Source organism: Enterococcus plantarum (genome assembly GCF_001730295.1).
GTDB classification, from domain to species: Bacteria; Bacillota; Bacilli; order Lactobacillales; family Enterococcaceae; genus Enterococcus_L; species Enterococcus_L plantarum.
In genome coordinates this window covers 57,672-173,014 of sequence record NZ_MIKA01000023.1, presented here as the reverse complement: position 1 = coordinate 173,014, position 115,343 = coordinate 57,672, and the positions used below count along the sequence as shown (strand labels likewise).

The 115,343-nt window shown below is 35.5% G+C and carries 104 protein-coding genes, 1 other RNA gene, 3 pseudogenes and 3 riboswitches (2 of these 111 cut by a window edge); of the genes and pseudogenes, 88 read left to right on the top strand and 20 right to left on the bottom strand.

Annotated features, from left to right (window positions below; translation table 11 throughout):
• On the top strand, positions 1 to 235 hold the 3' end of the coding sequence (locus tag BCR22_RS09045; RefSeq protein WP_069654605.1) for a DUF5655 domain-containing protein. 707 nt of this gene lie to the left of the window's left edge; 235 of the gene's 942 nt are visible here — the last part of the coding sequence; its start codon lies off the left edge, out of view; the stop codon is at positions 233 to 235.
• Positions 236 to 265: 30 nt separating this feature from the next.
• Here BCR22_RS09045 and BCR22_RS09040 read toward each other — a convergent pair whose 3' ends face one another.
• Positions 266 to 532, bottom strand: a complete 267-nt coding sequence (locus BCR22_RS09040; protein WP_069654604.1) for a hypothetical protein — start codon at positions 530 to 532, stop codon at positions 266 to 268.
• Positions 533 to 1,557: 1,025 nt separating this feature from the next.
• Here BCR22_RS09040 and BCR22_RS15050 point away from each other — a divergent pair.
• The 7 genes from BCR22_RS15050 (at position 1,558) to BCR22_RS09015 (ending at position 8,693) form a co-directional block, all read left to right on the top strand.
• Entirely contained in the window at positions 1,558 to 3,594 is a 2,037-nt protein-coding gene (locus tag BCR22_RS15050; protein WP_083241800.1) for a hypothetical protein, read from the top strand.
• Between the two features lie 10 nt (positions 3,595 to 3,604).
• Positions 3,605 to 5,101: a DEAD/DEAH box helicase gene (locus BCR22_RS15045; RefSeq protein WP_083241799.1), complete on the top strand. Its 1,497-nt coding sequence runs from the start codon at positions 3,605 to 3,607 to the stop codon at positions 5,099 to 5,101.
• Positions 5,102 to 5,135: 34 nt separating this feature from the next.
• Positions 5,136 to 5,633, top strand: coding sequence for a restriction endonuclease (locus tag BCR22_RS09030; protein ID WP_083241798.1), 498 nt, complete (start codon positions 5,136 to 5,138; stop codon positions 5,631 to 5,633).
• 384 nt (positions 5,634 to 6,017) lie between these two features.
• Positions 6,018 to 6,185 carry a hypothetical protein gene (locus BCR22_RS15430; protein ID WP_167351519.1) on the top strand — a complete coding sequence of 56 codons (168 nt, stop codon included), beginning with the start codon at positions 6,018 to 6,020 and terminating at the stop codon, positions 6,183 to 6,185.
• Between the two features lie 356 nt (positions 6,186 to 6,541).
• Complete coding sequence (locus tag BCR22_RS09025) at positions 6,542 to 7,210, top strand: TetR/AcrR family transcriptional regulator (protein ID WP_069654602.1); 669 nt, start codon at positions 6,542 to 6,544, stop codon at positions 7,208 to 7,210.
• Positions 7,188 to 8,153: an alpha/beta fold hydrolase gene (locus BCR22_RS09020; protein ID WP_069654601.1), complete on the top strand. Its 966-nt coding sequence runs from the start codon at positions 7,188 to 7,190 to the stop codon at positions 8,151 to 8,153. Before BCR22_RS09025 ends, BCR22_RS09020 begins: the two co-directional genes overlap by 23 nt.
• A 9-nt stretch (positions 8,154 to 8,162) precedes the next feature.
• Complete coding sequence (locus tag BCR22_RS09015; protein WP_069654600.1) at positions 8,163 to 8,693, top strand: alpha/beta fold hydrolase; 531 nt, start codon at positions 8,163 to 8,165, stop codon at positions 8,691 to 8,693.
• 280 nt (positions 8,694 to 8,973) lie between these two features.
• On the opposite strand, the pseudogene BCR22_RS16100 reads toward BCR22_RS09015, so the two are convergent.
• Positions 8,974 to 9,087: pseudogene (locus BCR22_RS16100) on the bottom strand (hypothetical protein); the annotation flags it as partial.
• Positions 9,088 to 9,257: 170 nt separating this feature from the next.
• Here BCR22_RS16100 and BCR22_RS15960 point away from each other — a divergent pair.
• From BCR22_RS15960 to BCR22_RS08880, 29 genes and pseudogenes are all read left to right on the top strand, one after another.
• Positions 9,258 to 9,404, top strand: a complete 147-nt coding sequence (locus tag BCR22_RS15960) for a peptidoglycan amidohydrolase family protein (protein WP_338030538.1) — start codon at positions 9,258 to 9,260, stop codon at positions 9,402 to 9,404.
• A gap of 7 nt (positions 9,405 to 9,411) precedes the next feature.
• Positions 9,412 to 10,581 (top strand): peptidoglycan amidohydrolase family protein, encoded by a 1,170-nt coding sequence (locus BCR22_RS15955; protein WP_338030537.1) that lies wholly within the window; start codon positions 9,412 to 9,414, stop codon positions 10,579 to 10,581.
• 384 nt (positions 10,582 to 10,965) lie between these two features.
• Positions 10,966 to 11,106: a hypothetical protein gene (locus BCR22_RS15425; RefSeq protein WP_167351518.1), complete on the top strand. Its 141-nt coding sequence runs from the start codon at positions 10,966 to 10,968 to the stop codon at positions 11,104 to 11,106.
• A 192-nt stretch (positions 11,107 to 11,298) separates the two neighbouring features.
• The gene (locus BCR22_RS09005) at positions 11,299 to 12,156 is read left to right on the top strand and encodes a MerR family transcriptional regulator (RefSeq protein WP_069654598.1); all 858 of its coding nucleotides are present in this window, start codon (positions 11,299 to 11,301) and stop codon (positions 12,154 to 12,156) included.
• Positions 12,157 to 12,667: 511 nt separating this feature from the next.
• Positions 12,668 to 12,943 carry a BMC domain-containing protein gene (locus tag BCR22_RS09000; RefSeq protein WP_069654597.1) on the top strand — a complete coding sequence of 92 codons (276 nt, stop codon included), beginning with the start codon at positions 12,668 to 12,670 and terminating at the stop codon, positions 12,941 to 12,943.
• Between the two features lie 29 nt (positions 12,944 to 12,972).
• Complete coding sequence (locus BCR22_RS08995; protein ID WP_069654596.1) at positions 12,973 to 13,977, top strand: DMT family transporter; 1,005 nt, start codon at positions 12,973 to 12,975, stop codon at positions 13,975 to 13,977.
• A gap of 1 nt (position 13,978) precedes the next feature.
• Positions 13,979 to 14,263: a hypothetical protein gene (locus tag BCR22_RS08990; protein WP_069654595.1), complete on the top strand. Its 285-nt coding sequence runs from the start codon at positions 13,979 to 13,981 to the stop codon at positions 14,261 to 14,263.
• Positions 14,264 to 14,275: 12 nt separating this feature from the next.
• Positions 14,276 to 14,572 carry a BMC domain-containing protein gene (locus BCR22_RS08985; RefSeq protein WP_069654594.1) on the top strand — a complete coding sequence of 99 codons (297 nt, stop codon included), beginning with the start codon at positions 14,276 to 14,278 and terminating at the stop codon, positions 14,570 to 14,572.
• Positions 14,573 to 14,589: 17 nt separating this feature from the next.
• Positions 14,590 to 14,913, top strand: coding sequence for a BMC domain-containing protein (locus BCR22_RS08980; protein ID WP_069654593.1), 324 nt, complete (start codon positions 14,590 to 14,592; stop codon positions 14,911 to 14,913).
• Positions 14,914 to 16,350, top strand: a complete 1,437-nt coding sequence (locus BCR22_RS08975) for an aldehyde dehydrogenase family protein (protein ID WP_069654592.1) — start codon at positions 14,914 to 14,916, stop codon at positions 16,348 to 16,350.
• 25 nt (positions 16,351 to 16,375) lie between these two features.
• Entirely contained in the window at positions 16,376 to 18,916 is a 2,541-nt protein-coding gene (gene cutC / locus BCR22_RS08970; protein WP_069654591.1) for a choline trimethylamine-lyase, read from the top strand.
• A 16-nt stretch (positions 18,917 to 18,932) separates the two neighbouring features.
• The gene (cutD, locus tag BCR22_RS08965) at positions 18,933 to 19,883 is read left to right on the top strand and encodes a choline TMA-lyase-activating enzyme (protein ID WP_069654590.1); all 951 of its coding nucleotides are present in this window, start codon (positions 18,933 to 18,935) and stop codon (positions 19,881 to 19,883) included.
• Positions 19,884 to 19,898: 15 nt separating this feature from the next.
• Complete coding sequence (locus BCR22_RS08960; protein ID WP_069654589.1) at positions 19,899 to 20,243, top strand: BMC domain-containing protein; 345 nt, start codon at positions 19,899 to 19,901, stop codon at positions 20,241 to 20,243.
• Positions 20,240 to 20,683: a EutP/PduV family microcompartment system protein gene (locus tag BCR22_RS08955; protein ID WP_069654588.1), complete on the top strand. Its 444-nt coding sequence runs from the start codon at positions 20,240 to 20,242 to the stop codon at positions 20,681 to 20,683. The genes BCR22_RS08960 and BCR22_RS08955 overlap by 4 nt, the downstream gene beginning before the upstream one ends.
• Positions 20,684 to 20,685: 2 nt before the next feature.
• Positions 20,686 to 21,828, top strand: coding sequence for a 1-propanol dehydrogenase PduQ (locus BCR22_RS08950; RefSeq protein WP_069654587.1), 1,143 nt, complete (start codon positions 20,686 to 20,688; stop codon positions 21,826 to 21,828).
• Complete coding sequence (locus BCR22_RS08945; RefSeq protein WP_069654586.1) at positions 21,828 to 22,391, top strand: hypothetical protein; 564 nt, start codon at positions 21,828 to 21,830, stop codon at positions 22,389 to 22,391. Before BCR22_RS08950 ends, BCR22_RS08945 begins: the two co-directional genes overlap by 1 nt.
• A complete protein-coding gene (gene eutJ / locus BCR22_RS08940; RefSeq protein WP_069654585.1) occupies positions 22,363 to 23,202 on the top strand; it encodes an ethanolamine utilization protein EutJ in 840 nt (279 codons plus the stop codon). Before BCR22_RS08945 ends, eutJ begins: the two co-directional genes overlap by 29 nt.
• A gap of 309 nt (positions 23,203 to 23,511) precedes the next feature.
• Positions 23,512 to 23,805, top strand: coding sequence for a BMC domain-containing protein (locus tag BCR22_RS08935; protein ID WP_010765381.1), 294 nt, complete (start codon positions 23,512 to 23,514; stop codon positions 23,803 to 23,805).
• Complete coding sequence (locus tag BCR22_RS08930) at positions 23,799 to 24,062, top strand: EutN/CcmL family microcompartment protein (protein WP_069654584.1); 264 nt, start codon at positions 23,799 to 23,801, stop codon at positions 24,060 to 24,062. The genes BCR22_RS08935 and BCR22_RS08930 overlap by 7 nt, the downstream gene beginning before the upstream one ends.
• A 15-nt stretch (positions 24,063 to 24,077) precedes the next feature.
• Positions 24,078 to 24,686, top strand: a complete 609-nt coding sequence (locus BCR22_RS08925) for a cupin domain-containing protein (RefSeq protein ID WP_069654583.1) — start codon at positions 24,078 to 24,080, stop codon at positions 24,684 to 24,686.
• A 3-nt stretch (positions 24,687 to 24,689) separates the two neighbouring features.
• A pseudogene (locus BCR22_RS15950) lies at positions 24,690 to 25,214 on the top strand (BMC domain-containing protein).
• Positions 25,215 to 25,224: 10 nt separating this feature from the next.
• On the top strand, positions 25,225 to 26,727 hold the full coding sequence (locus BCR22_RS08915) for an acetaldehyde dehydrogenase (acetylating) (RefSeq protein WP_069654582.1): 1,503 nt from the start codon (positions 25,225 to 25,227) through the stop codon (positions 26,725 to 26,727).
• A gap of 11 nt (positions 26,728 to 26,738) precedes the next feature.
• Complete coding sequence (locus tag BCR22_RS08910; protein ID WP_141706556.1) at positions 26,739 to 27,410, top strand: phosphate propanoyltransferase; 672 nt, start codon at positions 26,739 to 26,741, stop codon at positions 27,408 to 27,410.
• Between the two features lie 20 nt (positions 27,411 to 27,430).
• Complete coding sequence (eutM, locus tag BCR22_RS08905) at positions 27,431 to 27,712, top strand: ethanolamine utilization microcompartment protein EutM (RefSeq protein WP_069654581.1); 282 nt, start codon at positions 27,431 to 27,433, stop codon at positions 27,710 to 27,712.
• A 78-nt stretch (positions 27,713 to 27,790) separates the two neighbouring features.
• A complete protein-coding gene (gene nox / locus BCR22_RS08900; RefSeq protein WP_069654580.1) occupies positions 27,791 to 29,122 on the top strand; it encodes a H2O-forming NADH oxidase in 1,332 nt (443 codons plus the stop codon).
• A 375-nt stretch (positions 29,123 to 29,497) separates the two neighbouring features.
• Positions 29,498 to 29,944, top strand: a complete 447-nt coding sequence (locus tag BCR22_RS08895; protein WP_069654579.1) for a MarR family winged helix-turn-helix transcriptional regulator — start codon at positions 29,498 to 29,500, stop codon at positions 29,942 to 29,944.
• Positions 29,944 to 32,325: an ABC transporter ATP-binding protein gene (locus BCR22_RS08890; protein ID WP_069654578.1), complete on the top strand. Its 2,382-nt coding sequence runs from the start codon at positions 29,944 to 29,946 to the stop codon at positions 32,323 to 32,325. The genes BCR22_RS08895 and BCR22_RS08890 overlap by 1 nt, the downstream gene beginning before the upstream one ends.
• A gap of 16 nt (positions 32,326 to 32,341) precedes the next feature.
• The gene (locus tag BCR22_RS08885; protein ID WP_069654577.1) at positions 32,342 to 34,183 is read left to right on the top strand and encodes an ABC transporter ATP-binding protein; all 1,842 of its coding nucleotides are present in this window, start codon (positions 32,342 to 32,344) and stop codon (positions 34,181 to 34,183) included.
• Positions 34,184 to 34,388: 205 nt separating this feature from the next.
• Positions 34,389 to 34,556, top strand: a riboswitch (M-box (ykoK) riboswitch).
• Between the two features lie 165 nt (positions 34,557 to 34,721).
• On the top strand, positions 34,722 to 36,284 hold the full coding sequence (locus BCR22_RS08880) for a phosphatase PAP2/LCP family protein (RefSeq protein ID WP_069654576.1): 1,563 nt from the start codon (positions 34,722 to 34,724) through the stop codon (positions 36,282 to 36,284).
• A gap of 225 nt (positions 36,285 to 36,509) precedes the next feature.
• Here the strand turns inward: BCR22_RS08880 and BCR22_RS08875 are convergent, their stop codons facing one another.
• A complete protein-coding gene (locus BCR22_RS08875; protein WP_069654575.1) occupies positions 36,510 to 36,911 on the bottom strand; it encodes a DUF2871 domain-containing protein in 402 nt (133 codons plus the stop codon).
• Between the two features lie 438 nt (positions 36,912 to 37,349).
• Between BCR22_RS08875 and BCR22_RS08870 the strand changes: the two genes are divergently transcribed.
• On the top strand, positions 37,350 to 37,574 hold the full coding sequence (locus BCR22_RS08870) for a hypothetical protein (protein WP_069654574.1): 225 nt from the start codon (positions 37,350 to 37,352) through the stop codon (positions 37,572 to 37,574).
• Positions 37,575 to 37,597: 23 nt separating this feature from the next.
• A riboswitch (TPP riboswitch) is annotated at positions 37,598 to 37,695 on the top strand.
• A gap of 53 nt (positions 37,696 to 37,748) precedes the next feature.
• Positions 37,749 to 38,333: an energy-coupled thiamine transporter ThiT gene (thiT, locus tag BCR22_RS08865; RefSeq protein ID WP_069654573.1), complete on the top strand. Its 585-nt coding sequence runs from the start codon at positions 37,749 to 37,751 to the stop codon at positions 38,331 to 38,333.
• Positions 38,334 to 38,644: 311 nt separating this feature from the next.
• Here the strand turns inward: thiT and BCR22_RS08860 are convergent, their stop codons facing one another.
• The gene (locus tag BCR22_RS08860) at positions 38,645 to 39,043 is read right to left on the bottom strand and encodes a VOC family protein (RefSeq protein ID WP_069654572.1); all 399 of its coding nucleotides are present in this window, start codon (positions 39,041 to 39,043) and stop codon (positions 38,645 to 38,647) included.
• A gap of 191 nt (positions 39,044 to 39,234) precedes the next feature.
• Between BCR22_RS08860 and BCR22_RS08855 the strand changes: the two genes are divergently transcribed.
• Positions 39,235 to 40,431 carry a glycoside hydrolase family 3 protein gene (locus tag BCR22_RS08855; RefSeq protein WP_069654571.1) on the top strand — a complete coding sequence of 399 codons (1,197 nt, stop codon included), beginning with the start codon at positions 39,235 to 39,237 and terminating at the stop codon, positions 40,429 to 40,431.
• A 62-nt stretch (positions 40,432 to 40,493) separates the two neighbouring features.
• Here the strand turns inward: BCR22_RS08855 and BCR22_RS08850 are convergent, their stop codons facing one another.
• The 3 genes from BCR22_RS08850 to BCR22_RS08840 all read right to left on the bottom strand — a co-directional run bounded on the left by BCR22_RS08850 (position 40,494) and on the right by BCR22_RS08840 (position 42,694).
• On the bottom strand, positions 40,494 to 41,336 hold the full coding sequence (locus tag BCR22_RS08850; protein WP_240485868.1) for a MurR/RpiR family transcriptional regulator: 843 nt from the start codon (positions 41,334 to 41,336) through the stop codon (positions 40,494 to 40,496).
• A 108-nt stretch (positions 41,337 to 41,444) separates the two neighbouring features.
• Complete coding sequence (locus BCR22_RS08845; RefSeq protein ID WP_069654569.1) at positions 41,445 to 42,284, bottom strand: Cof-type HAD-IIB family hydrolase; 840 nt, start codon at positions 42,282 to 42,284, stop codon at positions 41,445 to 41,447.
• Between the two features lie 74 nt (positions 42,285 to 42,358).
• The gene (locus BCR22_RS08840) at positions 42,359 to 42,694 is read right to left on the bottom strand and encodes a VOC family protein (protein ID WP_069654568.1); all 336 of its coding nucleotides are present in this window, start codon (positions 42,692 to 42,694) and stop codon (positions 42,359 to 42,361) included.
• A gap of 553 nt (positions 42,695 to 43,247) precedes the next feature.
• Here BCR22_RS08840 and BCR22_RS08835 point away from each other — a divergent pair.
• The 13 genes from BCR22_RS08835 (at position 43,248) to BCR22_RS08775 (ending at position 58,520) form a co-directional block, all read left to right on the top strand.
• Positions 43,248 to 44,750 (top strand): Lsa family ABC-F type ribosomal protection protein, encoded by a 1,503-nt coding sequence (locus tag BCR22_RS08835; protein ID WP_069654567.1) that lies wholly within the window; start codon positions 43,248 to 43,250, stop codon positions 44,748 to 44,750.
• 439 nt (positions 44,751 to 45,189) lie between these two features.
• Positions 45,190 to 45,885 (top strand): DUF969 domain-containing protein, encoded by a 696-nt coding sequence (locus BCR22_RS08830; RefSeq protein WP_069654566.1) that lies wholly within the window; start codon positions 45,190 to 45,192, stop codon positions 45,883 to 45,885.
• A 2-nt stretch (positions 45,886 to 45,887) separates the two neighbouring features.
• Positions 45,888 to 46,832, top strand: coding sequence for a DUF979 domain-containing protein (locus BCR22_RS08825; RefSeq protein ID WP_069654565.1), 945 nt, complete (start codon positions 45,888 to 45,890; stop codon positions 46,830 to 46,832).
• A gap of 112 nt (positions 46,833 to 46,944) precedes the next feature.
• Positions 46,945 to 47,589, top strand: coding sequence for a pyroglutamyl-peptidase I (gene pcp, locus BCR22_RS08820; RefSeq protein ID WP_069654564.1), 645 nt, complete (start codon positions 46,945 to 46,947; stop codon positions 47,587 to 47,589).
• 173 nt (positions 47,590 to 47,762) lie between these two features.
• Positions 47,763 to 48,923, top strand: a complete 1,161-nt coding sequence (locus tag BCR22_RS08815; RefSeq protein WP_069654563.1) for a hypothetical protein — start codon at positions 47,763 to 47,765, stop codon at positions 48,921 to 48,923.
• An 8-nt stretch (positions 48,924 to 48,931) separates the two neighbouring features.
• A complete protein-coding gene (locus BCR22_RS08810) occupies positions 48,932 to 49,549 on the top strand; it encodes an MptD family putative ECF transporter S component (protein WP_069654562.1) in 618 nt (205 codons plus the stop codon).
• Entirely contained in the window at positions 49,524 to 50,222 is a 699-nt protein-coding gene (locus tag BCR22_RS08805; RefSeq protein ID WP_069654561.1) for an energy-coupling factor transporter transmembrane component T, read from the top strand. The genes BCR22_RS08810 and BCR22_RS08805 overlap by 26 nt, the downstream gene beginning before the upstream one ends.
• Entirely contained in the window at positions 50,219 to 51,646 is a 1,428-nt protein-coding gene (locus tag BCR22_RS08800; RefSeq protein WP_069654560.1) for an ABC transporter ATP-binding protein, read from the top strand. Before BCR22_RS08805 ends, BCR22_RS08800 begins: the two co-directional genes overlap by 4 nt.
• 13 nt (positions 51,647 to 51,659) lie before the next feature.
• Positions 51,660 to 51,995 carry an antibiotic biosynthesis monooxygenase gene (locus tag BCR22_RS08795; RefSeq protein ID WP_069654559.1) on the top strand — a complete coding sequence of 112 codons (336 nt, stop codon included), beginning with the start codon at positions 51,660 to 51,662 and terminating at the stop codon, positions 51,993 to 51,995.
• 180 nt (positions 51,996 to 52,175) lie between these two features.
• Positions 52,176 to 54,803 carry a glycoside hydrolase family 38 N-terminal domain-containing protein gene (locus BCR22_RS08790; RefSeq protein WP_069654558.1) on the top strand — a complete coding sequence of 876 codons (2,628 nt, stop codon included), beginning with the start codon at positions 52,176 to 52,178 and terminating at the stop codon, positions 54,801 to 54,803.
• Between the two features lie 21 nt (positions 54,804 to 54,824).
• Positions 54,825 to 56,147 (top strand): PTS sugar transporter subunit IIC, encoded by a 1,323-nt coding sequence (locus BCR22_RS08785; protein WP_069654557.1) that lies wholly within the window; start codon positions 54,825 to 54,827, stop codon positions 56,145 to 56,147.
• 289 nt (positions 56,148 to 56,436) lie between these two features.
• The gene (locus BCR22_RS08780; protein WP_069654556.1) at positions 56,437 to 57,234 is read left to right on the top strand and encodes a MurR/RpiR family transcriptional regulator; all 798 of its coding nucleotides are present in this window, start codon (positions 56,437 to 56,439) and stop codon (positions 57,232 to 57,234) included.
• Between the two features lie 14 nt (positions 57,235 to 57,248).
• Positions 57,249 to 58,520: a glycoside hydrolase family 125 protein gene (locus BCR22_RS08775; protein WP_069654555.1), complete on the top strand. Its 1,272-nt coding sequence runs from the start codon at positions 57,249 to 57,251 to the stop codon at positions 58,518 to 58,520.
• A 192-nt stretch (positions 58,521 to 58,712) separates the two neighbouring features.
• Here BCR22_RS08775 and BCR22_RS08770 read toward each other — a convergent pair whose 3' ends face one another.
• From BCR22_RS08770 to BCR22_RS08760, 3 genes are all read right to left on the bottom strand, one after another.
• Positions 58,713 to 59,147 (bottom strand): universal stress protein, encoded by a 435-nt coding sequence (locus BCR22_RS08770; RefSeq protein WP_069654554.1) that lies wholly within the window; start codon positions 59,145 to 59,147, stop codon positions 58,713 to 58,715.
• Between the two features lie 219 nt (positions 59,148 to 59,366).
• On the bottom strand, positions 59,367 to 60,641 hold the full coding sequence (locus BCR22_RS08765) for a murein hydrolase activator EnvC family protein (protein WP_069654553.1): 1,275 nt from the start codon (positions 60,639 to 60,641) through the stop codon (positions 59,367 to 59,369).
• Positions 60,642 to 60,906: 265 nt separating this feature from the next.
• Positions 60,907 to 61,698 carry a helix-turn-helix domain-containing protein gene (locus tag BCR22_RS08760; protein WP_069654552.1) on the bottom strand — a complete coding sequence of 264 codons (792 nt, stop codon included), beginning with the start codon at positions 61,696 to 61,698 and terminating at the stop codon, positions 60,907 to 60,909.
• Between the two features lie 349 nt (positions 61,699 to 62,047).
• Here BCR22_RS08760 and BCR22_RS08755 point away from each other — a divergent pair, with 349 nt between their 5' ends.
• From BCR22_RS08755 to BCR22_RS08740, 4 genes are all read left to right on the top strand, one after another.
• Positions 62,048 to 62,611, top strand: a complete 564-nt coding sequence (locus BCR22_RS08755) for a hypothetical protein (protein WP_069654551.1) — start codon at positions 62,048 to 62,050, stop codon at positions 62,609 to 62,611.
• Between the two features lie 185 nt (positions 62,612 to 62,796).
• Positions 62,797 to 64,863 (top strand): heavy metal translocating P-type ATPase, encoded by a 2,067-nt coding sequence (locus BCR22_RS08750; RefSeq protein WP_069654550.1) that lies wholly within the window; start codon positions 62,797 to 62,799, stop codon positions 64,861 to 64,863.
• A gap of 120 nt (positions 64,864 to 64,983) precedes the next feature.
• On the top strand, positions 64,984 to 66,462 hold the full coding sequence (locus tag BCR22_RS08745; protein ID WP_069654549.1) for an AcpB/EbpR/MafR family transcriptional regulator: 1,479 nt from the start codon (positions 64,984 to 64,986) through the stop codon (positions 66,460 to 66,462).
• Between the two features lie 60 nt (positions 66,463 to 66,522).
• Positions 66,523 to 67,434 carry an aldo/keto reductase gene (locus BCR22_RS08740; RefSeq protein ID WP_069654548.1) on the top strand — a complete coding sequence of 304 codons (912 nt, stop codon included), beginning with the start codon at positions 66,523 to 66,525 and terminating at the stop codon, positions 67,432 to 67,434.
• 136 nt (positions 67,435 to 67,570) lie between these two features.
• On the opposite strand, the gene BCR22_RS08735 is transcribed toward BCR22_RS08740, so the two are convergent.
• Positions 67,571 to 68,461, bottom strand: coding sequence for a helix-turn-helix domain-containing protein (locus BCR22_RS08735; RefSeq protein ID WP_069654547.1), 891 nt, complete (start codon positions 68,459 to 68,461; stop codon positions 67,571 to 67,573).
• 738 nt (positions 68,462 to 69,199) lie between these two features.
• On the opposite strand from BCR22_RS08735, the gene BCR22_RS08730 reads away from it, so the two are divergent.
• The 19 genes and pseudogenes from BCR22_RS08730 (at position 69,200) to BCR22_RS08645 (ending at position 95,712) form a co-directional block, all read left to right on the top strand.
• Positions 69,200 to 69,574 carry a hypothetical protein gene (locus BCR22_RS08730; RefSeq protein ID WP_069654546.1) on the top strand — a complete coding sequence of 125 codons (375 nt, stop codon included), beginning with the start codon at positions 69,200 to 69,202 and terminating at the stop codon, positions 69,572 to 69,574.
• A gap of 378 nt (positions 69,575 to 69,952) precedes the next feature.
• Entirely contained in the window at positions 69,953 to 73,606 is a 3,654-nt protein-coding gene (locus BCR22_RS08725) for a VaFE repeat-containing surface-anchored protein (RefSeq protein ID WP_069654545.1), read from the top strand.
• A gap of 660 nt (positions 73,607 to 74,266) precedes the next feature.
• On the top strand, positions 74,267 to 76,912 hold the full coding sequence (gene polA / locus BCR22_RS08720; RefSeq protein WP_069654544.1) for a DNA polymerase I: 2,646 nt from the start codon (positions 74,267 to 74,269) through the stop codon (positions 76,910 to 76,912).
• A 98-nt stretch (positions 76,913 to 77,010) separates the two neighbouring features.
• A complete protein-coding gene (mutM, locus tag BCR22_RS08715; protein ID WP_069654543.1) occupies positions 77,011 to 77,847 on the top strand; it encodes a DNA-formamidopyrimidine glycosylase in 837 nt (278 codons plus the stop codon).
• A 3-nt stretch (positions 77,848 to 77,850) separates the two neighbouring features.
• Positions 77,851 to 78,447: a dephospho-CoA kinase gene (gene coaE, locus BCR22_RS08710; RefSeq protein ID WP_141706555.1), complete on the top strand. Its 597-nt coding sequence runs from the start codon at positions 77,851 to 77,853 to the stop codon at positions 78,445 to 78,447.
• 250 nt (positions 78,448 to 78,697) lie between these two features.
• Positions 78,698 to 79,927, top strand: a complete 1,230-nt coding sequence (locus BCR22_RS08705) for a nucleotide sugar dehydrogenase (RefSeq protein ID WP_069654542.1) — start codon at positions 78,698 to 78,700, stop codon at positions 79,925 to 79,927.
• Positions 79,928 to 79,973: 46 nt separating this feature from the next.
• Entirely contained in the window at positions 79,974 to 80,534 is a 561-nt protein-coding gene (locus BCR22_RS08700) for a pectate lyase-like adhesive domain-containing protein (RefSeq protein ID WP_069654541.1), read from the top strand.
• 50 nt (positions 80,535 to 80,584) lie between these two features.
• Positions 80,585 to 82,213, top strand: coding sequence for a glycosyltransferase (locus BCR22_RS08695; RefSeq protein WP_069654540.1), 1,629 nt, complete (start codon positions 80,585 to 80,587; stop codon positions 82,211 to 82,213).
• 355 nt (positions 82,214 to 82,568) lie between these two features.
• Positions 82,569 to 83,054 carry a transcriptional regulator NrdR gene (gene nrdR / locus BCR22_RS08690; RefSeq protein WP_069654539.1) on the top strand — a complete coding sequence of 162 codons (486 nt, stop codon included), beginning with the start codon at positions 82,569 to 82,571 and terminating at the stop codon, positions 83,052 to 83,054.
• Between the two features lie 12 nt (positions 83,055 to 83,066).
• Positions 83,067 to 84,473: a replication initiation and membrane attachment family protein gene (locus tag BCR22_RS08685; RefSeq protein ID WP_069654538.1), complete on the top strand. Its 1,407-nt coding sequence runs from the start codon at positions 83,067 to 83,069 to the stop codon at positions 84,471 to 84,473.
• Positions 84,473 to 85,402 (top strand): primosomal protein DnaI, encoded by a 930-nt coding sequence (gene dnaI / locus BCR22_RS08680; RefSeq protein ID WP_069654537.1) that lies wholly within the window; start codon positions 84,473 to 84,475, stop codon positions 85,400 to 85,402. Before BCR22_RS08685 ends, dnaI begins: the two co-directional genes overlap by 1 nt.
• 156 nt (positions 85,403 to 85,558) lie before the next feature.
• On the top strand, positions 85,559 to 86,029 hold the full coding sequence (locus tag BCR22_RS08675) for a hypothetical protein (RefSeq protein ID WP_083241795.1): 471 nt from the start codon (positions 85,559 to 85,561) through the stop codon (positions 86,027 to 86,029).
• Between the two features lie 21 nt (positions 86,030 to 86,050).
• A pseudogene (locus BCR22_RS15945) lies at positions 86,051 to 86,242 on the top strand (hypothetical protein).
• 128 nt (positions 86,243 to 86,370) lie between these two features.
• A riboswitch (M-box (ykoK) riboswitch) is annotated at positions 86,371 to 86,541 on the top strand.
• A 463-nt stretch (positions 86,542 to 87,004) separates the two neighbouring features.
• Entirely contained in the window at positions 87,005 to 87,781 is a 777-nt protein-coding gene (locus tag BCR22_RS08670; protein WP_240485867.1) for an MgtC/SapB family protein, read from the top strand.
• A 29-nt stretch (positions 87,782 to 87,810) separates the two neighbouring features.
• Positions 87,811 to 88,311, top strand: coding sequence for a GNAT family N-acetyltransferase (locus BCR22_RS08665; RefSeq protein WP_083241794.1), 501 nt, complete (start codon positions 87,811 to 87,813; stop codon positions 88,309 to 88,311).
• Positions 88,312 to 88,546: 235 nt separating this feature from the next.
• Positions 88,547 to 91,207, top strand: a complete 2,661-nt coding sequence (gene mgtA, locus BCR22_RS08660; RefSeq protein ID WP_069654536.1) for a magnesium-translocating P-type ATPase — start codon at positions 88,547 to 88,549, stop codon at positions 91,205 to 91,207.
• Positions 91,208 to 91,962: 755 nt separating this feature from the next.
• Entirely contained in the window at positions 91,963 to 94,566 is a 2,604-nt protein-coding gene (clpB, locus tag BCR22_RS08655) for an ATP-dependent chaperone ClpB (protein ID WP_069654535.1), read from the top strand.
• A 126-nt stretch (positions 94,567 to 94,692) separates the two neighbouring features.
• Positions 94,693 to 95,133 (top strand): MarR family winged helix-turn-helix transcriptional regulator, encoded by a 441-nt coding sequence (locus BCR22_RS08650; RefSeq protein WP_069654534.1) that lies wholly within the window; start codon positions 94,693 to 94,695, stop codon positions 95,131 to 95,133.
• A gap of 174 nt (positions 95,134 to 95,307) precedes the next feature.
• Positions 95,308 to 95,712: an organic hydroperoxide resistance protein gene (locus tag BCR22_RS08645; RefSeq protein ID WP_069654533.1), complete on the top strand. Its 405-nt coding sequence runs from the start codon at positions 95,308 to 95,310 to the stop codon at positions 95,710 to 95,712.
• 54 nt (positions 95,713 to 95,766) lie between these two features.
• On the opposite strand, the gene BCR22_RS08640 is transcribed toward BCR22_RS08645, so the two are convergent.
• Genes BCR22_RS08640 through BCR22_RS08625 form a run of 4 tightly spaced genes read right to left on the bottom strand, consistent with a single transcriptional unit; the run spans position 95,767 to position 98,465 of the window.
• Positions 95,767 to 96,444 (bottom strand): DUF2238 domain-containing protein, encoded by a 678-nt coding sequence (locus BCR22_RS08640; protein ID WP_069654532.1) that lies wholly within the window; start codon positions 96,442 to 96,444, stop codon positions 95,767 to 95,769.
• A 19-nt stretch (positions 96,445 to 96,463) separates the two neighbouring features.
• Entirely contained in the window at positions 96,464 to 96,943 is a 480-nt protein-coding gene (locus BCR22_RS08635; protein WP_069654531.1) for a nucleoside 2-deoxyribosyltransferase, read from the bottom strand.
• A 28-nt stretch (positions 96,944 to 96,971) separates the two neighbouring features.
• A complete protein-coding gene (locus BCR22_RS08630) occupies positions 96,972 to 97,208 on the bottom strand; it encodes a DUF7662 domain-containing protein (protein WP_069654530.1) in 237 nt (78 codons plus the stop codon).
• A gap of 36 nt (positions 97,209 to 97,244) precedes the next feature.
• The gene (locus tag BCR22_RS08625) at positions 97,245 to 98,465 is read right to left on the bottom strand and encodes a GNAT family N-acetyltransferase (protein ID WP_069654529.1); all 1,221 of its coding nucleotides are present in this window, start codon (positions 98,463 to 98,465) and stop codon (positions 97,245 to 97,247) included.
• 326 nt (positions 98,466 to 98,791) lie between these two features.
• Between BCR22_RS08625 and lepA the strand changes: the two genes are divergently transcribed.
• Positions 98,792 to 100,627: a translation elongation factor 4 gene (gene lepA, locus BCR22_RS08620; protein ID WP_069654528.1), complete on the top strand. Its 1,836-nt coding sequence runs from the start codon at positions 98,792 to 98,794 to the stop codon at positions 100,625 to 100,627.
• A gap of 72 nt (positions 100,628 to 100,699) precedes the next feature.
• Here lepA and BCR22_RS08615 read toward each other — a convergent pair whose 3' ends face one another.
• Together BCR22_RS08615 and BCR22_RS08610 are read right to left on the bottom strand one after the other, a co-directional pair.
• A complete protein-coding gene (locus BCR22_RS08615) occupies positions 100,700 to 101,818 on the bottom strand; it encodes a M56 family metallopeptidase (protein WP_069654527.1) in 1,119 nt (372 codons plus the stop codon).
• Positions 101,815 to 102,189 (bottom strand): BlaI/MecI/CopY family transcriptional regulator, encoded by a 375-nt coding sequence (locus tag BCR22_RS08610; protein ID WP_069654526.1) that lies wholly within the window; start codon positions 102,187 to 102,189, stop codon positions 101,815 to 101,817. Before BCR22_RS08610 ends, BCR22_RS08615 begins: the two co-directional genes overlap by 4 nt.
• 191 nt (positions 102,190 to 102,380) lie before the next feature.
• Here BCR22_RS08610 and BCR22_RS08605 point away from each other — a divergent pair, with 191 nt between their 5' ends.
• The 4 genes from BCR22_RS08605 (at position 102,381) to BCR22_RS08590 (ending at position 105,394) form a co-directional block, all read left to right on the top strand.
• Complete coding sequence (locus tag BCR22_RS08605) at positions 102,381 to 103,286, top strand: DUF5067 domain-containing protein (protein WP_069654525.1); 906 nt, start codon at positions 102,381 to 102,383, stop codon at positions 103,284 to 103,286.
• 40 nt (positions 103,287 to 103,326) lie between these two features.
• Positions 103,327 to 103,830, top strand: a complete 504-nt coding sequence (locus BCR22_RS08600; protein WP_069654524.1) for an LURP-one-related/scramblase family protein — start codon at positions 103,327 to 103,329, stop codon at positions 103,828 to 103,830.
• A 54-nt stretch (positions 103,831 to 103,884) separates the two neighbouring features.
• Positions 103,885 to 104,862: a DUF3829 domain-containing protein gene (locus BCR22_RS08595; protein WP_083241792.1), complete on the top strand. Its 978-nt coding sequence runs from the start codon at positions 103,885 to 103,887 to the stop codon at positions 104,860 to 104,862.
• Between the two features lie 331 nt (positions 104,863 to 105,193).
• Entirely contained in the window at positions 105,194 to 105,394 is a 201-nt protein-coding gene (locus BCR22_RS08590; protein ID WP_010772775.1) for a cold-shock protein, read from the top strand.
• A gap of 568 nt (positions 105,395 to 105,962) precedes the next feature.
• On the opposite strand, the gene BCR22_RS08585 is transcribed toward BCR22_RS08590, so the two are convergent.
• Positions 105,963 to 107,327, bottom strand: coding sequence for a TrkH family potassium uptake protein (locus BCR22_RS08585; RefSeq protein WP_069654522.1), 1,365 nt, complete (start codon positions 107,325 to 107,327; stop codon positions 105,963 to 105,965).
• A 271-nt stretch (positions 107,328 to 107,598) separates the two neighbouring features.
• On the opposite strand from BCR22_RS08585, the gene treP reads away from it, so the two are divergent.
• Entirely contained in the window at positions 107,599 to 109,065 is a 1,467-nt protein-coding gene (gene treP, locus BCR22_RS08580) for a PTS system trehalose-specific EIIBC component (RefSeq protein WP_069654521.1), read from the top strand.
• Between the two features lie 190 nt (positions 109,066 to 109,255).
• Complete coding sequence (locus tag BCR22_RS08575; RefSeq protein WP_010761098.1) at positions 109,256 to 110,260, top strand: nucleoid-associated protein; 1,005 nt, start codon at positions 109,256 to 109,258, stop codon at positions 110,258 to 110,260.
• A gap of 55 nt (positions 110,261 to 110,315) precedes the next feature.
• Here the strand turns inward: BCR22_RS08575 and BCR22_RS08570 are convergent, their stop codons facing one another.
• On the bottom strand, positions 110,316 to 110,669 hold the full coding sequence (locus BCR22_RS08570) for a YxeA family protein (protein ID WP_069654520.1): 354 nt from the start codon (positions 110,667 to 110,669) through the stop codon (positions 110,316 to 110,318).
• A 182-nt stretch (positions 110,670 to 110,851) separates the two neighbouring features.
• Here BCR22_RS08570 and BCR22_RS08565 point away from each other — a divergent pair, with 182 nt between their 5' ends.
• Both BCR22_RS08565 and BCR22_RS08560 read left to right on the top strand, forming a co-directional pair.
• Positions 110,852 to 111,556, top strand: a complete 705-nt coding sequence (locus BCR22_RS08565; protein WP_069654519.1) for a zinc metallopeptidase — start codon at positions 110,852 to 110,854, stop codon at positions 111,554 to 111,556.
• An 81-nt stretch (positions 111,557 to 111,637) separates the two neighbouring features.
• The gene (locus tag BCR22_RS08560) at positions 111,638 to 111,973 is read left to right on the top strand and encodes a hypothetical protein (RefSeq protein ID WP_069654518.1); all 336 of its coding nucleotides are present in this window, start codon (positions 111,638 to 111,640) and stop codon (positions 111,971 to 111,973) included.
• A gap of 40 nt (positions 111,974 to 112,013) precedes the next feature.
• On the opposite strand, the gene BCR22_RS08555 is transcribed toward BCR22_RS08560, so the two are convergent.
• Positions 112,014 to 112,868, bottom strand: a complete 855-nt coding sequence (locus BCR22_RS08555) for a helix-turn-helix domain-containing protein (protein ID WP_069654517.1) — start codon at positions 112,866 to 112,868, stop codon at positions 112,014 to 112,016.
• Between the two features lie 69 nt (positions 112,869 to 112,937).
• Between BCR22_RS08555 and tadA the strand changes: the two genes are divergently transcribed.
• From tadA to BCR22_RS08540, 3 genes are all read left to right on the top strand, one after another.
• On the top strand, positions 112,938 to 113,450 hold the full coding sequence (gene tadA / locus BCR22_RS08550) for a tRNA adenosine(34) deaminase TadA (RefSeq protein ID WP_083241791.1): 513 nt from the start codon (positions 112,938 to 112,940) through the stop codon (positions 113,448 to 113,450).
• A 39-nt stretch (positions 113,451 to 113,489) separates the two neighbouring features.
• An RNA gene (gene ffs / locus BCR22_RS08545) (signal recognition particle sRNA small type) lies at positions 113,490 to 113,576 on the top strand.
• Between the two features lie 596 nt (positions 113,577 to 114,172).
• On the top strand, positions 114,173 to 115,343 hold the 5' portion of the coding sequence (locus BCR22_RS08540) for an acyltransferase family protein (RefSeq protein ID WP_069654516.1). It continues 77 nt past the right edge of the window; the window shows 1,171 of its 1,248 coding nt (coding positions 1-1,171); the start codon lies at positions 114,173 to 114,175; its stop codon lies off the right edge, out of view.

Here is a 115,343-nt window from a genome sequence, read left to right as displayed (position 1 = left end):
ACGAAATATTGTTGATATTCATATTCAAAAAAAAGCGTTAAAAATTTGGATTAATTTAAAATATGGTGAACTTCATGATCCAGAACATACAGCTAGAAATGTAAGTGAAACGGGACATTGGGGCAATGGTGATTATGAAATTCTTATGAAGGACAATCAAAATATTGAATATATAGCTAGTCTTATCAAACAATCTTGGCGCTACCATAAACATGAAAATAAACAAAAAAGCTGAAAATAATTTCGTTTTCAGCTTTTATCTAATTTATATTTTCCCTCTCTGAACCATCCTCGCTACAATCTCCTCACTCTCCTTCAAAACTACCTCAAAATCCCCAGAAAAAACCTGATACAACTGCTGACAAGAATAATACCGCATCCGCATATCCTTCTTATTCCTCGTAACCTTTCCATCAAAAAACTCATCCAAATAAACCAACGACTTCTGCCAAGATCGAAGCTTGATTAACTCACTCCGCACATCCAAAATATCCTGATAAGGTACCGCCTTCAAATTCTGTTCTTTACTCATCACTACACATCCATTCCTATTTTTTTGAAAAACCAACAGGAAAATAAAAAACGATCAGACCTATCTGTGCCTCATCGTGTGCAATAGTTCGCCAAAGAACACATGAAATCGTCAAAAAGATGGAAGAATCCAGCAAAGAGACTAGTAAAATCAATCAAAATTAAGTACAATAAAACATGCGAGTACTTCGGTACGCGCTATCGGCAACTCGGATAAGCAGTCGTTGCTGTTTATCCGGGGCCTTGCAACGTGATTCCAGTCAGGTTGTAAGGTGCCGTTTTTTATTTTTCTATTTTTAAACTTGTACATCGCTACGTTTCATTATCACCACCATCGATAAAAATCAGACCTAGAATAGAAATAAAAAAGGCATTGGCGCAATGTCCAATACCTGAATAAGTCAATAGTACCTTAAAGAAACCTAGCAATCCTTTCTAGTGGTAGATCAAAAAGAGACACAACAAAAAAGCTAGAGATTCGTTTACTATTGGCATACTTGTGCGGACAGTTCCTGCTGTTTTCAAGACCATTTCCGTTCGGTGCCAGCCAAACAAAAAGGTGCCAAGGATTAAATTGTCATAAAGTTGAGTGATGTTCTGAATCAGGACTTACTCAGCTTTTTTTATTTCCATTCTATACACTAAGTATAAAAAAATCGACAGCGAGAATCAAGGCGAACAGAGGAAAAAAGCGAACAAAAATTCGGAATTTATAATTATACTAAAACTATCATCCTGAAATTTGGGGCAAAGACGTCTATCTGCCAATTCTAGAAGGACAACAAACTAGATGATTAAGAAGGAATGATTTGAAAAAAACTTTAAAAAATTGGTTTTATAAAAGTAAGGGAGTTGAGTGAGTTTCTGTATCAAAAAACTGCTTAACTTTTTTAGTATTGGAAATGATGGAGAGAATGAAGACACACTGTGAATAAAATTTGTTTCAAATGGATAATAAATACAAAAAGTAAAAGATAATATGGTACAATTAGTTTTAAAAATAAAACGAAAAGTGGTTTTTTTGAAATGGAAAATACTAAATTAGTGACGGATATTATCGAATATTGGAGAATGGTTGAGTTTCTTGATCAGAATAAGTTTCCATACCCTTCTAAATTACAAGTAAAACAGATAAAAGATGTTTTATCAAAACGAAAAGTGCATTCAAATTCTTTAACTATTTTTGAAAATATCCCTTTAAATACAACTGTGAAAGAAACAATAAGCAAAAGAGAAGAAGTAATAAAGGTGTTTCCTTTTGAGGGGGCGGCAATTCATATTATGGTAGGGAAAGTTGCTCGAAACAGTATAATTGAAGCACTCTTCTCGCTAATAAAAGAAAAAGAAATCGTAGAGAAAAATCGTGAAAAAATTTGTATGTACGCCTTGAAAGTAACAAAAGAAGGAACATATATTAAAGGATCACTTAAAGTTTCTCCTTTACTTTGGGGAACGGCTATTTGTTTCCATTATCCAGACAATATCAAAAACAAGATGTCTCTTGCGGAATATGACCAAACCATGGATAATATCGAGAAGTATTTTATGAAAGAACACGATGAATTATTTGTTGATGATACATTATTAAAATCAATGTATGATTATATTTATGAGATATTTGTTAAACGTTGGGTGAAAAATATTCAAGCGACTTTTGAGGGCTCATTGATTTATACTAGATTCAAAACGAAAGATGAATTGGAACGATTAAACGATTCTCTTGAAGATTATAGCGATCTAATGACAGGTTTTTTTCAGAAAGACTTTGAGATGGTAATTGATCAATTAAAGCAGGAGATATTACCATCAAAAGACTTTATGAATTATGTGACAAGTTTAATGGCTCATTCTTTTGATAAAGAAAAATCTAGAAAAATAAACATTCGTACTGAAGATAATTTCTTGAAAGAATTATTAGATCCTGCAAATGCACCCATAGGTAAATGGCCATCAGATCATCAGCCAGCATTGATGCAGCAAGTGGCGATTAATGCTTATTTGACGAATAAAGATGATTATTTTTCAGTCAATGGTCCTCCGGGTACTGGAAAAACAACACTACTAAAAGAGATTGTTGCACATAATGTGGTAAAAGTAGCTTCTTTATTATCTGAATATGACCAAGCAGATGATGCATTTGTAAAAAGAACATTTAGTGATGGGACAAAAAAAGAAAATGGTTATGATAAGAAGTTTGGAAATTATTATGCATTTAAAAATGACGAAATTTCAAAATATGGTATGTTAGTTGCTTCATCGAATAATGCAGCTGTTGAAAACATAACCAAAGATTTACCAGAGTACGAAAGCTTACATGACTCACTAGCATCAGAACAGTGCAAAGAAATTAAACAATTATTCGATTTAACTAAAGAACAAAACACACTTGAATTTTCATTTTCAAGTTTTACGAAAGACAATAAACGAAAAACAGTTGATTTAGTGCAAAAAGATATCTATTTTTCAGCTTTAGCACATGACCTGAAGAATAACGAAGAAATGGAAAATGTAGATTTATTTTCTGAATGGGGGTTGATATCTGCTCCGCTTGGAAAGAGAAAAAATTTGAAAGATTATTACTACAAAGTTGTTGATCCCATCATAAAAAACATTGGAGCTCATTCATTTGATAATAAAAAAGAATTTGCCAATGCTAAATCTATATTTAAAAAGCAGTTAGAAAAAGTCATGAGAATTCAACAAAAGCTTTCTGAAACTAGTAAAATAATGAATGTCAGAGATTCAAAGCTATATACGGCAGACTTACAGCAAAATGAATTAAAAAAGCAGATCATTCATAAGGAAAAACAACTTAAAACTGAGCAAGAAAGAATACGTGTATTTGAAATAAAAATGAAAGAAATACAAGGTATATTACTAGAAAAAAACACTGAACGAAAGTCTTCAGAACTAAACGTGGAAGAAGTAAACAATCATTTAGAGAGTCTGAAAAGTGAGCTTAAAAATTGTAAAGAACGAATCACAGAATTAGAAGATAATCGGAAATTTATCGAAATCATTTTTAGGCAAATGGCTAACAACACAACGATTGACAGAAATTGAAGAAGAGAAAATGAAGCGAGATGAACTTATAAATCAGAAAAGTTTGATTTTAAAATCGAGAAATCCACTTGAAGAACAATTGAAAGTAATTATAAATGAAGAAGTAAAGATTGAAAAAGAATATAAAAAGGTCAATAAAAATGCTCAAATTATAAAAAATGAAACTGCTTATTTGGAAGAATCAATTAACGATGATAAGCAAAAAATCCTTCTTCTTGATAGAGTGAAAGAAGTGATCACAAATGATTATATCGAACAAGTACGTACTTTAAAGGCTGATGGAATTACGGTTATTGATGAGCAATTCTTTAGACAGCTACATTCTAATAATGAAAAAGAACAATTGTCGAATCCTTGGACGACAGAAGAATACAATCGTGAAAGAGAAAAACTATTTTATTTGGCACTACAAGTCAATAAATATTTTGTTTTATCGTCGAAATATGTTAGACATAATTTAATTAATTTAGGGTGCTTATGGAAGTTTAGAAAAAATAGTGAGCAAGAAATGTGTCACTTTTCTACTAAAGATAAACGAGCAGCATATGAGCATTTATTGAATACAGTCTTTCTGATTACACCTGTTATTTCCACAACATTTGCCTCAGTAGCTAGATTTTTAGATGGAATTGAAACACCGAAAAGTTTAGGACAATTAATTATTGATGAAGCTGGGCAAGCAACCCCACAAATGGCTGTTGGAGCATTATGGCGATTTAAGAAGTCAATTATTGTAGGAGACCCAAAACAAGTAGAACCAATTGTTACAGATGATGTTGATGCTTTAATGCGCTTGTTTGTTACAAAAGAATTATCCGATTATCAAGATAAAAAAATCTCTGTGCAAAGTTTTGCCGATAGTATCAATGTTATTGGTACGACATTGCTTAATAGCGAAAAAGAAGAAGAGTGGGTTGGAAGTCCGTTGATTGTTCATAGAAGATGTTTAGAGCCAATGTTTACGATTTCTAATGCATTATCATACAACAACACGATGATAAGCTGTACAAACAAACCAAAAGATATAGTGAGTCAGTCCTTTATTAAACTTGAATCAAAATGGGAAGATGTGTCTGGAAAAGAAATGGGAGATAAAGATCATCATGTTCTAGAACAAGCTAAAGTCGCATTATCTTATGTAGAAGAAGCATTTAGGCGAGTACCTGACTTGCCTAGTCTATATGTCATTTCACCATTTACGAGTGTGATCAATGGTTTTAAAAAGATAGCAGGACAATCTGAAGCATTAAAAAGAATTGCAGGCGATTATTTAGATTATTGGTTGGAAGAAAATTGTGGAACAGTTCATCGTTTTCAAGGGAAAGAAGCAAACGAAGTGATATTTTTACTTGGCTGTGATTCGACTGCTAAAGGAGCCGTTCGCTGGGTAAACGATAATATTGTAAACGTTGCTGTGACAAGGGCCAAGTATCGTCTATATGTGATTGGTGATCGAGCGCTTTGGCAAGACAATGAATCAATTAAGTTAATTCAAGGTGAGCTTTAGTTTATACTAAAATAACATGTTTATAGGAGAATATATGAATACAAGTGATTGGTTAGCATTAGTGAAACCCTTATTAGAAAATAAAGTGATTTGGTTAGTAGTAGGAATTATGCTCCTAAACTACATATACAAAATCATTACATTTTTTATTGAAAGAAATAAAAATTATGAATTAAAAGACATTGACCAAATGACTGGAGAAAAATTCGAACATTATTTTGCTAATGTGTTGAGGAAGTCAGATTATAAAAAAGTGAAAGTGACACAATATCAAGGAGACCAAGGGATTGATGTTTTAGCACAAAAAGAAAATCGGAAGATAGGCTATCAATGTAAAAGATATAAGAAAAATGTTGGGAATAAAGCTGTTCAAGAAGCGCATGCAGGAAAAAGCTTTTATGATTTAGAGGATGTTTATGTGGTTACAAATAGCTACTTCACAAAGTCTGCAAAAGAATTAGCTCATAAAACTGGAGTTTACTTAATTGATCGAGACGAACTTTATAAACTAATTAGAGATATAACGAATTAGTTACTCTAAATCATTCGAAATTTTCTAAAATATTCAAGAATTTATTATTATAAATAGCAGTGACACGATCTCTAATAGTGTGAGAAAGTGAATAAACAAAAAGTTGAGTAATGTTCTAAATGAGAACTTATTCAACTTTTTTATTTACATATTATAAATTCGACAGAAATAGTTTGATATTGGCAGTTAAAGAAAACGAAAATTCATTTTTTTAAGAAAGTTTGACAGACAAATACGCAACTTTTAATTTTAAAAACTTCATTAAAAGTCTATGTATGAAATAATCATTCCCAATAATTTTAAACATATCCGAACTTTATTAGATAACACTTATGTTAGTTCATACTTATCATTAAAAATAATCGTTTAAATTTATAAAGGAGTTTGATTTGGTGGAAGCAATTAGTAGTAATAGCACAGTTTCTGATGCACTTACGAGAGAAAATTTTTTCAGCATTGAACACATTAAATAGTGATATATTAGTCACAGCAGATGAGCAATCAATTGTTTCAGGAAATGATGTAGCTAAAAATGCAATCAAGGACATGTAACTAATGGTTCAAGCAATTAGTATAGCGATTGTAAAAGATTCAAATAACATAAAAAGTGTCGTGTAGAATTTTAGGAAGCAGATACGAAAGTTTGGAGAATGATGAGTGGTTTGATGTGATTATATGAAAGAAAAGCCTTCAGAATGGGATAATTTTTTATTGAAGGAACCACAATTAGATATTGAGTTATATGAGATCACTCAAGTACTAAAACTAAACGTTACCGAACGTTAAGTATTCGAAATACCCAATAAGAAGCCAAAAAAAGTATAAAATCAATACAATTTGACATTCCTCAAAAATAGCGTATGATAAAAACATACCGATTGAATGTTTTTTCAGAAGGAGAGATCACAATGGCTAAAAAATATACAGCTGAGGAAGCAAAATCATTAATTCTAGATGTTTCGACACAATTATTTATCGAAAAAGGCTACGAAAAAACATCTATTTCCGACATCGTCAAAGGTTTAGACGGTTTAACCAAAGGAGCCGTTTATCACCACTATGCATCTAAAGATGAGATCATAGATGCCGTCGTCAGACGATTTATTCCTAACGAATCTGCCTTAACAGCAATTATGGAAAAAGATAAATTAAATGGATTAGAGAAAATTCAGGCTCTGTTATTTGAAGGGATGTTCAATAGTGAGGCCAGTCAGTCTCGTATCCTTAGTTTTACCTTATTAGATAATCCTAAATTCTTTTCAATGTATATTCGAACGATGAATGAAATCATGGCACCATTAGTAGAAACCTGTTTGATCGAAGGAAATAAAGATGGATCTGTCACAGTCGCTCAACCGAAACAAATGGCTGAATTAGCGATCTTGATTTTAAGTACATGGTTTATTCAAGCGTTGTTTCCAAATACAGTAGAGACCTTTTTTGAAAAATTAATGGCTGCCAAAACAATGCTTGAGAATACTGGGATGCCAATTATCAGTGATACGTTTTTAGAGAAACTTGACCAACAAATTATGATAAAGGCGGCAGAACTAAATGACCAAACAACTGAAAACTAAATCACTAGGTGTCAGACTATTAAAAGGACTTGGCAAAGTAATCTTAGGTATAATCACCATCCTTATTGTGTCCTTAGTAATTACCTTTACGATTCACCAGATAAGTTTAAAAAGTGAAGCAAAACGAATTGAGTCTTATGGTGAGAAATTAAAAGTCTTTGATGGTGAGATAAACATTGTCGATGAAGGTAAAGGAAAGAAAACGATTTTACTTTTACCAGGGCAAGGAACAGCCAGTCCTTATTTAGATTTTAAACCGATGATCGAGGAGTTGAAGAAAGAGTATCGTGTGGTTACGATTGAGCCATTTGGCTATGGATTAAGTAGCCAAACGAATCGACGTCGTAGCGTTGAAAATATTGTAGAAGAAATCCATCAAGTAGCCAAAGAATTAAATATTTCTAAGTACACGTTGATGGGACACTCGATTGCAGGTCTTTATGCGGTGAATTATGCCCGAGTTTACCCAAATGAAATGGAAGGCTTTGTGGGAATTGATTCTAGCACACCAGAACAGCCTTGGCCGGGTGTTGATATGTCAGTCTTTGACTTCTTAAAAACGGCAGGTGTTTTTCGAGCGTTGATCAAAGTTAGCCCAGAAACGGGTTTAGGCGTGAGTCAAGATAACCCTGACTTTGAACAGATTAAGTTATTGACGATGAAGAACATGAGTAGTCCTGCGATGAAAGATGAGCTTCAAGAATTAAGGAATAGCTTCACTGATTCTCGTGGCTTAACGTATCCAAAAAATATGCCGGTTTTATTATTTGTTGCAGATAATGATAGGAATCAAAAAAATTGGCTTGAGATGCATCAAGATCAGGTGAGAGAGTTAGATAAAGGAGAATGGATTCAATTGCTAGGTGCCCATTATTTACACCACACACAAATGGAAACAATCGTAAAAGAAACAACCAATTTTTTGAAAAACGGACAGATTTGAGGAATGACTATGAAAAAAATAGTTAGGGTTTTAGGTATCTTAGTCGGAAGTTTATTGGTGGTTGTGCTTCTTGTTTTTGTCGGAATTTACGCAAATAATAAAATACAACTACAAAACAAAACTAAAAAAATTATTCCTTATGGTCAAGAAGTGGAAGTGGATAACAAATCTCTACGTGTTCAAGTGACTGGGAAAGGTGACGAAAAAATGGTGTTGTTACCAGGTTATCTAACAAGTTCTCCTGTACTTGCTTTTCAACCGCTAGTGAATGAGTTATCAAAAGAATATCAGGTCGTCATGGTGGAACCATTCGGCTATGGGTTAAGTGATGACACGGATAAAGTACGTTCAATTGAGAATGTAACGAGTGAGCTTCATCAGGCGTTGAAGCAGTTGAATATCAGCTCGTATCACTTAGTAGGACATTCTATTTCTGGTGTTTATTCACTTGCTTATATCAATGAGTATCCAAATGAAGTGAAAAGCTTTATTGGGATTGATAGTAGTTTGCCCGACCAAGGTGGAGTGGACGATAATTAAGGGTGGGTAGTTAAGTTATTAAGTCAATCAGGTATCTATTGTCTATTCGCTGACGTCGACCAGACATTTTTAAATCGAAAGAAGACACTGAACAGTTTAAATATATTTCCTTCAAAATTTACATGTAGTCCATCGAGACGTGCGATTTTTAGACACTCTTACAGCGTTATTTGTTTTGAATATCGGTTCAGAGCTAATTAGTTTTTTTAGAACTAGTTTTATTTCAAACATTTGGTGGATTTGTTGTACTTCCAGTTTTTGCTGGCATTAAGTTTGTAGATCATTTTTTTATAACTGAAATGTAGTAGAGTTTTGTCTTTTTATATGCCTCGATAAAGTTGAATATTGCTGTTTGAGCTGGATCAATTGTTGTGAAATTTTCATGATTGATTAGCTCTTTTTTATATTCATTTACTTTTTAAGACTTTAAAATTCAAAAAAGTAATAAGAAAGTATTTAGACAGATGTTTAGGAGTAAATGGATGGTTTTTAACTCTTTAAGTTCGTTAAAATGTAATCGAGTTAATGGCGCCGTTAACTAATTTGAAACAGGAGGAATTAATAATGGGAAATATTGAAACAATGATTAAATGGATGAAAGATAGAGAAGGAAAGGTTTCTTACAGTATGACCAGTCGTCTAGGACCGAATAGTTATGATTGTAGTTCAGCAGTTTACTTTTCGCTAAGAGCTGGTGGTTTTTTTACCTGATGGAAGTATGGGAAATACAGATACTTTGTTTGGTGATTTAGAACGAAATAATTGGAAACAAATTCCAAAGACAAATGGTGTTTTTGAAGTGCAAAGAGGAGATATTTTTATTTGGGGAACTCGGGGAGCATCTGGTGGGGAATACGGACATACTGGGATTTTTGTTGATAGTTCAGCAAATATTCTTCACTGTAACTTTGGATATAACGGTATTACAACAAATCCGCATAATAATATTTGGATTGCGAATGGTCAACCACCGATTACAGTATACAGATCAGCAACTGCCACACGCCCACCAAAACCAACACCTTCTAAAAAATTTAAGGTAGGGGAAATTGTGACCTTTACTAACATCGCAATGAATTGGGTAGGTGGTACAAAAATTGGTTTTTTCAGTATGGTTCGAAATTTCCGAGTAAATCGCTTAAATGATGATGGTACAATTTATATTCGCATGATGGATAATTCATGGGGGGGAAATGTTTATGAACGAGATATTCAACTTGCTTCAAACAACAGTATTGAACGAAATGATGTTGTAAAACTTCGCCCACAAGCAAGTCATTGGGTCAATGGAAATGCGATCAATATTGATAACAAAACGACACGTATATTCCATGTAAAAGCACGTAAAGGGAACCAATTGCTTTTATACGCTGATTCTGCAGGTGGATGGGAAGTTTGGACATATGATTGGGACTGTATTTTAGTAAGTAAATTTAAAGTAAGTAAAACGGGCTCGTATGGTAATCCAAATAATATTCAAGCAAATGAAAAAGTCACGTTTGGACAATTTGCAACGAAATGGAAAAATTACAAAGGAGTCAGTTCAAATGTGACGATCAAGTTGAATGAATACAATAGCGTATATAATGTTTTACAAAGAAATAGGGACAATACAATTCGCATCCAATCACAAGAAGATGCAACAATTCATGGCTGGATCAAAGTTTCAGAAGCAGAGAAAGCTCCAAATAATCAATTCAAACGAGGCGATTATGTAAAACTTAAAGCGTCTGCTACGCATTGGGTAAATGGTGATGCAATCGTTATTGAGAATAAAACAACTCGATCATTTTTAGTCAAAATTAGAAATGGGAATACATTGTTAGTTTATTCGGAAGCTGCAAATGGATGGCAAACCTGGGTTTATGACTGGGATGTTACGAAGTGAAAATAATAACATATATTTATAAGAAAATATTGAATAACTATTTAAAATAACTAAATTATTTTTTAGTGATCAATTTAACGAGGTTTCTGCAGCTTACTTGGCAAGACCTCGTTGAATTAAGATTTGAATTATGTGTTGTACATTTGAATAATCTGAATCAATGTGTTTATAAGTATATAATTAGAGTGTAAATTACTTTATATTGTTACGTTTCCTCAAAAAATAATATCTTTAGAATAATTAATAATAGGCATGTGACTGTTAATGCAGGCAGGACCTAAATAAAGCATTTTTCAACAGATGGAGTTTAATTCTGATGAGTGTTTATTTAGTTTCTGTGTATCTTTTGCTTAGAATTTGGCTAATTATGAAGGAGAAAAAGTGATGACCTATAAAGAAACTGCTATGTCGTTCTTAACACGGATCGGCGGAAAAGGAAATTATCTACTTAGGCGTCTCTATCAATCGATTGATTTTTTATTAGTAGCACATTACGTATCTAAAAAGAGTGAAAGAAAGGAATAGAAATGGGATCGTCAATAGCTATATCTTTTTTACATTAACTAAATAGGCTAGTTTCATAAATTGTACCAGTATATTCAACGATAGTGATGATGAGTTTACAAAAAAATAAAATACCAATAACCTCGAAATTCACTTGACAATTGTGCAGATATTCTCAATAATATAAGTGGTTGCGAGTAATGGAGATGTCTAATGAATACTACTAAACTATCTAAAAAGACTAATCAAATGTACTCTATTGGTGAAGTTGCTAAATTATGTAATGTTTCCCGCAAAACGTTACGTTTTTATGAGCAACTAGGCTTGTTGAAACCGGATCATGTCAGTCTGGATAATGGTTATCGGTACTATACGGAAGAAACAATGAACAGCATACCTGTAATCAAGTATTATAAACAAATGGGGTTTAAATTACAGGAAATGAAAGGGGTTCAACAGTCAGGGGATTATTTTTATCACGAAACGATGTTTTTGACGAAGCTAGAAGAACTAAAACTTGAAGAGCAACGAATTTTTGATAGTTTTACTGCTGTATCAGATTGGTTGGGTTTGATTAGAGAAGGAACGATTGCGAGCGAAAATAGCATGCGAAGTGTCAATGTTAAATACTTCGAGCAAGAAAACTATGTATTTTTAGAGCAAGAATTTAGTCAAAATTATATGGATGCCGTCATCAATATTCCTTGGGTAAACTATTTAGAAGAACAAAAATGTGCAATCACAGGACCAGTTATTTTACGGTTTGAAGATTGTGGAGAAGAGGACTTTCACTGTTCAAAAATGATGATCATGCAAAAGCCGATTCATGCGCAAAATATGAATATGCCAAAGAGAATGATTGGTGGACAGATGTTTTTATCTAGCTATCATTTCGGTGATTTGGCCAATATCGGTCAACAATATAAAAAAATGAAAGCGTGGGCAAAAGCAAATCATTACCGCTGTAAAAACGAAGTGTTTCAACGGTATGTCATTGATTATTGGTCGACTATGAATGTCGATAAGTTTGTTGTTGAACTATTGATACCAGCCGAAAAAATTAGATGTTAGGCTAGAGGAGGAGTAAGCGATCCATTTGGATTGTGACTCCTTTTTTTTGTAAGGAAATACAAAAGGTTCCCCTAAAGGGGAACCTTTTTAGGCGTTATTAAAAGATTCAATAGAGCTTTCAATAGTGGTTTTTCAATACCTAAAATCGTTATTTATTTTTTCAGTCTATTCGAAAGAGAGTACGTAATGGCATGATTGGAGAACAGCAAGTGTTTCTTCATGTGAAAAAATGATCATGTAGTGTACTACAAAAAAATGCTTACTAAAAGTACGAATTAGAATAAGAATAATTATCAGCTCTTATTAAAGAGCCGATTTAGCGCTGTTTTTCTCAATGATTCTCAATTAGAAAATCCAATTAAGAATCCCTTCTGTACTAGTACAGAGTGAACTGTGTTACATACCAAAAAAAAAATAAAAAATAGATTGACTACGCCCTTAGGGGTATCGAATATTATGAATTTGTCAAAAAGAAAGCGTTTTTTAAATCAAAAATGAGAGGAAGAACAATATGAAACATGATGCATTAGGAATGGTGGAAACAAAAGGAATGATCGGATCAATCGAAGCAGCAGATGCGATGGTAAAAGCAGCAAATGTTTCACTGATTGGAAAAGAATTTGTGGGTGGCGGCATTGTAACTGTAATGGTTAGAGGCGATGTAGGTGCTGTTAAAGCCGCAACGGATGCCGGGGCAGCAGCTGCAGAACGTGTTGGTGAATTATTATCAGTTCATGTAATCCCGCGTCCACATAGTGAAGTAGAAGGTATTCTACCAAATAGATAATTGAAAATAATGATTAAGGGGAAATAGACATGGAAAGTGGAAAAAATATTTCTTGTGTAAGTGCAGATGTTAAGATGGAGGACGCTAAAAAGGGATTTCGAGTGAAAGGAATCAGTAATGGGATTATTTCAGGGATTACGTATGGCATCTATTCAACACTTGTTGTTGTAGCGAGTGGTTATGACCCACTTATTAGTGCAGCAGGATTTCTAGCGGCACCGTTTGTCTGTTCTGGTTTAAATGATTTTTTTGCAGGGATATTTCTTTTATTTTATAACGCAAAACACGGCAGATTGAAAGAACTAACGAGAACACTTCAGACTAAGCCGGGTAAATTGTTAGTGATTGGTTTTCTTTTGGGAGGACCAATTGCTAATGGTGCCTATCTTGTTGGATTAGCAATGGCTGGAGCGTATGCGATTCCTATTTCAGCGACATGTAGTTTGTTTGGCGCTTTATTTTCTTGGATTTTTCTTAAGCAAAAACCAACGGCACGAATCGTATTAGGAATGGTCGTCGTCGTAGCTGGGGCTATCACTATTAATTTAGTGAAACCAGAAGGAGCACCCAATTTTACATTAGGAATTATCTGTGCACTTATTGCAGCGATTGCTTGGGGGTTAGAAGGTGTCTTTTCAAGTTTTGGAGGAGCGATGATCGATACGGATGTTGCTGTCAATTTACGTCAATTGATCTCAGGGCTCGTTGTTTTGATCATTGTTGTTCCAGCTGTTGGTGCATTTAATTTACTATTTGGCACTCTAGCAGCCGTAACACCTGTCTTGTGGTTAGTTTTGTCTGGATTAAGTGCTGCGGTTTCGTTTTTAACATGGTACAAAGCCAATGCGATGGTTGGTACAGCGATTGGCATGTCTTTGAATGTTACGTATGCATTTTGGGGTGTGCTGTTTAGTGTTATTTTCTTAGGACAGACATTAACACCAACAATGGTGATAGGTTCAGTTATTATTGTGATCGGTGCGATCTTAGTAACGATGAATCCATTGGACTTATTTAAAAAGGGGGAAGAGTAGGATGCTTTTGCCTAGTAGAACGGCTGTTTTAAATCAAATGTATGATCAAAAAGAGGTAGATGTTACCCAAATCATGGAGAAACTAAAAGCACAATATGGGCATGAAAAACAGTTTAATGAGAAATTGTATTTAGAACATATGATGGCTTTGGAGGCCAATGGGTTAGTCGAATTAACGAGCTATGATTTAGATAACAATGACAAATTGGTTATTTATTACAAAATTACAAACGATGGTATGACAACCGTTGATAAATATGTCGATAAAAAATATCGTTCAGTATAAGGAGGGAATGCATTGAGATATCGTGGCGAAGAGGCGTTAGGATTAGTTGAAACGATTGGACTTGTTCCAGCATTAAAAGCTGCTGATGAGATGTTAAAAGCTGCCAATGTCGAACTGATTTCTTATGAAAATATTGGCTCTACTTTAGTTACAATCATGATCAAAGGAGATATAGCGGCTGTTGAAGCCTCTGTTGCAGCAGGAGCTAAGGCGGCGGAGGAGATTGGCAATTTAACAGCATACAATGTGATGCCTCGACCAATTTCATATGTCGGTGATATTGTTTCAGTTCATGATATAGATAGCTAGTATAAGGAGGAAGAGAAGTGAAGACGTATGAAGCAATTGGTGCAATTGAAACATTTGGCTTAGTGTTTGTGCTAGAAGCTTGTGACGCAATGTGCAAGGCTGCAAATGTTGAGTTGGTTGGGTATGAAAATGTTGCCTCAGGATACATTTCTGTCATTGTGCAAGGAGATGTTTCGGCATGTCAGTCCGCTGTTGAAGCGGGGATTACAGCTGTCGAGAAATTAGGGGCGAAAGTCTACAGCTCAGTTGTGATTGCAAGCCCTCATGGGGATTTAAATAAAATGATCGATCGTTATCAATTAAGTAATCTTTTACCGATTGAGGAGGGAGATGCAGGATAGATGCACTACGTAGATGAAGATTTGCTATCCATCCAAGAAGCACGAATTTTAGCTGAAACAGCTCGTGATGCACAACAGCTAATAAAAGAATATGAGCAAAAAAATCTTGATAAAATCGTCAATCAACTTCTTAAAGAGATTGAACCTGACATTAGTCGATTTTTGGCAAGCGAAATAGAAGAAACCGGTATGGGGAATTACAACGATAAAGAACGATTGATCGTTGAATTTATGAGAGCGTTATCTAAAGAGTTGGATCAGCAGGTTTGTGTTGGAAATAGTGTAGAAGATTCAGCGGGGAATATTCTACAAGTCGGGGTCCCATTAGGGGTGATCCCAGTTCTATTACCAGCCGAAAGCGCGACCTTAAATACGCTCTACAGTTTAACGATTGGAATAAAATCAGGGAATGCAATGATACTTATGCCACATGCGAAGTCTCAAAAAACAACACAGCTCGTTTTTCAAAAGGTCAGAGAGATTTGTGAACAAAATGGGTTACCAAAAGGATGTTTGGCATGCCTCAGTTCTATTACAGAAAATGGAGTAAAGGAATTATTAACGAGTCCGCATAGTTCAATGATTTTAGCTATTGGTAATCAAAACTATATCAACGCAGCCAATTACCAACAGCCGGTCATTTATGGCGGATCGGGTGCTATACCTGTTTTTATCGAACGTTCAGCAAACCTAACACAAGCTGTCAAAGCAATCATAGAGAGTCGTTCCTATGATTGTGGATTATTACCTGCAGCAGAACAGTATTTAATTGCCGAAGGTGTCATCGCATCTGAAGTGAAAGAATTGTTACAGCAGTATGGTGCACATTTTTTATTAAAAGAAGAAGAAGCGCATTTGCTAGCATTGTTACAGCCAAAAAATAATCAAATAAATCCTTTGTGTATTGGCAAAGATGCCCTTTGGCTAGCCAAAGAAGCAAAAATAAATGTAGCACCCACAACAAAACTATTGGTTTCGGAGCAACAGTATATACACGACGAAGACCCTTTTGCTAATGAAATGAAGTGTCCAGTTTTAGCCTTTTATTTAGAACCGGATTGGATGCATGCTTGCGAAAAATCGATTCGGTTATTGAAGGAAAAAAATAATGGGCATACGTTAGCGATCCATTCTCATAATAAGTCAGTGCTGAAAGAATTTGCCTTAAAGAAACCTGTTGGTCGTATGATAGTGAATGCGGCGGCGACTAGGGCAAGTATGGGATTGGAATCAACTTTACCTGTATCAGTTATTCTGGGTGGTTTTACAACGGGTAAAGGGATCAGTGCAAAAAATATTACGGCTAAAGATTTAACATATATTCGAGAAATCAGCTACCCACTTGATGGAATTATTGAAGATAGAACAAATGAACCAGACGTAAACTTAGAGACAGAAGCGTTAGAAAAAATCTTAAAAAAAATAATGGAAAAATAAATTGTTGTAAAGTGAGGGAATAAAAATGGATATTAAAGAATTTTCGGCAAAATTAGCCGAAGCGACAAAAGAGTTAAGTTCAGAAGAACGTACTGCCTTAATGAAGATGTTTGCAACGGTCGCAGATGATACAACAAGTACTAGCTCAACCAGCGGCGGGTTTGCAGCAGATAATGATTCTACTATTCCAAATGGGATCACAACTCGTTTAGATGCTTTAAAGAAAAATTACCTAACACAAATTCCTACAATCACAACACATCGTGCGAGAGTGATCACTGAACTCGCAAAAGAAAATCCAGGAATGCCCAAAAATGTTTTAAGAGCAAAATCATTTAAACGTTGCTGTGAAACAGCACCACTTGTTATCCAAGATAATGAGTTGATCGTAGGCGCACCAAACGGCGCACCACGTGCCGGTGCCTTTTCACCTGATATTGCTTGGCGTTGGATGGAAGAAGAAATTGAAACAATTTCAAGTCGTCCGCAAGATCCGTTCTTTATTTCAGATGAAGACAAAAAAATTATGCGTGAAGAACTGTTTCCGTTTTGGAAAGGGAAATCAATTGATGAATATTGTGAGGACCAATTCCGTGAAGCAGGTGTTTGGGAATTATCAGGAGAGTCTTTTGTTTCCGACTGTTCTTATCACCAGTTAAATGGCGGTGGTGACTCCAATCCTGGATATGATGTCATTTTAATGAAAAAAGGCATGTTGGATATTCAAAAAGAAGCCAAAGAACATTTAGAAACACTAAACTACGAAAATCCCGATGACATTCAAAAGATCTATTTTTATAAATCATTGATTGATACGACAGAAGGGGTCATGATTTACGCACGTCGGATGTCTGAATACGCTGCTCAATTGGCTCAAAAAGAAACGAATCCAAAACGAAAAGCAGAATTGCAAAAAATTTCTGAAATCAATGCAAAAGTACCAGCACATAAACCTGAAACATTCTGGGAAGCGATTCAAGCGGTCTGGACGATTGAATCTTTACTAGTAGTGGAAGAAAACCAAACGGGTATGTCAATTGGACGGGTGGATCAATACATGTATCCATTTTTCAAAAATGATTTAGAAAAAGGAAAAATGAATGAATTTGAAGCGTTCGAATTAGCAGGTTGCATGCTGATTAAAATGTCTGAAATGATGTGGATCACAAGTGAAGGAGGTTCTAAATTCTTTGCTGGTTACCAACCGTTCGTAAATATGTGTGTTGGTGGTGTGACACGTGAAGGGCATGACGCAACCAATGAATTAACGTATCTATTAATGGATGCAGTTCGTCATGTAAAAGTTTATCAGCCATCATTAGCTTGTCGGATCCATAACCGCTCACCAAGAGAGTACTTGAAAAAAATTGTAGAGGTGGTACGTGCCGGGATTGGTTTCCCAGCTTGTCACTTTGACGATACTCATATCAAAATGATGTTGGCAAAAGGGGTATCGATCGAAGATGCACGTGATTATTGCTTAATGGGATGTGTTGAACCTCAAAAAGCAGGTCGTTTGTACCAATGGACTTCAACTGCTTACACGCAATGGCCGATTTGTATCGAACTAGTCTTGAATCGCGGCGTTCCTCTATGGTATGGCAAAGAAGTTTGTCCAGACCTGGGTGATATTGCTCAATTTAAAACATATGAGCAATTTGAAGAAGCCGTTAAAGAACAAATCAAATATATTACGAAATGGTCATCAGTTGCAACGGTCATTACACAACGAGTCCATCGTGATTTAGCACCGAAACCATTAATGTCATTGATGTATGAGGGCTGTATGGAAAGTGGTAAAGACGTTTCAAGTGGCGGAGCAATGTATAACTTTGGACCAGGAGTTGTTTGGTCAGGTTTAGCTACGTATGCAGACTCAATGGCAGCAATCAAAAAACTCGTTTTCGATGAAAAAAAATACACATTAGAAGAATTAAATCGCGCATTAAAAGCTGACTTTGTTGGCTATGAGCAAATTCGTACGGATTGTTTAAATGCACCAAAATATGGGAACGACGATGATTATGCCGATTTAATTGCGGCAGAGTTGATCCACTTTACCGAAGCAGAACACCGTCAATATAAAACGTTATATTCAGAGCTATGTCACGGGACATTATCGATTTCAAATAATACGCCACTTGGTCAAATGACAGGTGCTTCGGCAAATGGACGAAAAGCATGGATTCCATTGTCAGATGGTATTAGCCCATCGCAAGGAGCTGATTTTAAAGGCCCAACTGCTATCGTGAAATCTATTTCCAAAATGGCAAACGATACGATGAACATGGGAATGGTGCATAATTTCAAGATTATGAACGGATTATTGGATACACCAGAAGGCGAAGAAAGTTTGATTACGCTGTTAAAAACAGCCAGCATTTTAGGCAATGGTGAAATGCAGTTTAACTATTTAGACAATGAAACATTGTTAGAAGCGCAAAGACACCCTGAACAATACCGTGATTTAATCGTTAGAGTAGCAGGATATAGTGCCTTCTTTGTTGAATTATGTCAGGATGTTCAAGATGAAATCATCAGCCGAACAATGTTAACGAAGTTTTAAGAGCAGGAGATGAAAAATGATGACCCAAAACGCAACGACAATTGAACGACAAGCGATGATTTTTAATGTACAAAAATATAGTTTATATGATGGACCAGGTATTCGTACGATTGTGTTCTTCAAAGGCTGTCCATTGCGTTGCCAATGGTGTGCCAATCCAGAAGGGCTTGAACGCAAATTTCAAGTAATGTATAAAGAGAGCGTTTGTAGTGATTGTCGTGCGTGTGTAGAGGTTTGTCCGATGGGGATTCATTATATGGACGAGAATGATCATCATCAAGTACGTCGCGATATTGCCTGTAATGGCTGTCGCGCGTGCGCGGATGTTTGTCCAATGGCTGCTCTAAATATTACGGGTGAAATCAAAACCATTTCTGAATTGATGGAAGTCATTCATGAAGACGATGCATTTTATGAACAATCAGGCGGCGGTGTAACACTCAGTGGTGGCGAATGTACAGCACAACCAGAAGCGGCTTTAGCCTTACTAAAGGCATGTCGCGCTGATGGTATCAATACCGCTGTTGAGACATGCGGTCATTCCCGAATGGATCGCTTAATGCAAATGGCTGAATATATCAATTTGTTTTTATTTGATTTGAAACATATGGACCCTGTTCGACACAATGAGTTAACGGGGATCAGCAATGAAAAAATTTTAGAAAACCTACAAGAAGTGTTAAAAGCTGGCTACCAAGTTCAGATTCGGATGCCAATGCTAAAAATGATTAACGATAGCTATGAGGAAATTAAACAAATCATTGATTTTTTACTTCCATACAAAGAGTATCCCAATTTTTTAGGGATTGATTTATTACCCTATCATAAATTGGGTGTGAATAAATATGGACAATTGGGGATGGACTATCCAGTAGAGGGTGATCCTTCTCTTTCAGAGACTGACTTAGATCGTATTGAAGGCTGGATCAAAGAGTATGCATTTCCTGTTCGAGTTGTCCGTCATTAGAAAGGATGTCGTAGTATGGAAGAGAATGCGCCTAAACGAGTGATTGAAGAGTCAGTGCCTGGAAAACAAGTAACACTAGCACATGTTATTGCATCACCAATTCCAGAAATCTATGAATCATTAGGGATTGATGCGCAAGGGGCGATTGGCATTTTAACGATTTCACCAGTGGAAGCAGCAATTATTGCCGCTGATGTTGCTGGGAAAAGCGCTGGCGTTGAGGTTGGATTTTTGGATCGATTTACGGGATCTGTTTTGCTTAGTGGAGATGTTCAAAGTGTGGAAGTCGCTTTAAAAGCCGTTGTCACAATTTTGAAAGAAAAATTGAATTATGACATTGTTTCAGTGAGTAAAACATGAAAAAACGAATTCTCATTATTGGACCTAATCAAAAACATAATATTCTGATTGCTGAAGCCATTGAACAACCTAATCAGCCGATTCGCAAAGTCGCAAATATCTCTTTTACGGATGAAACGATTATTGTTCCAAGTGCTTATCTGGAAAGCCCGTGGATGCACAAACATATTATTTCGCTACAGCAAAAAGCAAGCAAAGCGCTCTTTTTAGTTCCAATTCCAAGTATAAAAAAGACGTATCCACCTAACTTTGCTTATGTGCTAAGAGTGCCTGTCATAGGTGTTGCACTCTATGAAACGAACGAAAACAAATTGGAGGAACGAGGAACTGCTGAAAAAATATTGGAAGAAATCGGGTGTACGAATCAGCAGTTTTTCCTCCATTTAAATCAAGAAGAAATAGAGACGTTTGTCGAAGAAATTAGCGGAAAGGAGGACTGAAAATGTTAAAACAGTTTAAAATGGGTACAAAAATCATTACAGGGATTGATGCATTGTCAACGATTCAAACACTATCCCTCAAAAGTGTTTTGATTATTTGTGATCCATTCATGTTAGAAAATGGTTTAGCCCCCAAAATAGAACAGTTGTTAAAAGATAAGAATATTGGCTGTACCATTTTTTCAGAAATTATACCTGATCCAACAATTGACGTTGTGACCAAAGGCTTATTAGCAGCTATTAATCTAAGTCCTGACGGGATCATTGCGTTAGGTGGTGGTTCAGCGATGGATGCGGCGAAAGTGATTCGTCATATGTATCGAACTGCTGAAAAGGATGCCTCAGTACAACTTATTTGTATCCCGACTACAAGTGGTACCGGTAGTGAAGTAACGTCTTTTGCAGTCATTTCTGATCCACAAAATCATAGTAAATACGCGCTAGTTGATGAGCAAATGGTGCCCGATCTAGCAATCCTAGATCCAGTATTGACGGTTAGTGTGCCTAAGGATGTTACGACAGACACAGGCTTTGATGTATTTACTCACTGTATGGAAGCATTAGCGTCAACAGATGCGACTGATTTTACAGATGCGGCTAGTGAAAAAGCCTTACAAATGATTTGGAAGGACTTAGTTCCTGTCGTCAATGATGGAGAAAACCTAGCTCTTCGAGAACAAGTTCACAATGCATCTTGTTTGGCTGGTATTGCGTTTAGTGAAGCATCACTGGGAATTTGTCATAGTTTAGCACATGCGCTAGGCGGCCAGTTTCATATCCCACATGGTCGAGCAAATGCTCTGTTACTGCCTCACGTCATTCGATACAACGCTGGTTTAGAATTAGAAAAGGAAATTCCTAGTTTAGTTACTTATCAAAGAATTGCGAAAAGCTTAGGATTTCAAGCCGGAACTGCTAAAGCTACCGTTCATGCCATGATCAACGGTGTGAATCGACAATTGAAACAATTAGAAATATCACCATTGATAACGGATCATGGCATTGATTCAGAGGAATTTTTAGCGGCAATCCCGGAAATGGCAGTAAAAGCAATGGACGATAAATGTACGATCACCAATCCAAGAAAACCAAGTCTCCAAGAGTTAGAACAATTATATAAGAGGTTGTTAAGAGGTGGTTACTAATGCACTTTGTGACGGAACATGAACTCAGAACAACATATCAAAAAGAGGCATTTACGCAATTTTGTTTAAAGGATCAAGTACGATTAACACCTGGAGCAAAGCAATTTCTTTTGGATAAAAAAATTCGAATTGTCTCAGAAGCTGAATGGAAAGAGAATACGGAGGCAGCCAAACAATCATTAACGTCATTAAATGGCTATAAAGAAGTACTATCCTCTGAACTCTTAGAAGCGGCTTTAATAGCGATGAAACAGCAATTGAGTGTCAGTCAAAAAATCATCGACTTAGAAAAAATACTGATGCTTTCTTTAGGGAAAGACAGTTCTGATAGCGAACCTATTTTAAAAGAAATAGAAGATTTTCGATTGGAAACGGTCCATATTTTTAGTGAGCAAGGATTGTTATTGATCAAATTAAAGAAAGTTTATGGTATTATCCATCTGATTCAAGTTGACTATCCCCAATATAGTCAGTTACTTATAAAAGCGAGTCAAACAATCATTGAACTAAAGAAACAATTAGTAGGAGAAACAGATGAAAAGACAATCAATGAAAGCGTGTAATCAATTTGTTACGGAGTTTGAAAAAGTCATAAAAAAGCCCAAAAGACATGATTCGAAAACCTATTATACTGGCATTGATTTAGGGACAGCCTGTGTGGTGTTAGCTGTTTTAGATGAAAACTATAAACCGGTAGCAGGTGCTTATCGATATGCGGATGTTGTGCGTGATGGTATGGTCGTGGATTACATTGGGGCAGTTGAACTGGTTAGAGAGCTTAAAGAAGAAGTAGAACGAAAATTAGAGACAGAATTAGTTTATGCCGCAGCCTCATTGCCCCCTGGTACAGATGAATTAGATGGTGGAGCAATCAAAAATGTGATACAAAGCGCAGGGTTTGAATTGACAAACTTGTTGGATGAACCAACAGCTGCAAATCAATTATTGAACATAACAGATGGCGCAGTTGTAGACATCGGTGGTGGAACAACCGGAATTTCAATTGTAGAAAATGGACAAGTGGTCAAAGTAGCGGATGAGGCGACAGGCGGTACACATTTATCTTTAGTGATTGCTGGGGCTTATAAGTTTCCATTCGAAGCGGCTGAAACATACAAGCGAAATGAAAAGAATCACGATGAGCTGTTACCTAGTTTAAAACCAGTCATTGAGAAAATTTCTTCTATTATCATCCAGCAAACACAAGGATACCATGTTGAAGGAATCTATTTAGTCGGTGGCACTGCTTGTCTCAAAAATATTGAAACAATCATTGAAAAAGTGACAGGAATTCCAACGTACAAACCTTCGAATCCAATGTTTGTGACGCCCTTAGGAATTGCCGTAAGCTGTACCAATCAAGTTTTAACATAGCTAGCTATACAAATCACTCCTTATGAAAATAGACAAATCGTCAGTGAAACAAAGAACGTTTCAATGGCAGTTTCCTGATTTTCTAAAGGTTTAAGCGATTTGTTTGAAACACAGCGAACGAAGTAAACTGATGTTAAAAAGTACAAGGTGAAGCAAAGCGGAACGTTGTTACCATATCTAGCTTCGCGGGCTAGTCTCTTGGAAAAAAGATAAAAATAGAGTGAGACAAAAAGCGTCTCAATCTCTTTTTCCTCTTTTTCTATCGAGACTGGACGAGCCCGCTACGCTTTTATACGAGGAGGAATCAAAATGGATTGTCGTATTATCAAGACACCTGGCGAAGGGACATTGGCCATTTTAAATCGTCGACGAGGATCAAAAGATAATTTAGGTATTCCGGATGCTGTAGGATTAGTTCAAGGTAAATTAATTGAGATGGTTTGTGCCGCAGATATTGCTGAAAAAGCCGTTGGAGTCACAGTAGAGGACATTCGAGGCAGTTGCCCACAAAATATGATTTTATTGGCTATTTTTGGGGATACCGCTTCCGTTATCGCAGCCATGGAAGAAATCAAGAAAAAAGAAAATGATCGCCTATGGTAACCGCAAAACTGATGGATACGATTTGGGCGACCCGAAAATCAGAAAAGTTAAATGGTCTCAAGCTGATGCTTGCAGAAGTTTCTGGAGGTTCTAGAGAGGGGGAACGCATGATTGTCTGTGATGTGATAGGTGCAGGTATAGGCGATCGAGTGATCATCGCGACAGGATCAGCAGCCAGACGTATGCTAGAAGATGATGCTATTCCTGTAGATGCTGCAGTAATTGGGATCATCGATGAAAGTTGTGAATCTGTCTAAAGAAAGTGTGACAAAATGAAGAAACTGATTTGTGCAAAAGATATAGAAATACTTCATAGTGAAGGAACTCAACTTGTTTTGACTGATAAACAAACGATTATCACCCCTTCTGCCAAAGATTTAGCAGAAGAATACCACATGACGTTTAAAGAAACTAAACCAGAAAATGATCATTCAATGTCTGATACTCAAGATATTACGAAAGATCAGTTCGTGTCCTTATTAAAAAAACTGCTGATTGAAGCTGGCATGAGTGAGTTCCAGGATCGTCCATTTGACTATCAAGAACACTCGAGTGGATTAAAAATTATTCGGGGCTCTACAATCAAACTTTCACCTCTAAATGATGACGTTGAAAATGTCAGGTATAGAGAAATTGTAACAGCAGGGGCAGGTCATTTTAACCTTGGACTTTTAGAAATTGAGACGGGTCATTTTAACGAAGAAGACACGTTTGAGTCAGTAAACTATGTGGTAGAAGGTGACCTTCATGTGACGATCGAAGGGGCCGTTTTGGCTGTAAATAAAGGGGATGTTATTTATGTTCCACAACACTCGGCTATTCAGTGGTCTACGACAGAAAAAGTAACGATTTTATCTGGAAAATTAAAAAGTGGGGTGTAGAAAATGAATCAAGCAATCGGCATGATTGAAACTAGAGGATTATTGGCTTTGATCGAAGCCACAGATGCCATGTTGAAATCTTCCGAAGTTTATTGATTAGGTAAAAAACAGGTTGGTGGGGGGCTAAATACAGTGCTGATCACAGGCGATGTCGCAGCAGTCGAAACAGCTATACAAGCGGCAATTGCAAGTGTTCAGTATTTAGGAGAAGGACTTTTAGCTGCTTCTCATGTCATTCCACGTCCAGACATCGATGCATTCTCTTTCGTGGAAGAAGTCACTAAAATAGAAGAGATAAAGGCACCTGAACCGGAAGAAGAGCGAATAGAAATAGTAGAAGTAAAGAAAATGGTTGAACAAGAGCCAAAAGAAAAAGTACTGAATGAATTGCAGCAAATGAAAGTAACTGAACTTAGAAAATTAGCAAAAGAGCAGCCTAATTTTAGCATCCCACAAAAAAATATCCATCGTGCAAACAAAGAAAAACTGATCAAAGCGCTAATGGATAGTTTAATAATTAACGAATAGAGGAATACAAATGGAAATGTTCGATAAAGATTTACGTTCTGTTCAAGAAGCCCGTGATTTGACACGTAAAGGGAAAGAAGCCGCAGATAAAATCGCTACTTTTTCAGAAGACCAAATTGACCAAATTTTACAAAATATGAAGACAGCCGCGAGTAAATATGCCCTTGGTTTAGCTGAACGAGCGGTCGAAGAAACAGGCTTTGGTAAGGTGATAGACAAAACTTACAAAAATCATGCGGCATCCCAGTTACTCTATGATGAAATCAAAAATGAGAAAACCATCGGGATCATATCAGAAAATCCTGAAAAAGGTACCTTTGATGTGGCTGAACCGGTTGGCTTAGTTTTGGGAATCATTCCTTCAACGAATCCCACTTCAACAGTTATTTTTAAAGCGATGATTGCATTAAAATCAAGAAATGCGATTGTTTTTTCACCACATCCGACAGCGGTTGGATGTACCAAAAAAGCGGCCGACTTATTAAATCGTGCTGCGGTAGCAGCAGGAGCGCCAGATGGAATCATTAGTTGCTTGTCTATTCCAACAATGGCTGGCACTAACGAATTACTACATGCTAAAGAAGTTAGCTTGATCATCGCAACAGGTGGTCCTGGAATGGTGAAAGCCGCTTATAGTTCAGGAAAACCAGCCTTAGGTGTAGGTGCTGGTAATTCACCAGCCTATATCGAACGAACAGCAGATGTAAAAAGTGCAGTAGCAAAAATTATAGCGTCTAAAACTTTCGATAATGGGACCATTTGTGCATCCGAGCAATCGATTATCTGCGAAGAAGTCAATAAAGACTCTGTCATTAAAGAGTTAAAAACACAAGGCGGCTACTTTATGTCAGAAGCAGAAACGGATAAAGTCTGCAAATTACTCTTCAAAAATGGGTATGCAATGAATGCAAAATTTGTGGGAAGAGCAGCAACCGTTATCGCTGAAGCTGCAGGAATTAGCGTTCCAGCAGAAACGAAAGTCCTGATTGGCGCGCAAGGTGGAGTTGGTCAAGGCTATCCTTTATCATTTGAGAAACTTACAACGGTTTTAGCGTTTTATGTTGTCAATAACTGGGAAGAAGCGTGTGACTTAAGTATTCAATTGTTGCAAAATGGGATTGGTCATACAATGAGTCTCCATACCAATGATCGGTCTATCGTACTAAAATTTGCCGCTAAACCTGCCTCACGAATTTTAGTGAACACTGGAGGCAGCCAAGGTGGAACAGGTATCAGTACAGGATTACCGATTTCGTTTACCTTAGGTTGCGGGACTTTTGGTGGTAGTTCAGTTTCAGAAAACGTTGGCCCAAAACATCTGTTAAACATCAAAAAAGTTGCATACGGATTAAAAGAGGTCACTACAATAGTGCAAGATGATCCAACCTTTACTTACGGAAAAACAGAAGCCACTGCAACGACATCATTGCCGACAGAGGACAAGACAATCAATGATACGGATGTAGAAAAATTAGCAAATGTTGTTCGTCAAGTCTTAGCGAGTATGAATTAACTGGAAAAGGAATGATGAAGTTGGATAATTATGAAGAGTTACTGGGAACATTGCTAGAGAAATTGGCTGAAACAAACCAAACTCAAACAGCAGCAACGTCGGAACCTCGAAGGATTCCAGTAGGTATCTCCAATCGCCATATCCACTTATCTCAAAAAGATGTGGAAAAATTATTTGGTTACGATTATCAGATAACAAAATTGAAGGATCTGTCTCAACCGGGACAATTTGCGTGTAAAGAAACAGTGATGATCTGCGGACCAAAAGGTGCAATAGAAAAAGTACGCATTCTAGGTCCTGTGAGGAAACAAACTCAAGTAGAAATTTTACAAAGTGATTCCTTTAAATTAGGAGTAAAAGCTCCTTTACGTTTATCTGGCGATTTAACTGGGGCGGGGAGCATCACATTAATTGGTCCTAAAGGATCTGCCGAAATTATTGAAGGTGTGATTGTCGCAAAACGTCATATTCACATGTTGCCAAATGAGGCAATTCAATTCGGTGTGCATGACGGTGAGTCTGTAACGATTGAATTACCAGGTGAACGAGGTGGCAGTTTAGCGAATGTTATCATTCGAGCGGTCGAAAATTCCGGCTTAGAATGCCACATTGATACAGAAGAAGCAAATGCACTGGGGTTAACGCCCAATACTGAAATTGTGATCAAAAAAAATAATAGATAGAATCTTAGGAGGAAATTATAATGAAATCAGATGCACTAGGAATGGTCGAAACGAAAGGGTTAATCGGTTCAATTGAGGCAGCAGACGCAATGGTTAAGGCGGCTAACGTATCGCTTGTAGGAAAAGAATTAGTTGGAGGTGGCATCGTGACTGTTATGGTACGCGGAGATGTTGGCGCTGTAAAAGCAGCTACAGATGCAGGCGCAGCAGCAGCGCAACGTGTAGGTGAATTATTATCTGTTCACGTGATTCCACGTCCGCATTCAGAAGTTGAAACTATTTTACCGATTACACAAGCATAATAACTAAAATCTGAAAAGGCGAAGCACTGCTAAAGCTTATGTGTTTCGCTTTTTTATTCAAAAAAATGGAGGTAACAAATGAAAAAAACGATTATTATTGGTTCAAACCATGCCGGGATCGCGGCAGCTAACGCTTTACTAGATCATTATCCAGACCAAGATGTGACAATGATTGATAAAAATTCGAATCTTAGTTATTTAGGGTGTGGAACGGCACTTTGGGTAGGTAGACAAATTGACTCATCGGATCAGCTATTTTATGCGACTAAGGAAGAATTTGAAGCGAAAGGTGCGACCATTTATTTAGAAACAGCAGTTGAAAAAATTGATTTTTACGCTAAAAAGGTCTTTTGTAAAGCCAGTGATGGAACAACCTTTTGCAAGGAATATGATAAGTTGATATTAGCGACAGGTTCTGTTCCGATAGCCCCAAAAATACCAGGCAATACCTTACAAAATATTCATTTTTTAAAAAAGTTTCAAGATGGACAAGCAGTCGATGACTTAGTGGGATTGACTTCGGTCAGAAAAGTCGCCGTTATCGGCGCTGGCTATATTGGGGTTGAAATCGCTGAAGCCATCAAGCGCCGTGGGAAGCAGGTATTGCTTTTTGATGGTGCACCACGCTCGTTGTCGAACTATTATGACCCAGAGTTTACAGATGAAATGGATCGTAATTTATCTGGGAACGGTATTGAACTACATTTTGGTGAAATCGCTACTGCCTATAAAGGCTCAAAACAAGTAGAAGCCATCGTAACGAATAAAGGGGAGTATCCGGTTGATCTCGTTATCAATGCTATTGGTTTTTTACCTAATAATGAGTTAGGCAAGGAACAGTTGGAATTATTTGAAAATGGTGCCTATCTTGTTGATGAAAATCAGCAAACTAGTGATCCTTCAGTTTATGCAGTAGGAGATTGTGCTACTCTATACTCCAATGCGTTAAGAAAAACGACCTATATTGCGTTGGCAACGAACGCCGTACGTTCTGGAATCGTCGCAGGTCACAATGTTGGTGGCACAAGTCTTGCATCAATTGGTGTTCAAGGGTCAAATGGTATTTCTATTTTTGGTTTAAATATGGTTTCCACAGGTCTATCCTTAGAAGCAGCAAAAAAACATCAACTAGACGTTTTATTCACTGACTATACAGATTTGCAAAAACCAGCATTTATGACCTCAAACGACTCAGTTTCGATTCGTATTGTGTATGAAAAAGGATCACGACGAATTATCGGTGCGCAAATGTCATCAAGAGCAGATATTTCAATGGCGATCCATCTATTCTCACTTGCTATACAAAAGCAAATGACTATTGATGAATTAAAGTTACTTGATTTATTCTTTTTACCACATTTTAATCAACCTTATAACTATATTACGATGGCTGCGTTGAATGCGGAATAAGACTAGTATTTAGTCTAGTAAAGAAGGGAAATGTCAACGATAATTGCTTTTTGATCAATAGGGGTAATTAAAAAGAGATGGAGACGGAAGCAAAGCGTAGTCGTTGCTTCTATTCTCTCCGTTTATCTGGATTCCTTAGAGGTGGGGTGTGACTCGTAGAGTCATATCCCACCTTTTTTATCATTTCACCCAAATAAATCATATGAAATTGAGAACAATTTCTTAATATTTTGAAATAAAACCGTATTCATTTATATTTTTAAACCAATACTATTGACATTAAAACCTATTTGCGTTAATATCAAACAGCATTAGTTACTAACACTGTTAGCTATTAATGGAGGAAGTAATTATTTTGAAAAAAGGAGGAGTCATATGTCATTCGCAGAAGAAGCCGAACAAGAGCTTATGCGTTTAATGGTTCAAAATCGACATAGTGCATTTAGCAGACTAGAAAAAAGTAACCAAGGTGAAAGTATCGTGATCAAATTTTTGGCACGTTACGGTGAACCAACTAGTCCAAAACATCTAGCTGAATCACTGAACCTATCAAGCGCTCGTATCGCGGTCGTTCTTGGCAGTTTAGAAAAAAAAGGTCAAATCGAACGTAAGATGGATCCTGATGATCGCCGTCGTATCAATGTTACATTAACGGAGTGCGGTAAAAAAGCAGCCAAGTTACAAAAGAAAGAGATGCGTGATAAGATCGTTCAGATTTTTAAACTAATGGGAGAACAAGATACGAATCAGTTCATCGAGCTAACGGCGAAATTCGTAGACTACTCCCAACAAATTTCCCAGAAAGAGGAAGGTGACCAATAGTGAAGATTTTCAAACATCTCGGCAAATACTGGTATGCGGTCATCGCAGTTCTTGTGCTTTTAGTTGTACAGGCAAATAGTGATTTAAGCTTACCAAAATTAACATCGGGTATCGTCGATGTCGGTATTCAACAAGGAGGGCTTGAATATTCCACACCTGAAAAAATCAGGAAAACATCCCTTCAAGGAATTGAAATGTTCATGACGGATGACGAGAAAAAAATAATAGAAGATAACTATAAGCTAACAACTGAGAAAATCGATGGCAAAGAGGTTGAAGTCTATAAATTAAACCTTCAAGATGGCATGACTGAAGCTAAATTAGCAGACATCTTTAATTTACCAATGATGATGTTAGCGTCATCTCAATCAAAAGACTCATCAAATGCAAGTGAGGCAAAAGCAATCATTGAAGACTATAAAAAAGTTGGAGAAGATGCTGCTAAAGCAAAACAACTTGGTGAAGAAGCGACCGCTTTAGGCGAACAAGCTAAATCAGCGGGTGCCGAGGCAGCTGCTGCTACAGATGTTGCGACTGCAACTGAAAAAGGTGCTGAAGCACAAGAATTAGCAGCCAAAGCACAAGCAAAAGGTGCTGAAGCAAAAGCCTTAGCTGATTCAATCAAAACGACAACGGATGCGATGCCAGCCAAAGTCGAGTCAGCTCGTAACGAAACGAAGAAGAGCTTAGGTGACCTAGGCGAAGACTCAATGAAAACTGTGGGGATCCAATTGACCCTTAGTGAATATAAAGCATTAGACATGAATACGAAACAGATCCAAACAGATTACATGGTCAAAACAGGAACGAAAATGGTTCTTCTAACCTTGGTTTCAGCGGTTGCTGCGATTATTGTTGGGTTGATTGCCTCACTCGTGGCCGCATCTGTTGGGCGAAATTTGCGTGTTGGTCAATATGAACGAACATTGCAATTTTCGAACACTGAAATGGAGAAATTCTCTCCAGCTTCATTGATTACACGGAATACGAATGATATCCAACAAATGCAAATGGGAATCGTGATGATCATGCGAATTGTTTTATACGCACCGATCTTAGGGATAGGCGGTATCTATAATGTCTACCAAACAGGAACAGGTATGGGATGGATCGTAGGTGTCGCTGTTGCGGCTGTTCTAGTGTTAGTCTTAAGCCTATTATTAACAACCATGCCTAAGTTTAAAGCGTTACAAAATTTAGTCGACAGAGTGAACTTAGTATCACGTGAAATCATTACAGGACTGCCTGTTATCCGAGCTTTTTCTCGTGAGAAATTTGAAGAAAAACGTTTTGATGTTGCGAATACGAATTTAATGAAGACACAATTATTTGTAAACCGCGCAATGTCGATCATGATGCCTGTAATGATGCTTTTGATGAATGGTATTTCTGTGCTGATCGTATGGGTCGGCGGACATAACATGAATAACGGTCAACTTCAAGTTGGGGATATGATGGCGTTCATCACGTATACGATGCAAATCGTTATGGCCTTTATGATGTTGTCAATGGTTTCAATTATTCTACCTCGTGCCAACGTAGCTGCTGGTCGTGTGGAAGAAGTACTTGAAACAGAACCAACAATCAAAGATCCAGAACATCCTAAAGATGATCATGACTTTAAAGGCGAAGTGAAATTCGAAGGTGTAGAATTCCGTTACGGAGATGCCGATGAAGATGTGTTGCACCACATTAACTTTACAGCCAAACCAGGGCAAACAACGGCAATTATCGGTTCAACTGGTTCAGGTAAATCAACAATTGTGAATCTGATTCCGCGTTTGTTTGATGTAACAGGTGGTCGAATCACGATTGATGGAATAGACATTCGTGAATTGAGCTTACACAAATTACATGAAATTATTGGATTTGTGCCGCAAAAAGGAATCTTGTTCTCAGGTGATATTGCATCAAATATCAAGTTTGGCGATGCAAATATCTCAGATGAACAAATGAGAAAAGCTGCTGAAATAGCTCAAGCAGAAGAATTTATCGATTCAAATGAAAAAGGCTATAGCCGAGAAATTTCTCAAGGCGGAAATAATGTTTCTGGTGGACAAAAACAACGTCTATCCATTGCACGTGCCTTAGCGAAAAATCCTAAAATCTTGATTTTCGATGATTCATTCTCAGCACTAGATAATAAAACGGATGTAGCGTTACGAAAAGCGCTATCTGAAAATATAAAAGGGGCAACTCAAATCATTGTTGCACAAAAAATTTCTACGATTCTTCATGCAGATAATATTATCGTATTGAACGAAGGTCGTGTTGTAGGTCATGGAACACACGATGAACTAATGAAATCATCCACTGTCTATCAAGAAATTGCCCAATCACAATTGAGCAATGCTGAATTAGGCATAGAAGAAGCAGAGTAGGGAGGAGCGAATAATAATGGCAGAACAAACACAAAATCGCCCTCGTGGCGGACGCGGACCTGGACAAGGCGCTCCAGTGGAAAAAGCCAAAGATTTTAAAGGAACACTAAAAAAATTAATCTCCTATATTGGTGCTTATAAAATACCCGTTTTCTTTGTAATGATCTTTGCAATTGCTTCAACTGTATTTAACATTTGGGGTCCCAAAATCTTATCACAAGCAATCACAGAATTATTTAATGGCTTGATTAAAAAATATCAAGGAACCGGTGGTATTGATTTCAATAAAATTGGTGGAATCTTACTCTTTATGTTAGGACTTTACTTAGTGGCATCTGTTTTCGGGATTGTTCAAGGCTGGATCATGTCAACGATTTCGCAAAAGATAACGTATCGGATGCGTAAAGAAATTTCAGAAAAAATCAATCGCATGCCAATGAATTATTTTGAAAGTCGTACAACGGGTGAAGTATTATCTCGGATCACCAATGACGTAGATACTTTAGGACAGTCATTAAACCAATCCATCACTCAGTTAATCACATCAGTCTTTACCATCATTGGGGTTATTGTCATGATGCTATCGATTTCCGTTCAAATGACCGGTATTGCTATTTTGATCGTACCGATTTCAATGATCTTGATTTTAATTGTTGTGAAAAATTCGCAAAAATACTTCAAAACACAACAAGAATATCTTGGGGTTATCAATGGTAAAGTCGAAGAAACAATCGGTGGATACAACATCGTACGTCTATTCAATGATGAAGAAAACTCTCTTGAAGAATTCAAAACGCAAAATGACGTTTTATTCAAATCAGCTTGGAAGTCACAATTTCTTTCTGGTTTAATGCAACCTATTATGAATTTTGTAGGAAACCTAGGCTATGTTGCTGTAGCGATTTTTGGTGGGATTTTAGCCTATAACGGTACAATCACAGTTGGAGATATCCAAGCCTTTATCCAATACGTGCGTAACTTGACACAACCTATTGCTCAATTGGCGCAAGTTTCAAACTTACTTCAATCAATGGCAGCATCAGCTGAACGTGTCTTTGAATTCTTAGAAGAAGATGAAGAAGCACAAACAGTACCAAACCCAGTTAAACTTGACAAAGCCAAAGGAATGGTCGACTTTGAACATGTTCGTTTTGGCTACACTCCAGACAAAATCATCATCAATGATTTCAGTTCACACGTTGATCCTGGTCAAACAGTGGCAATCGTTGGGCCGACTGGTGCAGGTAAAACAACAATGGTCAAACTATTGATGCGATTTTACGATGTAACATCTGGTGCGATCAAAATCGATGGATACAATATCAAAGACTTTAACCGTGCAGATTTACGCAAAAATATCGGAATGGTTTTACAAGATACATGGCTATTTAAAGGAACTATCATGGAAAATCTACGTTATGGTCGGTTAGATGCAACAGATGAAGAAGTTTATGAAGCGGCAAAAGCTGCCCATGTTCATCATTTTATCCAAACCTTACCAGGTGGTTACAATATGGAATTAAATGAAGAATCTTCTAATATTTCTCAAGGTCAAAAACAATTATTAACCATTGCTCGCGCTATTTTAGCGGACAAACCGATTTTGATTCTTGACGAAGCAACATCTTCTGTTGATACAAGGACAGAAGGCTTGATTCAAGGCGCCATGAATAACTTGATGGCTGGCCGCACATCGTTCGTTATCGCTCACCGTTTGTCAACAATTAAAGATGCAGATAAAATCCTTTATATGCAAGACGGAGATATCAAAGAACAAGGAACACATGAAGAGTTGCTTGCTGCTGGTGGCTACTATGCATCGCTTTATAATTCTCAATTTGAAGAGCTAGATCAATAAACAATAGTTGAAAGAAGAGGGAGTTGTTTCTGCTCCTACCGGTTTTTCGGATTCTTTGAGACTGAGATATGACTCATAGAGTGATGTCTCAGTCTTTTCTTTTTCTAAAAAAAACTTCCTTAATATTGATTAAGAAAAAATAAAGTCCCTTAAAATAACTTGAAAAAAAACTTTGTCAACGGTATTCTTAAAAAAATAAATAGATAAATAACCTTGTTAGGTGAGGCTCCTATACAAACATAGGCTATTGCGCAGAAACGTCGAAAGACGCCAATGTGTAAAACAGGAATGGTCGAATTAAGGCTTTTCATAAAATAGCTAAGAATGTTTCTTTACGTTGTATAGTGCTAAAACTCAGACGATGAGATTGATTGAAAGTCAAACGTCTTAGGAAAAAAATGTTTGGCTTTTTTCTTTTGGCGAATAATGAATGTATTGACTGATCGTGCAATGTCATTGGGCCTACTTGTGTTTTTTTAGGAATACTGACAATGTGTGAGCGATGTTATTTAATTTATGAAATGAAGGGATTTTAAACATGAATACGTATAAAGAAAAAAAGTTTACCCCCGCAATTTTAAGTACCATATTATTTGTGGTGCTGACCTTTTTAGTTGTTCAGAATGTCTCGTGGTTTCATCAGATTGATTCAGCGATTTATCAATTTAATTGGAAACCAAACGAGATGATTACGAGCAGTGTGAATCTGTTTGCTAAGACGGCAACCATTGTACCAATTTTTAGTGTAAGCTTAATTAGTTCATTTTTACTTTGGCGGAAAAAACAACCATTATTGGCATTTTGGCTGAGTAGTAACGTTTTGGTTGTTAGTGCTTTGGGGTTTATCTTAAAGCATATTGTTGCAAGGGCAAGACCTGATGTGTCGCAGTTAGCTGAGCGTTCGTCATACAGTTTTCCAAGTGGTCATTCACTTTTAGCTATGTGCTTGGTATGCTCAATTTTGTTAGTGACACAAAAAAGAAAAGACAAACTTTTAAAAACGATGTTGATCCTCTATGTTGTTTTGATTGGAATAAGTCGAATTTATTTGAGAGTCCATTATCCGAGTGATGTTATTGGTGGATTTCTTTTAAGTTTTTCATGGGTAAATCTTTCGTACGTTTGCCTTCAAAGAATGTTCCTTAACAGGACATTTTCAACGTCAGATGATAAAAAACGTTTTGTGCAAAAAACGATTTTAGGCGCTTTAACACTTGTGTTATTGGCTGTTGCAGGTGCATCTGCATATGGCGCGACTGTGTTTAAGAATGTGCAAAAAACAGCAGATAAAATATATCAACCACTGAATCGAAACACCAAGCCAGTAGAACTGAACAATAGTGAACCCGTAAGTTTTTTACTTCTAGGCATTGCAAATGACTCAAAGCGTCAAACAGATTTTCGAGCAAATACGATCATGGTCGTGACAGTTAATGATCAATTAAAGAAAACAACGATTACAAGCATACCTAGAGATGCCTACGTAGAAATTATTGGAAAAGAAGGGGCATACGATAAAATCAATCATGCGCATTCTTTTGGTGGTGAGGAAATGATGATTGATACGATCGAGCATTATTTAGACATCCCAATCAATCATTATTTTGTGATCAATATGGATGGATTAGCTGCATTAAGTGATGCTGTCGGAGGCGTCACTGTTAATAATGATTTTGCCTTTGACGCCGAAGGAATCCATTATCCTAAAGGGGAACAGCATCTAGGTGGTTGGGAAACCTTACAGTACGCAAGGATGCGTTATGAAGATCCGCTAGGGGATTACGGTAGACAAAAAAGACAGCGAGAAGTGACGATTCAGTTGACTAAAGAATTACTGTCGATGAAAAGTGTATTTCGTTATCAAGAGTTGTTAGATGTTATTGGTGAAAATGGCCAGACAGATATGACATTAGATCAAATGATGCTGTTGATGAAAAATTATCAAAAGGCACTAGAGAACATTGAAAGCTATCAAATGCAAGGCGAAGACTTTACTGGTGATGGTTATACGGGTGAGGAAGGTATTTCTTATCAAATTATTCCTGAAACAGAAAAAGAAAAAGTTACATTGGCATTGAAGAAACAATTAAATTTAGAATAGTATGTGTGTAGCATCAAGTGTCCATTAGTCAATTGTTAGTTACAACATTGGATGGATCTTTTAAAACCTTATTGTTTCCAAAGCAAAAAAAATAGAGTACGCCCCTAAAGGTAGATTTTTTTGTTCTACCTTTAGGGGCGTACTTTTTAATATGTTCTACACGGTTAAACGAATGACCATACAGTGAGAACATAAATTTTTTAAAGAGTTGTATATCGTATCAACTTACTCTTTGACTGCTTGAAATAAAACTTGGAAGAAATAAGCTAATCCGACTGTGATTATAATATGTCCTAATCCAGCTATTCCAGCTATTGCTGCAGATTCTGGATAATCCAATACTTGTAAACTACCTCGAACGATCATCATCAATAAAGTGATACCGAGCCCCATATTATAAATCATATAGAATTTTTTGTAGTTTTTCTCGTTACTCAATTGGAAGTTTTTTTCCAAAAGTAAAACAATCAGGAAAAAGAACATACCTAAAATCAAAATATGTGTGTGTAGAACACTAAGTTGTGTTTCGCCAGTAAAGTCATTCCATTTTGTAAATTCACGATAAAAAATACCCGCTAACAATCCAACTATCATATAAACCATACTAACTCTAACTAATTTTTTCATTGTCCACCTCTAATTTATATTTTTCAAACATCTCCACTATAGCAAACTACATCGCCATTTTCTAGGTATTTATTGCTAAATAAATGTGAAAAATCCAAAGAAGATCCGATCCTGACCTCTTTGATGAGCGAAATGGAGAGATTTGCATCGTTAATTAATGAAATACTCTTATTTGCTATTGTTTCTACCAAAGTCGAATAAAGGCGTTTTCACTCTTCCGGATTCCAAGTGCTTTATGAAAAAATCTTTTCAATTATATTCGTTGTTGTTAAAAACTTCTCCCGTAATAATAATCTATATCAAACAGAAAAGAGGAGCATAAATTGGTTTGTAAAGTAGAGTTTAAATAGGTCTCTAAAAGCGAATTTGAAACGATCTCAGCTACAGAAAAGATAAAAAAATTGGCATGGATCGAAAAAAAGTTTATGTGAACGAGATATGAAGTTTCCGTATAATCCATTAGAGGTATCTAGTTTTGAAGTAGACGATATCGAGATGGCCTATATTTTCTATAAAGAGGGGGGAACTGTCAATAGGATGTACCCACCAGAAGAAAGCCGCAAACACGTTGTTGGGTTCAAGTGGTCTGATAAGATTGAAATGCCTAATTCCTTTACTTTTAAAGAGGAGCATGGTACGATTCTGATGTTGTCAATCATATGATAACCACTAAAAATTAAATAGAACCCATCACAAAGGGGAGCCATGGCTGAGAATGAGTAACCACTCTAAACCCTTGAACCTGTTCGTTAGTACGAGCGTAGGAATTGTGATGGAGTAAATAAATACTTTTACTCCTCCTTTGTGAATTGGTCGTTCTAAAGGGAGGATTTTTTTATGCAAAGAACATCAGAATTACGCGTTTGGATTGAGGGAACGATTGTAGCTGCAATTGCAATGGTTTTATCCCTTATTCCAACAAATATTGGGAGTAGTTTTTCTATCTCACTGGGAATGATTCCTTTGACTCTTTATGCGTTAAGAAGAGGAACAAAGGCTGGATTCTTTTCTGCGTTTATCTGGGGATTGCTGCATTTTCCATTGGCGCAAGTGTATTATTTAATGCCTGCACAAGTGATTATTGAGTATATTTTAGCTTTTGGATTTGCTGGATTTGCTGGAGTTTATAGCGGGAAACTACAACAAGCAATCGGAGAGAAAGACTACACAAAGAGTGGTCGAATCATTCTATATGCGTCTTTTTTTGGCACACTGATGCGTTATTTCTGGCATTTTATTGCAGGCGTTCTATTCTGGGGAAGTTTTGCCCTGTGGGGAATGAATCCTTGGTTGTTTTCTCTCGTGATGAATGGGTTAAGTGGTGTGGCTACAGCAATTGCGACGTCTATTATTTTACTTTTACTTCTCAAAATCAATCCTCATTTGTTTACTCCTACAAATAGTACACGAATGGGACAATAGAATAATAGTGCTGAATAACAGGATTGGATTGTATAAAAGGTAACTATTTTAGTAAGTGGGACACAACTCTTTGAGTCATATCCCACTCACATGGAATCCGTATAAATGGTGGGACCAGGAGCAATCCCTTCGGAAATAAGCTGATGTTGCACAGGATCTACTTGGTCACAAAAATTTGAAGATCAATTGTCGTAAATTCCTTCTTATTTCTCGGGATTAAACATTCCTGGCCCAACATTTTTTTTGCAAAGAAGAAATCGAGACATAACGCTACGAGTTACATCTCAACTTCTTAAACAATAAATGAAAATTTACATCTTCATCCAATTAGGTTCCAAAGAATTTCCATCTGGGTCTTGCACTTCAAGTCCAAACATCATATCTTCAGGAATCCCCATATCCACTTTATAATAATCACCACCATTTGCTTTAGCTGTTTCAGCAAATTTCTTCACAGCATCGGCACTGTCCATACTAAATGCAATCAAAGCACCACTCGTCGTTTTCGTATCTGCAATATTTTTATCTTTGATGAATTTACTATAAAAATCGTGATTTAACAGCATAATCCAAAAATGATCATCCCAAACCATTGAACTTGTCTCGTCAGTAGAAAATTCTTCATTTTTCTTGAAACCTAATTTTTCATAAAATGCTGTAGAATGCTTTACATCTGTGACTGGAAAATTTACAAACACCATTGTTGCCATAAAAATCCAACCTTCTTTCTTTTTGTATTGATTACGAGAAGAGCATCTCATGGTAACGTTTTTTTGTCAAAAATATAAGGCGTATGCAGGTGAAAAAAATTGACTGTTTTGATAAAACCTACTTATAATATAAGCACACTGATAAAGATCAGCGAAATGAGCAAGGAGGAACGACAATCAATAATAAAGCGATGATAACGAGTGCAGTTGGTATTTTACTGCTAATTTTTGGGATTAGTTTTAGCATTATGTGGTTAGTGAATAAAAGTAATAATACTGTACAAACAAAACCAATAGAAGAAACGAAACATACAAGTACAGAAGTAGTAGAAGAGAGCCAAACCTCACAACCTAATCAGGACCCTTCTTTAAAGGAGCAGGAAAAGAAAATAAATGATTTAATGAAATCAATGAGCCTGGAAGAAAAAGTGGGTCAACTTTTTTTAGCTCGTGTACCGATTGAAGCCCAACAGGAAAGCCTTCAAGAGTACCATTTAGGGGGCTACCTTTTGTTTGGACGAGATATGGAAAATGAGACACCGAATTCGTTAAAAGAAAAAATTTCCTCTTACCAAGAAGTCAGTAAGATTCCTCTTTTCATAGCATCTGACGAAGAAGGCGGAACGGTTTCACGCTTAAGTGGGGGCAATGGTTTAGTAACAGAACCATTTAAATCACCAATGGAAATATATCAAGAGGCTGGGTTAACAGGGATTCGTTCGGATATTCAACAAAAATCAGCCGTTCTACGATCCTATGGTATTCAAGTTGGGCTATTTCCAGATGCGGATGTTGCAACAGATCCCGAAGCATTTATTTATGATCGAACAATCGGTGTAGATGCTGAAAAAACAAGTGAATATGTTAAGGCAAGTGTGGAGGCATTAAAGAAACAACAGATTGCGTCAACATTGAAACATTTTCCAGGTTATGGGGATAATCGCGATTCACACGTAGAGATTGTGTATGATACGAGAAGTCTTGAGACGTTACGCGGGAATGATTTTTTACCATTTAAAGCTGGAATCGCAGCAGGAACAGATAGTATCATGGTTTCTCATAATATCGTGACGAGTATTGATGATACAATGCCGGCTTCAATTTCTCAACCTGTTCATGATTTATTACGAAATGAATTAGGCTTTCAAGGCGTCATTATGACTGATGATATGGATATGGCAGGATTAGCTGATTTTATAACGCAAGAAGAAGCAGGACTCGCTGCGTTGAAATCTGGGAATGATCTGATTTTATCTTCTTCATTTCAAGTTCAGATTCCCTATGTCATCCAAGCCATTGAACAAGGGAGTTATTCAGAAGAAGCGTTAAATCAATCTGTTTATCGTGTATTGAAGATGAAAAGTGATTTAGGTTTGTTAAATCACTAATACATCAAAAAGACAGTTCAGCGTTAATCGAAGCTGAACTGTTTTTTTGATGAGTGAAAAAATTATATCAATTTAGGATTCATCTTTTGATAATTATCCAGTTTATAAGCCAAATTTCTATCATAGTCTTGGTTGAAGAAACTAAGATACAAACTATCAAAAATATACATTAAAGACATCCGTGTTGAAAAGGAAGAAATTTTGTTGTAATGGTTTTCCAGTGAAGAGAAAAGAAAAACACCATCCACTGTTTCGTTGAGTAAAGGACTATCCTTTGAAGTGACCAACAGAATTTTACTCTTATTTTTCTTTAAAATTTCTAGGATTTTTTTAACACTAGAGCTACGGCCACCATAAGAAACAACGATTGCCAAATGCTTTGGCGTACTGTTTGCTGCAGATAGGTTTTGCATAAAATCATCGATTGGAACGTTTACTTGTTTACCGATTTCCTGCAGTTGAAATTGGAAGTTTTGTGCAAAATAGATATTAGCAGATGTGGCGTACACATCAATAAATTCTGCCTGTTTGAGTAAATTTCCATTGAAAGCTATAGTATCGAGATTGTTTGTATCAATAGTTGACTGAACGGTTTGATTATAAACCGATTTTAACTTTTGAGTGATAGCATAATGATTGTCTTCTGCAGAGATAGGGTAATCAATGTCGATAATTTGTTCGGTTGTATGCTCATTTAAATAATTGACCAAGGCAAATTTAAGATCATTCAATCCTTCAAGGTCTAATTTATTAATCAAACGGTAAATTGTTGAAATCGACACATACGAATGCTCAGCCAGTTCTTTTGGAGAAAAATGAATGACTTTTTCTGGAAAATCCAAAATATAGGTAATGAGTACTTCTTCACTTGTTGTCAGTTTGTCTAGGCTTTTTAATTTCAGCATTAAATTCATCTCAGCAAACACCTTCCAGTTCGTTTTGTATAAATGAATTATAACGGATTATGTGAGAAATAAAAAATAGAGTGGGATTTTGGATCCGCACTCTATTTCCTACAATAACTCGGATAGTGCTTCGGCAATACCATCTTCATTATTAGATGAAGTAATTTTATCGGCAGCACTTTTTAACTCTTCAACAGCATTTCCCATTGCAATGCCCACGCCAGCATAATGAATCAAGGATAGATCATTGTGGCCATCACCGAAAGAAATAATATGTTCTCGGTCAATACCTAGTGGTTTTAATGTCTGTTCTAAGGCATTGGCTTTATCAATTCCTTTATCTGTAAATTCAAAGTACATTGGTGCTGAGAATACGCCGCTGACGGATTGTTCAAAAGGGGCATAAAGTTTCTGCCAATTTTCTTGCAAATAGTCTGGTTGAGCTGCAACGAGAATTTTATGCAAAGGGAAATCAACAAAAGTAGCTAAATCATCTTTTTCGCATAATTGGAAGTTTCCACCACGTGATTCGTATTCGATAATGTTGAATGGACCCTCATAGAACGTTAAATCCAGCAGACCATCAAATACATTATTGACATACATATAATTGTCTTTTGCAATCATAGGTTTAACGTCAAACTGTTTGAGATGGTTTAAAATAATTTTACTCTGTTCAATTGAAAGAGGTTGACTGAATAATTCTTTTTGTGTACTGACATCAAGAACATGTGCACCATTATAGGAAATCACTAATCCATTGTGCTGATCCATTTGAAGTTCATCCGCATATTTTAGCATCCCAGAAGTAGGTCTACCTGAGGCTAGAATTACTTTTATTCCATTCTTTTGAGCCGCTATCAACGCTTCTTTTGTTTGCGCTGTCAATTGTTTTTCATCATTTAAAAGTGTGCCGTCAATATCCAAAACGATCGCTTTTATGTCCATAGTATTTCCTCCTTCGATTCTCAATGTTAAACTGTCAATTCTAAACGATTGCCTTCTGGATCCGCTACAACAGATTAATAATACCCATCTCCAGTTGTACGAGTTGGGCTTAATAATGGATATCCCTCCATAACCAATATAGTTGTGAGAGCATCAACCTGTTCTTTACTTCCTAAAGAAATCGCTAAATGAGCAAAACCAAGCATTTCATTGCCAATATTATGGTCAACAATGTCATTTCGTTGCATGATTTCAAGTCTAGCGCCATCAGAAAAAGTTAAAAAATAAGAATGGAAACTTGTTTTTGTATTGTGGTATAGTTCAGAAGCTGTTGCATCGAAATATGTTTCATAAAAATGACGCATACGTTCTAAATCTCTGACCCATAAACCAATATGTTCTATTTTCATTGTATGATCTCCTTTGCTGTAAACACAGCCTGCATTTTTGTGGAACCAGTAAAGTCGCGCCATTATTTTTTGTTTGATTACAGTATAAACGAAAAGGAAAGGGAAAAAAGGAGTACGAACAAGGTTGAAAGTATTTTGTCAAAAAGAATCACCAACAATGCCTAAATATGAAAATGGTTGTTCAAAAAATGCCTAGTTTCGATTGCTTGATTATTTTATTCTAGCTATAAGAAGTAGTTGTAAGAGGGGGGCTGAAGGCCTCTAGTGAAGATCCATGGTTGTTGACAAAATTTGAATGAGCATGATATAGTGAGTGCAATAAAAAACGAAGTGAGGGATCCATGCGTTGAAAAATTAAGTCAATTTGTTGAAGCTGCATTCAGACTGTAACTTGAGAAGTTTCAAGGGAGCAGTGTGCAGATTTTCAGGATTGGCATTGATTTTTTCAACGAAGGGGTCTTTTTGTGTACGCGTAGACCTATTGCCGATTCTGAAAAGAACAGAAGGAATAAAAGAGAGTCCTTCCGCTTTTCTTAATGAGGTGAAAGAAACTATGTCAAAAATTGAAATTAAAAATGTAACTTTTGGGTATGATACCCAAGGGACGTTACTATTTGATCAAGCAAATTTAAATGTTGATACGAAATGGAAATTAGGCTTGATTGGCAGAAATGGTCGTGGAAAAACGACCTTACTTAAAATTTTGCAGAATCAGTTAGCTTACAGCGGTGAAATTACTCATCAATTGAATTTTCTCTATTTCCCCCAGCCGATTAAAAACAAGCAACAACTGACCTATTATGTCTTGCAAGAAATCAGTGATTTTGACCAATGGGAAATTGAGCGAGAGTTAAACCTGTTGCAGGTTGAGCCAGAAATTCTATGGCGTGATTTTGAGACACTTTCTGGTGGGGAACAGACTAAAGTACTTTTAGCGCTGTTGTTTATTGAGGGCGAGCATTTTCCTTTGATTGATGAACCAACCAATCATTTAGATAGTACAGGACGTAAACAAGTCGCTGAGTATTTGAAAAAGAAACGTCAAGGCTTTATCGTAGTTAGTCATGACCGTTCGTTTGTAGACGAAGTGGTCGATCATGTCTTATCAATTGAAAAAAGCCAATTAGAATTGTATCAAGGAAATTTCTCTGTATATGAAGAACAGAAAAAAATCAAAGATGAATTTGAATTTGCTCAAAATGAAAAACTAAAAAAAGAAGTTAGTCGTTTGAAAAGAACAGCAGCTGAAAAAGCAGAATGGTCTCGGTCTAAAGAGCAAGATAAATATGGAAAAGCCTCTAAAAAGGGTAGTGGTGCAATCTACGATACTGGTTTTGTTGGGGCGAGAGCCGCACGTACAATGAAACGTGCTAAGACGATCGAACATCGGATGAACACCCAATTATCTGAAAAAGCCAGTCTTTTAAAAGATATCGAGTATATTGATCCATTGACCATGAACTATCAGCCAGTGCATCATAAACGACTACTAACGGTTGAAAATCTAGTCTTAGGTTACCAGAATGAAACGTTATTTAGTCCATTGTCTTTTGAATTAAATCAAGGGCAACGGCTGGCTCTAGCAGGACAAAATGGTTCAGGGAAATCCTCGATCATTCGGTATTTACTTGGCTATTTTGAGGGTAAAAGTGACGGAGAAATCTTACGACCAGAGAAGCTAACTATTAGTTATGTTCGTCAAAATTATGAAGATAACCATGGAACTTTACTCACATTTTCAGAAGAACATGGTCTTGATCATCGAGAATTTCTCAATAACTTGCACAAATTAGGGATGGAAAGAGAAGTCTTTCAAAACCGTATTGAACAAATGAGTATGGGGCAACGAAAGAAAGTCGAATTAGCAAAATCGTTAGCCCAGCCAGCTGAGTTGTATATTTGGGATGAGCCGTTGAATTATTTGGATGTATTCAACCAAGAACAATTAGAAATGCTGATTTTATCAGTAAAACCAACAATGCTGATTATAGAACATGATCGAGCATTCCTAGAAAAAATAGCAACGCAAGTGATGACCTTATCAAAAAATACTTAAAAGTTAGCCTGTCACACGATTCATACACTGGAGTCGTTTGACAGGTTTTTTCATCGTTTTCTTCACTGACAGACTGGATAATAAAGTGTATTCTGTGAAAAAAGGAGAGGTAGCCGAACTTTCAGGGACACATTACCTTCATCATAATCAATCGCTGAAGACCTAAAAATACTGATAAGTAAAAAGTAAAGTGGATCTAGTAATAACGCTGCTGGAATAATGATAAGTAGGTACGAATTGTTTATTAACTTAAATTCAAGAAAGTTATGGCTGAGAACGTTTAAATTTCAGTTGTAATTTTCTGTGTACCATTTAAAGTAGATGATTTTTTTAACTCATTTTTATGAAAAAGATGAAAATTAAAACAAAATTTGTGTATAATAAAGAGGTTATTGATTTTTAAATTATAATTTAACTAAAAAGGAAAGAAGTGTGAGAAATGGAGAATATTCTTAGTTTATTAGGCGTTCTAATCGTTATCGTCGGGTTTGCGATGAAATTGGATTCGATTTTGATCGTAATGATTGCCTTAGTTGTGACGGCACTTGTCGGAGGAATTGGGGTAGAAGGAATGTTAGAGATTTTAGGCACGAGTTTTGTAAGCAATCGAGGAATGGCAATTTTTATTATTATTATGCTGGCTACAGGAACATTAGAAAGAAATGGATTAAAGGAATCAGCGGCATCATTGATTCGTCGTTTTAAAAAAGTTTCAGCTGGTTTGATCATTGATATTTACGGTGTTTTCCGGATGATTTTTGCCGCGTTCAATGTCAGCTTCGGTGGTGTTGCTGGATTTGTTCGTCCAATTATTTTACCAATGTCAATCGGAGCTGTGGAATCTCAAAATGTAGAATTAAACAAAGAATACGAAGAAGAGCTTAAAGGAATGGCTTCAGCGATGGAGAATATATGTTGGTTCTTTGGACAAGTATTATTTATTGGAGGTTCGGGCGGTTTGTTAGTTCAATCGACATTAAAAGAGTTAGGGTATGAAGTGACACTAGTGCAATTAGCGGCTGTGGAAATTCCTGTTGCATTGGTGGCATTAATTACGGCCAGCATTTATTTCTATTCGAAAGACCGTCGCTTAATGAAAAAATATTACGGTAATATTGCGAAGAAAGGAGACTAGTCATGAGCTATTTTATGAATTCTGAAATACTACTTGGGGAGAAATTATTAGAAATTTTATATATCGTGATGGGCTTGGTATTACTTTATACGGGAATCAAGAATTTGTTCGATAAAAGTAACCCTCATCGTTACGGAACAGGTTATTTTTGGTGTGCATTAGGAATCGTAATCGGAGGTGGTCGCTTTATTCCGGCGATAATCAGTGGCATTTTGATTTTTTCTATGACGATACCTGCCATTTTAAAAAAAGTCAGTAAAGGAAATAGTAAGTTACCCTCTAAAGAATATATGCAAAAAATGTCAGATAAGTTAGGGATGAAAATTTTTGTTCCGGCATTAAGTATTGGCGTTTTTGCTATCATCTTTGCTTTATTTACAAATCTTGGTGCCTTGGTTGGTGTTGGGGTAGGTGTTTTAGTAGCAATTATAATCTTGATGCTTTATTCTAAAAACAATAAACCAACTACATTTTTAGATGATGCAGCTGACATGCTTGGCACTGTGGGTCCTTTGAGTATGCTGCCGATGCTCTTGGCATCGCTAGGAGCGGTATTCACAAGTGCCGGTGTTGGGACAGTGATTTCTTCTGCAGTTGGAACTATTGTGCCTGAAGGAAATGTTGCAGTCGGAATTATTATCTACGCGTTTGGCATGATGCTATTTACGATTATTATGGGAAATGCTTTTGCCGCGATTACTGTGATGACGGTAGGAATCGGCGCACCTTTCGTTTTCGCTTATGGTGCAAATCCAGCTTTGATCGGTATGTTGGCATTGACATGTGGGTATTGCGGTACGTTATTGACACCGATGGCTGCGAACTTTAATGTAGTTCCAGTCGCAATGCTAGAGATGAAAGATAAATACGGTGTGATTAAAAATCAATGGTTTATAGCAATTTTTATGTTTGTATTCCAAGTCGTTTATATGATTTTGTTTAAATAAAGTTGACGTAGTTTTATGGAGAAACATGCTACAATTCATGAGTGAACGCTGAGTGGTACAATTATAGGTGTTATCAAATAGAGTATGAGTCTAAATTAGGAGGAGAGTTACAATGAAAGTATTAGTCACAGGTTTTGATCCATTTGGTGGAGATTCTGTTAATCCTGCATATGAGGCAGTGAAAATGATTCCCAATGAAGTGGCAGGAGCCAAAGTAATCAAATTAGAGATACCGACAGTTTTTAAAGAAAGCGGTGAAGTATTAGAAGCTGCAATCAATGAACATAAACCAGATATTGTGATATGTGTGGGACAAGCTGGTGGGCGAAGCGCTGTTTCATTTGAACGGGTAGCAATCAATTTGGCAGAAGCAAGAATTCCTGATAACAAAGGCAACCAACCAATCGGTTCAAAATTGGAAGAAGATGGAGCAACTGCTTATTTTACCACGTTACCAATCAAAGCAATGATGAAAAACGTGCAGGAACATGGCTTGCCAGCTTACATTTCTTATACAGCAGGCACATTTGTCTGTAATGATATCATGTATCGCTTGTTATATATGATCGAGAAAGAATTTACAGGTGTGAAGGGTGGTTTTATCCACGTGCCGTTTGAACCAACTCAAGTAATCAATCGTCCAGTCGGAACACCTTCAATGCCAATCCAAACAATTGCGGATTCACTACATTATGCCATCGAAGCAGCAGTGACAACGGATGTCGATATTGAAGAAAACACGGGAACAACACATTAGAATGATTGTTGAGTAGAAGTGGAAGAGTTTGAGCTAAGAGAGATCCTTTTGGCTCAAACTCTTCTATTTTGGTTATTAAATACAATGAAAGAGAAAATAGTTAATTTACTGATAATGATTCTCATTATCATTTTGTTGTGATATACTAAACAACTAGGGGAGGGAGTGTTTCAATGAAAGAAGTACAAGTAAAAGGATTTTCAATTTATTATGATAATGTACAAACAGAGCAGTGTAACGTAATGCTTGATGAACAACTTTATATTGAGGACAAGCCATTGCCAAGTTATTTTATTGGTGAAACAACGATGACATTTTTTGATTTCTATCATGCAGATAGCCCTGATTTTCAAGAAAGTGATTATCTATTATCTGAAAAATTTCAGCAAATTATCGGAAGATTTCCTCATACAAACCAAAAAAAAATTGCATTAAACGAGCACGACAGCTATAGTATTAAACAAGTGCCAGTATACATTCATGTGAAAGACTATATTTTAGCTTTGAGTAAGCCCGAAGCATACACAACGTTCAGAGAAAAATTGGCAACAGTTCAGTCATTAATACCTATTAATGAAGATGCGCCAGAATCCGTTAGTAGTTATAAAAGAAAGCGTCTATTTTTAGATGGTACATACGGTTCTAGAGAATTACTTGAAAACGTTCAGGAAACAAATGTTCAAGCTATTCAAGAGAAATTAGAATATGTGAATGAGATGTATTATTTTGCACATTATAATTATGCCGCAATGGTTCAATTTTTACCTGAGTATGACATTACCACCTATGATCAGTTTCATGAAGCGTACGGAAAATTCGTGTATAGTTTTACAGTCACTAAAAATGGCAAAACGATACCACTTCTTTGGCCTGATTACTTATATCACAAGCCAGAGAATCATTTAGAGTTCGGTCTTTTAGCGAATACAGAACAACCGAGGTATCAACTTTTTGATGAATGGAAAGCGAATGACCCCATCACAATTGAACTCTTGGCGGATGGATTTGAAGATGTTCGATTTGAGACGTATCTAAAACAACCTATGGCATTTCCACCAAAATTATCTAAATCAGACTATACGCAAGGTGAGATGATTTGTCTGTCGATTGATACAGGCGTAATTGAAGAGTTAGCCAAACAAGAAGCTACATTTGAATGGTTTAAAACGAAAAAAACTTCAGAAAATGCTTATACATTAGAGTATCAGTTAATGGAAAATCAATTAATGATGCCAAGTGCACAATTTGAAAAAACAGGTCGTTATCAGTTGAAAATTACTAGTGATGTGTACGGGCAGCTATTATTTCTATTTACAATAAAACAAGAAGGGTAATAAAAAGAATGAAAAAGTTAAAAATTCAGGATTTTATTTCTATTGGTATTTATACCGCTATTTATTTTTTAGTCGTAACGATTGCAATGGTTATTTTACGTTTCACGATTCCAGCCTTTAATTCAATTCTTATTCCTAGTGCTACAGCACTTTTTGCAGGAATCGTCTATTTGTTGGTAATAAACCGTATTCCGCGTTTTGGGGCGATTACGATCATGGGAAGTGTGATGGGTCTATTCTTTTTAGTCTCTGGTCATTTTCCGTTGTCATTTTTGCCAAATATCCTCTGTGGGGTAGCAGCTGATTGGATCCAGTATCGTACCAAATTATCCGAAAAACTCAGAACAATGATTAGTTATACTGTGTTTAGTTTTGGTCTAATGGGACCTGTATTACCATTATGGTTTATGAAAAACGCTTATATTGATTCTTTGGTAGCTCGTGGGAAAGATGCCGTATATATCGACAAAGTCTTTGCGCCGATCACAGCGACCAGTTTTTATGTTTGTGTTGCAACAGTCATTATCTGCAGTATTTTGGGTATAATCATTGGACAAAAGATTTATGAGAAACACTTTGATAAAGCAAAAGGAAAAAATTATGGAAAAAACACACGTAACGTTTGATCCCAGAAGTAAACTTTGTACGATTTTATTTGCCAGTTTTTTGTTGATGTTTCCTTTACCATTTAAGGCTGAAATTTTGTTTGTAACGCTCTTATTTGTATTGTTTATTCTAAACGGTAGTCTAAAAAAAGGGCTGATTTTTTATAGTCTTTTTTGGTTACTTGTTTTAGGCGATTATTTATTGTTTCCTTATATCGATAATGGCATCGCTGCATTCTTTGATTTTCTATTCGTAGGAAATCGCCGGATGGTGCCAACGATCATGGCGTCGGCATTTGCTATGAATCGGACAAAAATAAGTGAATGGATCGCAGCGTTAAAGAAGTGCCACATGCCATTTGGGCTAATTATTCCGCTCACTGTGCTGTTTCGATTCTTCCCTACGCTTTTTCAAGATTTTAAAAGTATTCGTAATGCAATGAAATATCGTGGGATCGCTGTTTCTACTATCGACTTGTTTCTTCATCCATTTCAAACAATGGAGTACATCATTGTCCCGATTTTAATGTCGGCCGAAAATACATCCTTAGATTTATCTTCGGCAGCTTTAGTTCGTGGATTAGGGAATCCTAAATCACACACTAGCGTCTATGAGATTCATTTAAAGGTTCAAGATTATTTATTGATTGGTATTCTGATTGTTAGTGGAATATTTGGGAGGATGATTGGATGATTGATTTACATGATGTGACATTTGCTTATGAGGATCAGGAAACGATCATTCAACAAGTAGATTTACAGGTTAAACCTGGTGAATTTATCGTGTTATGTGGGAAGAGCGGTTGCGGCAAATCTACATTACTGAGAATCTTAAATGGATTGATTCCGGAATTGTATCCTGGGGAATTAACTGGAACAGGTTTTATTTTAGATCAAGAGTTGTTGACGAAAGAATTTAATGCCTATGTTCGCGATATTGGCGTTGTTTTTCAAAATCCTAAGACGCAGTTTTTTACCAGCGATGTTTATTCTGAGTTGGCATTTGCAATGGAAAATTATGGTGTTCCAAGAGATGAAATGATTAATCGAATCGATGAAATAACCCGTTTATTCTCGTTAGAAGCATTTTTAGAACGAAGTATGTTTCATTTATCTGGTGGCCAGAAACAATTGATTGCTTTCGCTTCAGCTACTATGTTGAAACACCATTTATTTTTATTAGATGAACCTTCAAGTAATCTGGATGAGGAAACAATCGAGCATTTAAAAGACTATCTTCAGGTATTAAAAAATCAAGGCATGACCATTATTGTGTCTGAACATCGTTTATATTACTTGACGGATTTGGTAGATCGATATTTGGTGATGGATAAAGGGCGTATTGTTGAATGGTATACAAGTCAAGAAATGAGGGCAAAATCTTCAACAGATATTCAGGAAATGGGATTACGCTCTTTGGATCAGACGGCTTTTACAAAAGGGATCGAGCCGTTTAAAACAGAAGATAACTTAAGTTTAACGTGCCTTGACCTAGATTTTCATTACCGTAAACAACCATCTGTGTTGAAAATTCCCTCACTAACCTTGACTAGCTCCTGTATCACGGGCATTATAGGGCATAACGGGGCGGGAAAATCAACGTTCTCAAAACTTTTATCTGGGTTGATCAAGCCTAAAGCTGGTGTTATTAAGTTAAATCAACGGGTTATGCGCCCGAAAGAGTTGATCAAAGAAAGTTTTGTTGTGATGCAAGATGTCAATTTACAATTGTTTTTTGAAACTGTTGAAAAAGAGATCAGCTTGAATGCTAAAAATACCAACGACTTTGATAAAATTGTCGCTATGCTGAACTTAGAGCCACTTTTATTTCGTCATCCGCAAACACTATCGGGTGGTGAAAAACAGCGCGTTGCGATTGCAAGTGCTCTATTGTCAGGAAAAAAAATCATCATTTTTGATGAACCGACAAGCGGCTTGGATTTGATGCATATGGAAGAAGTCAGCGATACGATCCGCTGGTTGCACCAAGAAAATATTTTAGTTTTAGTGATTACCCACGACAAAGAGTTTCTCAGTCAAACCTGTCAGAGAGTGCTTCATTTCGATCATGGAACAATCATTGAAGATTATTTTATTGAACCAACGAAAAAAGAATAATGGAGGAAACGACATGTATATTGTAACGAATACGATTCAAACAGAAACAGACGACTCTCATAAAATTATTCAGCAATTCACTGCAGGACATACAAAAGAAAGTATGGAAGCGGTGGATGGATTCTTGAATTTTCAATTAATGCATCGGACGTTACCAGACGATCCACAAGTGACCGAATTAGTTGTTTTAAGTCGTTGGACGTCAAAAGAACATCAAAAAAATTGGGTAAACAGTCAAGCATTCAAAAAAATGCATCAGAGAAAAGAACCAAAAGATGAGGCAACAGGTGAAAAAAAACGTCCTGGTATTATTTCAAGTACAATCGCTGAATATGAAGTATTAACCTAACTGAACGAAAAAGATTTTTATCCGATTTTCCAGATAAAAGTCTTTTTTTGATACAAATTGATACTATTTTCATAAAATGAACAGAAATAAGAAAATAGTTGAAACTATTACCGAAATCGTTTTCTTTTCATAAAATCCAGAGTATATTAAACAAGAACAAAGATGGAAGGAGAAGATGAAATGAAAAAGATCCATGTCGTCGCACACACCCATTGGGATCGTGAGTGGTACTTTTCTGATAACGAAGCGTTTGTCCAATTTTCCTATCATATGGATGAAGTGATTTATGCCTTGGAAAATAACGAATTAGATTACTATTATTTGGATGGGCAATTAAGTATTATTGATGATTACTTAAAAGTTTATCCAGAAAAAGAAGCAAAAATCAAAGCGTTGGTAGAAGCAAATCAATTATTTATCGGTCCGTGGTATACACAAATGGATGAATTTGTAGTGGCTGGTGAATCAGTGGTCAAGAATTTACAAATTGGGATCGATATGTCGAAACGTTTAGGTGGTCACACTGTATTAGGGTATCTACCTGATTCATTTGGTCAAGGCAAGGATATGCCGAAAATTTACAATGGTTTTGGTATCTCAGATGCGGTATTTTGGCGAGGTATGCCGAATGAAGTAACGAATAGTCGGGAGTTTTACTGGACAGCAGAAGATGGCTCAAAAGTATTAACGATCAATATTCGTAATGGGTATTATGCAGGAGTGGCACTAGTCGAAGGAGAGCTTTATCAGAAAAAAGCAATGCTAGATATTGTCTCTGAAGATAGCGCAACAGACATCGTAACATTACCAGTTGGTGGTGATCAGCGTGCAATTGACCGAGATTTAAAAGCAGTTATTCAAAAAGTGAACAAAGAATTTGGTGCTGAATATCAAATAGAAGAAAGCAATTATCCTCATATTTTTAACTTATTAAGAGAAAAAACAACTGAATTACCAACTGTTCAAGGTGAATTTATAAGTGGCAGTGTCTCAAAGATCCATCGCTCAATTTATTCGTCAAGATATGACTTGAAGAAGTTAAATGATACAATCGAAAATCGTTTGATTTTTCAATTAGAACCATTGATGTTGATGGCAGATGATTTAGGAATTCCGTTTAAACGAGAACTACTAAATTACATTTGGAAGTTATTATTAAAAAATCATGCTCATGATAGTATTGGTGGATGTAATACAGACAAAACAAATGAAATGATTTTAGCGAGATACAAAGAAGCAGATCAATTATCATATTCGACAATAGACTATCTAGTGAGAAAAATTTCTGAATCAATAAAAGAAATCAAAGAAAATGATCTGATTTTATTTAACACACTACCTTATACACGAACAGATCCATATGTGCTAGAAGTAAGTACAAAATACGCGGATATCAAACTTTTTGATAAGGCAAACAATGAAATAGACAGCCAAATTTTGTCTACAAAAAAAGTATATGCAGGGGAAGTCAGACGCTCAGAACGTGAGTATGATGAAGCAAAATACTATTATATTCACAAAGTAAGTTTTATTAAAAAAACAAGACCACTTGGTTACACGATCATCACGGTGAAAGAAGAAGTGAACTCAAATGATAGCGCTATATCTTCTAACACTGAAGAAAAACTTATAGAAAACGATTACTACGAAATTCTTTTTTCCCAAGGAAAGTTTTCTATTTTAGCAAAAAATCAAGATAAAACATATGAGGATTGTCTTTATGTGGAAGAGTCAGGAGACGAAGGCGATACGTATGATTATTCACCAGCCTATCACGATAAAATCCATCAATTAAACTTTGATACGACCAATGTTATTGTGGAATCGGGTGCATTTCTTTCTACGATGACTTTGAAAGGCTATTGGTTATTACCAAAAGATCTCCAAGCCAGAAAAACTGGTGAATTAAATGCCCAAGTAGACTATACCTTTACAGTCTCATTAAGCAAAAATTCTAAGCGGATCGATATGAACATCAAACTAAACAATCAAGTGATGGACCATCGTATGCGCTTAGTTGTAAAAACACCAGTTGAAAGTCAAGTTAGCTATGCAGATACGTTATTTGGAATTGCGGAACGAAAGAACCAAGATCCTCACATACAGGATTGGCAAAAGCTTGGATGGAAAGAAGAACCAACTGAAATTTATCCGATGATTCACTATTCAAATCTGCATGATGACGTTTCGAGTTGGACGATCATGAGCAAAGGAATCAAAGAATATCAAGTAATAGATAGCAGTTTGTATATTACCCTCTTCAGAGGCGTAGGATTTTTAGGTAGACCAGAGTTATTAAGAAGGCCTGGAGATGCTTCAGGTAATCAATACCGCTCTATTCCTACTCCAGATAGTCAATTGTTAGGAAAGCTGGAAATGGCGTTATCGTTGATCATAGCGGATGAATTCGACCCAGTAATGATTCAAAAAGAATACCAAAGATACTCTGTTACAAGTCCATATTATCAAATTCAAACATTGAATCGTTTTACTAACCCAATTCAATATTTCCAAAGTAATAAAGTAGACCAATTGAATGATCTAAAGGAATTTACTGATTTAAGTAACGTAAGCTTGGTATTTAGTGCACTAGAATTAAGCCGTAATGGCCAATGGATCAATATCCGTTTGTACAATCCATCTTTGATAAAAACAATTTCTAATGAAAAAATAACTTTAGCAACTGAGACAAATTGTCGTTTTGTTGATTTGAATGGTGACACACTTGAATTATTAGGGCAGTTAAAAGAAGTTTCTTTAGGAACATTTCAACCAGGAGAAATCAAAACCATTTCAATTGAAAGATAACACAAGAAAGGTCGAGTGAAGATGAAAATGAATATCGAGAAAATTCAAGAACCATTATTAAAAATTGCCAATAAAGTAGATAATAACAGTGTGTTACAAGCAATCAAAAATGCTTTTATCAGTAGTATTCCATTTACAGTTGTTGGCTCATTTTCTAATTTGATCAAGATGCAGATCGACGCATTTTTTGGGGAAACAGCAATCGGTCAAAGCGCCTCTGCGATTTTTGGAAATGTCTACCTAGGAACACTTGGGATCGTTGCGTTATTGATTGTTTTTTCGACAGCATATAATTATGCAAAAGAATTGATGAAAAAACATCCTGAGGCCAATATCAATCCATTATTAGCCACATTATTAGCGTTTGCTTCTTATTTTGTAATGGTACCCAATAATGTGAATTTTGCGGATAGTTCTGCTGATATCGTCCAAGGGTATGCCAATAATTTCTTCAGTTATGAAGGAATGTTTACAGCGTTGATTGTCGGTTTATTGGCAGTCTTTCTTTATTCGATTTTGGCAAAACGTAAAATTGCCATTAAACTACCAGGAAATGTTCCACCCAATGTGTTTGATTCTTTCTTTGCGTTGATTCCTATTTCGATTGTATTAATAGCTTGTTCTATAATAAAGGTTGTCATAGAAGCCTTTGATTTTAATTCTTTTATGGATTTAGTCAGTCAATTATTTGTACAACCGTTAACTTCTGTTGGAACGGGTTTACCAGCAATTATAGTTGTTATTTTATTAGAACAAATCTTGTGGTTTTTAGGATTACATGGGTTTAACATAGTTTGGGGCGTTGTTTCAGCATTGTGGTTACCTATTTTTTTAGAAAATGTTGCAAAATTTGCCGAAACGAAAAGTTTCACGGATATCTCTGTAGCACCTAATACGATGACCAATGTTTATGCAATGATTGGTGGCTCTGGTGCGACATTCGGCTTGATTTTAGCTATTTTGATTTTTACCCCGAAAACATACAGTGGTCGTGAGGTAGCCAAGCTTTCTTTTATTCCCGGACTATTCGGTATCAACGAACCCATTATATTTGGATTCCCAATCGTGCTTAATCCATTGATGTTTATCCCGTTTGTATTTGTACCCGTTTTCAATGCTATTGTAGCCTATATTGTCACTAAAATTGGCTGGGTCGTGCCACTGGTCGTACTAAATTCAGGAAATGAACCAATTTTTATCAGTACTTGGATTTTAGGCGCCTTCCATTTTAGTCCTGTAATTTTAACAGCGGCTTTGGTGGTGTTAGACATCTCTATTTATGCACCATTTGTCCGTATGAACATGAAATTTGATGAAAGTCAATTACTCAACGCCCAAAATTAGTAGGTATTTCTTGCTAACCAGAGAGAAGGGCATGGGACAAAATTAAAATCACTTTTGTTTCACACCCCAGATACGAATAAACGGTGGGAGCAGAAGCAATCACTACGCTTCGCTTCGATCACATCAAATTCTAAGTGCTAAAGCACTAAGATTTGAAGGCTTCTTATTGCTGTAAAACACAGCGAAGTATGAGTTGATGTTGCACAGTACCTACGTGGTTCTCGGGATTAAACGCTTCTGTCCTAGCCTTCTCTTGTTTTATTTATGATAAAGAAAGGAGTAATCAAGCATGGAAAGTTACATTGAACTAATCATACAGGCAAACCAAAAGAAGTTTACGGACGTGGAACGAGTGATTGCAGAGTATTTTCTTAATGGAAATAAAGAATTAGGAATTCAAGCGTTAGCAAAGAAGCTTAGCGTGTCTAATTCGTCGATTACTCGTTTTTGTAAAAAAATTGGTTTAGCAAACTACAAAGAACTGATTTATTTATATAAATATTCCAATAAAGGAGCAAAAAAACAAAGCGATTCAAGCATCAGTTATGTAAATCTAAATTATTCGTTGTTATTGAATGATATTATCGAGAAACTGGACAAAGAAGAAGTTAAAAAAACAGCATTAATGATTGATGGGGGACGAATCATTCATTTTTGGGGAACTGGTTACAATGCTTTTTGCGGAGAAGATTTTCAATTTAAATTTTCAAGACTCGGCAAAATTATCAATGTAATCAAAGACGAGCACTCGATTGCGATGATGGCTCATGGCGTACAACAAGGAGATCTTGTATTAGTATCCTCAATTTCGGGTGACAATCAAACGGTTCAAGAAGCAGTAAAAATTGTATTTGAAAAAAAAGCTAAAGTGATTGTCATTACTGCAAACGAAAAAAGTTCCTATCAAGCATTTTCCGATGCTTTTTGCTTAACTAGTTCTATGGGAAAAAAAGATATGGGGAGTATATCACCTCAAATTCCCGTATTAACAGTGATTGACATTCTGTATACAGAAATTTTGGCAATGTATCATGAAGACACAATAAAATCTTGGATCAAGTCAGAAGTAATCTTAAAAGGAAAGTAAAAAGGGGAATCAGCATGAGTGCAAACTATTCAAAATCAGTAATCGAAAAGATAAAAAAAGAAGTTGCTGAGCGATCAGCTAACCCTAGATGGAGTGAAGTATTTTCAAATTGTTTTGATAATACATTAGAAACAACAGTCAGGAGAACAGTTGACGATATATTTGTGATTACTGGTGATATTCCAGCGATGTGGCTTCGAGATTCATCTGCTCAAATCAAACCCTACTTAGCTGTGGCAAATGAAGATGAAGGAATCAAACAACTTATTCGTAGTTTAGTCGATCGCCAAGTCAAGTGCATATTGATCGATCCTTATGCCAATGCGTTTAATGAAACTGAAAATGGTCATTGCTATCATCAAGATATCACAGAAATGAATGGCTGGATTTGGGAACGAAAATATGAAGTGGATTCTTTATGTTATCCAGTCGAATTAGCTTATTTACTATGGAAAAAAACAGGCGAAACTGGTCATTTCACGAATGACTTTAAGCATGCTCTTGAAACAATCATTGGTGTTTTTAGAACCGAACAACAACATGAAAATTCGATGTATCGCTTTGAGCGTTTTGGTGAAAGACCGGAAGATACGCTTTCAAATAACGGGTTAGGTGAACCTTGTAACTATACAGGCATGACTTGGTCTGGATTTCGTCCCAGTGATGACAGTTGTACATATAATTATTTAATTCCAGCTAATATGTTTGCGGTTGTCATTTTAGGCTACATGGAAGCAATTTCTAATGAGATTTACAATGACAATCTACTTGCTGAAAAGGCAAATCGGCTGAAAAAAGACATCGATCAAGGCATCTCTCAATGGGGAATCGTTGAACATAATGGACAAAAGGTATATGCCTATGAAGTCGATGGATTAGGCAACTATCTTTTGATGGATGATGCGAATGTACCTAGTTTATTAGCAGCTCCTTATTTAGGCTATTGTGCTCTCGATGACATGATCTATCAAAACACCCGTGCGTTAATTTTGTCTGATGAAAATCCCTATTATTATGAAGGAATCGAGTTGAAAGGTGTGGGAAGTGAGCATACACCAAAAGACTATGTTTGGCCAATTGCCTTATGTATCCAGGGATTAACGACAGATAATCAACTTGAGAAAGCCAAACTGTTGGATACATTAGTCAAAACAGATGCCAATACGAATCATATGCATGAAGGAATTAATGTAAATGATTCAAGTCAGTACACTCGTGAATGGTTTTCATGGGCGAATATGATGTTTTGCGAGTTGCTTTTAGATTACTTAAGAATAAGCAAATAAGAAAAAATAATGAAAAGATTTCTATAGTATTTATTATGGTAGTTTTGACCTTTGTTCCTTTCTCAATCAAAATACGTTGAGTTACGTAGAAATTAAATAATGTAAAAAGGAATAGAGCAGTTTAAAAAGCGTACAGACTACTTTCAACCAGCTGTCTGTACGCTTTTTTATATCTAAACTAAAACCAAGTACTTATTTAACGACCAACACATTACAAGGGGCAAATTGCACAACATAACTCGTTGTAGTACCAAGTTGATGGGACTGAATCATGCCTTTACCCGTAGCCCCGATAATAATCAAATCAATCGCTTGATTGGTGGGAACAACAGATGAAATCATTTCTTTTGGATTGCCGATTTCAACAATCGGTATCACATTATCTAAACCTTGTTCAGTTGCATAATAGATATTTTTTAACAGTTCTTTTTCGATCGCTTCTTTTTCTTCTGCAAGGACTTTTGAATAGGCGTAAGAACTATGACTGATTGCATTTTCGTCAACAACAGATAATAAATATAAGGTAGCATCTTTTTCTTTTGCGATAGCAACACCATGTTGGAGAGCTAACTCTGCATTTTTAGATCCATCAACGGCAACTAAGATGTTTGAGTAGTTATTGATCATTTTAATCAGCACCTTTCTTTATCTATTTTTATTATACCACGTTCGTAGGTAGAGGTTAAACGAATTGATAAGAAGAGAAAATGAATGAGCTGATAATAAAAAGGGTGTGGGACAAAAGAAAAAATCACTTTTGTTTCACACCCTGAATACGAATAAAAGGTAGTAACAGATGCAATCCCTTCCGAAATAAGCTTCTGCCTCTGCTTCTTTGACTGTCTATTATAAACCAAGGAAGGGTGCGGGATTAACAAATCCGCTCCATAATCCTGTCGAAATACTAAAATGTAGATGAACTCCAGTAGAATTTCCGGTTGTTCCCATTCCGCCTAGATTTTGTCCAGCACTAACACTTTGTCCAGCTGATACAGTTAAACTACTCATGTGTAAATAGTATGAATAATAGCCGTTATCGTGTTTGATTACAACATGGTTTCCTGCCATCCCACCATAATTAGCACTGACGACTTCACCTGATCGAGCAGCCATGATCGGCGTACCGCTTGCACCACCAAAATCAATCCCGTCGTGAAAGCTTCCAGAAATTCCAGTAGGATCTTCACGACCTCCAAATCCACTAGTGACCGTTAAATTTGCTACTGGAGCAGACCAACCGCCAGAAGATACTGGTGGAGTAGGAGCTTGTTGACTATTTTCAGGAACGTCGTTATTACTAGTATCCGTTTCAGGAAGACTGACAACTTTTTCTTGTTCAGCCGTTTGAGTAGGAGCTGCTTGTTTTACTTTCGCTTGTTTTTCAGCAATTGCTTTCGCTTCTGCTTCTTTTTTCTTTTCTTCAGCAATTGCTTTTAATTGAGCTTCTTTTCTTTTGATAGCCTCTTCTTTTTGTTTGACAAACTTATCTTTTTCAGCTTTTTCGCTGGCTAGACTTGCGGCAATTTCGTTGATTTTAACATTCTGTTCAAGTTTGGCTTCTGCCAAGGCTGCTTCTTTTTCTTCAAGTTCTGCGGTCTTTTTCTCAAGAGTTTTTAAGGTTTCTGTTAGTGAAATCTTTAATGTATCAAGTTCTTTTTTGTCCTGTTTTTGAGCAGTTAAAATATCATTATTTGCAGTGACTAATGTATTGACAGCTAACGCTTTTGAAATAGCATCTGAGATCGATTCAGCACTTAATAATACTGTCAACATCGATTCTTGTTCATGATTCGTTTGAGTCGTTCTAGCTTGAGCTTGCAACTGTTGATTTCTTTTTTTGATTTTAGTTTCTAAATTAGCAATATCTTTATTTAGTTTGTTCATTTCTTTTTCATGTTTTTGTTTTTCAGAGAGCACTTTTTGATACTCTGTTTCAATTATTGTGATCTCATTTTCTAGAGAAGACAAGTATTCTTTGGCATCTTTTTCATTTTTTATGATATCTTCAATTTTCTTTGTTTGATTTTCGATTTTTTGATCGATATCATCTGCTAATACGGTCATTGGTGCAGTACTTACCAATAACATAAATGAAAGTGTAACCAGTAATTTTTTCTTCAAGTGGCCTTCCTCGCTTTATATTAATCAGTTTAGAGCAATGGCTTTTCTAAAAAAAGTCATCGTCATTGTTCTTCAATAAGACAAAATTAAGTATACCATAATCGCTGAACAATAATACTGTCTTGAGGGGAAGATTAATAGAAATTGGTGAATTTTAAACTCTAGAAATAAAGGGATCATCTAATTGTAATAAAAGATACTTACTATTAATAAGGAAAAATAGTTGTAACAAATAATCCAATGCTATCCTAATCGTCAAGAAAGATTAAGACTCATTATATTCTGAATAAAATGCGTCTAGTAAAAGGATTAACTCTTTTTTTGTTTGTTCGTATTTTTTCTTCAGCGTTTGCTCTGATAGGGAATTATCATCATATCGTACTTTTGGTAACGGAGTATCTCTATAGGCTATGTTATTAGTAAGTATGTCAGAAAGCATAATAAAAATTTGAGAGACGGTTAAGAATTTTTCACTTTTTTCAGTATGCTTTAACAGATCAAATATCAGAAATATAACGGAGGCGTTGATTTCTCTTTGGCTAGAATCATGTAATAATTCTTCGATCATAGGTAAAAAGTCGGATCTATAACGATCATTTCGTTCAATTCTATAGGTCGTAGAATCTTCAGCTATCAGTAGCGTATTTTGTTCAGAAACTTGTGATTGATAACTGGTTTCAAATAAATCTGGAAACAACTCATTTGCCGTAGTTAGAATTTTCAAATCTTGAGAATAAGTGATCTTTTGCTTTTTCAGTACTTGGACTAACTCTCTAAATTGCGTCTCATCAAGGTTTCTCCTTAAATTTGCTTCTTTCAGTAACTTCTGTACATACTCTGTAAATGCTCCATAGCGAATCCAATCAGCGGTTGTATTTCCAAGTATAGCTATTTTTTCTAACCTATCTGCTTTGGGCAGGTTATTTCCTTTTTCCCAATTGTTCACTGTACTTGCACTAGAATTTCCAATCAGATTAGAAAAAAGAGCCATTGAATAGTTATGGTGTTTCCTAATGGATTTAATTCTGTCGCCAGCTTCTTTTAAATTTATTTCCAAAATAATACCTCCTTAAATTAAAAGCTAATTAAACTCATTTAGTGTTTAAACACTTTTTCTTCTACTATATCATTAATTTCAGAATAGGTGTACCGTTTTTTTTTCATTTTGTTCTTGTAATGACTGTTGTATCATGTTATATTATTTGTACCGAAATACATACATTTTGTTTGGTTCTTGGTATTTTGAAGTGTACATTGTTTTTAGTTGACTATAGGGTTACTTTTAAGTGAGTGTTTCTACTTTCAGCGATAGAAAAATAGACTAGATACAATGTACTTATTTCTTTTAGAGAGTCAAATGAAAAAATGCCGAAAATTATTCATTATTTTGAGGAGGATAAGAAAAAATGAAAAAAATACCTAGTGTTGAGGAACAAAAAAATGATCTTTTATATCAATTTTTAGAAAGACTGAATAAAGAGATTCCCCATCAAGAGAACAATCAGAAAATAGAAGATAGTTGCGTACATCAGTATAGGTTGTTGGTTAACATGTCTTTTAGCGCAAATATCTTATATAAAGGGGTAGATTATGCCAGTCAGGTCTACAATCATGTTGTTAAAATCGAATATAAACGACTTTGTAAAATGATTATAAAACAAGGGTTTGAAAGAGAAGTAACTGAAGCATTGCTAAGAAAATTAAAGAAGGTTCAAAATGAACTATTCATACATTCCCCCCTTAACAAAGCTTCTGAAGGGATCGATATATTTTATGGATTTACTGGCGGAAATCGAAAAAAGTACAAAGCGAACCGAAAAGCAATCAAACGAATGTACAGTGAAATAAAGGAAAAATCAAAGAAAAGTAGTTATCGATACTTCAAGGATTCATATAATAGGAGGCGAAATAAGCTAAAAGAGAAAAAAGCTTACGCACTTTGGTTGCTAAAAAGTTATACGTGGCATTGAATAAGATCGCTTATAGACAATATACGCAAAGAAACAATATTTCCATGTATTAAGTAACTTTATTTTTCCCAAAAGAGTTGTTGTGCTATGCTTTAAATAAAGAGATTACTTTTTTTTCATAAAGAATTGTTCAAAAACCAGATTCCTGTAAAAGCAAATCTTAAATAGAGAAAGAAGGATATTTAATGAATAGCAGTGAAAAAAAACATACAGAGAACCCCACACACAAAATGCATAAAATGGATCATAACTCAATGATGGCTCATGAGCAGATGTCTGGTATGGGTCATTCCATGCATATGGGAAATTTCAAACAAAAATTTTGGCTCTCGCTGATTCTTGCCATTCCAATTATTTTTCTATCCCCAATGATGGGTGTTGATTTACCTTTTCAATTTACATTTCCAGGTTCAGAATGGTTGGTCTTAGGACTGGCTTCTATCTTATTCTTTTATGGTGGAGAACCATTTTTAAGTGGCGCTAAAATGGAGCTGAAGCAAAAGAGTCCAGCGATGATGACGCTGATTGCAATGGGGATTTCAGTGTCTTATTTTTATAGTGTTTATGCATTTGTGATGAATAAATTGATGCCGCAGAATCACGTGATGGATTTTTTCTGGGAACTAGCTACTTTGATTGTTATTATGCTTTTAGGACATTGGATCGAGATGAATGCTATTTCCAATGCTAGCGATGCAGTACAGAAAATGGCGGAGCTATTGCCAGATCAAGTGAAACGACTAAATAAAGACGGCAGTGAAGAAGTCGTACCCTTACAGGATGTTAGAGCAAATGATCACTTGGTTGTTCGGTCAGGGGATAAAATACCTGCGGACGGCATAATCATTAAAGGGAGTACTACAGTTGATGAATCAATGGTAACAGGTGAATCCAAAACGGTTGAAAAGACTGAAAAAGACAAAGTAATAGGTGGTGCTGTTAACGGTAGTGGAACGATAGAAATAAGCGTCACAGGAACGGGTGAGACAGGATATCTTTCTAAAGTTATGGATATGGTCAAAAAGGCCCAGACTGAGAAATCAAAATTAGAATCTATCTCCGATCGAGTTGCTAAATGGCTATTTTATATAGCTCTTGGAGCGGGGATATTAGCATTTGTTACCTGGTTTATTGTTGATAAAGATGTCAGTATTGCATTCGAACGAATGGTCACTGTTTTTATTATTGCCTGCCCGCATGCTTTAGGATTAGCGATTCCTTTAGTTATAGCACGGTCTACTTCGATTGCTGCCAAGCATGGCTTGTTATTAAAAAATCGAAATGCATTAGAACAAGCAAACGATATGCAATATATTATGTTAGACAAAACAGGTACTTTGACCGAAGGAAAATTCACTGTTACGGGAATTGAAATGACTACAAATGAGCTTACTCAAAAAGAAGCATTAAAAATGATAGGGGCTCTAGAAAATAATGCGAATCATCCCTTAGCAATTGGTATCATGAATTATCTAAAAGAAAAAGAAATTTCTCCGTATCAAGCAGAAAATCTTCAAAGTATTTCTGGGATTGGGCTCATTGGTAGTGTAAATGGAAAAGTAATTAAAATCGTCAATGAAAAAGAGGTCGAACGCTTGCATCTTTCTTTTGACCGCTCATTGAAACAAAGCTATCAAGAACAGGGAAATACATTAAGCTACTTAATCATCGAAGATCAATTAGTTGCCATGATTGCACTAGGTGATGTCGTAAAACCAGATGCTAAACAATTCATCTCTGATATAAAAGCACAAGGAGTTAGTCCCGTGATGTTGACAGGTGATAATAAAATAGCTGCTGAATCAGTTGCTCATTACTTAGGAGTCGAGGAATTTCATAGTGAATTATTGCCTGAAGAGAAAGAAAAGATCATTCAAACGTACGTGAACGAAGATAAAAAAGTCATGATGGTTGGCGATGGCATCAATGATGCACCAAGTTTAGTCAGAGCAACAATCGGTGTTGCTATCGGCGCCGGTACAGATGTCGCAATAGATTCAGCAGACGTAGTTTTGACCGATAGTGATCCAAAAGATATTCTTCGTTTTCTAGATTTAGCGAAACAAACACGACGTAAAATGATTCAAAATCTTTGGTGGGGAGCAGGCTATAACATCATTGCAATCCCACTTGCAGCAGGAGTTCTAGCACCCTGGGGAATCATACTGAATCCTGCTGTCGGAGCGATTTTAATGTCTCTAAGTACTGTGATTGTTGCAGCAAATGCCGTGACATTACGTATTCAAAATTAAAGAAATAAAAAATAAAAAATGAAAAGTAATGAATAGTGCGTATACTTTATATGCCTATTCATTATTTTTTTTTTGTTCAATTGATATAATGAGTGTTTATTTTTAATGTGGAGGGTTGAAATGGAATATAAAGAGATACTTGATTTTGAATCAAGCAAGCTGCTTAAGTTGTTTAATTTACTAAAATCAACGAATAATAATCGTTCATTAGAAAAACTTTCAGCTGAATTAGGGATTAATACGAAGACGATTATCAGATCTATGAAAAAAATAAATACGCTTTTTAAACAGTATCAGTTAGAAGAACATTTAGCGATTTGCAATGAATCAAAGAATCAAATTTATTTAAAAAGAGACAACGATATATATGTTGAATATTTTTTAGTACAGTATTTCAGCGATTTACCAGAAGTTACTTTTTTAAAAGCGATTATTGAAGAAGAAGATATTCAAGCAAAACAGCTGGCTGAAAATTTGTTGATCAGTGAATCGAGTATGAGAAGACGAGTAAAAAAAATTAACGAATGGATCAAAAAATTTGATATTTATTTAAAACGTGGCACCTATGAACTTGTTGGAGAGGAGGAACAAATTCGTGCTTTTATCTTGCAGTTTTACTGGTTTACATACCAAGGAACAGAAAGTAAATTCTTACTATTGAAAAAAGAAAGAAACAAACGATTAACAAATCAGTTTATTCAATTTTTTCAGATGCAAATCAATGATATACAGAAAGAAACACTATTTCGAATCATCCAGATTGCTGGGTGGCGTTATCAGAAAGGAAAAAAAATTTGGATAAAAGAGGAGTGGAAACAGTATATAGAGAATAGTTTGATTTTCTCTAAGTTTGTAACCGTTATGAAAGTAGACGAAGTTGCTCTAAACTGGGATTTTGAAGAGCTATCTTATCTCTATTTAATTATTCAAGCCCATTTTTTACCCTATTTTGGGGCCAGCATGCAAGCGTATATCATTGAAGAGCATTATTTGAAGAAAACAAGTTGTTTTTCAAATACGTTGGTTGCAACGAACAAATTAAAAAAAGTTTTTTGGGATACAAAATTCTGTCATTCGATAGCAAGTGTTGTAGCCTTTTTAGGATTCCATTTATATTATGAGTTGGTTTCAGGTTTTAAATTTGAAAAAAATCAATCAGGAAGAACTTTGCAAGAGAATTATCCAGGCTTTATGGAAAAGCTGGAGGTAGGATTATGTGAGTTGATTCAAGAAAATTCAATTTATCAACGAATACCGAAAGATGCGTTAACTTATCGTTACTTCATGATTTTAAGTTCACTTATTTCACCAGTTTATAGTGAGAAAAGAATTTATATTTGTTTGCTAACGGACTTACCACTTGAAAAAGAAATAGAACTTGGTCAACGGATCAGTACCTTTTTTAGAGGCAAGTTTAATCTAGTTGTAGCTTACGCTAGAACATCGAATGCTATTTCATATGCTGATATTATTTTGACTAACGTCATTTATCAATCCTTAAATTCGAAAAAAGCCCAGATGGTTTTGCTCGTGGAACCATATTTTTCAGAAAAAGTAATTTTCCAAATTGAAAAAATTATTAAAAAAGTTGTAAAATGAAGCCCTTTCATCATTTTATGTTAAACTATAAACGTGAATACAATTTTAGGAGGTCTTTCAGTGAAAAAAATTCAATTTGGGACAAGCGATTTACAAGTAGCATCCGTTATTCTTGGTTGCATGAGAATGAACGGAAGTGAGAACCCCACGGAAATTATTGAAACAGCCTATGAGCATGGCATTGACTTTTTTGATCATGCAGACATTTATGGCGGCGGCGAATGTGAAACCATTTTTGGTAAAGCATTGAAAGAAACATCGATCAAAAGAGAAGATATCATCATCCAGACGAAATGTGGTATTCGCAAAGGAATGTTTGATTTTTCAAAAGAGCATATTGTTTCATCTGTTGAAGGAAGTTTAAAACGTCTAGGTGTTGATTATGTAGATGCTTTATTACTTCACCGCCCAGATACACTTGTTGAACCTGAAGAGGTAGCGGCAGCTTTTGATCAGCTTGAATCACAAGGAAAAGTAAACCATTTTGGTGTTAGTAATCAAAAGCCCATGCAAATCGAATTGTTGAAAAAAACAGTGAAACAGCCACTCTTAGCAAATCAGCTGCAATTTGGGATCAAACATACTGGTATGGTTGACCAAGGAATTCATGTAAATATGATGGATGATGCAAGTATTGAGCGAGATGGAAGCATTTTAGATTACTCTCGTTTAAATGACATGACTATCCAGGCCTGGTCTCCTTATCAATATGGTTTCTTTGAAGGTGCATTTATTGGAAATGCCAAATTTTCAGAATTAAATACAGCGTTAGATCAAATTGCGGAACGTCACAATTGTACGTCAACTGGTTTGGCTACTGCATGGATTTTAAGACATCCAGCGAAAATGCAAGTGATCGCAGGGAGTATGAATAAAGAACGAATCAAAGAGATTGCAAAAGCATCTACTATTGAATTAAGTAGAGAAGAATGGTATGAAATTTATTGTGCGGCTGGGAATATTCTACCTTAGTCTACACATTATTGGTAAGATGAATTAGTAGGGAAAAAAGTTTATTTGTGTCTACTAAATAATATCAGACGTCCATTCTGAGTGCATAGAATGGACGTCTTTTTACATAGTAAAATAATTATGAAATTATAACACTTTAAGGAATTGAAGCGGTATGCTGAATTAGTAATTTTATTTGTTTTTCAATTTTATCAACAGTTTGATAATCTTCGACTTCTTTCATGTAATCTTTTAGTATAAATAATTTTGAGAGATAATAGTTATTTGTAGTTAATTTATAATTTAGAGTATGTGTATTACAGTGCAAAAATACTAAATAATGATGATTAGGAAAGCAATCTAAAAAGTCTCTCGTTATTCCCAATAGATGTTTGACAAAATTATAATCTTCATTTTCCAATGCAACAGAGGTAACAGTATAAAGCGTTAGATGGAGTTTCTGTTGATAAATAAGTTTGGTATCTGGCCGATTCATTATATTCTTGATCTGTTTAACGATTTTTAGGCTAGCGGTTTTCATTATATCGTACGTTAAATAGCTACACATATCTGAAAATAAAGTTAAATCTAAAATAGAAAAAAAACTTAATTTTGTGATGTATGAGTTTAAAATATTTAAATCGTGAAGGTTAATTTTCTCGCTATTTTCAAAATCTAATTGTTCCATTTTTTGTTTATATAGTAAGTAGTGATGAAAGTTTTGCATATTCTTTTGTTTATTCTGCTCCAAATAAGAATAAAGTTCTACTCCTTCGCTTTCTTGGAAGGTCTCGATAGTTAAATCAAATAACTTCTTTCGAGAAAATATTGGAGGGTTCATCTCTTTTTTGAAAAATAAAAAATCTTCAAAACTAATATTTAGCCGCTCAAGTAGTTCTAAGAGAACATGGAACTGTATGCTGGTTTGATTGCGCTCGATTCTAGAGTATGTATGTCTTGAAATGATACCTTGACAACATTCTTTTTGATTTAATCTTCTTAGCTTTCGTAATTTCTTTAAAGTTTCTCCATCCGTTAATGACTGCATCTTATTATTCTCCTTTATTATAGATTACAAGAAAAGATTGTAAATGACCCATTAAAAAAAATTAATGTTAGTTGTTCATTAATTGCTCTAATTTATAGAATTTTTCAATTTTATTAGTTAATTTATCTAAAAAAAGCTCTTTTCTCGTCAGCTAGTGGTAATTCTGGTCTTGTGAAACTATAATTAAAAGGTAAGAAAACACAAATAGAAAAATAATAAAGAAAGTGGCTAAATAGCTTAATTTGTATTAGTAATTTAATTTAAATTGCCAAATTGATAGACAAAAAATTAAAAAATGGTTGTTTTATTTTTAAAATCATGGTAATTTTAAGTGGTATTGAAGTTTAAGAAGAAGAAGCTAATATAAAAAAATAGAGATGCACTAGTATCACTCTCCGGGTTTCTCAGGCCCAGGTCAGCATAATACTAGTCCACCATAAGACAGCTTTGGACTGTTTTACGTGGAATGCACCCCTGTAGCTTACTGAAGCAAGCCACAATCTAGAGTATAGCAAAGTTTTTACATTATTAACAGAGTAAAATAGAAGTAAATTTTATTTTTTTCTGTGTATAGTAAGAATTAAATTCCGTTTTGTTCATACTTGTTTTTTGTTTGTGTGTTTATTTAGGCTAGGGCGCGTTACACTAAAAATAGTGGCGTGCCCTAGCCTTTTTGGGTTAGCTTCTTCTTTTTAACCTTTACTGTCATTTTAATAAATAGAAAGTGGGGGTTGCATTATGGGAAGAAAAGATACAGTAAAAATAGCAAAGGAAGATATTCTGACCTACGCAAAATATGTCAAGTTGTTTAATCGTTCAGAAGATTGGTATATCAAGAAAAAGGAAAAAAGTATAGAACGACGTATCATGTATTTTGAAGAAGGACAACTAGGGAAACAGTATAAAGGATTTGATTCAGTTGATTTAAAGGATATTTATCAAGAAATTCAGTTGGTATTTGACCATAAGAAGACAATGATTGGCAAAAGACCACATCGAGGCGCGGCATTGAAGTTCACGGGCAGGGGTGAGGCCTATAAAGAAATTTGTCAGCGGTTAGCTTATAATCAAAAATTGAAAATACATGGAAAAACATATCGATTCAACCAATAATAATAACATTAAAATATCCGGTGGGTCCACCGCTTTCGTTATCAGTACAGCTTAGGGCGAAAGATTAGAACCGAAAAAGGTATTGCTGTATCATTGAGAGACTTTTTTAAGTATTCCACTCTCATAGAGTTTGAAGTTACGATTGCTATAAACTTCACGTTTGGACACGAGTTTTATGAAAAAAGTGTATTTGTGCTGCAAAAGTTAAAGAATTATTTTGATGACAAACGAACAATAATGGAATAAAGCTTGAGCAAGACGACTATTAATGTCGTCTTTTTTTGTACCCAAAAAGGAGGAATAGCGATGACTATCCGTTCACCACCTGTTTGAGAGAGTAATCAAAATAACAGAAAATGATTCAGTGAGGGGAAAACAATGAAACTAAAACTAAAAAAAATAATGACCTACTTGGCTCTTTTATTTACCTTAACATCGAATTTTTTGCCTATGTTACAACCAGTTGTTGCATATGCAGAAAATGAGACTTCTGTAAGTGAAAAAATTGAACAGCGACCAAATGTAGAAACAGTAGAATCAAGAGAGAATGAACCGTTAGAAAATAGTTCGGAAGATAGTTCGGAAGATAGTTCAGCGTCGTTTGATCAATCGACGGATTCTTCTGTAGAATTAGAAACAGACAATATAGAAATTGAGAATGAAAATAAAATGACAAAAGAATCAACAGATCAGCGTTCAGCGAAAGAGTTGGCTTCGAGAATAGACCCATATGATGTACAGGGGTTGAGCGATGAGGAAATAATTTCATTAGCACAGTATATGTACGGTGATTACGTAAATTCAAATCCAACAGCAAAAATATATGTAACAAATGATAAAGGTAACGTAATCGATATTCCGTTTTATCAAACGTATGCAGTCGGTTCAATGGAATTAATACCAATGAATTATTCAGTTCGATTAGGTGATACGTGGCTTATCAAAGTTTCAAAAATAGAAAAATTTAGAATTGATGGAAAAATAGCTTATTGTGTACAGCCCGGTGTTCCATTTAATGAAGGAGAGGGCTACGTTCCACATCCATCTGTTGGCTTTATTTCTGAATCTCAAAAAAAACTAGTCAATAGTATTGTTAATTTTGGCTCTAATGGAGCGGATTCTAACGAATTTTATATTGCTACCCAATTTTATGTTTGGGAATCTTTAGGATATACCGTTCAAAGTGATTTAACTAATTATGCAGCATATAAAGCTCAAATTGATGCAAATGCAAACAATCATCGAACAAAACCATCATTTGATGGACAAGAATTTACAATCATTGCTGGTGAAACGCTAGAAATCAATGATAGTAGAGGAGTATTTACGCACTATCGTGAAGTAAATAACGGAACAAATACAAGTATCAGTAAGCAAGGGAATACATTAAGAATCACTCCTTCAGCAGTTTCGAACAATGGAGAGATTAACTTTCAAAGAGATGCTCCCAATTCTGGTGCTCAGTACTTCTGGGTTATGGAAGGAAAACAAACGATGGTAACAGCTGGTGAGTTAGAATCAACTCAAGCCAAAATACGCGTAAATATTATCAAAACTGGTTCTATAGCTGCTCGCAAGATAGACGAAGAAGGACTTCCATTAACAGATGCTACATTCAGGTTTGAGCATTCGGGAATTGTTGAAGAGCGCGTGACTGATCAAGATGGAATTGCTCGACTTGATGATATCTTAATGGGAACAGAAGTAACGATAACTGAAATTAAAGCACCAGATGGTAGAGTTATCGATAGTACACCGCAAAAAGCAATAGTAGAGGTTAATCAATTGATCACCAAACAATTCATTAACCGTTGGGCACGTCAGCCAATCAAACTGATCAAACGAGAAAAAGATGCCAATAGACCGTTAAAAGGAGTTCCGTTTGCATTATACAAAGTTACAGGTGTAACTAAAGTTCAAATTGATGAGTTTAAAACTGATGAAAACGGCGAAATTAATATTGAAAGCTTAATCTATAATAAAGATGGATATATCTTTAAAGAACTAGAACCGCTACATGGATTTTTACCAAATGAAAATGATTATGCTTTCAAAGTAACGCCAGAAAATGATGGTCAGCTATTGATTGTAGATGTAGATAACGAGCCGAAACATCCAATTATCAATACCACAGCAACAGGCAAAAACGGTGAAAAATTTGTTGATCCAACAAAAGAACTCGAGTTGGAAGATACGATACAGTACAAATGGCTTTTTACTGGTAGAACCTATCTTTATGCAACAAGAATTATCGATCAAGCAACGGCTGAAGTATTAGAAACGTTCACAGGTTCATTTATTCCGCTTGCATATGAAGGCTCTCATGTAGTCAAGGTAAAGGTTGATGGACATAAATACCGCGGCAGATCACTTGTATTTTATGAGTATATCTATGATACTGTCAGCAAAAAAGAAGTCGCAAAACATGAAGAAATCAATGACTCTGGCCAAACAATCAAAGTCAATGATCCAAAAATTGAAACCAAAGCACAAGGAGAGGATGGTTGCCAATTATTTAATCCACTGAAAAAAGTAACGGTAAACGAAACTGTAACTTTTACTGATTTAGTTGCAGGTCACAAATATACAACAACCGTTCAAGGATATAAATTGAGCGATGAAACAGCCTATGAGAATGCCTCTTTAACAAAAACATTTATCGCGACTAATCCAAATATGGAAATGACTTTTGAATTTGAATTGGATGGAAAAGAACTTCAAGGAAACGGCATCGTCTTTACAGAAAGACTTTTCTACGAAAGCGAAGAGATGGCAATCCATTTAGACTTATCAAATGAAGAACAAACGGTTCAATTCACTGACCCGAAAATCGTGACTAAAGCACAAGGCAAAAATGAGCTGCAACTGTTTGATCCTCATGCAAAAGTACCGGTGAAAGAAACAGCTGTATTAACTGATTTAATTATTGGTGACGAATACAAAGTAACGGTTCAAGGCTATCGTTTATCGACAGGCAAGCCTTATGAAAAAGTAAAAGAGGAATTGGTATTTACGGCAACTGAAACGGAAATGGAACAATCCTTTGATTTTATTCTTGACGGGAAAGATTTAGCTGGTGACAGTATTGTCTTTACTGAAACTTTATTATTCAACAAGGAGACAATCGCTGAGCATAAGGATTTATCCAACAAAAAGCAAACGATTACCTTTACTGATCCTAAAATCAAAACGAAAGCTTTTGGTGACGAACAAAATCAAATGCTCGATCCACTACAAAAAGTATCAGTAAAAGAAACAGCTCAAATCAAAGACTTGATTATTGGCAATGAATATACTGTTGTAGTTCAAGGGCATCGTTTATCTACAGGAGAAGTTTATGAAAAAGTTCATGAAGAATATACATTTACTGCAGATAAAAAAGAAAAAACAGTTGAATTCGACTTTATGCTAGAAGGTAGAGAATTACGCGGTGATGGCATTGTCTTTACTGAAACGCTAAGTCATGATACTGAAATTATTGCCACCCATGACGATCTAAATAATAAAGACCAAACCGTTCATTTTAATGATCCTACTATTACTACAATTGCTCAAGGTTTGTATGGTGAAAAAATCTTCGAAGCAGCTTCTGAAGTAATTATCATAGAATCAGCTAAAATCACTGGTCTAGTTATAGGAAATCAATATACAGTGAAAGTAACCGCGCATCGCCTGTCAGATGGTTCGATCATTAATGGTATAGGTGATCAAAAAAACTTTATTGCTGAAAAAACTGAGATGACTATGCAATTCGAATTTAAAGTTGACGGAAAGCAATTTTCCAATGATGGCATCGTATTTACAGAAACACTAGAAACAAAAAATGAGATTATTGGCAAACATTTCGATTTGAAAAATGAACAACAAACAGTTCGTTTCAAACCGGTTACGAGCAGTATTGTGCCTGGACCAAAATCTGCTTTTCCAAGTACAGGAGAAAGAGTATCTCAAATCATTCTTTGGCTAGGTCTGTTTATAATCGTATTTTCAGGTGTAATTTGGTTGAATTTTAAGCAAAATAAATTCTACTAAATAGTAAAAGTTCGCACTTCCTTAAAGAAAAACAAATGAAGATTGAAACAAAATCAATTTTTTTCAACTCTTCTAAACGAGTACATTAACTCTTTGCATCTTATCAGGACAAAACGATTGTGAGCCGCTTCATCTGCTCTTACTGTTTCTTCGGATTTGTTGAGGTTAAGAGGTGAACTCTTAGTATTGTGTTCCAGCATCATAATAAAATAGATACAATGCTTCTTAATGATGATCCCCAAATAAATGAATACCTTCTATAAGTCAATACACTAAAAATCAACATTTGTTATTTGGATAGAAAAGTAGAAGTGTACAATAATGTATCTAAGCTTCAAAATGGTCTTAGGAAGGTTTAGATGTTTAGCTAATATAAACTGAAAATCAATTATCATCCTGAAAAAAATTACATTTTGACAATTATTCGTTCACACAATATTCACAATTTCCTTGTACTATAAAAACATAAAAGAAAGACAATTGTTAAAGGCAATCAATTTCATTTGTGTGAACTCCTATTGATCCGCTCTGAGTGTGCAGAGCGGGTCTTATTTGTTTTCAATGAAGCTTTGCGAACTTTAGTTCCTTCCTACTGCAAAGTTGACGGATTTTTGTTAGAATAAGAAGGAAACCAGTTTGCTGAAGATGAGGAGAAAAAAGATGACAAAAAAGAAATTACTATTAGTTGATGGAAACAGTGTAGCCTTTCGAGCGTTTTTTGCTTTACACAATTCCTTAGAACGTTTTAAAAATAAAAATGGGTTACACACAAATGCTGTCTATGCGTTTAACAATATGTTTGAAAACGTTATGACCAAAGAAAATCCAACACATGTATTAGTCGCTTTCGATGCAGGAAAAACAACCTTTAGAACCGAATTTTACCCCGAATACAAAGCAGGCCGTTCGAAAACACCAGGAGAATTTAAAGAACAAATGCCTTACATTCGTGAATTACTGACTGGTTTAGGTGTTAAATATTATGAGTTAGATAATTATGAAGCAGATGATATCATTGGAACGCTTGCTACTAAAGTTCCAAAAGACGAATTTGATGTTGTTGTGTTGTCTGGAGATCGAGATTTAACACAATTAGCGACAGACTCTGTCAAAGTGGATATTACGATCAAAGGTGTTAGTGATCTAGAATCCTATACACCTGAACACGTAGCTGAAAAATACGATGGTTTAACGCCAAATCAAATCATTGACATGAAAGGTCTAGCCGGAGATACTTCAGATAATATCCCTGGGGTAACAAAAATTGGTGAGAAGACCGCAATCAAATTATTGAAAGAATTTGGTTCAGTCGAAGGTGTGTACGAAAATATCGACAGCTTGAAGCAAAGCAAGATGAAAGAAAATTTAATCAACGATAAAGAACAAGCCTTTCTGTCCAAACGCCTAGCAACGATCAATGTAGACTCTCCAGTTGAAATCGAGATTGATGAACTTAAATATGAAGGAAAAGACTTAGAAAAATTGATTCCTTTTTATAAAGAAATGGAATTCAAACAAATGCTAAGCAAATTGAATGTTGAAGAAGAAGTAGTTGAGCTAGAAGATGTTCACTTTGATGTGGTAGATACATTCACAGAAGAAATGTTTACCGATGATATGGCCTTATACGTTGAAATGTTGGAAGATAATTACCATACTTCACCGATCGTAGGTGTTGCGTGGGGAACCAAGAAAAAAGTTTACACAACAAACAGTTTAGAACTGTTTGAAAGCAAACCATTTGTTGAGTGGTTGTTATCAGAAAAACATAAAAAAATAGTGTACGATGCAAAACGCACCTATGTGTCTCTTAACCGATATGTTGGGAAACCTCAAGGCATTACGTTTGATGTCTTATTAGCTGCTTATTTATTAGATACAAATGATAACAACGCAGATATTGAGGGTGTAGCGCAGCACTATGGGTATACAGATATCCATTCTGATGAATCCGTTTATGGAAAAGGAGCGAAAAAAGGCTTGCCAGAAGATGATGAAGCTTTTTTCAGCCATCTTGCACGAAAAGTCAATGCCATTCATTTTCTATCTGAAAAACTAGATGCAGAATTAGTAGAAAAGAATCAAGCAGATCTATTCTATAAAATGGAATTACCACTTTCGAAAATTTTAGGCGATATGGAAATTACAGGTATTCGTGTGGATGCGAATCGATTAAAAGAAATGCGAATTGAATTTTCAGATCGATTACGTGAAATCGAACAAAAAATATATGCGGAAGCTGGCGAAGAGTTCAATTTGAATTCGCCAAAACAATTAGGCGTGATTTTATTTGAAAAAATGGGATTACCTGTTATTAAAAAAACAAAGACGGGCTATTCAACTGCTGTGGACGTATTAGAGCAATTGAAAGAACAAGCTCCGATCGTAGAAGACATTTTAGTTTACCGTCAAATTGCCAAAATTCAATCGACCTATGTTGAAGGATTGCTAAAAGTGATTCAGCCAGACGATAAAATTCATACACGATATGTGCAAACATTGACTCAAACGGGTCGTCTAAGCTCAGTGGATCCTAACTTACAAAATATTCCGATTCGTTTAGAAGAAGGACGGAAAATCCGTCAAGCCTTTGTGCCAAGAGAAAAAGACTGGATGATTTTTTCTTCAGATTACTCTCAAATTGAGTTACGTGTTTTAGCTCATATTTCAGATGATCAACATTTGAAAGAAGCATTTATTGAAGGCCAAGATATCCACTCAAGCACAGCCATGCGTGTATTTGGTATTGAAAAACCTGAAGATGTGACACCGAATATGCGTCGTCAAGCAAAAGCTGTAAATTTTGGGATTGTTTATGGTATCAGTGATTATGGTTTGTCACAAAACTTGGGCATTACTAGAAAACAAGCGCAAGAATATATTGATACTTATTTTGAGAAATATCCTGGGGTTAAAAAATACATGGAAGATATCGTTCGTGATGCAAAAGATAAAGGATTTGTAGAAACACTTTACAACCGCCGCCGTTATTTGCCAGATATCAATTCACGTAATTTTAATCTGCGCTCTTTTGCGGAACGAACTGCAATCAATACACCAATCCAAGGAAGTGCTGCAGATATTTTGAAAATAGCGATGATCAACATGCAAGCACGGCTAAAGGAAGAAAACATGCAAGCAACAATGTTACTACAAGTACATGATGAACTTGTTTTTGAAGTGCCAGAATCTGAATTAGAAAAACTAAACGCATTAGTTAAAGATGTAATGGAAAATGCTGTTGCTTTACATGTACCATTGCTGACAGACAGCAGTTGGGGCAAAACTTGGTATGAAGCAAAATAATGAACTAAAATAATCAAAGAAAAGACTGGGCAAACGAAAAAGTTTAAAAAACTTTGATGTGTTCGTTTCGGTCTTTTTCTTCTAAGGAGAGAAGGAAATTGCCTGAATTACCTGAAGTTGAAACAGTCAGAAAAGGGTTAGAAAAATTAGTTGTTGGAAAGACGATCGATGAAGTGACGATTTTATGGCCAAGAATCATCGAGTCACCAGAATCAGAAGTTTTTGCGAACCAGTTGATGGGTCAAAAAATAGAAAAAATGGAACGTCGCGGTAAATTCTTGATTTTTAAGTTAACAAACTACGATCTGATTTCTCATCTACGAATGGAAGGGAAATATGAAACACATAAACCAGAAGAAGAGCGGACCAAGCATACGCATGTGATTTTCACTTTTACCGATGGGAGTGAATTACGCTATCTGGATGTTCGGAAATTTGGTCGTATGGTCCTATTACCAAAGGATCAAGGGCAAAATTACAAAGGGATTTTAGCATTGGGACCTGAACCGATTCCATCTGAATTTAGTTTGTCAGAATTTCGAACAGGGTTAAAAAAACATCATAAAGCAATTAAACCGTTACTGTTGGATCAGCGTTTGGTAACAGGATTAGGCAATATCTATGTGGATGAAGCGTTATGGGAAGCAAAAATTCATCCCGAACAACCCGCAAACACACTAAAGCCAAAAGAAGTCGAACAATTATATTATGCAATTATTGATGTTCTAGGCCGTGCAGTTGAAGCAGGTGGAACAACGATTCGGACTTATTTAAATGCCTTAGGAGAAGCTGGAACATTTCAAATTTCACTAAACGTTTACGGTCAAACAGAGAAACCTTGTCCAAGATGTACAACACCTATAAAAAAAATCAAAGTGGCGCAACGGGGTACACATTTTTGTCCAAAGTGTCAAACATTGAAAGTGAGGAATTAACCAATGGGCATGGTGTTAGGACTGACAGGTGGTATTGCAACGGGGAAAAGTACGGTTGTATCTGTATTTAGGAGTCTGAATTTTCCGATTGTCGATGCCGATATCATTGCGCGGGAAATCGTTGAAGTTGGGAAGCCAGCACTAAAAAAAGTAGTGGCTGTTTTTGGTTCAGAAATCTTGAATAGAGAAGGGGCATTAAATCGAAAAAAATTAGGTGAGATTATTTTTTCTGATGAAAAAAGAAGAAAAAAGCTTAATGAAGTACTCTCACCATTTTTGAAAGAAGCAATTTTAACTGAGATTAATGACAAAAAAGATCAAGCACCATTAGTTATTGTGGATATCCCGTTATTGTATGAAGGCGGTTATGATGTGTTTGTCGATAAAGTAGCTGTGGTGTATGTACCAGAAGAAATTCAGCTAGTTCGTTTGATGAAACGTGATAATTTATCCGAAGAGCAAGCGCAACTACGAATCGATAGTCAATTACCTATAGAGGAAAAAAAACAAAAAGCAAATATCATATTCGATAATCAAAACAGTATTCTAGAGACAAAAAATAACGTACAAAAATGGGTGACGAAAAATATTTTTGGATAAAATAATGTAATTTATTTTTTGTTTTTTTATGTTATTTTAAAAATAATGAAAAACAAGATGAAAATAACGCATAATAAACAATGTTTATTACGCGTTATTTTCTTTTAAACCTATTGTTGAACTGTAAAACGGACATTTTTATACATATAATAAAATAACATTTTTGTTGGTAGTAGCATAGACAATTGTGCTGACTGTGTGTTATCTTTTGTGAGTGAAAAGATTGCAGAAAAGGATTGTGGAAAGTGAAATGAAAAAAGAAGTAGTAGTTATTGGGTTAGGGTATGTTGGATTACCAAGTGTCATCAATCATGTAAAAAAAAGACATAAAGTAATTGGATTTGATGTTGATAAACGAAAAGTGGACATGCTGAATAAGGGAATAAGTCCTCTTGATACAGTATCAAACGAAACGGTTCAAATGCTACAAGAAAAAGGAACGATTTTTACGTATGATGCGCAACAGATCGTCGCAAAAGATGTTTACATTATTGACGTGCCAACACCAATTGATAAAAATAAAATTCCAGATTTAAGTTATATCAAATCGGCAGTTGATTTGATTAAAAATAAAGTAAAAAAAGGGTCATTGATTATTTTAGAAAGTACAACGTATCCTGGAACGACAGAAGACTACCTCGTTGCAGAGTTTTCAAACCTCGATTACCAGATCGGAGTCGATCTTTTCATCGCCTATTCCCCAGAAAGAATTGATCCAGGAAATACCCAATCCCTTAGTGCAAAGATCCCAAGAATCGTTGCGGGCCATACAGATAAGTGCTTAGCTGAAGTGAAAGAGTTTTTTGGAAGCCATGTGTCATCCGTTCCCAACTTAAAAACAGCTGAACTCGCTAAACTATATGAAAATACATTTAGATTAGTGAATATCGCTTTAGCAGATGAACTTCAAAAAATTTCGGATAACTTAGATATCAAAGTAGGAGAAGTGTTGGAAGCAGCAGCAACTAAACCTTTTGGATTTATGAAATTTACGCCTAATTTAGGTATCGGTGGGCATTGTATTCCTGTAGACCCTTATTATCTGACTTGGCTGATGGCAGATCGGGGAGTTGAAACACCACTAATTGATACAGCTGGAAAAATCAATGATTCAATGCTTGATTATTATTTAGAGAAAATTAACCATCTTGCGTCTAAGAGCAAAAAAGAATTTACAGAGATGATTGTTGCTGTTATTGGTGTAACATACAAGAAAAATGTTGCAGATATTCGAATGTCTTCGGTTATTTCCTTGATAAAAAAATTAAAAGAGAAAAATATAACCGTTGTTGCTTATGATGATGTGATGCATCCGTATAGTGTGTCGACCGATGAAACAATTGTCACATTAGAACCGGATTATCAACAACTGACACAATATGATCTAGTAATTTACGCTGTCGATCACGATATCTATGAAGACAAGAAAAATATTATTATAGATAAGAGCCAATTATTTTATGATTTAACAACAGTTTAATGACTCCATTGATCATGGATTGTTCAAGTAGGAGGTAAGAAAAATAATGAATGATAGTTCAAGAAAAATCAGACGTAAAGAAAAACAACACGTTGAAAAGAATCGCTCAACGCAACTATTAAAAATAGTGCTATTACCATTGTTACTTCTACTTGCGATAATTTTCCTAATTTATGGTAAAAATAAATCAGATGATCTGTTTTTAAATGATACGTCAAATGAGCAAGAAGATTTTGTGGTCGTTAAGGAAAAGAAATACGCTGACATTTATACATGGGAAGAGTTAATAGCGGCTATTTCAAATAAAGAATTGACTGAGATCAATATTAAAAAAGATATTAAATTTCCTCAATCTCAAAAGCAACTGACATTAAATAAATTAACAAAAGTCCGTGAAGAGCAGGTTTTTCGCTATGATGATACCTTAAAAAAAGAGCGAAAGCAGACAATATTGATGGTAAGTGTACTCAAGCGTGATCTCAATAGAAAAGTGTTGATAAGTGGTGAAAAACGAAGCATTGAGTTGGGCAATGTAGAATTAGATTTGCCTAAAGGGTTAGACCTTGAATTCAAAGAGATAAAGTTAATAAGGAGTTATCGTTATTAGACGAAACATATTAGAACCATTGTACAATTGTTTTTTGAAAGGATGTTTTGATGAGAAAAGGATTTTTCTTTTTATTAGAATTCTTAGGCATAATTTTTTTGTATTTAATTCCTATCGTCTCCATATCATATATTGCAGTATATGAGTTGCTTCACTTTTTTCACCCGTCAATTGAAAGTTTTATTCTATCAGGAAAGCTTCCGTTATTGGTCATGTTGATTGTTTTTATACTAGAACTCATTATTCATTTTAGGTTTAAACCCCAACAGAGAAAATTATTACGTGAATTAGGAATCAAACCGCAAGTTAGACGCTATAAAATAGGCTTTTGGGCAAATACTCGAAGCCAGAAGATCAAGCATACAATATATAATAAAAATGGTCTTTTGTTACTATTTACGCTTACTTCGATTCTTTCTTTAGGAGTTGTATGGTTTCAATTTAGATTGCCGAGTGGTTATCGTCATTCGTTGAGTGGGGTTGCGCCTTTTTTTACAATGAGTGGAGGGATCGCATTAGCTACGCTTGTTTTAAGTACTCTATATACGCCATATGCATATGAAAAAGTTAGTCATCGAAAAATATATATATTAATGCCTATGTATAATGAACCAATCGAAAACATTAAAAACTCGTTTGAATCTATCCTAAATCAAAGTCTCCTGCCAACTGAATTAGTAGCTGTTGATGATGGCAGTTCACTTGTTGATTATTCAGAGGTTGCAGAAGAATATCGGAAAATTTTTGCTGAAAAAGGTGTTTCTTTTCAGTTTATTAAACAAAAAAATAGTGGAAAGCGAGCAGCTCAGTTAAATGCGTATAACCATTTAGAAATTTCCGATTTTCATAATGAGATTATTTTAACAATCGATAGTGATACTGTTTTTGATGAACATGCGATAGAACAAGGAATCATTCCGTTTGAAGATGAACGTGTATACTCTGTTGCGGGTGTGATCGTGACTAGAAATGTTACGGATAATCTTTTGACTGTGATCACAGATTTATTGGTGATTGGACACATGGTGCTGATAGAACGCTCAATGAATTCTATGTTCGGCAGCGTAGCCGTTAATAGTGGGCCAATTGCATTTTATAGAGCAGAGGTTTTAAATTTAGCGAAAAAATTAGGATATAAAAATGAAACATTTGGTCGTGTTAGAGTAGAATTTTCAGATGATAGTTTCTTGACTTTATCAGCGATGCTGTTGGGGCGAACTGTTGCTCAAATGACAGCCGTTTCATACACTGATTTACCAAATAAACTAAGCCATCATGTTAGACAACATCTACGTTGGAGCAGAGGAAGTTTTATTCGAGGTTTTTGGCGTTTAGCTTTGTTTCCTGTTAGCAGTTTTGTCTTTTTTAGACAGTCATTTGGCTGGGCGATGTTTGCAGCGATGAATGTTATTAAATATCAATTGATTTATTGGGTATTTTTCGTAATGAGCGATTTTCCATTAATTTTAATTGCTCCTTTAGCTTTTAGTGCGGTTTATTCCTTGGCATATCTTTCAATTCCAAGGAACGATTTAGCAAAAAGGGACAAATGGATTGTGTTCTTTGCGTTTCCTTTTACTGTGTTATGGGCAATCTTCGTATTATCGCCTGTTCGAATTTGGGGGTACATCACCCATAGGAATACAGGATGGGGAACGCGAGACAAAATAGAACTATAAGATGACAATGAGGCTGGGACAGAAGCGTTTAATCCCGAGAAATAAGAAGGAATTCACGAAAATTGTTTTTCAAATTTTTGTGAATTTCAGCTTATTTCCGAAGGGTTTGCTTCTACTCCCACCGTTTATTCGTATTTAGGGTGTGATACAAAAGTGATTTTTACTTTTGTACTACACCTATATTTTTTTTAAAAGCAGAAAATCGTTCTAAAATTAGAACGCAACAATAAGAAAAAAATGGTTAAGAAGTAAACGTTAATGGCTGGTTTCTCAAGCATTTCATGTTATAATATAGGAAGTATATTAAAACGAAACGTTAAACATAGATATTATTAGATAAAATGAGGTGAACACTATGCGTTGTCCAAGATGTCATCATAATAATTCTCGCGTAATCGATAGTCGACAAGCAGACGATGGACGTGCAATCCGTCGTCGAAGAGAATGTGAAAATTGCAATTACCGTTTTACAACATTTGAACGAATTGAAGCAGCGCCATTGTTAGTCATCAAGAAAAATGGTGACCGAGAAGAATTTAACAGAGAGAAGATTTTACGTGGTTTGATCCGATCAGCTGAGAAACGCCCAGTTGCTATGGAACAAATGGAGCAAATCGTTGACAATGTCGAAAATAGAGTACGTAGCTTAGGCGAAAATGAGATTTCAACTACTCTAGTTGGCGAATATGTAATGGAAGATTTAGTGAACTTAGATGAAATCGCCTATATTCGCTTTGCCAGTGTCTACCGTCAATTCAAAGATATGAGTGTGTTCTTAAAAGAATTACAAGGAATCGTAGACAAAGCAAAATCTTCAAATCCAGACACAACCAATGATTAAGGAGGTCTTTCCTTGAAAGAGAATTGGAAAGAAGTCCATCCTAAAAGTATTTTTCAAGTAGCACTATCGTATCCGTTATCCAATCAAGAACAAGCAGTATTGACACTTTTATATCAACCAATTATTGGTGCCGAAGCTTTTAGTTTATACTTGACACTCCTATCCGAAGTGGAAGAGTCTGGTGTCAGTGAGTCACTTTTTCATGCTGATTTGATTACGATGATGGACATGAGTATCAAACAAATTCAAACAGCTAGAAAGAAATTAGAAGGAATCGGGTTACTAGGAACGTTTGTCAAAGACGATTCTGAACTTGGCGCACATTTTTTATACAGGTTGAATCATCCTGAAACAGCTGAACGTTTTTTTAAAGATGAAGTATTATCGTTAACCCTTCTAAACATCGTAGGGCAAAGAAAATTGGACAAATTATTTGACCGCTTTAAACCAAAATTTATTAATTTGACTGGTTTTGCAGAAGTTTCAGCAAGCTTTAAAGAGGTGTATCAATTCAAAGAAGAACAAATCATTTCTCAAAGTAAGCTATTAAGCCAAATGGAACGATCTTTTAACGATCCAAGACCAGCACAAAAGCCAAGTGCAGTCAATGAAAGCTTTGATTGGGCATATTTTGTGCAAGGGATAGAAAAACTTGGAATCAAGTTGCCAGATAATAGTGTAGGATTCAAAGAAGAAGTATTTGTTTTCCATAACTTATTTGGCATTACAGAATTAGACATGATCGATTTTTGTTCTAAATCATTTGATTATTACACAAGTAAGATCGATGTAAAGGACTTTGAGCGAGCAGTCTATAGAACCTATGACCCTGATAAAAAGCAAAAACCAAGTGAATTTCAACGAAATGATTCGGTTGAGTTGTCTGCAGAAGATCAGCAGACATATCGGTATAACTCATTGAAAATGAACGGATTCTCAACACAAGACATTCAGATGATAATGGATAGTGAGAAGAATTTTCCGTTAAATTATTTAGAAGCACTAAAAAATGAACGTGGTGGGTATACAACCCCGCAAGAACGTTCACTGGTTAAATATTTAGTAAGTAAATCAGGACTACCGAACAGTGTAATCAATGTATTAATCAATTATGTTTATAATATTCAAAAGCAACCTACGTTGAAAGCTGATTATGTGAATCGAATTGCTAATGAATGGGCTCAAAGTGGTATTTTTTCACCAGAGAAAGCCATCGATCATGTACGCGAGTTAGCTAAAAAAGGCAAAGAACAAAAACAAACTAGGCAGCGATATGGACAAAATAATCGACCGATTCGTCAAGAAACATTACCAGATTGGGTAGATAATCCGGTTGAAGAGCAGAAACTATCTAAAGAAGAACAAGCACGACTAGACAAAGAAATTCAAGATTTCTTGAGTAAAGGAGGCGGCAATTAATGGAAGATGTAGGGAAAGAAATGTCAAAAATCATTCAAAACAGAGATATGAGTGAACGATATAATGAATTGGTTGAAGTTGTCCTTAAAGATACTGATGTACAGCAGTTCATCAAAGAAAATCGTGAACGATTGACGGACGATGATATTCGAAAAAGCTATTCGAAACTTTATGAGTTTGTTCAAGAAAAGCGTAAATATCAATTAAATGACCCAACGATGATTGCTCCTGGATATGAGCCTCAACTAACCTTGAATTTCCATTACATCGATGTGACTTATGTACCTACAGAAGCGTTGATCGCGAAGCAAAAGGAAGATGAAATTCGCAAACGCGTCCGAGCAATGGATATGCCTAAAGATGTCCGAGAAGCTAGTTTGAATAGATTTGATACGGCATCTCAAGGTCGTGCTCAAGCAATGGCCGAAACTATGAAATTTTTAAACGAGTATACAACAAATCCAAAAGAATTCTATAAAGGCTTGTATCTTCAAGGTACCTTCGGTGTAGGGAAATCGTTCTTATTAGGTGCAATTGCGAATAGTTTAGCTGAGCGTGGTTTTGTAACAACCATTGTCCATTTTCCGACCTTTACAGTTGAAATGAAACAGGCAATTGGTAAAGATATGGTTGGACCTAAGTTGGACGCTGTCAAGAAATCACCTGTTTTGATGATTGATGATCTAGGGGCAGAATCAATGACTTCTTGGATTCGAGATGATGTATTAAGCGTTATTTTACAATATCGTATGCAAGAACAATTGGTAACGTTCTTTTCATCGAACCTTGATTTAAAAGAGCTAGAGAAACATTTATCCGTGACCCAGCGTGGAGAACAAGAACCCTTAAAAGCTCGTCGTATCATGGAACGAATCCGTTACTTGGCTCAAGAAATTACAATGTCTGGTAATGATCGAAGAAATGGATAGAGCTGACTTTTCCGACTGCTGTATAGGTTGAGTATAGGTGACTGAAGTGTGTGATACTTCAGTTGCTTTTTTAATTTTTCTTAATACTAAATGCTCGTAATGGACTATGCAAGAGTCTAGCGTTTATAATAAAGTATCAACAATGGAGGCGTGTCTATGAAAAAAATTACTATAACATTTGTAACGGTTATTGCATTGATTTCTTTAGCCGCATGCACACAAAATAAAATCGACTCGTCAAAAGGAAGTGAAAAAACGTCAATGAGTAGTGAGAAAGACCTAATGATCGATGAAACCTCAACTATGAAAGATCAAGAAAAATCTCAATCCATTTTTACAGCTATTTTAGTTGAAGATGCTAAAAAAAATGATACAGTGGATCAATCGACTCGTTTAGTTCTAAAAGAAGTCGAAGCAGTTGAAGATCCAGAAAAAATGATTGGCATGATGAAAAATGATGGTGTTATTTTGAATGTCACAACGGAACAATTAGCAGATGGACTCACAGAAAGTAGTTTTAAGACTGGTGATAAAATCCAATTTACATTAGTCGGTTTACCAGCAATGACTATGTCGATTCCACCACAAGTTGTTGGGAATTCAATAATAAAAGTTGAAAAAATTTAATCATTTTGAAGTCGATAATGTTTGAGGTTGGGACAGAAGTCTTTAACTCCGAGAAATAAGAAGGAATTTACGAAAATTGCTCTTCAAATTTTTGTGACCAAGTAGGTACTGTGCAACATCAACTTGTTCCTTGTTGTGTTTTACAGCAATTTCGGCTTATTTCCGAAGGAGTTGCTTCTGCGCCCACCGTTTATTCGGTTACTAAGAGCCTGAAACATAACGTTTTTAGTTATGTCCCAGGCTCATCATTTTTGTTTTTTATAGAGTAAATAATTATTTTTTCAAAAAAAGCATTGACATTTGTTTTATAACGATGGTATAGTTTCACCTGTAAGATAACTAAATAGATTTGTTAGGTGAGGCTCCTATACAAACACAGGCTACTGCCCAAAAACATCGAGAGATGCCAATGGGTAGAACAGGGATTGTCGATTACAAGGCTTTTCATAAGGTAGCTAAAAGCTCTGCTTTTTACGTTGTATAGTGCCAAAACTCAACGACTAGATCATACAGGCTTTTTTTTGTGCGCTTATTTATGACCTTCCGCTGAGTTTTGGCGGAAGGTTTTTTGCTGTGAATCACTACGATTGGCCAAAGGACAGAGTAGATGATGAACAGTACTTGGCGAACGAAGAGAGAGAAGTAACCGAAATACTGAATCACGGCATATCGATCCCCCATCTCTGGTCCTAAAAACCAAAGTATAAAAAGGAAAGACAGAGTAGATGATGAACAGTACTTGGCGAACGAAGAGAGAGAAGTAACCGAAATACTGAATCACGGCATATCGATCCCCCATCTCTGGTCCTAAAAACCAAAGTATAAAAAGGAAAGACAGAGTAGATGATGAACAGTACTTGGCGAACGAAGAGAGAGAAGTAACCGAAATACTGAATCACGGCATATCGATCCCCCATCTCTGGTCCTAAAAACCAAAGTATAAAAAGGAAAGACAGAGTAGATGATGAACAGTACTTGGCGAACGAAGAGAGAGAAGTAACCGAAATACTGAATCACATCATGTCATTTCGAGCATACCAAACACTAACAACAAATCTAAGAAAGGAGCAAGCTTATGAATTTTTAATCAACATTATGGCCAGCATTTTTGCAGGAATGATTATTGGGGCAGAACGGCAATGGCGAAAAAAACTAGCTGGAATGAGAACAATGACCTTGGTAACATTTGGTGCATGTCAATTCGTTTCTTTATCCACTTTGATTCAGGATGATAGCAGTCCTACAAGAATAGCCGCTCAAGTAGTCAGTGGTATCGGATTCCTTGCTGGAGGCGTAATTTTGCGAGAAGGCTTTAGCGTAACAGGTATCAATACTGCCGCGACCTTATGGTGTTCAGCTGCTGTTGGAAGTTTGATCGGAGCGGGGTTTGTGATCGAAGGAATAAGTTGCGCAGTTGCTTTGATGCTCGTTAATATTTTGCTGAGGAATCTATCGTTTAAAATGGACAACTTGGCTGTCCAAAAAGAAGACGAACAAGTAGAGTCGATTCACTATCTTTCGGTTATTGCTAGTAATACAAGTGAAGTCATGCTTAGAACTGAAATTATTCAGTTACTCGATAAATATTGTTTAACCTTTACTAAATTCTCTTGTACCGATTTAGCAGGACAAAAAGTAAGACTATTCTTAGAAATCGAAGCGACAAGAAATGGCGTATTAGCAGTCAATACGATTATTTCAGAATTGTCTCAACTATCAGAAATCATAGAAATCAATCAAATGAGCAATTAAAAGAATGGAGGAATCAAAATGGTAAAACAGTGAAGGTCAACGTAATTAATTGGAATAGTGAAGAATATTGGAGAGGTATTTTTTTAAGAAACAAGCTACTTAAAACCAGTGCTGGAAAGGAAGGGATCAAAGAATTGCCTATTCATGAAAAATACGACCTCCATATGGCTGCGATGATTGACGGGGAAGTTGTAGGGACGTTACTTCTTTCAAAAAGAAGCCGCACGATGGCTCAGATCAAGCAAGTTGCGATTGATGAGTTGTACCAAGGATTTGGGATAGGAAAACAATTACTTGAATTTGCAGAAAAAATAGCAGAGCTGATGAACTTTCAATCTGTATTTTTAACTGGTCGTAAACAAGCTTGGGGCTTTTATGATCATTTTGGTTACCAACGTATAAGTAGCGCATACTCAGATGGGGATGTGATCTTAAAAAAATTTAAGAAGAATCTTTGCACAAAAAAGAACACTCGGAATTTCGGAATTATCAAACATATCACGCTAAAGGAGATGGAAACAAATGGATGACAGTAGTCAGATGATTAAGGGCTCATGGATAAAGAAATCTGTTGAAGAAATTATAATTATTATTGTCTATTTGTTTCTAGGGCAAAAAAGCAATTTCCTCCGCTAACAGATTTTCTTTTATCTATCAGTCCGATTCCTAAAATAGAGAGAACACAATGAGATTGTAAAGGATGATCGTTTGTATTAGACTATCCTACATTTCATTAATCAGAGTTTTAGAAAGAAGGAGAAGTACATGGATAAAAGAACAGCATTAACTAAAAAAAATAATCAGTCATATGAATATTTTGCACGGAACTCAGCCGAAAATATCATTACCTTTTTCAACTCTTCCAAAATGGGACTATCAAACCAACAAGCAGTTTTATCAAGAGAGGAATTTGGTGAAAATACAATTACTCACGGCAAAAAAACACCGCTATTCGTTGAAATAATCAAAGCTTATTTTACGCCATTTACAATTGTTTTGATCGCACTTGCTATTATTTCCTTTATAACAGATTATGTTATTGCACCACCAGCAGATCGTGATCTTATAGGTGTACTTATCATCATGGCGATGGTGTTGATCAGCGGTACAATGACATTGATTCAATCGGTTAAATCAAATCAAGCAGCAGAAAAATTGAATAACATGGTAAAGATTACGGCAACCGTTGTCCGTAGAAAAAAAGAAGTAGAACTTCCAATAGAAGAAATCGTCTGTGGCGATATCATAAAATTATCTGCAGGTGATATGATTCCAGCTGATATCCGTTTAACCAAAACAAAAGACTTATTTGTGTCTCAATCTGCAATGACGGGCGAAAGTTATCCAGTTGAAAAAAGAGCAGATTACAAGTTAAAAGGAAACAGCGTGGAAACAGAATATGAAAATATTGTTTTTATGGGCAGTAATGTTATTAGCGGTAGTGCAGAAGGAATTGTTGTTTCAGTAGGAGATAACACTCTTTTTGGAAAAGTAGCACAAGATGTTTCAGATAAAAACCCTCAAACAAATTTTGAAGTCGGCATCAGCAAAACTTCATGGTTGTTGATTCGATTTATGTTAGTCATGGCGCCAGCAGTATTTTTAATTAACGGATTAACAAAAGGTGATTGGTTTGAAGCGTTTCTTTTCGGGTTGTCTGTAGCGGTGGGGCTAACACCTGAAATGCTGCCGATGATCGTGACGACGAATCTTGTTAAAGGCGCTTCAAGTATGGCTAAAAAAGGCACAATTATCAAAAATTTAAACGCGATTCAAAATTTTGGTGCAATTGACGTTCTATGTACAGATAAGACAGGTACATTGACTCAAGATAAGATTATTTTAGAGTATCATTTAGATTGTGATGGCAAGGAAGATAGCCGAGTGTTGCGCCATGCATTCTTTAATAGTTATTATCAAACAGGCTTGAAAAATTTAATGGATGTCGCAATTATTGACGCCGCAAAAGAAGAATTATCAATCGATTCTTCTAAATACAAAAAAGTAGATGAAATTCCTTTTGATTTTAAACGACGTCGTATGAGTGTTGTGATCGAAGATACATCTGGCAAAACGCAAATGATTACAAAAGGTGCCGTCGAAGAAATGTTAGAAATTTCAAGTTTTGTAGACTATCAAGGAACCGTGACGCCTTTAACAGAATCACTTAAAAAAGAAATTTTGAAAACCGTTGAAGAATTGAATGAAGACGGGCTACGTGTGTTAGCTGTTTCTCAAAAAACAAACCCAGCGACCATTGATGAGTTTTCTGTCTCAGATGAAAATGAAATGGTTTTAATTGGGTATCTTGCATTCCTTGATCCGCCAAAAGAAACAACAAAAGCTGCATTGGAAGCGTTGAAAAAACATGGGGTTGGGGTCAAAGTATTGACTGGTGATAATGCTCTGGTGACGAAATCAGTTTGTAAACAAGTTGGACTAGCAAATGAAGAACTGATTACAGGGAATGAAATTACTAAAATGAATGATTTTGAACTAAAAACGATTGCTGAAAAGTATAATATTTTTGTGAAATTGACACCTCAACAAAAAACGCGGATCGTTCAAGTATTAAGAGAAGCTGGCCATACCGTTGGTTTTATGGGAGATGGGATCAATGATGCCCCAGCAATGAAAGAAGCTGATGTTGGTATTTCTGTCGATACGGCGGTTGATATTGCAAAGGAATCGGCAGATGTTATTTTACTTGAAAAAGACTTGATGGTCTTGGAACGAGGGCTATTAGCAGGAAGAACGACTTTTGGTAATATCATGAAGTATGTCAAAATGACGGCGAGTTCTAATTTTGGTAATATGTTTTCAGTTGTAGTAGCAAGTATCTTTTTACCGTTTCTACCTATGTTACCGTTACAACTACTCTTTTTAAATTTGATTTATGATATTTCATGTATGTCAATTCCTTGGGATCATGTAGACGATGAGTACCTAGAGCAACCTAAAAAATGGAACGCTTCAAAGATTGGTTCGTTTATGAAATGGTTGGGCCCTACAAGTTCAGTTTTTGATATTACGACTTATTTGTTAATGTATTTTGTCATTTGTCCTCAACTAGTCGGAGGAAACTACCATGATTTAGATCCAGCGCAACAAGCGACTTTTATTGCGATTTTTCACGCTGGTTGGTTTATAGAATCTCTTTGGTCACAAACGTTGGTGATTCATACATTGCGAACACCTAAAATTCCGTTTATCCAAAGCAGAGCGTCGTTTATTTTAACGACTATTACGTCTTTAGGAATTGCGGTTGGAACGATTTTACCGTTTACAAGTTTTGGACAAAGTTTAGGATTAGCTGAGCTGCCGTTAAATTACTTTGCTTGGTTAGGTTTAACAATAGTGTCCTATTTATTCCTAGTCATGATCGTAAAAAAATTCTATGTCAAACGATTTGGAGAATTACTATAAGATTGAGTAAAAGATTGAGTCCAATTGATTTTGGATATCAATCTTTTTTCTGATTAGCCGCATATCTTTTGCTAAAATAAAACGTTGCGTTATTATAAAGAGAAGGAAAATAAAAAAGAGTGTTTTTCGTTTGACCTTTACTGACTAAATGAGTATAATAACGATATAAGGTCAAAATTAATCAGACCTTATGCTTTTTTATAAGTTAAAAGTACTATTTATATAGTAGAAATTAAAGAGCTTATTCAGCTTTAACAATTATTTAGCTACGCAGGCTAGCTCTTCGGAAAAAAGATAAAATCTAAATGAGGCAACAAGCACCTCAGTCAGATTTTCCTATTTTTCTGTCAGAGCTGTACGAGCCCGCTCCGCTTTACATTATCTAGCTACGCGGGCTAGTTCTTCGGAAAAAAGATAAAATCTAAATGAGGCAAAAAGCATCTCAGTCAGATTTTCCTATTTTTCAGTCAGAGCTGTACGAGCCCGCTCCGCTTTACATTATCTAGCTACGCGGGCTAGCTCTTCGGAAAAAAGATAAAATCTAAATGAGGCAAAAAGCACCTCAGTCAGATTTTCCTATTTTTCTGTCAGAGCTGTACGAGCCCGCTCCGCTTTAACAATTATCTAGCTGCACAAATCAATCCTTATGAAAATAGACAAATTACCAATGAAATAAAGAACGTTTCAATGTTAATTTCCTGATTTTCTACAGGATAAATCGATTTGTTCCGCTTTTAAATTTAGGAGGTAATTCTATGAACATCGAAAAAATGACAACGACATTACAAGAGGCAATTGCAGAGGCGCAACAAGTAGCCGTTACTCGTCATCATCAGGAAATAGATATTGCGCACCTATGGAAGATTTTTTTGCAACCTAATCATTTTGGGCGTAATTTTTATACAGATGCAGGCGTTGATGTAGACGCTTTTGAACGAGAAATCGATAAAGCAATCGATGAATACCCAACTATTCAGGGTAGCAACATTCAATATGGTCAAAGTATGAGCCAAAATTTGTTTAATTTATTAGGTGAAGCAGATAAACTTAGAGAGTCATTCCAAGATGAATTTTTAGCAACTGAAATCGTGATTTTAGCGTTGATGAAATTGAAAAACTACCGTTTAACAAGCTATTTAACAAGTCAGGGAATCACAGAAAAAGAATTACGTAAAAATATAGAAGACATGAGAGGGGGAGATCGTGTGACTTCTCAAAATCAAGAAGAACAATACAAAGCTTTAGAAAAATATGGGGTAGATTTAGTACAACAAGTGAAAAGCGGCAATCAAGATCCCATAATCGGCCGTGATGAAGAGATTCGAGATGTGATTCGTATTCTTTCGCGGAAGACAAAAAATAATCCTGTGCTGATTGGTGAACCAGGCGTTGGGAAAACAGCAATTATCGAAGGGTTAGCCCAACGAATCGTTCGCAAAGATGTACCTGAAAATTTAAAGGACAAAACTATCTTTTCATTAGATATGGGTGCATTGATCGCTGGCGCTAAATTCCGCGGTGAATTTGAAGAACGCTTGAAAGCAGTTTTAAAAGAAGTGAAAAAAAGTGAAGGACGTATCATTCTTTTCATTGATGAAATTCACAATATTGTTGGTGCCGGTAAAACAGAAGGTAGTATGGACGCTGGCAATCTGTTAAAACCTATGTTGGCCCGCGGTGAATTGCATTTGATTGGAGCAACAACACTAGATGAATATCGCCAATATATGGAAAAAGACAAAGCCTTAGAACGTCGTTTCCAAAAAGTCTTAGTTAAAGAACCAACTGTTGAAGATACAATCAGTATTTTACGTGGCTTAAAAGAACGATTTGAAATTCATCATAGCGTGAACATCCATGACAATGCTTTAGTTGCTGCAGCAACGTTATCTGACCGCTACATCACGGATCGTTTCTTGCCAGATAAAGCTATCGATTTGGTCGATGAAGCGAGCGCAACGATTCGAGTTGAAATGAATTCAATGCCGACCGAGCTTGACCAAGTAACACGTCGATTGATGCAATTAGAGATCGAAGAAGCTGCCTTGAAAAAAGAATCCGATGATGCTAGTAAAAAACGTCTAAATGCATTGCAAGAAGAACTGGCAGATCTTCGTGAAGAAGCGAATGCCATGAAGATGCAATGGGAAACAGAAAAAGAAGAAGTGAATGCTGTCAGCAATAAACGTGGTGAAATCGACAAGGCAAAACATGAATTAGAAGATGCTGAAAACAATTATGACTTAGAACGAGCAGCTGTTTTACGTCATGGTACGATTCCTAAATTAGAAGAAGAGCTAAAACAACTTGAAGAAAAAAATGCTAAAGACAATGTCCGGATGGTACAAGAAGCCGTGACTGAAAATGAAATTGCACAAGTTGTGGGTCGTTTAACAGGGATTCCTGTAACAAAACTAGTTGAAGGTGAACGTGAAAAACTAATGAAATTGAATGAAACACTTCATAAACGTGTCATTGGTCAAGATGAAGCCGTAGATGCTGTAAGTGACGCAGTAATACGTTCACGCGCTGGTTTGCAAGACCCAAATCGTCCGTTAGGTTCATTCTTATTCTTAGGGCCAACAGGTGTTGGGAAGACTGAACTTGCTAAAGCATTAGCAGAAGACCTATTCGATTCAGAAGACCACATGGTCCGAATTGATATGAGTGAGTATATGGAGAAACATAGTGTGTCTCGTTTAGTTGGAGCACCTCCAGGCTATATCGGCTATGAAGAAGGTGGTCAATTAACGGAAGCTGTTCGCCGCAATCCATATACGATCGTCTTATTAGATGAAATCGAAAAAGCACATCCAGATGTGTTCAATATTTTACTACAAGTCTTAGATGACGGTCGTTTGACTGACTCGAAAGGACGAGTAGTTGATTTCAAAAATACGGTCTTGATCATGACGAGTAATATCGGTTCTCAACTTTTACTTGAAGGTGTGACCTCAGAAGGAACGATTCCAGAAGAAGTAGAAGAACAAGTAATGACCATTTTACGCGGCAATTTTAAACCAGAATTCCTAAATAGAATTGATGACACAATCCTGTTTACACCGCTAAGCTTAGAAAATGTCAAAGGCATTATCGGAAAAATGACTGCTCAATTGGCAAGACGTTTAGAATATCAAGAGATCGAATTAGTCATTTCTGATGAAGCTAAAACATGGATCGCAGAAAGTGGCTATGACCCAGCTTATGGTGCACGTCCATTGAAACGTTTTATTACAAAAGAAGTCGAAACGCCATTGGCAAAAGAGATTGTGTCGGGCAAAGTCTTACCTAAAACCAAAGTAACAATCAGCTTGTTAGGTGAACAATTAGTTTTCAAAAATGAACCGATAGAAGAATAAAATCAAAAATGAGATAGCCTATTTAAGCGGCTGTCTCATTTTTTCGCGTAAGTATAAAATATTGATTTTAAAAACGATATTGTGTAGAATCTAACTATTATATTAAGCAATTAAAAGAGGGATCCAGTGGCTAAAAAAAACAGACGACTAGAAGAGCAATTGTGTTTTTCATTACAAACAGCTTCAAAGCAATTTAATAGGATGTATGCGAAAGCATTAAAACCATTTCAGTTAACCTATCCTCAATACTTGGTGTTACTAGTTTTATGGGAATACTCAGATCAGCGGATTTCAGACATTGGAGAAAAACTTGCGCTGGATACAGGAACATTGACACCGATGTTGAAAAGAATGGAAAAAAATGGGTACATTAATCGAAATAGATTACGTGAAGATGAACGCATTGTGATCATTTCACTTTCTGAAAAAGCAATTCAGTTAGAGACTGCAATTTATGATCAAGTAGAGGGATGCCTGACTCAGCTGGATTTTAATGAAAAAGAGTATTTTGCTTTGATCGAACAAGTCAACTCTTTAAGCAAGCAAATTGGCAGTATTGACCAATAACAGATAGATTATCAAGATTTCAAGAAGCAATGAGCGATTAAGCGTACACTTTTTGCAGTCTTTTTATTAAAAAAATCACTACAGTTGAAGCAAACTAATGTACATCTGTATAAATATTGTGTACAATTTAATTGTACGATAGAGCTATGATAATAAGAATTGGAGGAATGAATCATGAAAAAAATCTATTCAACAACAATCATCAATACCGGCGGAAGAGAAGGGGAAGTCTTTTCACCAGATAAATCATTCAGTTATCAAGTAACTTCGCCTGGACCTCATCAAGAAAATAAAACGAATCCAGAACAATTATTTGCAGCAGCGTATAGCTCTTGTTTCAACAGTGCATTAGAACTTGTAATGGCTAATCAAAAAATCACATCAAAAAGCACAGTAAAAGCTACCGTTTCTTTATTCAGTGATGAAGAATCTGGATTCCAAGTTGGCGTGGTTCTGTCAGTGAAAATCGATGATGTCGATCGTGAAACGGCTGAAGCGTTAGTGAAGGCTGCCCATGAAGTATGTCCTTATTCAAAAGCAACAAGAGGGAATATTTCAGTTGAGTTAGAAGTAGAATAATAGCAAGAAAAGCTCAGAATAAAACGAAAAAGTCGTTTAGTTCTGAGCTTATTTTTATTTAGTTACTTTTCTAAATGCATAAGCTTTAAAATAGTCTGGTTTATGTCGTTGAGTAAAACTATAAACCGTTAAAATCAAAGCACCAATCGTATTGGTAAGTAAGTCACCCATGGTATCCATCAAGGCTTCGCGACCGATATATGGCTGTCCAGCTTCTGTCATGTAACGTTGTAAGTTCATATTTCCCAGCGAATCACATAGGAATTCCCAGAACTCCCAGAAAACTCCGCATAATCCAGCGAATGCAAACCCCATGATAATGAATAGCCAAGGACTGATTTTTGAAAAATCTGACTCACGTAAACAATACCCAATGATCGCATACCCCACAGCCACTAACAAAATAGGACTAACGGCATGAAGAATTTTATCCCAAAAGGGCACGATAATGATCAAGCGCAAACCGGTGCCAAGAAAAACGGCGATCCAGATAAAAAACCAATAATACAGGCGGACCATTTTAGGGAAAACCAAGCCTGTAAATTTTGTGAAAATAAAAGGGACAAAAATCACAGCAATCCCTGCAATCATTTCAAATGTCAACAACATATATTGTTCTGTTGGTTGAACGACAAATGTCTTCACGATATTGACGATCAATGTGATAATACCGAACACAAGTAACAAATAAAATGCATTTTTTTCTTGTTTATCCTCAAATTCTAACTTCATAGAAAAGCCTCCGATGTGTTTATTTGTTTAACGTTTGTTTGATTGAATCTAAAAATGATTGCTCATCACTGACGACGGCTCCATTTAATTTTACCAAACCAATTGTATATAGGTTTAGATAATGGAATTGATTTTCAGCAATATCGCCTAAGGCTGCTAATTTCTTTTGATTATTGGCACCTTGTTGGCGTGTATCGTTATAAAGACCGATCATTGGAATATTTTTAGCATAGGCCACACCAATTTCAGAAGCCACCCCAGCATCGATCGTAATTCCGTCTAAAATAGCAACAAGTAAATCACTTTCAAGTACTTTTTCAGTATCAGCTAGAGCTATCATCTTACTGTCAGCATAGGCTGTCTTATCATTGATCCCTTCATTTTCTTGTGGTAAATAAACCTCGATTGAATCATCTAATTCACGAATTTTTTTTACTAAATATTCATTATAAAGAAGGTCTGCTTTGGCAAACATTGGTCCTGCAAAATATATATTCATTTTTTCACCTCTAAGTTAGTGTATCCTTTTATTTTTTTGAGAAACAGACAAGTTGATTTACTAAATCAACCTTATCCACACGATAGCCATAAGCAGCCCATGCACTTGAAAACGAATGCTCTTTTTTTGTCCACCATGCGCTATACGTTTTAGCTAGTTCAGGCAATCCTTGCTTGTCTATCATTTTTGCCTCTATTTCTGCAAATGATAATGTCATGCTAGTAGTATTGACTAGCAAAGTTGGAATAACAAGATAGTCCTTCATAAAATCATCCTTTGTTGAGCATTTTTTTTAATAGGATCAAAAATAATCGCTAAAATAAGCTTCTTGATCAGGCAAAATTCGCTCTAATGAATGCAATGTTTCTTTATCCGTAGTTAAACGTTCGATTCGATGGAGATAAGTTGGTCGACGGTAATTCATCAATAAACAAGTTAACGTTTGAATATCAATGTGTACAGGCTGCCCCAGAGGTTCATCTGTTACAGATACTTGATCTTCTTCATCCCATAATAAACTAAACACCCCATTATTCCATTCAGCAACTGGATCGCTAACGACAAAATGAAACGGTTTTGCGGTACTGGAATAAGGATATGCTAGCAACATTTCTTTTACATCCACGATTCTAGCCATATAATAAGGCTCAATTGTTTCTTTTATTTGGCTGTCGTCTAACAAAAAGGCTAGGGGCTCGTTTTTATAAATATCGCCTTCAGCCCAATCAATCATTGAGAAATGAGCCGAAATGAAATTCCACAAAGCATTTCGCGCTTCTTGGTTGATGTAAAACATTTCCTTGATATGAAACACATCTTCAGCTACCCAGTAAAATAACACACCTAAAGGTTCTTGATTTGCCCCGTAATAAATTGCAGCTGTACGTTCGTCTTCATTTTCAAATCGCCAGTATTCTTCCCAGTTAAACTCACTACGGATTAAGGCGCCATGATTTTGACGAGCAAATTTTGCATACACAGTAAAGACATCCTCATGATCAACACTCACGCGTTCGATCATTCCAGGAACATTGACTTGTTTAGGCAATTGGGTATCACGAATCTTGAAAGATAATTTATCTGACATGATTTCCCAGCCTTTTCTGCGATAGTAAGGAATACTGTATGGATAAAGATAAGAAATCCATTGTTGATCTTCCCGCATATTTTTAAGAGCAAGATGAATCAGATCCTGCATCAAGCCATGGTTCGCATATTCAGGATAAGTACCGACACCCGTTATACCGCCCATTTTGAAAAGTTTCCCATGAATGTTTACTTCACAGGGATAAATGGCAATTTGTGAAATTAATTGATCCTCATGAAACCAGCCGAATACTTTTGATTGCTCTAAAATTGGCTGTTTTGATTTTATTAATTCTTTTTTACTTTCATAGCCACTTTCTTCTAAATCAGCTTCCGTAAATTGAAAGACATAGCTTAACAATTCATTAAACTGATCCACATATTTCTCATCTACCGCTTTTAATTCTAAATGTTCTCTGAACTCTTTTTGGTCCATTTTTCCATCTCCAATTGTTTTTCTATTCCCAGTATATCAAAAAAAGGGGAATAAATAGAGTATTAATCACTAAAAAAAGATAAAGAAAGATTTTTTTGTGAAATAAAGGCTTCAAGATGATAGAGCAAATCACGAAGTCTTTTTATAAGCTATCAATCGATTTATAAGCATAATAGGGAAACGCGGGAAAGTTCTTTAATTCTGATGGAAATCTTGTTATAATGAAAAGTGCTGATTGAAAATGATCTGAGCGATGAGCCAGTACGATTTGATTGAACAAAATCACAAGCTCATTCAGCTTTTCATAAAAGAAATGAGGACTATGAATGAATATAAATGAAATGAAGCAAAGACAAGAAAAAATTCGTAACTTTTCCATTATTGCTCACATTGACCATGGGAAATCAACGCTTGCTGATCGAATCTTACAAAAGACGGAAACTGTGTCAGATCGCGAAATGCAAGATCAATTGCTAGATGCGATGGATTTAGAGCGTGAACGTGGTATTACAATCAAACTAAATGCAGTTGAATTGACCTATACGGCAAAAGACGGAGAAGACTATATCTTCCACTTGATCGATACGCCTGGACATGTCGATTTTACGTATGAAGTATCAAGAAGCTTAGCAGCCTGTGAAGGGGCTATTTTAGTTGTGGATGCGGCGCAAGGAATCGAAGCACAGACATTGGCGAATGTTTATTTGGCTTTGGATAATGACTTGGAAATTATTCCAGTTATCAATAAAATCGATTTACCAGCGGCAGATCCAGAAAGAGTTCGTACCGAAATCGAAGATGTGATCGGAATCGATGCGAGTGAAGCTGTTTTGGCTAGTGCCAAAGCAGGTATTGGAATCGAAGATATTTTAGAACAAATCGTAGATCTTGTTCCGGCGCCAACAGGGGATCTCGAAGCACCATTAAAAGCACTGATTTTTGATTCAGTTTATGATAGTTATCGTGGTGTTATTTTAAATGTTCGCATTATGGACGGGGTAGTAAAACCTGGCGATAAAATCATGATGATGAATAATAATAAAACCTTTGAAGTGACCGATGTGGGTATTTTTTCACCGAAACCAATCAGTCGTGACTTTTTAATGGTGGGCGATGTTGGTTACATTACAGCAGCAATCAAAACGGTTCAAGATACGCAAGTAGGGGACACTGTAACTTTAGCGGATAATCCTGCAAAAGAACCATTAGCAGGGTATCGTAAAATGAATCCGATGGTCTATTGTGGATTGTATCCAATCGACAATTCACGTTATGTAGAATTACGTGAAGCTTTGGAGAAACTACAATTAAATGATGCTGCTTTGCAATTTGAAGCAGAATCTTCTCAAGCTTTAGGCTTCGGCTATCGCTGTGGATTCTTAGGCTTGCTGCATATGGACGTTATCCAAGAACGTTTAGAACGAGAATTCAATCTTGATTTGATTACAACAGCGCCATCCGTAATCTATCATGTCACTAAAACAGACGGTACAAAAATCGTAGTGGATAATCCAGCTGAATTTCCAGATCAAAGTACAGTAGATTTTGTAGAAGAACCATATGTCAAAGCAACGATTATGGTACCAAATGAATATGTTGGTGCTGTAATGGAAATCTCTCAGCGAAAACGTGGAGAATTTGTGACGATGGATTACTTGGATGAATACCGAGTGAATGTTATTTATGATATGCCTTTATCAGAAATCGTTTATGATTTCTTCGACCGTTTGAAATCAGGAACAAAAGGGTACGCTTCATTAGACTATGAAATGATTGGCTACCGTAAGAGTAATTTATCTAAGATGGATATCTTATTAAATTCAGAAAAAGTTGATGCGCTAAGTTTTATTGTGCATAAAGATTTCGCTTTCGAACGTGGGAAAGTCATTGTTGAGAAATTGAAAAAGCTAATCCCTAGACAACAATTTGAAGTACCAGTTCAGGCAGCCATTGGTCAAAAAATTACTGCCCGTTCAACCATCAAAGCACTGCGTAAAAACGTTTTGGCTAAGTGTTATGGTGGGGATATTTCACGTAAACGTAAGTTGTTAGAGAAACAAAAAGATGGTAAAAAACGAATGAAACAAGTTGGTTCTGTTGAAGTACCACAAGAAGCCTTCATGGCAGTTTTGAAAATGGACGAGGACGAACCGAAAAAATAAGAACAAAAAATCCGCTAACTGAACATTCAGAGCGGATTTTTTTGTATAGATTACGTGGGATAAAAAATGTTATTACGAAAAATGCCGACCCAAAGGTTTGCTATTTGTTGTATCTGTTTCAGTGGAACTAGTTTCTGTAGTTTGTTCTTCTAATGTATCCTCGACAGGTGTCGATCTTGTTGTATAGGAACCTAAGCTAAAGGCAAAACCAATCAGTCCAACAAATGTCAAAAACGTAATTGATTGACGGTTTTTTTTTCTTTTTTGAGCAATTAGCATTGAGTCTAAACGTTTTTTGATTTCGTTAGTATTTTCATAAAGTGTGACCGGACCTACTTTCTCATTGTACCTTCCAGGATGTTTTGCCATTTCAATCAGTGTAGCGCCGTACTGATAAAATTCTTCTTTTGTAAAATGACGTGTAGTCCCCTCATCACAAGCGTACTCACATTCTTGATTCATAACTTTTCCAATAAAATAAACGACTGGATTAAACCAATGAATACATATAATGAATTGCATGAACCATTTGTAATAGATGTCTTTACTTGAATAATGCGTTATTTCATGGGATAAGATATTGTAAAGCTGTTCTTTGCTCAACTTTTCATGAGGCAACACAATATAATTTTTTGTAATACCCAACAGCAAAGGAGAAGAGACTAATGGTGTCGTAAACAGATCGATAGGAGAAGTAATTTTTTTCTCTTCACAAATTTCACTTAGGATATCTAGAATATCTGGATTATCTACGGGTTGCCAATCCGATTTGATGTACTTCGCAAAGCTTTGGTATTTAGTGATTTTATGTATCAGCAGACAAAAAACAATAGCCAACCAAAAATATAAGATATACGGTGCGAAAGGTTGTTCTTTACTTCCCAAAATGATATTGTCCTTAAAAATAACATTTTCTCCAATGAAAACAGAAGGTTTTCTTTGAATGGCAGACCCATAGAGCGTTTCATAAAAAGGAGTGGTTTCGAATGACGAAAAGAACCTACCCACAAAACTCTGGTCGGCAGAAAAAGGAAGAATAAAGCGCAAAAGAACAATCAATAATAAATAATAGTGAGAACGTCTTGACATTTTTTTTTGCAAAAATGCGTGAACTATAAGCCAAGCGCCAAATAGAATTGAACCTGAAATACTGAGGGAAATAAGTAAGTTCAATAGTTTTTCAGCAATCATTCTTTATTTTTTTCCCAATAGTCTTTTAAATCTTCTATTTCTTGATTTGAAATTAAGTCATTTTCAACCAACGTAGCGATCAAGCCTTTAACTTCACCCTCATACACTTTTCCAACAAATTCTTTTGTTTCATTTTCGACATAGTCCTTTTCTGTCAACAAGACAATATATTCATTTCTTCTACCTTTTTTTTGAATCTGTAACACTTTTTTTTCAGTTAAACGGGCTAGAAATGTCAAAATAGTATTATTTTTCCATTCAAATTCTTTAGCATGCAATGCATCAACAATTTCAGAAAACATCATGCGCCCGTCATGCGCCCAAATTATTCGTAGTATTTCTAATTCTGAATCAGATATTTTCAGTGCCATAGGGTTCTCCTTTTTTTCATAAATAAATGTATCCGTTCGTTCTAACAATCCAATTATAACACGACTATTGACAAAATAGAAAAGTGCATGATAATATAACTACAAGATGTAGGTATAAAGAAAAATCTTATCACTCAATTCCAACGATTAATTTATCAATATCAAAATACTAAAAGAAAAGGAGCGGTAACGTGAAACAAAAAGGGTTGTTATGGATAATTTTTTTAATTGGGATTGGAAGTACAACAGCTTGCTCAATGATGAATAAGACAAAATCAGAAGCTGAGAGGCATTACTCAGATCAAACGATGCCTTCAACTTCGTCTAGCACTTCAGTAAAAGAAAAAGAAGAACTATACAATGAATTGTCCAGGAATGCAAATTTGCCTAAGCTAGTCGAACATTCCACGCAATTTGAGCAAGATATCAGTTTTGTGGCTAAAATGGAAGGCGACCCTAAGCAAGTTGAATCCAAGGATGATACTTTAGATGGACAATGGTATGGATCAATCTTTTTGATGAGAAATCGGAATACGCCGATTTATTTAAATTTGTCTAGTATAAAAAAAGAAAATTGGCCCAAAAGTGGTGATATCCTTCGAATTAAGGGAACGCCGATAGGCTATCTTTATACGAGTTATAAAAATGAACGAGTTGATATGTTGGATATCAAGGCAAAAAAGCTAGAAATAATATCGTATGATAATAAAGATGTAGCTAAAAGTGATACGATTGAAACCGATCAATACAAAGTTGAAATCACGGAGACAGATATTCTGCGAGATGTTTTCGATGAGCCAACGCTGGTCATTTACTATAACTTTAAAAATAAAAAAGACATTACGTCGATCCCACCACTTAGAACCTATTTTTTCTTTCGTCAAAATGGCGAATACCTAAAGTCCACGATTTTAGGCGAATTGGACAAACTTAATCCAAAAGCACTTAATAGAGACACTTTAGAGCCAAATGGAGAGATGTTATATTACGAAATCTTTAAACTTTCTAACGAAGAGATACCAGTAAATTTGGAAGTATATGACGATGAATATCACTTACTCAACACATTGGAAATAGCAGTCACTGCAAAGAAATAAAAAGGATGTATAAAAAAAGAGTAAAAAAAGGAGTTTTATGATGAAATATATTATCAAACAAAAATTAGTTGCATTAAAACCAACCTATGAGATTTTAGACGGTTCAGGAAATCCACTATATAAAGTAAAAGGAAGTTTTTTAGGAAGAGAAAAATTTGAAATTACAGATTTAGACGGTCAAACATTGGCGAAATGTGAAACCGATGTCAATTTCTTAAGTATCATTGGGTCATTTTTAAGTTACAATTTCAAAAAATATCATATTTTAGTGGATGATCAAAAAATTGTTTCTATGGCGCGTTCGTTAAATATTTTCAGCTATAAATTTACGATTGACTCACCTATTGGAGAAGTAAAATTAGGCTATGGAATGACAGGCAGCCACCAGTTTACGATGCAGGATAAAATTATTTGTGACATTGATAAAAGAAAACTGACTTTAGGTGGAGATGAATATCATATCGAGATTGATGATGCACATGATCAAAAAGCGTTTTTATTAACAACTATTGCGTTGGATCGCATCTATTATACGAAGCGATAATCTGTTGATAACGAAAGCGATTACGACATAACTAAATAAAGGGATTAGACTAAAATGAAAAATAAGAGTAACGTGTTTATGGTCTTGTTGGTATTGAATGTGGTCTTTGTTATGACTGGTTGTAATAAGCTTGAAAAGGCAAAAGAAAATATTGCGAATGACGATTCTTATTCTTCTAAGATAGATGAAAAAGATAAGTATAATGCCTATGTTGACTTATTCAGTGTTTTGTCAGGTGAATTAGCAAAAATTGAACATTCTTATGCACAGAAACATATGGATGGAGACGGTCAGTTTGTGCCGACAGATGATAAAACTGCACTCGGGTATATCGGAGTAATTGGTTCAGTTCAACGAGCGATAGAAGAAGCGGAAAAAAGACTCTCGACTAAACCCAAAATGGCGATTGATGAGGATGTAAAACCTTTATTGACAGTCCTAAAAAAAGAAGTATTGATTTTAGAAGAAATTGAGAGTTATTATCAGGAAAAAGATTTTTTGAATGATCATGATGAAAAAGGAAAAGAGCTAAATAGTAAATTAGTATCGATCACTAAAGAAATGAACGACCCGATAAAGAATTTCTCCGATAATATGCGAACGTTCATGAGTGAAACAGAGAAGAAAGAGCGAGAAGCTCATAAAAAAGAAGGCAATAAAATTTCATTAGGAATGTTAGAGTTTCTTGATACAGCGAAAGAAGCCAGAGATGTTGTTAGTAACAGCATAGCTGAAGAGGGTAGGATTGATTTAACCACTGAGAACTATGTTGGAGTGAACATTGACGTTTCTAAAGCTTTGGATGAGCTAAAAAAAATACCCACAGATTCAAAAGATATAGAAAAAGAAGGATTTTCTTCAGCCACTTCTAGTATCTATATTGATCGATTTATAGAAAAAGCCTCAGAGTTCAAGAGTCTATCAAACGAACTAGCAGCAAGTTTTGGGGGAGAAGAAGAAGCACTGATTGACGTGATGGAGAAACTATCAAATGGCTATTCAGAGTTAATTGATGTTTATAATAAAATATGATTGCATGAGCGGTCATTATGTAGTAAACTGAACAAGTCTGAAAAATCAATACCTTAACAAATAACTATCCTTATCCCACCTCATTTGAGGTGGGATTTTACTAAGTAAAAGGGATGAAGATGAAGAAGGCAATAAGTTAAATGAGTTTTTTCTCATAAATGAAATCAAATGTATACTTTTACCTAATTTCGTCGTATAATAATAAATGTAGTATAATTGTAATTTAAATTAATAGGTCATTTCATTCGTAAGGGTGTTTTAATTCCTCTTTTTTTTATCACAAAGGTATTGCAAAATTAATCGTGCTAAAAGCACTAGGAGGAACACATTTATGAATACAGGTACAGTGAAATGGTTTAACGCAGATAAAGGTTTTGGCTTTATTACTCAAGATAACGGAACAGATTTATTCGCTCACTTTTCAGCAATCCAAGGTGACGGATTCAAATCTTTAGACGAAGGTCAAAGCGTATCATTTGATATCGAAGAAGGTCAACGTGGACCACAAGCAACAAACATCGTAAAAAACTAATTTAAACCTTTTAGAACGATTCAACGATAGTTGGATCGTTTTTTTTGTATTTGAAAAGATGGAAATCGGTCATTAATGTAGAAGTATATTGTTTGCAAAATTATTTATTGCCGAGTATTATACACTTATACCAACAACAACCCTTTTTATTTTTTCATTTTACTCTTTTAGAGTAAAAACTCCTTTTTCCCATCTTCTAATGGAGATGGGATGTTTTTTATTACTATCACTTATCAATAGGGCCATATAGGACAGTTTTATCACGAAAGAGAAGTAGAAAATTTTTTTAATATATGAAAAAAGAAACCCTTTTGATCGATTTTTGAAATTTTTTATCGTATACGAGAGTTATTAGTTGATATTAATTTGAAAAAATAGTATTATAAATTCATACCAACAACAACCCTTTTTATTTTTTCATTTTACTCTTTAGAGTAAAACTCCTTTTCCCACCTTCTTTAGAGGGTGGGATTTTTTATTTTTAAATAAGCGATGATTAACATAAAAATAATTGAAAAAAGAAACAAAAAAGACACATAAAGAAAAAATTCTTTGTGTGTCTTTTTTATTATCCAATCATTACGCTTTCATCAGGGTATTTAAACTTAGCTTGTTGTTTTTGTCCTCTTGTTAGAAGTGAAAAACCAACCGTATAAATTCCTACTCGGCCAATATACATCAGTAACATAATCATGATTTTTCCAGCAACTGTTAAATCAGGAGTCAAACCCATGGTTAGTCCGACAGTACCAAAGGCAGAAAAGACTTCAAATGCCACATACTCAATACCAGCAGACTCCGGAATCGTTTCAGTTATGGTTAAAATCATGATTGAAATGACGCATAATGTCAATGTGATAAAGAATAAGGTTAAAGCACGAAAGACGGTGCTGTCTCGAATCGTACGCCCATTAAATTCAGCTCGTGTGCGCCCCTTGAAGATTGAAACGATTTGAATGACCAGTACAGCAAATGTTGTCGTTTTTAAGCCACCAGCAGTTGATCCAGATGTTCCACCCACATACATCAGAAAAATAGTTGTAATTAATCCAGCGTTTGTCATTTGCATATAATCGATGGAATAATAGCCTGCTGTTCTTGGCGTAACCGACATAAAGAATGTATTGGCTAGACGCTCAAAAAAGGTTGTACCAGTTGTTAAATTGCTTGCATTGTGTTCTGTAATAAAAAATAGGATAAAGCCCCCGAGCAGTAAAGCCCCCGTTGTAATCAAAGCAATTTTTGTATGTAAAGAAAACTTTCGTTTCTTTTTAAAGCGCAACAAATCCTGCCATACAATAAAACCAAGACCGCCAGAAATAATCAGAATAGCAATGACGAGCAAAACATAAGGCTTTGTTTGATACGGGGTTAAGCTGTCCCCTAATAAATCAAAACCAGCATTACAAAAACTAGAAATAGAATGGAAGAGACCGTAGAAAAGCCCTTTTTTCCAACCAAACTCGGGTACAAATTCAATTGAAAGGAGTGCAGCACCAACTAGTTGAATTACAGCAGCAAATTTAACAACGTATATCATCAAACGAAATGCACCAGACATGTCATCTAAATTCAGAGCTTCCCTTAATAACATTCGTGTACTTAAGGTTATTTTTTTTCGTAAGACAAAATAGAGAAGTACAGGCATCGTCATAAAGCCCAAGCCACCAATTTCAATTAGAACCATAATGATCAATTGTCCATACGCGTTCCAATGTAAAGCAGTATTAAGTGTTGTTAAACCAGTGACACAAACCGCAGATACGGCTGTAAATAAAGCGTCAATGAATGGCGTGGCATTTCCACTGCGCGAAAATATTGGGAAAGTCAAAAGTATTCCGCCAACAAAAATTAAGACAATAAAACCCAAAGCTAAAACTTGAACAGCTGATAAGCGTTTTTTTAATTTAGTAGCAAGTTTATTTTTTTTCATCTTTCCTCCGGTCATTACTAATGTTATAAACAGTTTTTTTATTTTTATTTGGTAAATCCAAGTGTACCATTTAATGGAATAATTTCCAGTAATTTGAAAAAGTAAAATCATCGCTTTTGTTTTGTGATGTAAGTCTTTGTTCCTATGACGAAAAATAATGCAAAAAAAGTTTTCATTTAAAAAAAGAAAACGCTTGTAAAAAATCAAATAATAAAGTATTATACAAATACAAGTTAATTGTATATACAAGTTAAAGAGGGGAGCAAAGGAAATGGGTAAGTTTCAAGAAGACGCAAAAAAACTGTTAGAAGATGTAGGGGGAAAAGAAAATATCGCAGCTGTTTCACATTGTGCAACGCGGATGCGATTTGTTCTAAACGATCTGAATAAAGCAGATACTGCAGCGATTGAGAAGATTCCGTCTGTCAAAGGAACATTTACAAATGCAGGGCAATTTCAGGTCATTATAGGCAATGGGGTACCGCAATTTTATAATGAATTTTCTACTATTTCAGGAATTGAAGGCGTTTCCAAAGAGCAAGGGAAGGCAGCGGCAAAACAAAATCTTAATCCTGTTCAACGAGCAATCTCAGTTTTAGCGGAAATTTTTACACCGTTGATTCCAGCTTTGGTTATTGGGGGATTGATTCTAGGTTTTCGCAATGTATTGGAAGGGATCCCATTTGGTTTTTTAGAGGGTCAGAAAATAGTTGAAGTATCCCAATTTTGGAGTGGCGTCAATTCATTTTTATGGCTGATTGGTGAAGCGATTTTCCAATTCTTACCAGTAGGTATTACGTGGAGTATTACTAAAAAAATGGGCACAACTCAAATTCTGGGGATTGTTTTAGGGATTACGTTAGTATCACCACAATTACTAAATGCATATTCTGTTGCAAGTACAGCCGCCGCAGATATCCCTTTTTGGGATTTTGGTTTTGCTCAAGTAAATATGATTGGGTACCAAGCTCAAGTTATTCCAGCTATGTTAGCAGGATTTTTATTGGCGTATTTAGAAAGCTTCTTCAGAAAAGTTATACCACAAGCAGTTTCCATGATTTTTGTACCACTATTTGCACTCGTTCCAACAGTCATTGCCGCTCACGTGATCTTAGGTCCTATTGGTTGGACAATTGGAAGCTGGATTTCAGATATCGTGAATGCTGGGTTGACCTCATCTCTTAACTGGTTGTTTGGCGCCGTTTTTGGTTTTATGTATGCTCCGCTAGTTATTACAGGACTGCATCATATGACGAATGCGATTGATTTACAATTGATTGCCGATTTTCAATCAACCAATTTATGGCCGATGATTGCCTTATCAAATATTGCTCAAGGATCTGCTGTATTAGCTGTAGTCTTTATGCACAGAGGAAATAAAGAAGAAGAGCAAGTTTCGATTCCAGCGATGATTTCTTGTTACTTAGGTGTTACAGAACCGGCAATGTTTGGGATTAATTTGAAGTATGTTTACCCTTTTGTTGCTGGTATGATCGGCTCTGCTTGTGCAGGACTATTTTCCACATTGTTTGATGTGAAGGCAATCAGTATTGGGGTTGGTGGATTACCTGGTATTTTATCTATCGTTCCTCAATACTACGTACCATTTTTCGGCGCAATGTTGATTGCATTCATCATTCCATTTATTTTAACGTATATTTTCAGAACAAAAGGTATTTTTAACAAACTTGATCCTGTCGATGAAGCGACGGGGAACTTGTTTGCTGAAGAAAAATAATAAGAAGTGCGTAAAAAGAGGTTGGGACCTGTAGAGTGATGTCCTGGCCTTTTTTCGTAGGAACGATCTTTTGCTCGTTTTATTTTTAGTTAGATGAGACAAGTTATTCTATTTTTCATACTAAAAATAGTTGGTTTTTTTTGTTCTTTCGGGTAGACTAAATAGGGCTTAAAAAAAGGGAGAATGACAGATGGATATTTATTTAAAAAGTGCAATTTTACACATTATTGATCGTGAAACAGGAACACCAGTATTTTCAGCAAAGGAATTAGATTTAACCACAGAGTATATTCGTGTTTATCTAACAAGTAAGATAACAAAGCTTTCGACGGCTCAAACAAAAACAGGTATTTTAGCAGAGGAAAGTTCTTTTGTTGATAAAATGAGAGGAATTCCTAATGATTTTATTCAAAAAAGTCAACAGTTGGCTCAACACTGGTATGATGTGTATTCTGGTAGTGAAGATGCGCCGAGTGCAGATGTTCTTTTCATCTTATACGAATTAGATACGGTGATGCATTTAGCAATGATCAAATTAAACTATAAAGAAAGCTACACTCATTATGTGGATTATGAAGATGAGGCTGTTTATAACAAATTGATCATCAATCGAGCTATTTTACCTTCGAAATCACAAAAGCCTGATGAAGGAATGACCGTCAACCTAGATACTTTAGCATACGAGCTCCTAGAAAAACGTTATGAGTTTTCAGGGGAAAAAGTGTGGTATTTTTCAGAAAAAGTGATTGAATCACAGCCAGCTCCTTCTATAGAAGAAAATATGAAAGAAATCAAAAAAGCGGTGAAACGAATTGGTAAAAAATTTAATGAAGATGAATTTGAGTTGATTGCTTCTGTGAAAGAAGCCGTGTATGAAAGTATTGAAGAAACTGGAACGATCGACAATGAACAAGTGGCTGAGTTAGTTTTTAAAGAAAATATTTCAGCACGGATGGCGTATCAAGATGAAGTCAATGAATCAAAATTTGTTGATAAAACACCTCCAGTTCGAGAAGCTAGAGAAATTTCAGAGAAAAAATTTGGGAAGCAAAAATTAAAAATGAGCAATGGGATCGAATTGATCGTACCGATAGAAGTTTATCGAAATGGCGATCTAATCGAATTTGTGAACAACCCAGATGGTACCGTATCGATTGTGTTGAAAAATATTGAAAAAATTAGTAATCAACTGTAACTAAAAAAGGGGTAGGACATGACTCTACGAGTCACGTTCCACCCTCTTTTTAGTCTTAGTTTAATTTTTCCAACGCTTTTTTAGGAACATCTTTTTCAGGAACTTCTTCCCAGCTGAGAACACCTTTTCTAGGATTGATTTTTAATTTTAAATAAGCATTGATTCGCAATGGTTTTGCTCTAACTTCGTATGTTTTTTGAACTGTTTTTTCGCCTTTTTCATCAAATGCGGTGTGCTCATAGTCATACTCTGTATATTTCTCACCGTTTGAAAACTTTCCAGTACTTACCTCAACTGGTTCTCCAACACGAGTATAATAATCCTTGCCACCAAAATAATAATCATAACCAAACCAAACACCTGCTGTTAAAAGGATGAATGGTAAGATAAAAAATAAAAATTTTTTCATTGTCGTCACCTCTTATGCCTAGTATGCCTGTTTTTGAGGAAATTTGCCATCGGATTATCTTAAAATAATGTGACAATTTTGTTAGAGAAACATTTTTAGAGTTCATAAATTCGTCAAGGTATAGTTATACTTTTTTTAGAAACTCATGATACAATGAAGTAAAGAACAGGAGGAATGAAAAAATGATGCCTTTTTATGCACTATTTGATCCAACCTATATCTTAGTGATTGTAGGATTGTTGATTTCAATGGCTGCGTCAGCTTACGTAAATAGTACGTTTAGAAAATATAACAAAATTCAAAGCCGAAACAATGTAACCGGCACAAAAGCCGCTCAATACATTTTGCAAAAAGAACAGATCAATGATGTCGGTGTGCAACAAATTACAGGAGATTTGACTGACAATTATAATTCTGGCAACAAGATATTAAGTTTATCAGAAGCGACGGCTCAGTCAACATCTGTTGCAGCAATTGGAGTAGCAGCGCATGAATGTGGGCATGCCGTGCAAGATCATACCGGGTATAGCCCATTGAAAATTCGTGCTGCAATCGTTCCAGTAGCCAATTTTGGCTCCGCGCTGTCATTTCCAATTATTTTAGTCGGCGTACTACTTAGTTGGAACCAAACATTGATCAATATTGGGATTTTGGCGTTTTCTTTGGCATTACTTTTCCAATTAGTGACTTTACCAGTAGAGTTTAATGCGTCTCGTAGAGCGTTAAAAATTCTATCAGATGGCAATATTTTGACAGAAGAAGAAGTACCGATGGCAAGGAAAGTATTATTTGCAGCAGCATTGACCTATGTCGCCGCTGCTTTAGCCACATTTTTACAATTACTGCGCCTGATCATTTTATTTGGCGGAAACAATCGTAGAGATTAAGAATGGTATATTCTGTTTTGTTACCTCAAATTTTGAGAGTGTGTTATCATAAAGATAGATAGTAAGAAGGAGCTGAAAATAATGAAAACATCAACAAAAATTAGTATTGGTTTAGGTATTGCTGCGGTAGCAGGTGTATCAGTAGCGGTAATTGCATCTGAGAAAATCGTCAAGAAAGTTTACCACGTATCGAATCGATTTAAAGCAAAAAAATTCGTAAATGATAAATTTGGTGGCAACGAAAAATTGCTAGGAATTGTAGATGATTTATCTGATGATGAGCTTGATTCTATGATGAACGTTTTAGGTAAAGTCAAAGACGGTCGAAAAAAAATATCTTCTTATGGTGAGTCTTTAAAAGACAATACGGAGAATTTGAAAGATCGTTTCGTTAGTTTTGTGGAAGAAATGATGTAAAATAGTAGGCAAACCACTTTCGCAGTGGTTGCCTACTATTTTATTTTGTAATCAATAAATAGCAAAATACTAGGTCATCCATCCGTTTTAAAGAAAGGCCTGTTTGCTCATAAAACTTTTCTAAGCGATAATGCAGTGTATTACGATGCATGTATAAATCTTTGGAAGTAGAACTAATATTCCCTTGGTTCCGCCAAAGAGCAAGGATAATTTGTTGTATCTCACTTGTCAAAACTAGTTGTTTAGCAAACGTCTGAACGATCTGGCTTTGATTCATCGCGTCCTTCGTAAAATAATGTAATACCACATCAGGTAAGGAAAAGGTCGATTTCCCGCGAATAGGATCCGCTTCGGTCTGAAATATCTGTTGTTCTTCTTTAAATAATGCAGGTAAGTGTTCATTGGCTGGGAAAAAATTACCAATAAAAGCTGTCGTAGAAGAATCGAAATCAGCGTCCAAAGTTAAAAATATACTTTGTAATTCTTCTAATTTATAATAGTTTTTTTCATATTTTTCAATTAAAGCGCCATCATTCTCGCTGATAAAAAAGAAATCATCAAGATTTGGGAAGATTTCTTCAATGCTAGTTTCCCATTCAGATTGTAAAAAGGCTTTTGGTTTTTTTAATTGAAATTGTATGATACGAAATGTTCCTTCTAGGTTAAGGGGTGTTCGATCGAATAGATAGCCAAACCAAGGATGTTTGTTTTGATCAACAAAATATTCATTTTCAGGGAACAATGATTTTAATAAATGAATTTCTGTTTCTCGTAACAGTGCTTTATCAAGGACAAAGTATTTTCCATCAATCGGCAATGATAGAGCATTGTTTGTGCCCTTGGCTTGCTGGATTTTTCCGTTAGGATATAATGTAATTAATTCTTCAATAGTCATAGACACACCTCACTAATTTATTGTACCATGAATAAGATAAAAGTATAAAGAACGAGAGGCGGAAATCGCTTGAATGAAAAGACAAGCAGTCTAACGATAGAAGAAAAAGAAACGTTTATGCTGCACGCTATCAAAGAAGCAAAAAAAGCAGAAGCCATAAAAGAAGTACCAATTGGGGCTATTGTTGTTTTAGACGGAGAAATCATTGGACGTGGACATAATCTTAGAGAAGCAAGTCAAGATGCAACAGCCCATGCAGAAATGTATGCAATCAAAGAGGCGTGTGCAGCAATCGACAATTGGCGTTTAGAACGTGCTCAATTATTTGTTACGTTAGAGCCTTGTCCAATGTGTAGTGGTGCAATGATTCTTTCAAGAGTCAATGAAGTTTATTATGGTGCAAAAGACCCAAAAGGCGGAACAGCAGGAACCTTGATGAACTTACTGGAAGATCAACGATTCAATCATGTAGCCTATGTTGAAGCTGGAGTTTTGGAGCAAGAATGCGGCGATTTACTCTCAAATTTTTTTAGAAAACTAAGGGAAGAAAAGAAACTTTTAAAAAATCGACAGAAAGACTAGCCAAGCATCAAAAAATGCGGTATACTAAATCTTGCCGAAAGGCTAGGACAATGGTGGGCTTACGAAGCGTGTCAGATCCGGAAGGAAGCAGCACTAAGTAGGTGCCGCCATGTGTCTGATTGATAAAGCGTAACAACAGACTTTTAGGTCTGTTTTTTTATTTGCTCAAACGTGAATAGAATAAGAAAGATAAACGGATAACTCTTCAAAATCTAGTTTCTTCATGACATTATATTTCTTCATTTTTAGCATAAACTAAAATTTCATATCTAAAACAGACTGAACATTTTTTTAGTAATGAAAGATCTAAAAAACATCTTTTCATCAAATTTTTTTTATTCACTTCAAGTGCTTCTTCATTATTTTAATATTATTTATTTTTTGAAAAATGTTATTTTATCCTAATTAATGCGAAGTTTATTTACAATTGGATAATGCATCAAGATAAAGGAAAAGGATTGGTTTTATCTTCGTATAAGGTTTGACCTAATACGAATACAATAGAGTTTTACGAATCAAGTATGATAACTACATAATATAACTAATAATTAAGGGAAATATTTATAATGTTAGAAAAAATAAAATAACAATTAAAATGTAATTATATTCTATTTATTAATTATTTTTACATAAAAAGAATGGTTTTTCAAACTAAATAGACTTAATAGTTCTCTTGTGGTAATATTGATTTATGTTTTTTTGTACTACAGGAGGAGAGACTTATGAAAGAAAAAATAACAAAAAAAAGGGAATCGAATTTTGAACTTTTAAGAATATTAGCTATGCTGGGCATCATTGTGTACCATTTAGTCATTCACCATTCAGATTACAATAGATTTGCATTAGTTAATCTAGATGGAAAATCGAATTTTTATCATTTAGAAACAATTCAAATCATGTATACTTTTGGGCAAATCGGAAATACCTTATTCATTTTAATAACTGGATATTTTTTGATTGGCAAGAAAAATATTAACGTATTGAAACCAGGAGTTAAGTTATTAAATCGTTCTTATTTGTTAGCGATTATTTTAATGGGGGTCTCTTATTTATTTGGGAAATTTCAAATACCGCTTTCGTCAAATTCGGATATACATATGGCGCTCAAAGGTTGGTGGTTCATCGGATATTATATTTTTATTATTATCTTTGCCAAGTATGTTCTCAATGATTTTCTTGACAGGTTAGATAAAAAAAGTTATCTAAATTTCATTTTAATTATGACATTCTTGTTAAGTTTTATGGAAATCTTCAATGTTCTTACAAATCTAAAAATACAAAACTTTGTAATTGGAATTCTAGTCTATTCCATTGGTGGATTCATTCGTTTGTATAACCCATTACAAAAAGTGAAGACAATTAATCTGTTGTTATGTATTGTTTCCTTTGTTGCGATTCAAATTATTCAGTATAAAGTAAATTTGAATACAAATTTGAACGAATTTTATAAGGAACCTAGTGCGTTATTCGTTAAATCACCTTTTATAAATGTCCTATGGTCCCCAAGTATATTATTTATGATTTGTAGTGTAAGTATTTTTGAGTTGTTTAGTCGCTTAAAGATAGGAAGCATTAGATTGATAAACAGTGTATCTGCTGCGACGTTTACTGTTTATCTTTTTCATGAGTCTTATTTCTTCAGAAAGATACAAATAAAAGGAATTCCATTACCAAACAGATTAGGCATATTAAAAGAAGTTTCAACAAAAATCATGGATAGCGATCTAATGAAAGGATCTACAGTTCCAATTGATAATGCAGAAGATTGGATTAATCTACAAGATTTTCTAAATATTAGTCAAGTTTTTCAAGATAGAGGAGTTAAACTGGGGTTGTTTTACATGATGATGCTAACGGTAGCGATATTCACAGTAGGTATTTTTTTCGAGCTTA

Bases quoted from the DNA above. Each gene is read 5' to 3' on its own strand.
- BCR22_RS08930 (WP_069654584.1), top strand. From the start codon at position 23,799: ATGGTAACCGCAAAACTGATGGATACGATTTGGGCGACCCGAAAATCA.
- BCR22_RS15960 (WP_338030538.1), top strand. From the start codon at position 9,258: ATGGGAAATATTGAAACAATGATTAAATGGATGAAAGATAGAGAAGGA.
- lepA (WP_069654528.1), top strand. From the start codon at position 98,792: ATGAATATAAATGAAATGAAGCAAAGACAAGAAAAAATTCGTAACTTT.
- cutC (WP_069654591.1), top strand. From the start codon at position 16,376: ATGGATATTAAAGAATTTTCGGCAAAATTAGCCGAAGCGACAAAAGAG.
- BCR22_RS08810 (WP_069654562.1), top strand. From the start codon at position 48,932: ATGAAAAAGTTAAAAATTCAGGATTTTATTTCTATTGGTATTTATACC.
- BCR22_RS08645 (WP_069654533.1), top strand. From the start codon at position 95,308: ATGAAAAAAATCTATTCAACAACAATCATCAATACCGGCGGAAGAGAA.
- BCR22_RS08835 (WP_069654567.1), top strand. From the start codon at position 43,248: ATGTCAAAAATTGAAATTAAAAATGTAACTTTTGGGTATGATACCCAA.
- eutM (WP_069654581.1), top strand. From the start codon at position 27,431: ATGAAATCAGATGCACTAGGAATGGTCGAAACGAAAGGGTTAATCGGT.
- BCR22_RS08795 (WP_069654559.1), top strand. From the start codon at position 51,660: ATGTATATTGTAACGAATACGATTCAAACAGAAACAGACGACTCTCAT.
- BCR22_RS09005 (WP_069654598.1), top strand. From the start codon at position 11,299: ATGAATACTACTAAACTATCTAAAAAGACTAATCAAATGTACTCTATT.
- BCR22_RS08600 (WP_069654524.1), top strand. From the start codon at position 103,327: ATGAAATATATTATCAAACAAAAATTAGTTGCATTAAAACCAACCTAT.
- BCR22_RS08945 (WP_069654586.1), top strand. From the start codon at position 21,828: ATGCACTTTGTGACGGAACATGAACTCAGAACAACATATCAAAAAGAG.
- BCR22_RS15425 (WP_167351518.1), top strand. From the start codon at position 10,966: ATGACCTATAAAGAAACTGCTATGTCGTTCTTAACACGGATCGGCGGA.
- BCR22_RS15050 (WP_083241800.1), top strand. From the start codon at position 1,558: ATGGAAAATACTAAATTAGTGACGGATATTATCGAATATTGGAGAATG.
- BCR22_RS08565 (WP_069654519.1), top strand. From the start codon at position 110,852: ATGATGCCTTTTTATGCACTATTTGATCCAACCTATATCTTAGTGATT.
- BCR22_RS09000 (WP_069654597.1), top strand. From the start codon at position 12,668: ATGAAACATGATGCATTAGGAATGGTGGAAACAAAAGGAATGATCGGA.
- BCR22_RS08750 (WP_069654550.1), top strand. From the start codon at position 62,797: ATGAATAGCAGTGAAAAAAAACATACAGAGAACCCCACACACAAAATG.
- dnaI (WP_069654537.1), top strand. From the start codon at position 84,473: ATGGAAGATGTAGGGAAAGAAATGTCAAAAATCATTCAAAACAGAGAT.
- BCR22_RS08575 (WP_010761098.1), top strand. From the start codon at position 109,256: ATGGATATTTATTTAAAAAGTGCAATTTTACACATTATTGATCGTGAA.
- BCR22_RS08870 (WP_069654574.1), top strand. From the start codon at position 37,350: ATGAAGTTTCCGTATAATCCATTAGAGGTATCTAGTTTTGAAGTAGAC.
- BCR22_RS08925 (WP_069654583.1), top strand. From the start codon at position 24,078: ATGAAGAAACTGATTTGTGCAAAAGATATAGAAATACTTCATAGTGAA.
- eutJ (WP_069654585.1), top strand. From the start codon at position 22,363: ATGAAAAGACAATCAATGAAAGCGTGTAATCAATTTGTTACGGAGTTT.
- BCR22_RS09040 (WP_069654604.1), bottom strand. From the start codon at position 532: ATGAGTAAAGAACAGAATTTGAAGGCGGTACCTTATCAGGATATTTTG.
- BCR22_RS08730 (WP_069654546.1), top strand. From the start codon at position 69,200: ATGGGAAGAAAAGATACAGTAAAAATAGCAAAGGAAGATATTCTGACC.
- BCR22_RS08885 (WP_069654577.1), top strand. From the start codon at position 32,342: ATGGCAGAACAAACACAAAATCGCCCTCGTGGCGGACGCGGACCTGGA.
- BCR22_RS08805 (WP_069654561.1), top strand. From the start codon at position 49,524: ATGGAAAAAACACACGTAACGTTTGATCCCAGAAGTAAACTTTGTACG.
- BCR22_RS15045 (WP_083241799.1), top strand. From the start codon at position 3,605: ATGAAGCGAGATGAACTTATAAATCAGAAAAGTTTGATTTTAAAATCG.
- BCR22_RS08585 (WP_069654522.1), bottom strand. From the start codon at position 107,327: ATGAAAAAAAATAAACTTGCTACTAAATTAAAAAAACGCTTATCAGCT.
- BCR22_RS08975 (WP_069654592.1), top strand. From the start codon at position 14,914: ATGCACTACGTAGATGAAGATTTGCTATCCATCCAAGAAGCACGAATT.
- BCR22_RS08635 (WP_069654531.1), bottom strand. From the start codon at position 96,943: ATGAATATATATTTTGCAGGACCAATGTTTGCCAAAGCAGACCTTCTT.
- BCR22_RS08850 (WP_240485868.1), bottom strand. From the start codon at position 41,336: ATGCTGAAATTAAAAAGCCTAGACAAACTGACAACAAGTGAAGAAGTA.
- BCR22_RS08960 (WP_069654589.1), top strand. From the start codon at position 19,899: ATGGAAGAGAATGCGCCTAAACGAGTGATTGAAGAGTCAGTGCCTGGA.
- BCR22_RS09025 (WP_069654602.1), top strand. From the start codon at position 6,542: ATGGCTAAAAAATATACAGCTGAGGAAGCAAAATCATTAATTCTAGAT.
- BCR22_RS08610 (WP_069654526.1), bottom strand. From the start codon at position 102,189: ATGGCACTGAAAATATCTGATTCAGAATTAGAAATACTACGAATAATT.
- BCR22_RS08950 (WP_069654587.1), top strand. From the start codon at position 20,686: ATGTTAAAACAGTTTAAAATGGGTACAAAAATCATTACAGGGATTGAT.
- BCR22_RS08845 (WP_069654569.1), bottom strand. From the start codon at position 42,284: ATGGACATAAAAGCGATCGTTTTGGATATTGACGGCACACTTTTAAAT.
- coaE (WP_141706555.1), top strand. From the start codon at position 77,851: ATGGGCATGGTGTTAGGACTGACAGGTGGTATTGCAACGGGGAAAAGT.
- BCR22_RS08880 (WP_069654576.1), top strand. From the start codon at position 34,722: ATGAATACGTATAAAGAAAAAAAGTTTACCCCCGCAATTTTAAGTACC.
- BCR22_RS08705 (WP_069654542.1), top strand. From the start codon at position 78,698: ATGAAAAAAGAAGTAGTAGTTATTGGGTTAGGGTATGTTGGATTACCA.
- BCR22_RS08855 (WP_069654571.1), top strand. From the start codon at position 39,235: ATGATAACGAGTGCAGTTGGTATTTTACTGCTAATTTTTGGGATTAGT.
- BCR22_RS09015 (WP_069654600.1), top strand. From the start codon at position 8,163: ATGAAAAAAATAGTTAGGGTTTTAGGTATCTTAGTCGGAAGTTTATTG.
- BCR22_RS08630 (WP_069654530.1), bottom strand. From the start codon at position 97,208: ATGAAGGACTATCTTGTTATTCCAACTTTGCTAGTCAATACTACTAGC.
- clpB (WP_069654535.1), top strand. From the start codon at position 91,963: ATGAACATCGAAAAAATGACAACGACATTACAAGAGGCAATTGCAGAG.
- BCR22_RS15955 (WP_338030537.1), top strand. From the start codon at position 9,412: ATGGGAAATACAGATACTTTGTTTGGTGATTTAGAACGAAATAATTGG.
- BCR22_RS08775 (WP_069654555.1), top strand. From the start codon at position 57,249: ATGAGTGCAAACTATTCAAAATCAGTAATCGAAAAGATAAAAAAAGAA.
- BCR22_RS08675 (WP_083241795.1), top strand. From the start codon at position 85,559: ATGAAAAAAATTACTATAACATTTGTAACGGTTATTGCATTGATTTCT.
- treP (WP_069654521.1), top strand. From the start codon at position 107,599: ATGGGTAAGTTTCAAGAAGACGCAAAAAAACTGTTAGAAGATGTAGGG.
- BCR22_RS08830 (WP_069654566.1), top strand. From the start codon at position 45,190: ATGGAGAATATTCTTAGTTTATTAGGCGTTCTAATCGTTATCGTCGGG.
- nrdR (WP_069654539.1), top strand. From the start codon at position 82,569: ATGCGTTGTCCAAGATGTCATCATAATAATTCTCGCGTAATCGATAGT.
- BCR22_RS08935 (WP_010765381.1), top strand. From the start codon at position 23,512: ATGGATTGTCGTATTATCAAGACACCTGGCGAAGGGACATTGGCCATT.
- BCR22_RS09030 (WP_083241798.1), top strand. From the start codon at position 5,136: ATGAATACAAGTGATTGGTTAGCATTAGTGAAACCCTTATTAGAAAAT.
- BCR22_RS08990 (WP_069654595.1), top strand. From the start codon at position 13,979: ATGCTTTTGCCTAGTAGAACGGCTGTTTTAAATCAAATGTATGATCAA.
- mgtA (WP_069654536.1), top strand. From the start codon at position 88,547: ATGGATAAAAGAACAGCATTAACTAAAAAAAATAATCAGTCATATGAA.
- BCR22_RS08755 (WP_069654551.1), top strand. From the start codon at position 62,048: ATGAAAAAAATACCTAGTGTTGAGGAACAAAAAAATGATCTTTTATAT.
- BCR22_RS08915 (WP_069654582.1), top strand. From the start codon at position 25,225: ATGGAAATGTTCGATAAAGATTTACGTTCTGTTCAAGAAGCCCGTGAT.
- nox (WP_069654580.1), top strand. From the start codon at position 27,791: ATGAAAAAAACGATTATTATTGGTTCAAACCATGCCGGGATCGCGGCA.
- BCR22_RS08560 (WP_069654518.1), top strand. From the start codon at position 111,638: ATGAAAACATCAACAAAAATTAGTATTGGTTTAGGTATTGCTGCGGTA.
- BCR22_RS08745 (WP_069654549.1), top strand. From the start codon at position 64,984: ATGGAATATAAAGAGATACTTGATTTTGAATCAAGCAAGCTGCTTAAG.
- BCR22_RS08790 (WP_069654558.1), top strand. From the start codon at position 52,176: ATGAAAAAGATCCATGTCGTCGCACACACCCATTGGGATCGTGAGTGG.
- BCR22_RS08955 (WP_069654588.1), top strand. From the start codon at position 20,240: ATGAAAAAACGAATTCTCATTATTGGACCTAATCAAAAACATAATATT.
- BCR22_RS08995 (WP_069654596.1), top strand. From the start codon at position 12,973: ATGGAAAGTGGAAAAAATATTTCTTGTGTAAGTGCAGATGTTAAGATG.
- BCR22_RS08725 (WP_069654545.1), top strand. From the start codon at position 69,953: ATGAAACTAAAACTAAAAAAAATAATGACCTACTTGGCTCTTTTATTT.
- BCR22_RS08780 (WP_069654556.1), top strand. From the start codon at position 56,437: ATGGAAAGTTACATTGAACTAATCATACAGGCAAACCAAAAGAAGTTT.
- BCR22_RS08785 (WP_069654557.1), top strand. From the start codon at position 54,825: ATGAAAATGAATATCGAGAAAATTCAAGAACCATTATTAAAAATTGCC.
- BCR22_RS09020 (WP_069654601.1), top strand. From the start codon at position 7,188: ATGACCAAACAACTGAAAACTAAATCACTAGGTGTCAGACTATTAAAA.
- BCR22_RS08800 (WP_069654560.1), top strand. From the start codon at position 50,219: ATGATTGATTTACATGATGTGACATTTGCTTATGAGGATCAGGAAACG.
- cutD (WP_069654590.1), top strand. From the start codon at position 18,933: ATGATGACCCAAAACGCAACGACAATTGAACGACAAGCGATGATTTTT.
- BCR22_RS08590 (WP_010772775.1), top strand. From the start codon at position 105,194: ATGAATACAGGTACAGTGAAATGGTTTAACGCAGATAAAGGTTTTGGC.
- BCR22_RS08555 (WP_069654517.1), bottom strand. From the start codon at position 112,868: ATGACTATTGAAGAATTAATTACATTATATCCTAACGGAAAAATCCAG.
- pcp (WP_069654564.1), top strand. From the start codon at position 46,945: ATGAAAGTATTAGTCACAGGTTTTGATCCATTTGGTGGAGATTCTGTT.
- BCR22_RS08640 (WP_069654532.1), bottom strand. From the start codon at position 96,444: ATGAAGTTAGAATTTGAGGATAAACAAGAAAAAAATGCATTTTATTTG.
- BCR22_RS08910 (WP_141706556.1), top strand. From the start codon at position 26,739: ATGATGAAGTTGGATAATTATGAAGAGTTACTGGGAACATTGCTAGAG.
- polA (WP_069654544.1), top strand. From the start codon at position 74,267: ATGACAAAAAAGAAATTACTATTAGTTGATGGAAACAGTGTAGCCTTT.
- BCR22_RS08570 (WP_069654520.1), bottom strand. From the start codon at position 110,669: ATGAAAAAATTTTTATTTTTTATCTTACCATTCATCCTTTTAACAGCA.
- BCR22_RS08615 (WP_069654527.1), bottom strand. From the start codon at position 101,818: ATGATTGCTGAAAAACTATTGAACTTACTTATTTCCCTCAGTATTTCA.
- BCR22_RS08895 (WP_069654579.1), top strand. From the start codon at position 29,498: ATGTCATTCGCAGAAGAAGCCGAACAAGAGCTTATGCGTTTAATGGTT.
- BCR22_RS08700 (WP_069654541.1), top strand. From the start codon at position 79,974: ATGAATGATAGTTCAAGAAAAATCAGACGTAAAGAAAAACAACACGTT.
- BCR22_RS08825 (WP_069654565.1), top strand. From the start codon at position 45,888: ATGAGCTATTTTATGAATTCTGAAATACTACTTGGGGAGAAATTATTA.
- BCR22_RS08595 (WP_083241792.1), top strand. From the start codon at position 103,885: ATGAAAAATAAGAGTAACGTGTTTATGGTCTTGTTGGTATTGAATGTG.
- BCR22_RS08875 (WP_069654575.1), bottom strand. From the start codon at position 36,911: ATGAAAAAATTAGTTAGAGTTAGTATGGTTTATATGATAGTTGGATTG.
- BCR22_RS08770 (WP_069654554.1), bottom strand. From the start codon at position 59,147: ATGATCAATAACTACTCAAACATCTTAGTTGCCGTTGATGGATCTAAA.
- BCR22_RS08840 (WP_069654568.1), bottom strand. From the start codon at position 42,694: ATGAAAATAGAACATATTGGTTTATGGGTCAGAGATTTAGAACGTATG.
- BCR22_RS08815 (WP_069654563.1), top strand. From the start codon at position 47,763: ATGAAAGAAGTACAAGTAAAAGGATTTTCAATTTATTATGATAATGTA.
- BCR22_RS08860 (WP_069654572.1), bottom strand. From the start codon at position 39,043: ATGGCAACAATGGTGTTTGTAAATTTTCCAGTCACAGATGTAAAGCAT.
- thiT (WP_069654573.1), top strand. From the start codon at position 37,749: ATGCAAAGAACATCAGAATTACGCGTTTGGATTGAGGGAACGATTGTA.
- BCR22_RS08695 (WP_069654540.1), top strand. From the start codon at position 80,585: ATGAGAAAAGGATTTTTCTTTTTATTAGAATTCTTAGGCATAATTTTT.
- BCR22_RS08735 (WP_069654547.1), bottom strand. From the start codon at position 68,461: ATGCAGTCATTAACGGATGGAGAAACTTTAAAGAAATTACGAAAGCTA.
- BCR22_RS08625 (WP_069654529.1), bottom strand. From the start codon at position 98,465: ATGGACCAAAAAGAGTTCAGAGAACATTTAGAATTAAAAGCGGTAGAT.